Annotated in this window: 59 protein-coding genes and 1 other annotated feature; of the genes, 17 read left to right on the top strand and 42 right to left on the bottom strand. The window is 45.8% G+C overall.

The window, feature by feature from the left end:
• Positions 1-684: 684 nt before the first annotated feature.
• From BA1DRAFT_RS02625 to ydiJ, 4 genes are all read right to left on the bottom strand, one after another.
• Positions 685-1,767, bottom strand: coding sequence for a DUF262 domain-containing protein (locus BA1DRAFT_RS02625; RefSeq protein WP_036775894.1), 1,083 nt, complete (start codon positions 1,765-1,767; stop codon positions 685-687).
• The gene (locus tag BA1DRAFT_RS02630) at positions 1,764-2,354 is read right to left on the bottom strand and encodes a hypothetical protein (protein ID WP_051560627.1); all 591 of its coding nucleotides are present in this window, start codon (positions 2,352-2,354) and stop codon (positions 1,764-1,766) included. Before BA1DRAFT_RS02630 ends, BA1DRAFT_RS02625 begins: the two co-directional genes overlap by 4 nt.
• 211 nt (positions 2,355-2,565) lie before the next feature.
• Positions 2,566-2,982, bottom strand: coding sequence for a 1,4-dihydroxy-2-naphthoyl-CoA hydrolase (menI, locus tag BA1DRAFT_RS02635; RefSeq protein ID WP_036775895.1), 417 nt, complete (start codon positions 2,980-2,982; stop codon positions 2,566-2,568).
• Positions 2,979-6,038 (bottom strand): D-2-hydroxyglutarate dehydrogenase YdiJ, encoded by a 3,060-nt coding sequence (ydiJ, locus tag BA1DRAFT_RS02640; RefSeq protein WP_036775896.1) that lies wholly within the window; start codon positions 6,036-6,038, stop codon positions 2,979-2,981. Before ydiJ ends, menI begins: the two co-directional genes overlap by 4 nt.
• A gap of 348 nt (positions 6,039-6,386) precedes the next feature.
• On the opposite strand from ydiJ, the gene ydiK reads away from it, so the two are divergent.
• Positions 6,387-7,496 (top strand): AI-2E family transporter YdiK, encoded by a 1,110-nt coding sequence (ydiK, locus tag BA1DRAFT_RS02645; RefSeq protein ID WP_036775897.1) that lies wholly within the window; start codon positions 6,387-6,389, stop codon positions 7,494-7,496.
• Between the two features lie 568 nt (positions 7,497-8,064).
• On the opposite strand, the gene ppsA is transcribed toward ydiK, so the two are convergent.
• A complete protein-coding gene (gene ppsA / locus BA1DRAFT_RS02650; RefSeq protein ID WP_036775898.1) occupies positions 8,065-10,443 on the bottom strand; it encodes a phosphoenolpyruvate synthase in 2,379 nt (792 codons plus the stop codon).
• Between the two features lie 214 nt (positions 10,444-10,657).
• Here ppsA and ppsR point away from each other — a divergent pair, with 214 nt between their 5' ends.
• From ppsR to BA1DRAFT_RS02690, 8 genes are all read left to right on the top strand, one after another.
• Positions 10,658-11,539, top strand: coding sequence for a posphoenolpyruvate synthetase regulatory kinase/phosphorylase PpsR (gene ppsR / locus BA1DRAFT_RS02655; protein ID WP_152544264.1), 882 nt, complete (start codon positions 10,658-10,660; stop codon positions 11,537-11,539).
• A 141-nt stretch (positions 11,540-11,680) separates the two neighbouring features.
• Entirely contained in the window at positions 11,681-12,727 is a 1,047-nt protein-coding gene (locus BA1DRAFT_RS02660) for a 3-deoxy-7-phosphoheptulonate synthase (protein WP_036775899.1), read from the top strand.
• Between the two features lie 173 nt (positions 12,728-12,900).
• Positions 12,901-13,098, top strand: coding sequence for a hemin uptake protein HemP (hemP, locus tag BA1DRAFT_RS02665; protein ID WP_082300897.1), 198 nt, complete (start codon positions 12,901-12,903; stop codon positions 13,096-13,098).
• Positions 13,099-13,187: 89 nt separating this feature from the next.
• A complete protein-coding gene (locus tag BA1DRAFT_RS02670; protein WP_036775900.1) occupies positions 13,188-15,209 on the top strand; it encodes a TonB-dependent hemoglobin/transferrin/lactoferrin family receptor in 2,022 nt (673 codons plus the stop codon).
• Between the two features lie 30 nt (positions 15,210-15,239).
• A complete protein-coding gene (locus BA1DRAFT_RS02675; RefSeq protein WP_036775901.1) occupies positions 15,240-16,313 on the top strand; it encodes a hemin-degrading factor in 1,074 nt (357 codons plus the stop codon).
• Positions 16,310-17,131, top strand: coding sequence for a heme/hemin ABC transporter substrate-binding protein (locus BA1DRAFT_RS02680; RefSeq protein WP_036775902.1), 822 nt, complete (start codon positions 16,310-16,312; stop codon positions 17,129-17,131). Before BA1DRAFT_RS02675 ends, BA1DRAFT_RS02680 begins: the two co-directional genes overlap by 4 nt.
• Positions 17,128-18,129, top strand: coding sequence for a FecCD family ABC transporter permease (locus BA1DRAFT_RS02685; RefSeq protein WP_036775903.1), 1,002 nt, complete (start codon positions 17,128-17,130; stop codon positions 18,127-18,129). Before BA1DRAFT_RS02680 ends, BA1DRAFT_RS02685 begins: the two co-directional genes overlap by 4 nt.
• Positions 18,129-18,923 (top strand): heme ABC transporter ATP-binding protein, encoded by a 795-nt coding sequence (locus BA1DRAFT_RS02690; RefSeq protein WP_036775904.1) that lies wholly within the window; start codon positions 18,129-18,131, stop codon positions 18,921-18,923. Before BA1DRAFT_RS02685 ends, BA1DRAFT_RS02690 begins: the two co-directional genes overlap by 1 nt.
• A 49-nt stretch (positions 18,924-18,972) precedes the next feature.
• Here the strand turns inward: BA1DRAFT_RS02690 and BA1DRAFT_RS02695 are convergent, their stop codons facing one another.
• A complete protein-coding gene (locus BA1DRAFT_RS02695) occupies positions 18,973-19,587 on the bottom strand; it encodes a hypothetical protein (protein WP_036775905.1) in 615 nt (204 codons plus the stop codon).
• A gap of 263 nt (positions 19,588-19,850) precedes the next feature.
• On the opposite strand from BA1DRAFT_RS02695, the gene BA1DRAFT_RS02700 reads away from it, so the two are divergent.
• On the top strand, positions 19,851-20,216 hold the full coding sequence (locus BA1DRAFT_RS02700) for a helix-turn-helix domain-containing protein (RefSeq protein WP_036775906.1): 366 nt from the start codon (positions 19,851-19,853) through the stop codon (positions 20,214-20,216).
• Between the two features lie 100 nt (positions 20,217-20,316).
• Here the strand turns inward: BA1DRAFT_RS02700 and BA1DRAFT_RS02705 are convergent, their stop codons facing one another.
• The 14 genes from BA1DRAFT_RS02705 to BA1DRAFT_RS02770 form a co-directional block, all read right to left on the bottom strand.
• Positions 20,317-20,622, bottom strand: a complete 306-nt coding sequence (locus BA1DRAFT_RS02705; protein ID WP_036775907.1) for a hypothetical protein — start codon at positions 20,620-20,622, stop codon at positions 20,317-20,319.
• A 418-nt stretch (positions 20,623-21,040) separates the two neighbouring features.
• A complete protein-coding gene (locus BA1DRAFT_RS23700) occupies positions 21,041-21,493 on the bottom strand; it encodes a hypothetical protein (RefSeq protein ID WP_036775908.1) in 453 nt (150 codons plus the stop codon).
• 874 nt (positions 21,494-22,367) lie between these two features.
• Entirely contained in the window at positions 22,368-22,973 is a 606-nt protein-coding gene (locus tag BA1DRAFT_RS02715) for an FMN-binding negative transcriptional regulator (RefSeq protein WP_036775909.1), read from the bottom strand.
• A 140-nt stretch (positions 22,974-23,113) separates the two neighbouring features.
• Positions 23,114-24,418, bottom strand: coding sequence for a SidA/IucD/PvdA family monooxygenase (locus BA1DRAFT_RS02720; RefSeq protein WP_036775910.1), 1,305 nt, complete (start codon positions 24,416-24,418; stop codon positions 23,114-23,116).
• A gap of 24 nt (positions 24,419-24,442) precedes the next feature.
• Positions 24,443-25,798 carry a diaminobutyrate--2-oxoglutarate transaminase family protein gene (locus BA1DRAFT_RS02725; protein WP_051560628.1) on the bottom strand — a complete coding sequence of 452 codons (1,356 nt, stop codon included), beginning with the start codon at positions 25,796-25,798 and terminating at the stop codon, positions 24,443-24,445.
• A 25-nt stretch (positions 25,799-25,823) separates the two neighbouring features.
• On the bottom strand, positions 25,824-26,864 hold the full coding sequence (locus tag BA1DRAFT_RS02730) for an aromatic ring-hydroxylating dioxygenase subunit alpha (protein ID WP_051560629.1): 1,041 nt from the start codon (positions 26,862-26,864) through the stop codon (positions 25,824-25,826).
• 77 nt (positions 26,865-26,941) lie between these two features.
• The gene (locus BA1DRAFT_RS02735) at positions 26,942-28,468 is read right to left on the bottom strand and encodes a 4-hydroxyphenylacetate 3-hydroxylase family protein (RefSeq protein ID WP_036775911.1); all 1,527 of its coding nucleotides are present in this window, start codon (positions 28,466-28,468) and stop codon (positions 26,942-26,944) included.
• A 33-nt stretch (positions 28,469-28,501) separates the two neighbouring features.
• Positions 28,502-29,248, bottom strand: a complete 747-nt coding sequence (locus BA1DRAFT_RS02740; protein ID WP_036775912.1) for a sulfite exporter TauE/SafE family protein — start codon at positions 29,246-29,248, stop codon at positions 28,502-28,504.
• Between the two features lie 42 nt (positions 29,249-29,290).
• Positions 29,291-30,355, bottom strand: a complete 1,065-nt coding sequence (gene zapE / locus BA1DRAFT_RS02745; protein WP_051560630.1) for a cell division protein ZapE — start codon at positions 30,353-30,355, stop codon at positions 29,291-29,293.
• A 387-nt stretch (positions 30,356-30,742) separates the two neighbouring features.
• Positions 30,743-31,198: a hypothetical protein gene (locus BA1DRAFT_RS02750; RefSeq protein WP_036775913.1), complete on the bottom strand. Its 456-nt coding sequence runs from the start codon at positions 31,196-31,198 to the stop codon at positions 30,743-30,745.
• Positions 31,199-31,604: 406 nt separating this feature from the next.
• A complete protein-coding gene (locus tag BA1DRAFT_RS02755; protein ID WP_036775961.1) occupies positions 31,605-32,831 on the bottom strand; it encodes an efflux RND transporter periplasmic adaptor subunit in 1,227 nt (408 codons plus the stop codon).
• A gap of 43 nt (positions 32,832-32,874) precedes the next feature.
• The gene (locus BA1DRAFT_RS02760; RefSeq protein WP_036775915.1) at positions 32,875-34,353 is read right to left on the bottom strand and encodes a TolC family protein; all 1,479 of its coding nucleotides are present in this window, start codon (positions 34,351-34,353) and stop codon (positions 32,875-32,877) included.
• Complete coding sequence (locus tag BA1DRAFT_RS02765; RefSeq protein WP_036775916.1) at positions 34,346-35,560, bottom strand: ABC transporter permease; 1,215 nt, start codon at positions 35,558-35,560, stop codon at positions 34,346-34,348. Before BA1DRAFT_RS02765 ends, BA1DRAFT_RS02760 begins: the two co-directional genes overlap by 8 nt.
• Complete coding sequence (locus BA1DRAFT_RS02770) at positions 35,553-36,296, bottom strand: ABC transporter ATP-binding protein (RefSeq protein WP_235200950.1); 744 nt, start codon at positions 36,294-36,296, stop codon at positions 35,553-35,555. Before BA1DRAFT_RS02770 ends, BA1DRAFT_RS02765 begins: the two co-directional genes overlap by 8 nt.
• A 310-nt stretch (positions 36,297-36,606) precedes the next feature.
• On the opposite strand from BA1DRAFT_RS02770, the gene BA1DRAFT_RS02775 reads away from it, so the two are divergent.
• Positions 36,607-37,029 carry a flagellar protein FlhE gene (locus tag BA1DRAFT_RS02775; protein WP_036775917.1) on the top strand — a complete coding sequence of 141 codons (423 nt, stop codon included), beginning with the start codon at positions 36,607-36,609 and terminating at the stop codon, positions 37,027-37,029.
• A gap of 237 nt (positions 37,030-37,266) precedes the next feature.
• Here BA1DRAFT_RS02775 and BA1DRAFT_RS02780 read toward each other — a convergent pair whose 3' ends face one another.
• The 3 genes from BA1DRAFT_RS02780 to BA1DRAFT_RS02790 all read right to left on the bottom strand — a co-directional run bounded on the left by BA1DRAFT_RS02780 (position 37,267) and on the right by BA1DRAFT_RS02790 (position 39,164).
• Positions 37,267-37,782 carry a GNAT family N-acetyltransferase gene (locus tag BA1DRAFT_RS02780; RefSeq protein WP_036775918.1) on the bottom strand — a complete coding sequence of 172 codons (516 nt, stop codon included), beginning with the start codon at positions 37,780-37,782 and terminating at the stop codon, positions 37,267-37,269.
• Positions 37,766-38,059, bottom strand: coding sequence for a type II toxin-antitoxin system TacA family antitoxin (locus BA1DRAFT_RS02785; protein WP_036775920.1), 294 nt, complete (start codon positions 38,057-38,059; stop codon positions 37,766-37,768). Before BA1DRAFT_RS02785 ends, BA1DRAFT_RS02780 begins: the two co-directional genes overlap by 17 nt.
• Before the next feature lie 175 nt (positions 38,060-38,234).
• Positions 38,235-39,164 carry a sialate O-acetylesterase gene (locus tag BA1DRAFT_RS02790; RefSeq protein WP_036775921.1) on the bottom strand — a complete coding sequence of 310 codons (930 nt, stop codon included), beginning with the start codon at positions 39,162-39,164 and terminating at the stop codon, positions 38,235-38,237.
• Positions 39,165-39,608: 444 nt separating this feature from the next.
• On the opposite strand from BA1DRAFT_RS02790, the gene BA1DRAFT_RS02795 reads away from it, so the two are divergent.
• Positions 39,609-40,412, top strand: a complete 804-nt coding sequence (locus BA1DRAFT_RS02795) for a YrpD family protein (protein ID WP_200868756.1) — start codon at positions 39,609-39,611, stop codon at positions 40,410-40,412.
• 271 nt (positions 40,413-40,683) lie between these two features.
• On the opposite strand, the gene BA1DRAFT_RS02800 is transcribed toward BA1DRAFT_RS02795, so the two are convergent.
• The 19 genes from BA1DRAFT_RS02800 to BA1DRAFT_RS02890 all read right to left on the bottom strand — a co-directional run bounded on the left by BA1DRAFT_RS02800 (position 40,684) and on the right by BA1DRAFT_RS02890 (position 109,115).
• On the bottom strand, positions 40,684-41,169 hold the full coding sequence (locus BA1DRAFT_RS02800; RefSeq protein ID WP_036775922.1) for a C40 family peptidase: 486 nt from the start codon (positions 41,167-41,169) through the stop codon (positions 40,684-40,686).
• Between the two features lie 96 nt (positions 41,170-41,265).
• Positions 41,266-41,646: a 4-amino-4-deoxy-L-arabinose-phosphoundecaprenol flippase subunit ArnF gene (gene arnF / locus BA1DRAFT_RS02805; RefSeq protein ID WP_036775924.1), complete on the bottom strand. Its 381-nt coding sequence runs from the start codon at positions 41,644-41,646 to the stop codon at positions 41,266-41,268.
• Positions 41,643-41,984, bottom strand: a complete 342-nt coding sequence (gene arnE, locus BA1DRAFT_RS02810) for a 4-amino-4-deoxy-L-arabinose-phosphoundecaprenol flippase subunit ArnE (protein WP_036775925.1) — start codon at positions 41,982-41,984, stop codon at positions 41,643-41,645. The genes arnF and arnE overlap by 4 nt, the downstream gene beginning before the upstream one ends.
• Complete coding sequence (gene arnT, locus BA1DRAFT_RS02815; protein WP_036775926.1) at positions 41,981-43,642, bottom strand: lipid IV(A) 4-amino-4-deoxy-L-arabinosyltransferase; 1,662 nt, start codon at positions 43,640-43,642, stop codon at positions 41,981-41,983. Before arnT ends, arnE begins: the two co-directional genes overlap by 4 nt.
• Positions 43,643-43,649: 7 nt before the next feature.
• Positions 43,650-44,543, bottom strand: coding sequence for a 4-deoxy-4-formamido-L-arabinose-phosphoundecaprenol deformylase (gene arnD / locus BA1DRAFT_RS02820; RefSeq protein WP_036775927.1), 894 nt, complete (start codon positions 44,541-44,543; stop codon positions 43,650-43,652).
• Positions 44,543-46,525 (bottom strand): bifunctional UDP-4-amino-4-deoxy-L-arabinose formyltransferase/UDP-glucuronic acid oxidase ArnA, encoded by a 1,983-nt coding sequence (arnA, locus tag BA1DRAFT_RS02825; RefSeq protein ID WP_036775928.1) that lies wholly within the window; start codon positions 46,523-46,525, stop codon positions 44,543-44,545. The genes arnD and arnA overlap by 1 nt, the downstream gene beginning before the upstream one ends.
• A complete protein-coding gene (gene arnC, locus BA1DRAFT_RS02830; RefSeq protein ID WP_036775930.1) occupies positions 46,526-47,503 on the bottom strand; it encodes an undecaprenyl-phosphate 4-deoxy-4-formamido-L-arabinose transferase in 978 nt (325 codons plus the stop codon). It lies immediately after the preceding gene.
• Positions 47,504-48,649 carry a UDP-4-amino-4-deoxy-L-arabinose aminotransferase gene (gene arnB / locus BA1DRAFT_RS02835; RefSeq protein ID WP_036775931.1) on the bottom strand — a complete coding sequence of 382 codons (1,146 nt, stop codon included), beginning with the start codon at positions 48,647-48,649 and terminating at the stop codon, positions 47,504-47,506.
• 173 nt (positions 48,650-48,822) lie between these two features.
• On the bottom strand, positions 48,823-49,569 hold the full coding sequence (btuD, locus tag BA1DRAFT_RS02840; RefSeq protein ID WP_036775965.1) for a vitamin B12 ABC transporter ATP-binding protein BtuD: 747 nt from the start codon (positions 49,567-49,569) through the stop codon (positions 48,823-48,825).
• Positions 49,570-49,603: 34 nt separating this feature from the next.
• Positions 49,604-50,611: a vitamin B12 ABC transporter permease BtuC gene (btuC, locus tag BA1DRAFT_RS02845; protein ID WP_036775933.1), complete on the bottom strand. Its 1,008-nt coding sequence runs from the start codon at positions 50,609-50,611 to the stop codon at positions 49,604-49,606.
• Between the two features lie 66 nt (positions 50,612-50,677).
• Positions 50,678-50,974 carry an integration host factor subunit alpha gene (ihfA, locus tag BA1DRAFT_RS02850; RefSeq protein ID WP_011146885.1) on the bottom strand — a complete coding sequence of 99 codons (297 nt, stop codon included), beginning with the start codon at positions 50,972-50,974 and terminating at the stop codon, positions 50,678-50,680.
• Positions 50,975-50,978: 4 nt separating this feature from the next.
• Complete coding sequence (gene pheT / locus BA1DRAFT_RS02855) at positions 50,979-53,366, bottom strand: phenylalanine--tRNA ligase subunit beta (RefSeq protein ID WP_036775934.1); 2,388 nt, start codon at positions 53,364-53,366, stop codon at positions 50,979-50,981.
• 15 nt (positions 53,367-53,381) lie between these two features.
• Entirely contained in the window at positions 53,382-54,365 is a 984-nt protein-coding gene (gene pheS / locus BA1DRAFT_RS02860) for a phenylalanine--tRNA ligase subunit alpha (protein ID WP_036775936.1), read from the bottom strand.
• Between the two features lie 211 nt (positions 54,366-54,576).
• Positions 54,577-54,701: a sequence feature (Phe leader region), on the bottom strand.
• Positions 54,702-54,803: 102 nt separating this feature from the next.
• Complete coding sequence (gene rplT / locus BA1DRAFT_RS02865) at positions 54,804-55,160, bottom strand: 50S ribosomal protein L20 (protein ID WP_036775937.1); 357 nt, start codon at positions 55,158-55,160, stop codon at positions 54,804-54,806.
• A gap of 41 nt (positions 55,161-55,201) precedes the next feature.
• A complete protein-coding gene (rpmI, locus tag BA1DRAFT_RS02870; protein WP_011146889.1) occupies positions 55,202-55,399 on the bottom strand; it encodes a 50S ribosomal protein L35 in 198 nt (65 codons plus the stop codon).
• A 97-nt stretch (positions 55,400-55,496) separates the two neighbouring features.
• The gene (gene infC / locus BA1DRAFT_RS21640; protein WP_071647077.1) at positions 55,497-56,036 is read right to left on the bottom strand and encodes a translation initiation factor IF-3; all 540 of its coding nucleotides are present in this window, start codon (positions 56,034-56,036) and stop codon (positions 55,497-55,499) included.
• A gap of 3 nt (positions 56,037-56,039) precedes the next feature.
• Positions 56,040-57,968, bottom strand: a complete 1,929-nt coding sequence (gene thrS / locus BA1DRAFT_RS02880; protein ID WP_036775941.1) for a threonine--tRNA ligase — start codon at positions 57,966-57,968, stop codon at positions 56,040-56,042.
• Positions 57,969-58,374: 406 nt separating this feature from the next.
• Entirely contained in the window at positions 58,375-107,490 is a 49,116-nt protein-coding gene (locus tag BA1DRAFT_RS22520; RefSeq protein WP_036775943.1) for a non-ribosomal peptide synthase/polyketide synthase, read from the bottom strand.
• A 956-nt stretch (positions 107,491-108,446) separates the two neighbouring features.
• Entirely contained in the window at positions 108,447-109,115 is a 669-nt protein-coding gene (locus BA1DRAFT_RS02890) for a transglycosylase SLT domain-containing protein (protein WP_036775945.1), read from the bottom strand.
• Between the two features lie 234 nt (positions 109,116-109,349).
• Here BA1DRAFT_RS02890 and BA1DRAFT_RS02895 point away from each other — a divergent pair, with 234 nt between their 5' ends.
• The 5 genes from BA1DRAFT_RS02895 to BA1DRAFT_RS02915 all read left to right on the top strand — a co-directional run.
• A complete protein-coding gene (locus BA1DRAFT_RS02895) occupies positions 109,350-110,270 on the top strand; it encodes a metal ABC transporter substrate-binding protein (protein ID WP_036775947.1) in 921 nt (306 codons plus the stop codon).
• Entirely contained in the window at positions 110,267-111,163 is an 897-nt protein-coding gene (locus BA1DRAFT_RS02900) for a manganese/iron ABC transporter ATP-binding protein (RefSeq protein WP_036775949.1), read from the top strand. Before BA1DRAFT_RS02895 ends, BA1DRAFT_RS02900 begins: the two co-directional genes overlap by 4 nt.
• Positions 111,160-112,035, top strand: coding sequence for a metal ABC transporter permease (locus BA1DRAFT_RS02905; protein ID WP_036775950.1), 876 nt, complete (start codon positions 111,160-111,162; stop codon positions 112,033-112,035). Before BA1DRAFT_RS02900 ends, BA1DRAFT_RS02905 begins: the two co-directional genes overlap by 4 nt.
• Complete coding sequence (locus BA1DRAFT_RS02910) at positions 112,032-112,919, top strand: metal ABC transporter permease (protein ID WP_036775951.1); 888 nt, start codon at positions 112,032-112,034, stop codon at positions 112,917-112,919. Before BA1DRAFT_RS02905 ends, BA1DRAFT_RS02910 begins: the two co-directional genes overlap by 4 nt.
• Before the next feature lie 118 nt (positions 112,920-113,037).
• Positions 113,038-113,556 (top strand): fructosamine kinase family protein (locus tag BA1DRAFT_RS02915; protein ID WP_036775952.1); only part of this gene is annotated, 519 nt, incomplete at its 3' end.

Here is a 113,556-nt window from a genome sequence, read left to right on the forward strand (position 1 = left end):
AAAAAGCAAGGAGAGAAGGCTATGAAGCCGCAAAAAATCGCAATATTGAGTTTGATCATTATTTGTGTGACGTTACTCATATTCACGTGGATAATGATATATACTGGCCTTTACAGATTTGAATAAAAATTTATAATTAGATCTTTCCCTATTCCAATATTAATTATTTTAAGATAATTCACCATTTCTATTCATCGGACATATACAATCAAACAACCCATAATATTATAAAAATATTGATAAGCTTCATAAATATATATACTTCTCAAAGGTTATCACAATTAAATTTAATACGTAAATAAATAACCTTTTCACTTAAATAGTAGGTTATTCCACATAATAACCTACTTCTACTTTTTTATATTTTATCTAGACAAACTGATGTGGTTAACCAATAGGAAGAGGATATATCTCAATCAGAGTAAATTTCACACAAACACGATAATTTATGTTCATTTCATATGAAGAAATATCTTTAATTTACCATTTTATCTATAAATTATTAGTCTTATCAATTGTGCTATTTTGTACTTATTGACGCATGATAAAAACACAAAAAGTTCATAAAGAGTCATGATTCAAGATAGGGTTTAAAATATACCGGAGAATAATTTATCCTCCGGATTAAAATAACAATCAGCCAAATAATAATTAGGAAACTTTGCCACTTTACAAAAAAGCGGTTCAAAGCTGACAGCTAATACATTCAGAAACTATTTTATCTATATATACAGCCCTTAACTGTCTTTCTTTTTTATTATTAACAGCCTCACTCGCCGCCAATTTATAATCATCAGGAAGATTATCTGAAAAATAATTCAATTTTTCCTTAAGTAAGGATACATTGATAATATTTTTATTTCTAACATTACCTACAATAGACAAGAATAAAGTAAAAAAATTAGCTTTATTCAACCAATAGGATTTACTAGTAAATTTCATTTTTAATATAATAGAAGCTGTTTTTTCAAAATTATCAATAAGATCGTCTTTTTCTTCAAACACATAAGAATAACTATTCAAATAATCATATGTCTTATCATTCCTATTAAAAAATGAATATAGATATGTTGACATAATATTCAATATATGAATTAAATGTACTTTTCTACTCAAATCTCTTGATGTGTAAATACCCTTTTCCAAAATTAATTTTCTAAAATTATTAACTTCCTTAGTTTTTGCCCAAGAGTAAAATTCTACAGGAATATTTGGATCTTCTTTGAACTGAGCTTCTTCATCTTCCATCCAAGATACATCGATTTGATCAGTCAATAATTTCGCAACAAGCATATAATCTGATGTAGAATATTGAGATGCTAACTTTTCTATAATTGTCAAAGAATTTGATGTTCTATTAATTCTCTGAAATATATCATTAACCTTAGGATCGTCATTTTCAAGATCAAGCTCAATGACTGCTATTTCATACTTTAGAAAATTAGCTTTCTCATCACCATCTAATTCATTAAAGTATTTATTTCTCACAGGAAATTTATCATCAATAAATTCCATTATCGCATTTGTTCTTTGCTGTCCATCAACAATACAAGAAACTGTTATCATTCTATCTACATCAATTTTCCCTTTCGATATAAATATCTGCGGAAAAGGATAACCAGACAATATTGTATCAATAAAATCTACTTTATGTGTTTCTCTCCAGACCAAATTTCTTTGAAAATATGCGTCAGGTATTAATTTTTTACTACGAATATCATTCACTAAATTTAGCAAAGAAACTGAGCGAACTCTATAATCTATCATATTACCCCCTCTCTATATTTTTCAATTATATCAGATTGTTTAATTTCAAAAAAGCATTGTGATTGATATATGCCAGCATTTATAGATTTAAATAAGCATCTATAACTTTGAGACAACTTGTTAAAAAATGAGAACCAATCTTCTTTTTCAGGGCAATACGGCATTAAATCCGGCCTAAATATTCCTTTAGAAATACAATTTTTATATTGTGCAAATTTACTTCTATTACTCTCTCTATCTCGAGGAAAGTCTCTTATATCTTGAAATCCTTTTGTTTTATAAAAAACAATTTCCGAGTACCTAATAAATAATTCATAACTAATAATCGCAATATCTAAATCAGAATTTCCTGGAGAGAATGTAGAAGATTTATATATGCTTTGACCAATTTTTGCAGATCCAACAACATGTATTGACGAAAATGGTATGCAAAATTTAGAGCTAATCTGATTAAATATTTCATATTGTAGCTCTTCATTATTATGAAAAACATGTGTTGGATAGCATAAGTATATTTTTCTCACTATTTCATGATGTGGAATATTATTATCTATACCAACATCAATCCCTCTCATATAATCTGCCATTTCTGTTCCACTTAATATTTAATTTTACAAGATATATGAAAATACAATTTATATAAATAATAATATTATAAAAACATCAATAATATCTATAAAAAATCTATTTCTTGGAGGATTATCACAATTAAATTTAATACGTAAATAAATAACTTTTTCACTTAAATAGTAGGTTATTTATCCATACAATAACCTACTTTCATTTTTGTTTTATATTTTATCCAGGCAAAATTGATGTGGTTAACCGAGAGGTACAGCACAAATGTTGCCGCTCATCAAAAATATCAATTCGCCACACCTGGTGATTGCGGCCAATATGAAGAGGTTTACATACACCTTTTACCTCACCACTACGAACCGACCGAATATGGTTAGCATTAATTTCCAATCCAACAACTTTTTTCTCACCTTCGGAACAGAGATACCCAGCTAAAGAACCGAGTGATTCTGCCAGCACAACAGATGCCCCGCCATGCAATAAACCAAATGGCTGACGGGTGCGATGATCCACCGGCATTGTGCCTTCAATATAGTCATCACCGATATGCGTGATTTTTATACCCAGATGGCCCATCATACATTGGCTATTTACTTGATTCAGGCTATCCAGTCCAATATCACGTTTCCAAATCATGGGATTATCTCCAATAAAGCTTGCAACGGATGCTTAAGTACTTGCCCTTCTATCCGCTTAACCTGACTGCGGCAGGAATAACCGGAGCTTAGACAACGCTCCAATGGTAATTTCTGCAAGGCAGGTTGCCAGGATAATTTATAGATACCAATAGAGTGTTCTATATTTTTGTTTTCATGACCATAGGTTCCAGCCATGCCACAGCAGCCTACACTGATATTATCCAGCTTGCTACCCAACCGATGGAAAATTTTTCCCCATTGTTGACTACTGCCCGGTAGCATAGTCACTTCAGTACAATGTCCAAATAGATACCATTTATCACCTGATCTTTCTTCATGGTTACTTTTCTCCGGTAAGGTATTAATCAACCATTCATGAACAAGCTGAACCTCAAACTTCCCACGCTGTTCTCCCAAGATTTCTTTATATTCGTCCCGGTAGCACAGTACCAGCGCTGGATCGACACCGACCATAGGAATACCCAACTCAGCAACCCGGTTCAGAAAATCTGACGTTTTCCTGGCCGTTTTAGCAAAACGGGATAAAAATCCTTTGATATGTTGTGCTTTACCATTTGGAGAAAATGGCAGCAATACCGGTTTATATCCCAATTTCTCTACCAAATAGGCAAAATCAGCCACAACTTTAGCGTCGTAGTAACTAGTGAACGGATCCTGAACGATCAATACATGTTCGTTACGATGAGCCTGATCCATTTTTTCAAGCCGTTCCAGTGTGGTCGAAAGCGCATAATGACCCGCCAGTTGTTGGTGCAGCGTCGGGCTGGATAATAAGGGTAAATCCACCATGCCGATAGTCCGGCGACTCAACTCTTGCATCCACGGCTGTTTCAGAAAGAAATTAAAGACCCGAGGAACCTTAGCCATTAATGGCGTACTGCTTTCCGCACTCGCCACGATATGATCACGTAAAGGGCGAAAATAGCGACCGTGATATAACTCAAGAAAACGTGCACGAAATGACGGAACATCAATTTTAATCGGGCACTGCGTTGAGCAAGCTTTACATGCCAGACAACCAGACATTGCCTCTTTCACTTCGTGAGAAAAGTCATATTCTCCACGCCATGCCTGCCAGCTATTGTGAGTCTTCTCAATCAACCCTCGCAAACTTGGTCGTTTTTGTTCTAATCCCTGTTTCAGTAACGTCGGGTCCACACCCTGTTCAGCCAAAAGGCGCAGCCATTCACGCACGAGTGTCGCGCGTCCTTTCGGCGAATGGATACGTTGCTGACTCACTTTCATTGATGGACACATCGGGCTTTTTACATCGAAATTAAAACAGAGCCCATTCCCATTACACTCCATAGCACCACGGAATGTATTCCTGACATTTACCGGAATTGTCCGGTCATAAGTTCCTCGCTTGACGGCATCGACTTGCATCATAGAGGCATCAACCCCCATCGGTGGACAAATTTTACCCGGATTCAAGCGGTTATCCGGGTCAAAGGCCGCCTTAATCCGGCGTAATTCTTCATACAAAATACGACCAAAAAACGCCGGACTGTATTCAGCACGAAATCCTTTACCATGCTCTCCCCACAGCAAACCACCATAACGTGCCGTAAGACTGACAATTTCATCAGAAATCTGTTTCATCAGTATCTCTTGCTGAGGATCACACATATCCAGCGCCGGCCGAACATGCAGCACCCCCGCATCCACATGACCAAACATACCATAATTGAGATGATGGCTATCCAATAGCTGCCGGAATTCCGCAATATAATCAGCAAGATGCTGTGGCGGCACACATGTATCTTCCACAAAAGGAATAGGTTTCGCCGCACCTTTACTGTTACCCAACAAGCCAACCGCTTTCTTGCGCATTGCATAAATACGCTCAATATCAGCTAACTCTCGGCAAATTTGATAACCAATAACCCCTGCTTGCTTGCCATCCATCAGTTCATCAAGGCGCTGACAAAGTGTTTCTACTTGCCGCTCTATCAAAGGTTGATCATCGCCACTGAATTCAACAATATTCAACCCCTGCATATCTTTGTTAGGAACATCAGTGATCAATTCCTTAACTGAATGCCAGACGATATCCTCACGCGCCAAATTCAACACCTTGGAATCCACGGTTTCAACCGATAACGCCTTTGCCTTCACCATAAAAGGAGCATTACGCAATGCAGAATCAAATGAATCATATTTCACATTCACCAGCCGCCTGACTTTCGGCAGCGGGGTAATATCCAAAACCGCTTCGGTAATAAAAGCGAGTGTTCCTTCTGAACCAGTTAAGATACGCCCCAAGTCAAATTTCTGCATATCGTCACTGAAAACATGGCGCAAATCGTAACCGGTCAGAAAACGATTGAGTTTGGGGAATTTTTCAACAATAAGTTCACGTTGTTCACGGCAACGACTAAGCACCGTGTTATAAATGCGACCGACAACCGAATCTTCTTGCGCAATCGATTCCGCCTGGGCTATATCCATAGCGCGGGTGTCAAGTAATTCCCCCCCTAATAGAACGGCCCGCAGGCTAAGAACATGATCAGAAGTTTTACCATAGACGAGTGAACCCTGACCGGATGCGTCGGTATTAATCATGCCGCCCAATGTTGCACGGTTACTGGTTGAAAGCTCTGGTGAGAAGAAATAACCATATGGACGCAAATATTGGTTCAGTTGGTCTTTAATCACCCCCGCTTCAACTCTGACCCAACCTTGCTCCGGGTTAATCTCAAGGATACGATTCATATAGCGGGACATATCCACCACAATGCCATCATTAAGCGCCTGACCGTTTGTGCCTGTACCGCCACCGCGTGGAGTAAATGTCAAATGCTGATACTCTTTTTCACCGGCGATACGAGCCAATAAAACCACATCGGCACTGGATCGGGGGAAAACGACAGCCTGTGGTAAGAGTTGGTAGATACTGTTATCTGTCGCCATTGTCAGACGATCAGCATAACTGCTTGCAACATCTCCGGTAAATCCTTGTTCCTTTAATGTATCCAAGAACTTCTGTGCGACCTCACTGACGTGCGGTGCTTGTGATATGCGTGGGATCATTGTCGTTTTGACCCTTTTAAAATGAGTGTCCACATTGCTCCATTTATACTATCTTTGAATCAATGCCTTAATCAGCCGTAATCATTTACCACCGTTAACTGATTTGTCTGAGAAGGCAAGCGTTTACCTTATCATAATATTCACCTATTTTGAGTAACCTATATACCCTATGGATTTCAAGATGCATCGCGGCGGCAAGGGAGCGAATCCCCGGGAGCATAGATAACTATGTGACCGGGGTGAGTGAATGCAGCCAACAAAGAAGCAACTTGAAAGATGACGGGTATAGATAACATCCTATTTATTCATTATCTTTAGCGCCACTAACTCCCTGAGAGAAATTAACTTATGGACAAATCTCAACCACATTATGACCTGCCAAAGCTATTATTTACTTTAATTTTCTTATCACTGTTAATTGTTACTAGTTTTTGGGTGATAAAACCCTTTATCTTCGGTTTTGTCTGGGCCGGCATGGTTGTTATCGCCACCTGGCCATTATTAGAAAAACTACAAAACAGTTTATGGGGTAAACGCTGGATTGCCGTCTCCATCATGACGCTACTGCTAATTCTATTATTTGTGATCCCTGTCGCATTACTGGTCAGCAGCTTATTGGAAAACAGTGCGCCATTAATCCAGTGGGCTAAATCCCCCACCCATTTTCAGATACCGACAATGACCTGGCTGAATAGCATTCCTCTGGTTGGCGATAAACTTTACAGTGGTTGGAACTCGCTCATTACTGATGGCGGAAATGTCCTGATAGCTAAAGTCCAGCCTTATATTGGAGAAGCAGCAACCTGGTTCTTTACTCAAGCAGCAAATGCCGGGCGCTTCGTATTCCATCTCGGTTTGATGGTGCTATTCAGCGTTCTCTTATATCTGAAAGGCGAACAGGTGACGCTAAGTATTCGCCATTTTGCCATTCGCCTGGCAAATAAACGCGGAGATGCCGCCATTCTATTGGCAGCGCAATCTATCCGCGCCGTCGCGCTCGGCGTAGTCGTTACCGCGCTGGTTCAAGCTATTATCGGTGGTCTCGGTCTGGCTGTTTCCGGCATTCCTTATGCTACGTTGCTGACAGTACTTATGTTTGTCTGCTGTGTCGCTCAGCTTGGCCCATTACTGATTTTAGTTCCTGCTGTCGCCTGGCTTTACTGGACCGGTGATACAACCTGGGGAACCGTGCTACTGGTCTGGAGCTGCATCGTAACCACAATGGATGGATTTCTTCGCCCATTTTTAATTCGTTTGGGCGCAGATTTACCTATGGCGCTGATATTAATAGGCGTCATTGGTGGAATACTCTCATTTGGCATGATTGGCTTATTCATCGGCCCCGTTGTATTAGCGGTTGCTTATCGTTTATTAATCGCATGGATGAATGAAGTCCCAGAGCCTGAAAATGATTTAGCCGAAACGGAAAAATATCTGGAACAAGAATTGTCAGAATAATTTGTATGATATACCCGTTATCTTTCAAGTTGCCTCTTTGTTGGCTGCGCTCACTCACCCCGGTCACATAGTTATCTATGCTCCCGGGGATTCGCTCCCTTGCCGTCGCGATCCATCTTGAAATCCATAGGGTATAATTAATTCTGACTTACACAGCGAAAGAGAATTAGCTCTTTCGCTAAAGCATAATCTTATAAAACTTACCACTCTTTTGCGGCACTTATTCATTAAATATAATTATTGTGAAAAAATTGTTAAAATTTAGTTAAATCTGGCTCATTTTAGTCGTAAATAATACGGAAATTAGGACAATTCTTAATGAATAAACCATATAACTAAATTAATATAAACAGGCTATGAACGAGACGTTTATTTCTCCTTTTGATGGTTCTACTTGTTAGAAGCTCCTATATTGCTGTGTGTAGTCCTTGCCTATCACGCCCATGATAGGCTTTTTTTTTCGTTACTTTTATGCTTTTCCACAGAAACTGTAATCAGCAACCTTAATCGTGAAAAAACCCGCCATTATTTTGACGGGCCTTTAATTTCAATTGCGTATTATTCTCAATTAACTCACTTTTGCTAATCCTAACCAAGTTTTTACAACGGTATCTGGATTTAATGACAGGCTGTCAATACCCTCTTTCATCAACCAGTGAGCGAAATCCTGATGGTCTGAAGGCCCTTGACCACAAATTCCCACATACTTGTTTTGACGTTTGGCCGCCTGAATAGCTAATGAGAGCATGGCCTTGACCGCATCATTACGTTCGTCAAATAGTTCAGATACCACCCCAGAATCCCGATCCAAACCAAGAGTCAATTGAGTCATGTCATTAGAACCAATAGAGAAGCCATCAAAATGTTCAAGGAACTGTTCTGCCAGAATTGCGTTGGACGGAATCTCACACATCATAATGACTTTCAAGCCATTCTCACCACGCTTCAACCCTTGGGATGCCAGTTCAGCAATAACCGCTTCAGCCTGAGCTACCGTACGAACAAACGGGATCATAATTTCGACGTTGGTCAACCCCATATCATTACGTACGCGTTTAACCGCTTCGCACTCTAATGCGAAACAGCGACGGAAACTGTCAGAAACATAACGCCCTGCACCACGGAAACCTAGCATGGGGTTCTCTTCATCAGGTTCATAAATGTCACCGCCAACCAGATTGGCATATTCATTAGATTTAAAGTCGGACAAACGCACAATAACCCGTTTCGGCCAGAACGCAGCCGCCAGAGTAGCAATCCCCTCAGTCAAGCGCCCAATATAGAATTCAACCGGATTGTCATAACCGGCCATCAGCGATTTTATCTCCTGCTGTAACTCCAGAGTTTGCTGATCAAACTCCAATAATGCGCGAGGATGTACGCCAATCATCCGATTAATAATAAACTCCAAACGAGCAAGACCTACGCCGTCATTCGGCAATCGGGCAAAATCAAATGCACGATCTGGGTTGCCGACATTCAGCATAATTTTTACATCAAGCTCCGGTAACTGATCGACCTGAGAACTTTGTACAGTAAAGTCCAGTTGATTTTGATAAACAAAACCCGTATCACCTTCGGCACAGGAAACTGTCACCGGCTGATTCTCTTTCAAACGTTCCGTTGCATCACCGCATCCAACAACTGCGGGAATGCCCAATTCACGGGCGATAATCGCTGCGTGACAGGTTCGTCCGCCTCGGTTAGTCACAATCGCAGCGGCTTTTTTCATAATAGGCTCCCAGTCGGGATCGGTCATATCAGTGACCAGAACATCACCCGGTTGGATGCGATCCATTTCATTCAAATTGTGAATAACTTTTACTCGACCTGCGCCAATACGATGGCCGATGGCGCGTCCTTCCACCAACACCTGACCTCGTTCATTCAGTTGGTAACGCTCCATAACCTGCTGGTTTGAGCGGACAGTCTCAGGACGCGCCTGAACAATGTACAACTTGCCGTTATGACCATCTTTAGCCCATTCAATATCCATTGGCCGGCCATAATGTTTTTCAATTAATAACGCCTGACGCGCTAATGCCTCAACTTCTTCATCCGCTAAAGAGAAACGATTGCGTTGTGATTCTGCTACATCTTCGATACGTACCTGCTTACCGTGTTCTTTATTGTCAGCATAGATCATATGCAGTTTTTTAGAACCCAGATTACGCCGCACAATTGCCGGTTTTCCCTTATTCAGAGTTGATTTATGGACATAAAACTCATCTGGGTTCACGGCGCCCTGAACAACCATCTCACCCAATCCGTAAGCAGAGGTAATAAAAACAACCTGATCAAACCCTGATTCAGTATCAATAGTGAACATCACACCGGAAGAGGCGAGATCAGAACGCACCATACGTTGTACACCCGCAGACAGCGCAACCCCCCGATGGTCATATCCTTGATGGACACGATAGGAGATAGCGCGATCATTAAACAATGAAGCAAACACATGCTTGATAGCAACCATCACCGCATCAATGCCTTGCACGTTTAGAAAAGTTTCCTGCTGCCCGGCAAAAGAGGCATCAGGCATATCTTCAGCGGTGGCCGAAGAACGTACAGCAAAAGAGGCTTCCGGCTCTCCGTCAGACAACTGTTGATAAGCATCCTGAATATCTTTTTCCAGTTGTGGCGTAAATGGCGTATCAATCACCCATTGGCGAATTTGCGCGCCGGCTTTAGAGAGTTGATTAATATCATCAACATCCGTTTCATCCAGCAAGTCATAAATACGCTGATTGACACCACTTTGTTCCAAGAAATCATTAAATGCCTGTGCTGTCGTAGCGAAACCATTCGGGACAGAAACCCCCAATTCTGACAGATGAGTGATCATTTCTCCCAAGGAGGCGTTTTTACCACCAACCCGGTCAATATCATGCATACCTAATTGGTTATACCAAAGCACATTATGCGGGGTGAGGTCATTATTGGGCATTCAAACAATCCTTTTAACATTCGTAAGATACAAATCGGAAAATTGGCGCTGCATAGAGCAGCCATAAATAGACTAACACAATGTTTTCGCATACATAGAAAGGTGAATCGATCAACCCAACACATTATTTTTTTCTTAGGTATACTTTGCAGAAAATCGATACCCAGTTTTATTCAACTCAACAATTGCAAGATAAAAGGTCACTATAAATATCATGGCAGAATTCAGATTAGCAACATCAGTGGAACGTAATAATGTTGAAGGCGTTGAGAATGTTGAACGTACCGTTTTCTTTATTTCAGATGGCACGGCAATTACCGCAGAAGTATTGGGCCATGCTGTCTTATCACAATTTCCCATCAAAATAACTGCTTATACTCTTCCTTTTGTCGCCAATGAAACTCGCGCAAAAGAAATAAAGCAACAAATAAACCAGATATATCAAGATACGCGTATAAGACCTTTAGTTTTCTATTCCATTATCTCTTCTGGAGTGAAAAATATTATTACCAGCAGCGAAGGATTTTGTCAGGACATTGTACAGACACTCGTTGCCCCATTACAGCAAGAAACCGGATTGGAACCCAAACCCGAACTTAATCGTACCCACGGTCTGACTGAAAAGAATCTCAGTCAGTACGATGCACGCATAGCGGCTATTGATTATGCCCTGGCCCATGATGATGGTATCTCTTTACGTAATCTGGACCAGGCACAGGTTATCCTATTGGGCGTATCTCGCTGTGGAAAAACACCCACCAGCCTCTATTTAGCCATGCAATTTGGTATTCAGGCTGCAAATTATCCTTTTACGGCGGATGATATGGACAATTTACAATTACCTGCGACATTAAAACAATTTCAGCATAAGTTATTCGGTTTAACTATAAGCCCTGAGCGGCTGGCGGCGATTAGGGAAGAACGTCGAGAAAATAGCCGTTATGCATCATTAAGGCAATGTAGAATAGAAATTTCAGAAGTTGAAGCTTTATTCCGCAAAAATAAGATTAATTATCTTAACACCACCAATTATTCTGTTGAAGAAATCTCGACCAAAATAATCGACATGATGAAGCTAAACCGCCGAATGTTTTAAAAATATATCAATAGGAATAACGGAAAAAAATTCATCATATGATTAATTATATCATTTGTTTAACTTAGTCGTTTTCGTTTATTGTAATTTCAATTACCTATAGATATGCCTGCTAATGTGAAACGAACTTTGAGAAAATATATGTATAAAACAGATGGTTTAAGGACTCACCGTGTCGATAGTTTGGTAACACCTCAAGCTCTTGCAATTCAATTTCCCGTCTCCGAAAAAATCGCTAACAATGTTACAGCGTCACGGAAACGCATTGCTGATATTCTCTGCGGGAATGACCCACGGCTTATGGTAATCATCGGTCCTTGTTCTATTCATGATATTGATGCTGCTTTAGATTATGCACAGCGACTAAACAGATTGCGTGAAAAATACCAGCACAGACTGGAGATTATTATGCGCACCTATTTTGAGAAACCGCGCACAGTAGTAGGCTGGAAAGGTTTAATTTCAGATCCCTATCTCGACGGCTCTTGCCAGGTAAATCGGGGAATTACTTTGGCCCGGAAATTACTGGTCGACGTCAATGAATTGGGTTTACCCACGGCAACCGAATTTCTGGATATGGTGACCGGCCAATATATTGCCGATCTGATCAGTTGGGGCGCTATCGGAGCCAGAACAACAGAAAGCCAGATTCACCGTGAAATGGCATCCGCCCTCTCCTGTCCTGTTGGTTTTAAAAATGGAACGGACGGCAACATCCGTATCGCCATAGATGCAATCCGCGCAGCCAGTGTCCATCACACATTTCTCTCGCCTGATAAGCACGGTCAAATGACTATCTATCAAACCGAAGGCAACCCATACGGCCACATTATTATGCGTGGAGGCAAACAGCCTAATTACAGTGCCCAAGATATCGCTATAGCTTGTGCCCAGCTACGCGAATTTAATTTACCAGAACATTTAGTTGTCGATTTTAGTCATGGCAATTGTCAGAAAATACATAAACGCCAACTGACTATAGCAAAAGAGGTGGGCCAACAGATTCAAGAGGGTTCTACCGCTATTGTCGGTGTGATGGCTGAAAGTTTTCTGGTTGAAGGCACCCAGAAAATCATTCAAGGACAACCGCTAAATTACGGTCAATCGATCACAGATCCTTGTCTAAACTGGCAAGATACAGAACAACTTATTGACATTCTCGCCGAATCAGTAAGTTACCGTTTCTGAATCCTTATTCTGAGTTAGCCTTTATTCATTCATAAAAGGCTAACTGACAACAAATTAGTAAAATTTTATTAATGTGATGATCATGACCACCAAAAATATTGCTTGAAGTCGCCCCTTCATATAACGATAATAATTCTCACTATGATAATAGTTAGTATTCGCAAAGTGGTTTTATGACTAAAATATGTCACCAACATTCTTGCATTGCGCTTGAAAAACATTACAACATCTATCCTACTGAAATTGTAGAAATTGGCTACATTGACAGTAAACAACTATTAGGTGAGCTAGGAATTACCAGAATTCGTCACCAAGGAGAATTCTACCAATTACGCCAAACTAAAGCCGGCAAGCTGATACTAACTAAATAAAATAATAACTCAGCCAGCCACCCGGATCGCGTATCGGGGCAGCCAGCTATATCCATAACTCATAAAATATTATTATGGAGATTCGTCTGATGTCTCAATCTGCAAGATCAACACTTAAACTATCAGCATTAAGTTTAGCGATTATTAGTACTATTTCTGCTCATGCAGCAACAGAATCGTCCGATTCCAGCAGTGATAAATCATCATCCCGTGATGTGATAACTGTTTATGCCACAGGTAATGAAAGGGATAGTTTCGAAGCTCCCATGATGGTCACTGTGATAAACAGTAAGTCACCACAAAGTCAGACAGCAGGTAATGCTAATGATCTCATCAGAAAAATACCCGGCATTAACATAGCCGGAACAAACCGTGCTAATGGGCAAGATGTTAGTCTGCGCGGTTATGGTCCAAAAGGTGTTTTGACATTGATTGATGGTATTCGCCAAGGTACCGATACCGGTCATATCAATGGTACGTTCCTGGACCCGGCATTAATTAAACAAGTCGAAGTTGTACGTGGCCCTTCTGCCCTACTTTACGGCAGTGGTGCCTTAGGTGGTGTGATCGCTTATCAAACCGTTGATGCAGCAGACCTTTTGCAAGCAGGTCAAGATCACGGATTCCGCGTTTTTGCCCGCGGTGCAACCGGCGACCATAGTATGGGCTTTGGTGGTGCGACTTTCGCAAAAACTGAATCCCTGGATGGTGTATTTGCCTTCAGTACCCGTGATTCAGGTAATATCCGCCACGGTGGTGGTGTGGTTGGCGATAATGATGAATTTATCAGTAACCTGATGGCAAAAGGCAGCTGGAAAATTGATGACAACCAGTCCCTGAGCAGTCAGTTACGCTACTACCGTAATGAGGCGAATCAACCTAAAAATCCACAAACACTCACCGGAAAAAATAAAGCTCCTAGCAGTTGGACTGACCGCACGACAACTCAACGTGATGCCCAACTTAGCTACCAATTAAATCCAGCGGAATATGATTGGTTAAATGCTAAAACTGACCTCTATTATTCTGATATCACTATTGATGCCCGTACTAAAGGAAAAGGGTTCGAAGGCCGTGAACAGAAAACCTATGGCGTAAAATTGGAAAACCGCTCCCGCCTGTGGACAGATAGCCCGCTGGCGCATCAATTTACCTACGGTGGTGAAACTTACAAACAGAAACAGACCCCAAACGGCAATACAGATAGCTTCCCCGATGCTGATATCCGTTTTTATTCAGGCTGGTTGCAAGATGAGATGACGCTGCGCGACCTGCCAGTCTCTATTATCGCCGGCACTCGCTATGACAACTATAAGGGAACGAATTCTAAAGATGAGGCTGTTAGCGCAGATAAATGGTCTTCCAAAGGTGCCATCAGTATCACGCCAACTGACTGGTCGATGCTGTTTACCTCTTACGCTCAAGCCTTCCGTGCCCCGACAATGGGAGAAATGTATAACGATTCTATGCACTATCCCGGAAATTTCTGGATTCCCAATCCAAATCTCCGCCCAGAAACTAATGGAACGTGGGAGTCTGGTTTTGGTTTACGTTTCGATAATTTACTGGCAGATAATGACGAACTGAAATTCAAAGCGAGTTATTTTGATACTAAAGCTAAAGATTATATTAAGTCAGATGTAGTCAATCGAGGAAGGAATACAACATCTATCAATATATCTAGAGCCAAGATCTGGGGATGGGATGCTTCCATAAACTATGAATCCAATCTGTTCTCCTGGGAACTGGCTTACAACCGCACAGAAGGTAAAGATGAACAAAGCGGTGATTCTCTAGATAACCTTAGCCCAGATACTATCACCAGCATCTTGGATATCCCTATTGCACAAACCGGTTTCTCTATCGGCTGGGTAGGTCAATTCACCAAGCATACTAATTTCAAAGGTAAAGATGCCAGAGGTAGAGATCCTAAACAACAAGCTGGCTACGGTGTTAATGATTTCTATGTCAGCTATCAAGGTGAAGGAATGCTAAAAGGTGTGACTACCACGGCAGTTTTGGGCAATGCTTTTGATAAAGAATACTACTCGCCACAAGGAACACCTCAGGATGGCCGCAATGCCAAACTGCTAGTCAGTTACCAGTGGTAATTAAATAAATATATTTCAAGGAGTTAAACTGTGAATTCGTCACTTTATGAACGTTACTTGCAAGCCAAAACTGATAATAAGGCCAAATATGCCCGTGATTTAGCTGCCTATCTGAATGTCAGTGAAGGTGAATTATTGCATAGCCGCGTTGGCATCGATGCCAAACGCCTTAACGTTGACGCCCCAACTTTACTGGAAGAGTTAGCTATTGTTGGTGAAACTAAAGCGATCACCCGCAACGATTTTGCTGTTCATGAACAGATTGGCCGTTATGAAAATACACGTTTCAGCAGCCATGCAGGGCTAGTCCTGAATCCTCGTGAACTCGACTTGCGGATATTCTTTGAACTTTGGAGTAGTATATTTTATCTGGTTGAACCCGCAAAAAATGGTATGCGCCATAGCATTCAATTTTTTGATCATCAGGGTGATGCATTGCATAAAGTTTATGCAACAAACAATACTAATATGGCAGCCTGGGAAGCGCTGATTGAAAAATACCAGACAGAAGACAACCCTGAATTGGTCATCAAACCTATAGAAGAAACCACCTATTCAACCGTAACAAATGAACTGAAAGCCCAGCTTGATGAAGAGTGGCGAGCAATGACTAACGTTCATCAATTCTTCACGTTACTTAAACGTCATAATCTGAACCGCCAGCAAGTTTTCAATGCGGTACAGGATGATCTGGCTTACAAGGTGGAAAATTCTGCGCTGAATGAGCTCATCAACACCGCTTATAACGATCAGAATGAAATCATGATTTTCGTTAGCAACCACGGCTGCGTACAAATTTTCACCGGAAAGCTGGAACGACTGATGCCACATCAGGAAGAAAACTCAGATCAAAAATGGATTAATATCTTTAACCGCAATTTCACACTACATTTAATAGAGAGTGCTATCGCTGAAAGCTGGGTAACTCGTAAGCCAACAGAGGATGGTTTTGTCACTAGCCTTGAGCTATTTGATGCTAATGGCAACCAAATTGCTCAACTGTTTGGTCAGCGTACAGAAGGCACTCCTGAACAAACTCAGTGGCGTGAGCAAATAGCTGCTCTGCCAAAACTGCAATCAAAACAGGAAGAGTGTATAGCATGAAACAATGGCTTCTGACATTTGCCCTTGCGGTATTATCGTTCAATGCTTTTTCCACTGAACGGATCGTCACTATCGGTGGCGATGTATCTGAAATTGTTTTTGCACTTGGTGAAGGTGAAAAAGTTGTCGCCAGAGACAGCACCAGCCAGAAACCAACCGAATTGCTTACTTTACCCGATGTCGGCTATATGAGAATGCTCAACCCTGAAGGTATTCTCTCTATGAATCCGACACTGGTTCTAACCAGTGAGTTGGCAAAACCTTCACTGGCACTTAAGCAACTCCAAGATTCTGGCGTAGAAGTTATTCAGATAACCGGAAAAGCAGCGTTAGAAGCCATTCCTGAAAAAATTAAGACCGTCGCTAAGGCGGTCAATCAGGCTGAACGTGGTGAACAACTGATTCAGCAATATCAAAAATCGCTGGCAGAAATACCGACAACGACATTGCCCACCCGTATTCTGTTTGTCATGAGTCACGGGGGTATCATGCCAATGGCCGCCGGGCAAAAAACCGCCGCGGACAAAATGATTCGCGCTGTTGGCGCCACTAATGCCATGCAAGGTTTCAATAATTATCGTCCACTTTCCCAGGAGGGTGTTATTGCCAGCGCACCAGATCTGCTATTGGTAACGGAAGATGGGATTAAATCAATGGGCGGTTTGGATAAAATCTGGCAATTGCCCGGCTTGAAACATACCCCTGCCGGCCAGAAACAACAGGTTTTAATTGTAGATGATATGGGGCTACTCGGTTTTGGCCTCGAAACCCCCTCAGTAATGAAACAACTCAGACAGGCGGCGGAGAAGACTCAATGAGCCGTATGAAGTCTCCGGGATTGGGTTTAGCGTTTCTTTGTCTGATATTATCCGGGTTGGCTATCGGCTCTGCCAATATTGGCGCATTATCATTATCTTTCAAGACATTATGGGAATCTTCCATTAGTGATCCCCAGTGGCAAATCTGGCTTAATATCAGATTGCCAAGGGTGCTATTAGCCATATTGGTTGGCTGTGCTTTAGCGGCTTCCGGCGCTGTAATGCAAGGATTATTTCGCAATCCACTGGCTGATCCTGGTCTGCTAGGTATCAGCAGTGGAGCCGCACTGATGGTTGCAATGGCAATTGTTCTGCCCGTTAGCCTGCCATCTGCAATTGCTATGTACGGACATATTATCGCTGCTTTTATTGGCAGCCTGCTAATTTCATTACTGATTTTTTCACTCAATAAATATAACTACGGAAATCTGGCCCGCTTATTACTCGCCGGGATTGCTATCAATGCCCTTTGTATGTCTGCTATTGGCGTCCTGAGCTATATCAGTGACGATCAACAGCTACGACAATTCTCCTTATGGATGATGGGTTCACTCAGCCAAATAGAGTGGCCGACGTTGGCAATTACCGCTTCTTTAATTATTCCCGCCACTATCCTAACTTTCAGCCAGGCCCGCAAACTGAATTTGCTGCAATTAGGAGATGAAGAGGCCCACTATCTTGGTATAAATGTCCAGCGCACTAAATTCCAGTTATTACTACTCAGCGCCCTGCTTATTGGCAGCGCTGTTGCATTAAGTGGCGTTATTGGATTTGTTGGGCTAGTTGTCCCACATTTGATCAGAATGCGATTTGGCGGTGATCATAATTGGCTGCTTCCCGGTGCTGCGTTAGGCGGAGCTTCTCTTTTGCTTACTGCGGATACACTGGCAAGAACATTGGTCTCCCCGGCAGAAATGCCCGTTGGCCTTATCACTGGTTTAATCGGCGGTCCATATTTTCTATGGTTGATACTCAAACAACCGGGGAACCGTGCATAATGGATGCCATAAAAAACAATATTTCTCTGCAAGCACAGAATTTAAGCTACTCAATTGGCAACCAGAAAATAATTGATAATGTTTCGCTCTCGGTAAATAAAGGCGAAATTGTCGCCATCATTGGGCCAAATGGCGCTGGGAAATCCACATTATTGCGACTATTAACGGGATATATAAAACCTGAACATGGGCAATGTTATTTACATGGAATACCCATTGAGCAATGGCCGGCGGAACAATTAGCCCGTACTCGCGCCGTCATGCGTCAACATAACTCACTCTCCTTCCCTTTCAGTGTGGAAGAAGTGGTCGCTATGGGACGTTCTCCTCATGGCACACATCATAAACAGACAGCGATCGATACCGTCATTGAGCAAACGGACTGCCAGGAGTTACGTCACCGCGACTACCGGCAACTCTCCGGTGGTGAACAGCAAAGAGTACAACTCGCTCGCGTCCTGGCTCAACTTTGGTATCCAACACCAATAGAATGCTGTTTATTTCTTGACGAACCGACATCAGCCCTGGATCTCTACCACCAGCAACATACTTTGCGCCTGCTTTACCGACTAACGCGGGAACAACCTATGGCTATGTGCTGTGTTCTACATGACCTGAATCTTGCTGCTCTCTATGCAGATAAAATCTTTCTGTTACATAAAGGGAAGCTTGTCGCTGCGGGTACACCAGAAGAGGTACTAAATGATCATACTCTGAGAAAATGGTACCAAGCAGATCTTGGTATTACCCGCCATCCTGAAACTCAGCAACCTCAGATTTATTTGAGGCAATAACAGCAAATCTGACAGGCAAATTATTTCAATCTCTTGCCTGTCTTACTTTTCACTTACGAAATTTTATTGCATTGGGCAGATACCAAAAAGTTGCAATCAAACACAAGCAATAACCCAGAAGTTCACACCCTTCCTCAACCATGTTTTTTGCTGTTCGATCAAAATTTTCGAGCATCAAACCTTTCCATAATTCTCCCATACCAAACAGGCGAGAAAAAACGAGTACACACAAAATACCCGCAACCATCATGCCGTAACTTTGATGGCGGGTAAAATGAACAAGACCAACCAACGTATCCCTGCCTTTATAAGCAGCGTAAAAAATACAAATTAGCGCTAACGGAATAGCAATCCACGCCCAGGCGCCATGAAATATTTCATCGAAAATAGCATCCAGCTCTCTTATCAATAAACAAGCAAAAAAACCTGATATCAAGACTAATGCGGGACGTAATTGACAATTCTTCTTTGCTTCTAATAGAAATACAGCAGAAATAACAAACAGTATACTTTCCTGAGAAATTTCAGTTACTGAGTTCTCCTTTACCGCATTCTGCAAATAGATAACATCAACAAAGAGTAAGCCTATAACTATAGTTAAAATCAGAGCATAAAGAACAAAAAATGCCAACTTTTTCGTTAAAAAAATCAAGTCCGATTGCATTACAACCTCCATTAAATTAAATGACGAACGATGATACTGTTTTAAATAAATTAGTGAAGATCATTTGATGCTAATTATTATTAAAACAAAGGAAATTTGCACAAATGATAATAATTATCAATTATAAATAGCACTTTTTGCCTATAGATATCCCGGATTTATTTTAAAATACACACATTAGTAACCATCGTTATTATCATTATGAAAATAACTAACGAAATCTAATGCTTTAGCAACTAGCCCACCATTAGTGGGAGGTGAAAATGTCAGAAAATGTAGTAAATGATATTGTCAGATGGCTCGAAACTCAGCTCGAACGTAACGAAGGTATAAAAATAGCGACCATTGCTGACAAAAGCGGTTATTCAAAGTGGCATCTACAAAGAGTGTTTAAAGAAGTGAAAGGCTATACCCTGGGTGAATATGTTCGCAAACGGCGTTTACATGAAGCAGCAAGATCTCTACGTGAAGAAAACTTACCAATCCTTGATATCGCCTTACAGTATGGGTTCAGCTCTCAGGCAACATTCACTCGGATCTTTAAAAAACACTTTAATACCACGCCTGCCAGATTCAGAGAAAATGGCAATCTACCTGAATTAATGTACTTCTTAGATCATAAGCAATAACCGGGTCCATAATAACCTTATTGATAGTATTCCCTAATGGTCAATATTTTATTGGCCATTTAATTTCTATGCTATCTGAATTCATTAACGTCCTAATTGTTCAAAGAACCAAATAAAGACTTTTCAGATAACTATTGGCTAACCCCGCGTTATTTTCTGGAAATGGAGAAAAAATTTCTATAAGTCTTCCAGGAAAATTACCATATATACCAGCATAAATTATCTCAGAAAATAATTTTATTAAATGACAATAAAATTCATTCAGTTCTATTAATCCACTGCGAATAAACCAATTAGTATAATTTAAAAACAAAAATATTTTCATATAAATCATAACCATAATATGAAATATCTTCATCCAACCATAAATACAATCTTTTACTGCCAGCAAACAGATAAAAAACATAAAAACACCATCTTGCTTATTTTTAGTCAATGTATATTAACGAAAGCTACTTATTTATTAAATAGTATTAATTAAAATGACTTTTTAATAGCACTTAACAACCCAGCAGAAGAAAACTGAAAAAATATATATCAGGTATTTATAAGTGTCTTTTTCCTCAAGCTCCATGTATGTTCAGTTATTAAAGAGTAAAAACCCTAAAGATTAAACCTCAGGGTTTTTATTCGAAATTAATTCCAATTAACTATTTATCCCAATGGGCATTATTTTGCTGACAGTTTGAATACGGCCAAATTTTAAAATGGCAAATAAAATAATTTAATGGGATAGACTTTTAATACCTTAACGTAAATAATAGCGAATAATATTTTCCACAGGAATTCTCACTTCTATCATTCCTAATTTTTACCATCCTTTATTATCCACCTGTTCCGCCGCCTGTTCCACCACCAGTTCCACCACCAGTTCCACCACCAGTTCCACCACCAGTTCCGCCACCAGTTCCACCGCCAGTTCCACCGCCAGTTCCGCCACCAGTTCCACCGCCAGTTCCGCCGCCAGTTCCCTTATCCTCCTTAATTAATACACCGTTGATATATCCATGTTTATTATATTCATATCCGGTAGTTCTAATAGTGACTTTCTTTGAATTAAGATGTGCAAGAATCAAAGCTATTAAACCACCACTCCCTTGATAACCACCATCAGAATTATCCAAAAGAAAATCCCGTGAAGCACCTTTATCATCAACAATTACTACATGAACATTGTTTCTGGCTATCTCTGGAGCAATTTGAATGGAAGACACAGTTACATCAGAAATCGTTACATTAGGTGCAACTATATTATTAGAATTGTTTTGATCAATCATAATATATTATTCCTTATAAGGTTGAATTCACACCAAGTTATAAATATAGAAAATCATATTAAACTAAAAAACTTAACTAATTTACTGAACATCCATATTCAACCACCATAATCCATAAACTTATAAAAAATAAACACACTTTTCAACTTTAAAAATAGTGCAGAACCAATAGTGCGTCAATAAAATACCAAAGAAAATTAAAACTAAAAAAAATAAGCATTCAACATTAATTTATAATAACAAATTAGATTACCGTATGTTTTTCTATTTTTAACCTAGTGCTACATGGTTCATATATTGTGTTATTTACATTAAACATACAGTAAAGAAAAAATCCTCCTAATAATAGTGGTCCGTAATTATATGATCAACATAAAATTCAAGATAGAAAATATAGCTAATAGATAATCTAAGATTCACATAGTTATAGCAATAGAGCGAGATATTTCGCATCGAAATCAGATCAGCTATTAAAAATCACAATAGCCGGTTGAATAACAGCCACCACATCAGGAAAAATGTCAAAAAATAAAATGAGCCAGATATCTCTAATGGATAATCCGACTCACCATTCACCACTTGATGGTAAATTCAACTGACCATGTGTAAGTCGCAATATTAGTAGAAGTGATGGTTGAATTATAAATGGCACCTCCACTCGGCGTTGCTCCTTTATTCTATTTTAGAATTTTAACGCCATTAGCATATGTCTTGACAAAAGTGGTCATAAATTTACAGGTCTTAAACCCTATCTTATAATGATTGCGCTTCTGGCAAGGCACTACCGTTTAAATATATCGTCTATCTTTACTATAGGCATGATAACCCTCATTGTTATTAATATATTATTTATTCTTTTATCATAAAAATAACGCTAACCATTGATTAAACTTTTAATTAATGAATCAAACTCCGATGGATTATTACCTAACAGCCACTGCATAGCTGACTCATGATCAACGAATGATTTATCCTGAGATAATTTAAAACGACCTTCAATGTATTTCGGTACAACTTTCAGCCCCAGAATTCCAGGTAAATTCTTAACTACGCGAGGATCTTCCTTATCTGGTCGGAAAGAATCTTTGCCAGTCGCCAAACGCTCACTGGTTTCTAGCAAAATATTTAAATTCATTGAAGATTCTACAATAATATCAATACTGGCATCCATATGTACTGCGGTATAATTCCACGTAGGCAACTGCCTATTCTTATAAGCTTCAGGAGGGATATAACTGGATGGTCCCATGAATACAATATGAGCTTCAAATGAAACGAGATCATTAACCATAGGATTACGACGATCTGTATGCCCGAATAACATCTTATCAACACCTTGGAATAAAGGAATATGGCTGGTAATAAAACCATTATTCATGTAACGCGTTATTAGTGCCAGAGGATATGCATCAATAAATCGCCATAATAATTCTACATTTTTGCAAATGAATTCATGATAATGGAACGGGAAAATTTTCATAATATTAATTATCCTCTAAATTTTCTTCATTAATTTCAACGTCTATTTAAATAATATTTCCACCCTTAATACTATATATTTTACTCTCAATAGACAATTCAATCATTTCTAGCACAAAATGTTAGGCACATTCCTTATACTCATCTGGTTCGGGATAGATATTGATTTAACGAATCGACAATTGTTTTAGAACGCAACGCAAGTAAGCTGAATGAACCAGCATCCCCCATACCATGAGTCGATTCACACAATCCATTTAAATAAATAGGGGTAAAATCTCCCTTTGTTAAATATTGCACCCTGTAATCTCTGCCTATAGACAATATATCTCCCTGATTGGTCAGTAATTTCTTAATAGGCAATAATAATTTAGGACAAAGCTCCTGGCGTTCTCCTACGCCTAAATCAAGGAATCCAGTAGCAAGCACAACTAAATCAAAACACTCTTCAAATTCATTGCTATTAATAAAGCTTCGACTTTTTAGCAGTATACCATTTGAAATACTCCGGCAATCAACTATTTCATTGCAAGTTAATATCTGCATTGAATTTTGATGTGACAGTTTATTTTCATACTGTTTAATATACAGTTGATTCAAAACATCAATATCTGCCGACGAATAATTCGTATGTACCAATTCTCGACGAAGGCGAGCCTTATTCTCCGGCGTAGCTTCATAGAATGTATCGACAAATTCAGGGAAATAAACCTCATCAGAGAAAGGACTCGTATCTTTCTGCCGAAATCCAAAATTCCGGGTGACGCCAACGAGTCTTTTGATATCATTTTGGGTACTCGCATGTAATAGAATTTCTACTGCGCTTTGACTGCCGCCAATAACCGCAACGCTTAAAGAATTACTGTATTTCCTAGCCTGATCTAATGAAGGCAAATAATGGTTAAGATGAACAACACGCGCATCTTTCAATTGATTAAAAGGTTCAGGTATGAAAGGAGTACGGCCGGGAGCAAGGACAATACTTCTCGCTCTATAGATATCTCCTTTAACGGTATTGACACAATAATGATCTATATATTCATTTTGGCCATCCAGAACAGGAAAAATCTCTGTCGCCTCACAATCGTAATCAACCTGATCATTGAAAAAATTCGCCGCCCAACTTATATATTGCGCATATTCTAAACGCAAAGGATAATGTAAAGGTAAATTAAGGTGCTGATATAATCGGTCAGTTTCATAAAGGAAATTGGTGAACGAATAATGACTTCTGGGATTTCTTGGCGTAACCAAATCACGCAACGGATGATTTTGAATATCAGATCCTGGCAACATCATTCCTGGCTGCCAACATGCGCTTTGTTGACGTTCAATAAACCGGATTGAAAAATGCGGGGCTAATTCCTCTAAAGCGATAGACAAAGCAATATTAGCAGGCCCAAATCCAATACCCAAGATATCATAAATTGATGAAGAGTTTTTCATAATCTCTCCTTAAATTATTTTGCTTCACGATGGCTGATAATTATAGTTTGAGCAAGCAATAGAAAATGCTGTTCTTAAACGCTCTACAATATTATTTACGTCTTGAGGAGTAATGATCAAAGGAGGCAACATCCTCAAAACAGCACTTTGCCGCCCTCCACTTTCGATAATTAAGCCTGCATCAAAACAACACTTTTTTACCATTTGAGCTAATTTTCCATTAGCTAGAGGATGCCCAAGCGCATCAGGAGGGGAATTTAAATCAATCAATTCTAGACCCAACATCAGCCCCCGACCACGCACATCACCAATAGCAGGATAATCATCTTGTAATTCAAGTAATCTGTTTTTCAGGAGATTACCTGTATAGTTAATCTGATCGAGAAGATTTTCTCGCTGGATGAAATCTAAAGTAGCAGCGCCACTGACTAAAGCAATCTGATTACCCCGAAATGTACCGGCATGTGCACCCGGCAACCACTGATCATATATGTCCCGATAGAGAAGCACAGCAAGCGGATATCCTCCCCCTATCGCTTTAGAAAGAATAATCGCATCAGGCGTAATATCAGCAAATTCATAAGCAAACATATCACCCGTACGTCCAATTCCTGTCTGTACTTCATCAATAACCAGAGGAACATCATGTCGCGCGGTTATTTCCCGGATCTGATGTAACCAATTAGCACTCGCCGGAATACAGCCACCTTCCCCCTGAATAACTTCAACCAACACCATTGCGGGTTTGGTTATACCACTTTCTGGATCACTAAGGAGATTTTCCAGGCTTACAAGACTCAAGCGCTCCGTTTCGCTGACACTGGTATTTGCACCAAAGGGGCTACGAAAAGTATATGGATAAGGTAGAAACTGAACTTCAGCAGAAAGACCGGTCACAAATCTCTTTGGCGCCAAATTACCCATCAAAGAAAGCGCGCCATGAGTCATACCGTGGTAAGCTCCCTGAAATACAATAATAGAACGCCTCCCGGTAGCTGTTTTAAATAATTTTAACGCTGCTTCTATCGCATCAGTCCCCGTTGGACCACAAAATTGTATTTTTGCCTGACGAGCAAAGCTTTGAGGCAATATTTGATAAAGCTGTTCAACAAAGTTAATTTTCGCGGGGGTTGCTATATCCAAAGCCTGCTGTAATTGACCAGACTCCAAAAACTCAATAACTTTTTGCTTTACAAAAGGATGATTATGCCCGAGTGGTAAAGCGCCGGCACAAGCTAAACAATCAATATATTCTTTATTTTCACTGTCATATACATAAGACAATTTCCCTTTACTTAATATCCTGTCTATATTTCGCGAATAAGTACGCGCATTAGATTCGCGATCGACAAGTCGATATAATCTAAAATCATTATTCATTCTAATACCTTTTTTAAATAGGAAATTAAAAATCAGATTCTCTTGTTTCTGAGAGAATGACTTCACATGCTTTAAGCCCCAATATTTTTAACCATCGACGGTATTCCAACCCCATTCGATCACTACTGAGGTGCATTTCTTGCCGTGGATCAAGCGGCAATCTTACTGGTCGTTGGGATTCAACAATAATTCTGTCTTGTTCAAATACAGTATCTTGTCTGGAAAGTATCTGCTCCAATGTGAGATCATGACCAAAATTAATTGCAACAATCAGCCATATAATACATTCATCTTCATCAACTGGGGTCGCATTGAAGAAAGTACAAAAACGCTCAATATCCCCGGTCTTTTTCTCAAAATAAGCCGTAGTAGGATTGAGTACTGAGTAGCAATAACGTGCAGTAACCGGTATTCCCCGATGGTCGCCATAAGGTTGAAATACGCTAATTTCAGAAGAGTGGAGCCCACGATCATCTTGATTAACAGTATATTTCTTTATCTCCTCTGGAGCATCAGGCAAGCCGTTAAGATTGGCATGAACAAAAGGAAAATGCGAGGCATCTATAAAGTTTTCCAATGACCTTAACGCATTAGCTTTATAATAATAAGGGCCTGCAACCACTTTCCTGAAATTGGGTTTATCCCATTCAGGGAAGAAAGGAATAGGACGCAATGGTTCTAACAGGCTTACCCATATAAAACCATATTTTTCTTCTGCATAGTGACGGAAAATCAATCTTTTTGACGAAGGTGGGATATTATTCGGATGAGCGGGTGTAAAAGTACAATTCCCTTTAGCGTCATATCGCCATCCATGATATGGACACTCAATATTCCCATTTTTAATACAACCTAATGATAGTTTAGCGCCCCGATGTCCACAATAATCTTTCCATGCATGTATTTTATTCTCACTATCTCGCCAAAGCACCAATTCTTCACCTAATAAACGAATCGCTTTTGGTCGATTATTTTTGACCTCCTTAGAATCTGCAACAACATGCCATTGATTATTTAAAGCACAATAATCAAGTTCCTCTCTATTCCATTTTCCTGAATACAGCATCGGAACCTCCATTACTCATATAATAGAACTTTAAATAGTGTAATAATGCTGATAGAAATACGATTTAAATAATATGACTATAATGTTTCTATGTTATTAGGATCAAAGCGCCAACCGTTATCTACCCAACCATTCAAATCATAGTCAGATAAACATTGAGTCACTAAATCATTACATTGATCCATTATTCCAGTGGCTTCACAATGTTTCAGCATATCAAGGCGAATTTGCTCATGATTACCGGCATAATTATGTTCATATAGTTCATGACGCCCAGCGAACTCACTGCCTAATGCATCCCAAAGAAGTTTAATCAGTTTCTGGCGTTCAATAGCGGATTGGTCAGTGCCCTGATAATAGCAATCAATCAGTGGCCTAATCTCCGTATTTTCAATATCCAACCAACTTGAAACTTGCATAATAGGCGAGCCTCCCAAGATCGTGTTGAATATAGGTTTTAACTGTGACATGACTTGAGTGCTGAAATATCTCACCGTTGTGGCGGCATCCAATTTAGGTATCACAGAACCGTCGTCTCTTTTTTCGGGATTTTGGCAAAGGTTTTCTGTTAACGACCACATTAGGTTGCGTATAGCAACAATATCAGCCAAATGGCTTCTGACGCCTCTGAATTGATCTGAACCATTGGATTTCAAAACATTAGCAAACAGTCCACATATCAGATCCATTTTAACGGCCAATCTTGTACCTGACTGCAAAGGGTAACGATTAAGAAAACCAGATACCGAATAGAAATTTCGTGCTCTCTCTATATCTCGATAAATCAATACATTTTCCCACGGAACGAAAACATTATTGAAAATCAAGACCGAATCATTTTCGTCAAAACGACTCGATAAAGGATTATCAAACGGGCTTAATGCCGCCAACTCATAAGATTTTCTACATACTATTTTTAAATTAGGAGAATTCATTGGCACTATAAGACACAGAGCAAAATCCTCTTCCCTGCCCTTCTCATAATGAGTGGCACTGTTTTGTGCAACAAATGTAGCATTTGAAATTGCCGCACTCGTCGCAACCATTTTTACCCCTTTGACAATGATTCCCGCATCAGTTTCCTTTTCAACATGCAAATAAATATCTCGCATATCTGAAACATTCTTAGCTCTGCCAACAGGGGGATTAACTAATACGTGGTTAAGAAATAGTACCTTCCGCGCACTTTTACGATACCAGGATAGAGCGTTATCACTAAACGAACCATATATTTCAGGAGTCGAACGCAACGTAGCCGTAAACCCTGCTTTATAATCTGGTGTTCTTCCCATAAATCCATAGGTTAGTTTTGCCCAATGTGCTATGGCATCGCGTGCTTTTAATAAATCCTTAGCGGACTTGGACGGCATGAAATACCGATGCGTTCGATAGCCGTCAGGATCAATATCGGTTAATATCTCCTGAGAATCTGAATTATGTAACGCGTCATAGAGTCTAGATATCGAATAAGCACTATTGCGGAATGCCTTATGTGTCGTAACATTACGCACTTTTTGCCCATATATTAATACATCACGTCCATCATCTAAGCTACTAAGATATTCTTCACCGGTCATCATTTCATTCTTATCAACACTTGCCATACTATTACTCCTTATAACTCTCTATCTTGAGTATTAATAAAAATATTTAACTATTAACATCACACCAGAAACTAATACTACAATATTAACCAGTTTCAAGAATTGCTCACGCGACATTCTCAACGTAATATACCGACCAAATGTAATACCAACTAACATGCCAGGAGCAAGTACCAACACCAACAAAATCAAATCAGTATCGAAATATACGCCAGCTAAACCAAAAATTACTACTCGCGTTAATGTACTGAGACCAATAAGCGTTGTTTGAGTGATACGCATAGCCTCTTTATTTTCAATCCGCCCGCTTAGATAAATCGCATATAGAAAACCACCGCTACCAAATAATGCACTGAATACGCCGCCAATTAATCCGAAAGGGAACGAAGCAGTCGATGAAAAATTCCGATTTGGTTTTAAGCCACTCAAAGAGTAGACAGAATAGAGAACAACAAATACACCTAAGGCAAGCAAGAGTATTTCAGGTTTAGTTTTAAGTAATATCGCCGCACCAATAAGGCTACCGAAAATCATTAATGGAACAAGGCGTTTTAATTCTTTCCAATCGGCTTTACGTCCGTCACGACTAACATTAACGATCGCGGCAAACATATCTAGTAGTGCCAGCAAGGGAACAATTTTAGCCACCGGAATATATAACGCTAGTACTGGGCTGGCAATTAAGGCCGTACCAAAACCAGCAATTCCAAATATAATGTAAGCAATCAACAGAGCACCGACTATTACGGCATAATTTGAGTAAGTTAAAGCATCCAACATTTTTTTCTTAGCCTATTTTATAAGTGGTTAATGAGATCATATTCACGCTATAGAAAAGCCCAAACCATATTGTTTCAATTGACTAAGGCGGCTGCGTGTACGCGAAATATCTGCCAGTTCAACACCATCAAACATTTTTTCATCCAGTGGGCGACAACCGATCAAAAAGAGCTGACAGCGTTGGTCATAAAGCACATCGACCACATTAATAAAACGTTGTTGAGCGGCGCTGGAAACCTGACCTAATTCAGGAATGTCCTCAATAATCCAACACTGATAATGTTCACTTAAAGCAAGGTAGTCCATTACCGCTGTCGGACTGATGCACAGATCCTGGAAAGTCAAATGAATTGTACCATTGGCAGCAGATAACACAGACAACATGCGGTAGCCAACTTTTATATCTATAGTAGACACGAGGCGTTCTGGCAAAGACAGCTTAATACGTTGCTCTTCATTCCCGGGCCAAACATAAGCACCTTGGCAAAAAGGATCGACATCATTGCCAACCAGACATCGATAATCAATATCTCCCTCCATCGAAACTATCTTCATATTTTTTTCAATAAGCTGAATAGCAGGTAAGAACCGCTCATGATAAAGAGGGTTTGCCAGTAAATCGTTAGGAGGATAATTTGAAGTCGTTATCAAGACTATACCACGCTGAAAGATAAAATTTAAAAGCCGGCTAATAAGCATTGCGTCTCCAATATCATGCAGATGAAATTCATCGAAACACAATAATTGGCAGTTTTGTAGCTGAGTATGTAAAGTTGCTTCCATTAAATCCTTCTTTCCTGCTTGAAGGTTCATTAATTGATGAAGTTCACGAAAGAAATGGTGGAAATGGACTCTACGTTTATTTTTTATAGGCGCCGTCTCGAAAAAAGCATCTAGTATGAAACTCTTGCCTCTTCCTACCGGGCCCCAAATATAAATTCCCTTTACATAGGGACGTTTAAACCAAGAGCGATGAAGCATCGTATTAATTAAACACACCATATTCTCAACGACAGATATTTGATATTTATCAAGCGTGTATTTATACAATTGAGCTTTTTTTTGAATAGCTTGTTGTAGCTCTATACCTTTCGCTCGCTTTTCCATATATAAACCAGACCCTTAGTGTTTAACTTATTAAAATAAAAACTAATAAAATCGCAGTCCATTTTTAGAAAGTTTTTCCCTAAAATAAATAAACACCAACAAAGGGAACTATACAATACCCTAAAGTTGTTTTTATGATTTTTATGATTCCTATCACATATGTATCACATAGGAATAATAATGTCATACCACTATGTTCTTTGACACATTTTTCAATAAATTCACAGGCTTTTGATAATAGTAACAAGTTATTTTTAAGGATCTTGTTATCATCAATTATGCAACGGAAAGATTAATTAACTGAAAAAATATGATCTCACTCTCAATAAACCAAGTGAAAAACATGATGAGCCAGACATATCTCATAAAGTATCTGGCTCGCCTCTGCTACTTCATCGTAAATTCAACTGACCATGCGTAGGTAAGAAAATTAGTATAAGTAATGCTTGCATTACAAACAGCGCCTCCACTCGGCGTTGCTCCCTTATTCCACTTCGGAATTTTAACACCATTGACGTATGTGTTAAGGAAGGTAGTCGAAAAAACGCAAGTCTTATTTCCAATTTTATATCGTACAATCGCATAATTTCCATCAGGTGAAATCGGGCTTTCAACCTTATAGAAATCAGACTCACCTTGCCTTACGCTAGCACTAGGCTTGGGTGTTGCATTTACATATGTACTGACTTCATTGTTAGTAACGATGGTATAAACAGCATTCTCGCTACCAGACGCACCAAGATGCTTAAATGTAACTGTTACCGGCGGACCTGCATAAGCGATACCTGCGGCAGTTAAGGAAGCAGTTGCAAACAGGGCCAACAACGATTTACGTACTAACATGTTAGATACTCTCCTTTATGTTGTTTAGATTGGCTTACTGCGTTTTAATACAACTTTCTTTTCTATAATTTATTTTTTCGTACAATATATACTCAATCTCATAAAGTAAATTTCCACTTTATGCCTCTATAATATAGACCACTTTTACAGAATTTATTTAATATAATGCGCTATTAGTAGGATTTAAGCATTTTTTGAAATGGATGGAGAAGCCCTTCATGTTCACATTTTGATTGACAGTTATGGTCGAGATCTTACTTTGCTGTAGCGCAAAGGAGGTAACGAAAGATCATCAATTGCAGATTTAAAAAGTTAAATATTGTGACAAATGAACTGCCAATATATAAACCTTCACAATGAGATATTCCACCCAAATTAGGTTATCTGATCAATGGGGTTAAATCCGTTATTTCTGCCCAGGGATTTCAACATAGCCAGCTTCCAACCCGCTCACCTCTACGCCTTGAGGAACGGCATGCCCCGGCGTCACTATAATTTGCTGAGTTTGTGCGTTTAATTCACTGCGATAGTTAACGAAAGTTCGTCCATCAGAGCCGGTATGTAATGCCTCCGCTGGCACGGCTAATCCACGTTCATTGCGATAGGTGACAATAGCCAGTTTCGCACTCATATTCAGCCGGATACGCTGCCGCTGTTCAGAAGTCAGAGGATCAATCGCCACTAATAGATCATAGGTTACACCCGCTCCCTGCATTTCCTTTGAATTCCCCTGTACACCAATTGTTTTAATTTGCCCCTGTAGAGACAGCCCGGCAAAACCATCACCGGTGATCTCAACCGGCATTCCTTCATATACTTGATGAAGGTCAGCCTCTTCAATACGGGCTACCGCCTGAATTTGTTCCAAATTGATTACCCCTAACAAAGCTGTTCCCTGAGTGACTCGTGTTCCCTTTTGAATAAATAGCCCCTTATCTGATTCCGGTACCTGGGGGCGAATAACAATGCCGTCAAAAGGAGAAACCAATTCACGTTGGGCTTGCTGGGCCTGAAGCGCCTGATAACGCGATTGGGCATTGGCTAATTCCATATCAGCAATTTGGCGATTCTCCCCTGTACCCTTATCGAGAGCAGTGCTCAACTCCGCCTTAGCGGCGGCAAGATCAAGCTGTTGGACTCTGACCTGTTGTTCCAGCGTATCAACCTCCATACGGGGAACAATGCCACGCTCAAACAAAGCCCGGGTATCGATTAGCTTGCGTTCGGTATCACTCAAACTGAACTGCGCATTGGTTAAAGTTCTACGTACCCTGGCGACATCGGGACTGTTCTCCCACCCCACCAAATCTTGTACAGTCTTCTGGGCTTTCAACAGTTCCGTGAGCGCCTGCCGCAACTGAATGTCCAACTGTGTCGTGTCAAGGCTCAACAGCGGTTGCTCGCGCTTAACGCGCTGGCCTTCCGTTACCATCACTTCGGCAATAACGCCATCAAATGGCGCGGCGATCGTCAAACTGGTTGCCGCCTGAATACGGCCAACTAACCCAAGACGATTTTCCAGTAATTGAGGTTCAACATGTATCCACCGTTGCGGTGATGATGTATCCGTTGAGGAAGAGAGGAAAACATAAGCAATGGCAGCCCCAATGACTAATGCAATGGCAAGTGTCATCAGCCAACGCGTCTTATATTTGGAACGAGCAAGTCCTCTGATCTTAGTCGTTAAGTGCAATATCCCAACTCCCTAACGTGGTGCCCAATGTTTCGTCCAACTCCGCTTGTGCATTTAAGTAGGTGATCAACGCATTAAGACGAACATTCTCGGCATTACGCAAATCGGTTTCAAAGCTCAATACTTGAAAGTTACTGGAGCGGCCCACCGTCAATTTTTCACGTTCAATTTCTAACTTGCGCAAGGAGAGATCCCTGGCACGCTGCGCGATCTCATATTGACGCCAACGCGTACCAATATCGCGCACCGCATTACCCACATTACGTTCCAGTGATTGTTTTGCCTCTGCAAGACGAATGTCCTGATTCTGAACATCAACCCGCGCCCGCACTTCCGCCTGACGCCGACTCAAATCACCAATGGGTATCTCTACCTGAACACCGGCGTAATTTTCCCAATTACGGGAACTATTTGACCCTGTTCGATCTCGTATCTGGCTGGCTCCACCAACCAAAGAGACATCCCATAAGCGTTCGTTACGGGCAACTGTCAGGTTAATTACAGCCTGTTCCGCAGTAATCAATTGAGTGAGATACGATGGTTGCTGCTCTTGGGCTAAATTCTGCGCCTGTAGCAGGTTAATATCTACGCGTTTAGCTTCCAATCTATCAGTCGCCTTCACCTGAGTCTGTAAGTCTAAGGCAAGCAGACGCAGCAATTCTAAGCGACTGGTATCTAATTGATTAGCTGCTTCCTCCGCAGACAGTTCCTGCATTGCAACATCAGCCTCGGTCTGGACAATCTCAAAAGCTGCCATTCTGCCTGCGGAGATCATGGCTTTGTTAACTTCCAGCAATTGACGCGAACGTTCAAGAGCATCACGGGCAATTTGTAATTGTTCTTGAGCACGCAACAATTCACGGTAAGCCATAATAATTTGCGTGATAGTCTGGGATACCGTCGCTTTTAGGTTCAAACGATTTGTCTGCTCCATCAATTGAGCAAGGCGCACAGGGGCTGTCGCCACATCTTTGCCGGCACCACGCAGCAGGGGCTGAATAACTGAAAATGAAACACCATCATTACGGCTACGACCCGCATTGTCTGCCCATGTCGTTCGATTCGTCCAAGACAAACTAAATCGAGTGCCATATTCTCCAAGCAGCGTAGAGGTGGGGGTAATCTCACTTTGGCGATAACGATCGCTCTGATTACGGGCAGCAATATAACGGCTATTAATCAACAGCTTGGGCGTAAAACGATCCTCAGCAACGCGTAAATCGAATTTCTGCGCAATCCGATCCAGATAAGCACTGCGAATCGAACGATTGTTTCGTAACCCTAAATAGATTGCATCACTGAGCGTCAGACCAATAGTTTGCTGATTAAGCGAAATTGTCTTCGTTGTAGGCATGGTTGCCTGTGATGGATTCAACGGCTCCGCTAAAGCCTGTTTGACAGATGCAGCTATTATCAAGGCAATGATGATGCCAATAGCACGTTGAAAAACTTGGCTAATCATCACGAAGCGCCTCTACAGGTTGTAATCTGGCCGCCGATAATGCCGGATTGATACCGAAAAACAGGCCGATCACTAATGAACTGGCGATACCCAGAGGCAAAGAGAATAGGGATAACGTAAATACCCAGCCCGAAAATTTTACAAATAGGTACCCTGCCGCGACCCCCAGCAATGAACCAAACATTGCGCCGGCAATGGACAGAATGGCAGCCTCCAACATAAACAGCATACCAATATCAACAGGCCGAGCGCCCAAAGCCATACGAACACCAATTTCACGCCTGCGCTCCGAAACATTCATCAGCATGACATTCATCACGCCTACCCCTCCCACCAGCAACGAAATTCCCCCTAAGCCCGCGAGCAAATAGGAGAATGTCCTCGCCTGACGGGTCAATCCATCAAGCAATTGTTTCGGGATCTCAACTTCGACACGACGACCTTTTGATAATGAGACCAGGTAGTCACGTAGCGACACCGCGTCACTGCTTAGCGTTGTTGTGTCACGTGCTCTGGCAACGACGCTGCCAATTTCTGGCGCAGACCGCAACCGTCGCATTGCTTCAATGGGCAGTATGATGGAATGATCAATAGAGCCGGGGAGTAAAGGGTTCGGCCCCTGAGCTGCGAGAATTCCTATCACTTCAAACAGATATTCCCCAATTTGCAATTGACTGCCTACTCGAATAGGTTGATTGGCTACTTTTAATTGTTTGGCAATATCCGCGCCAAGCACGGCATAGGTTGTTTGGCGATCATAGTCCGATAGAAAACGTCCCTGCTCGATCTGTAAATCCAGCACCGCAGCCAGATCAGACGAGGTACCGGTAATATTCGTATCGACCCCTTGCCCGTGAAAGCGTACACGAGTCGAATATAACGTGATGGGCGCAGCATGTGTAATAGTCGGTATTGTACGAGTCAGCGCCTGAGTATCCAGCGTAGAGGGCGCGGGTTTGACATCGACACCGGGAATAAAAGCAAAATGAGCAACTAAAATATTGCTTCCCATACTTTTAAAAGTGCTGATAGCTTCATTAACAGCGTTATGACCGATGTTTAAAAGTGCAATAACCGAAGCACATCCGACTGCAATACCAAGCAAAGCAAGCAAGGAGCGCTTTCCTAGCAGGCGCAGACTACCCAGTGATTCTCGCAGGGCTTGCGTGAAGGAAAAACCGTAGCGCCCAGAATTCACATTAAGCATCGGGGCTACCCAGCCACAGATCGGTTTCGGAAAGCCGCCCGTTGTTAACATAGAGACAGCGCTGCATGTTTTTGGCTATGGTTTCATCATGCGTAACCATGACCAGCGTAACGCCTTGCTCACGGTTCAATGACAGAAGAAGCGCCATGATATCTCGTGCCGTCGCACTATCGAGATTGCCTGTCGGTTCATCCGCCAAAATCAGAGAAGGCTTACCGACCAAGGCTCTGGCAATGGCGACACGTTGCCGCTGTCCCCCGGAGAGATCAGCCGGACGATGGTAAATACGGCCAGCCAGACCAACCAACTCAAGCTGGTATTTCGCCTCCTGCCGAGCTAGAGAACGAGAATATCCGCGATATAATAGTGGTAGCGCCACATTATCCAATGCCTGCATTCTGGGAAGTAAATTGAAACTCTGAAACACGAAACCAATTTCCTGATTTCTTATTTTCGCCCGTTCATTAGGAGTAACATTTGTTATATTAACGTCCCTAAACTGAAAATAGCCAGAAGTGGGTTGATCCAGTAAACCAAGAATATTGAGTAGAGTACTTTTACCCGAGCCGGAAGCGCCGACAATCGCACAACTTTGTCCACGCATGATAGTGAATGATATTTTATCAAGCACTGGGTAATATTTTTCCCCCATACGATAAGATCGACAAATATTTTCCATGTGAATCAATGCGTCCTGACATGGGGAAGTTATGATTGTCATGTCTGATTTATTCATCGCGTTTGACATCCATTAAACGTATCACTGGCTCCACTGGGTTGTTTAGCAGGTTTTATATCATGGGAAGATCTTCTTGTAAAAGATTACGGTCTAAGTGACAGGCAAAAACATCGAACAACGAAAATATATTAGATTTACTTAACATAAATTCAAATCACTCATTGCATTTTGGAGTTAATCCCCCCAAATTATTCCAGCCTACTTTGGCATTGCGTACAGGCTTTTATAAAAATTCAGGAGATACAGGGCGCGAGATCAAAATGTATATCTAAGCTCTCGCAGTAGAAAAGTATCAGATATTGGGCTAATGGCTATGAAATTAAAAAAAATCTTAGGTATCGGTAGCGCTTTATTGTTAACTATGTTCTCACAGACAGTAGCTGCGGCAAGTGGCAGCTATCACTCTTCAGTTGTTTTACCCACACTGTATTCCAAAAATTTCTTAGAAACTGTTAACGTTCCTATTGTCGGTTCTCCCCCTGCAACAGGAAAGATTACCAATGTATCTTGGACTTGGAACGTTGTTGGATGGCCCCAGAATTTATCGGTTTATCTTTGTCAGGGAAATATCAGCAGTTGCGTAGATATATCACGCACGCGAAGAATGTCGACAGCCGCATTTAATAATAGAAGCCCAGCACAACAGTTCCTTTTCGCCTTAAAGGTTGGAAACGGTAACGTTATGCCAATAGCAGGTCAAACCGGAGAAATTACTGTCAGTTGGGAATGATATTTCAATGATTATCCATAGATTGCCGCCAGTATTATAGGCGGCAATTCTGATTTGCTTTGAATATTGTAGGGTTTAAGAAATATGAATATGTTCCCCTATTTCTGACTGAAAATCTGTTGGTAACGATATAAGTATATCACTCATCAACATAACACTATTCAATGCTGGAAAAAAACTGTTCAACTTCTGTACGTAATAAAGGAGGATACCATTTATTGTCTTTCAATTGAGTACTCATACTAGGGTACTCGTAACTTCTATACAAATTTTAATAGGTAACCACATTTCAAGACATGAATTATCATTAGGATAGGCTGGCAAAAATCCATATTGCTGATAAAACGGAATCACCTCTGGGGTCATAGGATCAACAAACAACCCAATCGCTGAAACTTGCTGTGCGACCAACACTGTCCGGTAAATGGCATCAATCAATAGCTGTTTACCTATCCTTTGCCCCTTGTGTGAACAATCCACAGCAAGTCGGGCCAATTTTACCGCATTAAGTGGATGAGGATATTTTTTGTAATCCCTGTGGGCAAGCGGAATTGTCACTGAATATCCAGTAAGTGTGTGATATCCGATAATAGTCGTGGGCACGGAATCTCGGCAGGCCACATAAGTTTTTGAAATATGCTTTACGGTTTTCTGCCGAGCTTGCTGTTGTAAAAACTGATTTAATTCACTGACACCGCAATCAAACTCCCTACGATCATGCTGCTGAGTAATTTCTTCAATGATTACGGACATTCACACTATCCTTATAGTACTCGGCAGCTTCAAGTAGTTTAGAATTTGCTTTTGGCGGATTTTCCAAAGCTGCCAACAAAGCATCAGCCCCCTCCATCGAAAGGTGTAAGGTTTCAGTTCGTTCAATCACGTTACGCGCTTTCTCCATTGCTGATGCAATAAGAAATTGTGAAAGTGTTGCACCTGAGTAATCAGCCGCCCTTTGTATGATCTCTTGAATTTCTGAAGAGGTTCTTGCAACTAAACGGGTCTCTTTGCGTTCTGTATTAGTAGCCATGATTTCATCTACACTTTTAGTCTATATAAACATGGTGCCATTATGACATACAAAATAGACATTTATCAATATGTATGCCGAAAAGGCATACATGAACATCCAAGAATGTATTATTTTTGCCTGATAATAGATGACGGCCTCAGCCGCCATCTTGGTATCTCTCGGGTGATTAATCCTATGGTAGTTCAACCCCTTTATAACCAGACAAAATCAATTCCCATTCCTGTTGAGCAAACCATGTCTGGGTTTTGCCATCATAATGCAGACTATCAGGCAGAAAAACGCCAAACTCAGTCGCCTTCCCGGTATAGTCAGGAGAATTCCGTGCATCAATTAGCGTTCGGTATTTGGGATCATCATCGATAACATTATTGATTGCCTTAATAACATAGCTGGTGTTGATGGGATCAAACGCAACCGAAAGTGGATAATACAATCTCCACGGTATACTGCGAGAACCCAAAGCATCACTGATACCCGTAATGATGCGGGCAAAATTCCGCTCTGATGCCTGTGCCGCCAATAAACTTTCGGTTTCTGCTTCCCACTGGTTCCAATGAACAGCCAAAATACGAGGATTTTTTCCTAGTTTACGCAATGATTCGACTGCCATGCGCAAGGTTCTGATCGCACGGGGATAGAGCGATTCCACATCGCAAGGATCTCGTTCAGGAGCCCAACGGTTATCCGGCGGATTATCCAGATACATCCCCTGACCGCCCCAGCCCATCAAAATGACATAAAGATCAGGCAAATTAAGCGCATTACCTTGATTAATATGGTCTTGCCAGAGTTTGGCAAAACGGTTGGCAGCATTGACGGAGTGATCCTGATTGCCACGAAGTAAACCGACAGGAGAGCCAATATTGGCATTCCCAAAGCTAGTCAGCCCTGTCCAGTGAATTACAGGAAAGTCAACACTGTAAACTTCTGGCAGAGATAATGTGAATACGTTTTTTAAACCTTGTGTAATTTCTTCATCTTGTAGTAGTTGTGTTCCATGACCATAACTGTTGGATTGCCCAAGTATGATAAATAATGGAGCATCATTGGGCGCCCACAGAGAATATTTTATTTCTGGTGAATAGGGGTGTTTATCTGTCATCAGTTTTCCTCTTAAGATGATTTAAGTTATTAGGTCTGTTCTCCTCACCAAAATATAATTAATTTCTGGCAGATAAAAATCATCTGGTTAATTAATCATATTTATAATCCGAGAATGTAAAACTGTTTTAAATATTGCGTTTCACAGACCAGTTATTTATATTTCATCTTAAAAAATACACTCACCAGTGTAATCAAGCAAACAAAAATATAATCCATAAAAACACGTCAGTTTGATAAATAATATTTAAGCCTTTTTTATCATAAAACAAAATAAAAATGTTTTTTGTTGTGTTTGGAATTAATGGTATTTTATTAATGAATGAAAAATTCATTAAAATATATGATTTACTGACAATAAATTATGGCATTATATTAATATAATCCTGTCAATATTATTCATATTGATAACTAAACTTAAAAATACATTAATGAGGAAAATAATATGATTCAATTTAAAAATAAATTTTCTATGAGAGATAATATTGTCACCTCAAGTAATAAACTCACTAAAATAGCTTTAGCCAGTATAATTGTAATTAATACTTTCGCAATAATTAACGCATATGAGGTTAAAGCAGCGGAAACAGAATCGTTTTCAAATAGATCATCTCTTCGTGAAGAAACTATTAAAGGCGGTATCGGAGGAAGAGCAATTCTGAATAGTCAAGGAGCTATTCTCACCACAAAAATAACCTTGCCAGAGATTAAACAAGGTTTTTCGTTTAAAGCATCGGGTGGAACGCTATATGTATACTCTGGTTTTTCTGGTCAAATAGAATCAGATGTTGGTTTCCAATATAGTACTACCTATAATGTCTGGAAACCATATATGAAAGTAGGAAGCCGTGGACAAGACACGGTTCAATATATTGAAGGAAAAGATAACTTTACTTATAAAAATGGTTTTAAACCCGGTAGTGAGGTACAACTTACCATATATAAAAATTTAAATGGTGCAACAAGGGCGACATATTGGGGAACCTCCAATAATGGTTATGCCGGTAGACTGATTTCAGAGATAAAAAATACTCATGTCAGCTCAGTAAGTCACTGGAAAATATTATCCACAATCGCTATACCTAGTGGAACACCAGAAGGAAATATTAAAGTTCATAAAGAATACATTGCTACATTTAAAAATGTAGTTATAGATAATAAACCTGTTAATCCAATAATTCATGCAACAAAAGGAGCAAGTATTAATACAAGTTCGAACAGTGCCGCAATAAAAATAACAACCAGATAATACCATAATAGACACTTTAGCCAGTTTCCTAATATCTAAGGAACTGGTTATTTATTTTTAATCTTTTTTAACCAATATATCTTAAATCAAAATCAAGTATTCCCTGACCAAGTTAAATACAGTATGGATAATTTATTTACTGTCATAAAATCATTATTATTCCCAATGATTAAAATTCAATTGATAAAATTACTGCTATTAATTACTGAAATTTAAATATAACAGCTATCCTAATAAGAATAATTTTTACAGATCGTTGATAAAAATCCATTTAAATTCTACGGGCTTGCCAAAAAGCTTTTTTCCAGTAAACATTATTCATAGATGAGCGAGTAACACCTTTATGGGTTGATGCATGAATAAACTGGTTATTAGCATCATAAATGCCAACATGTAATCCATGCTCGCCACTACCTGTTCTGAAAAAGACCAAATCACCCGGCATTAAATCGCTTTTATCAATACGGGTGCCTAATTTTATTTGTCCATCGGTAGTGCGAGGTAACTGAATATCAAACCGGTCACTGAAAGTACGGTAAACAAAACCAGAACAATCTACTCCCCGATGATCCATTCCACCATAATGATATGGCGTACCATGCCATTGATTAAGCTGCTCCTTAAGTTGAGCAATTACCATGATGGGATCAGAAAGCGCCGTTTTTAACTCAGGAGCCGGTGTCTTGGGGGCGTGGCTGGAACAGCCAATAAGTAACAGACTGAGCAACAATAGTAACTCTTTTGTTCTTATTATCATTACCCCCTCCTCATAAGATCAGCAAAACAAGTTAACTCTATCCGGCACTCGATAAAAAAACAAGGTTGTACTTTAAGTAAAACAGTTAAATATTCTTCATTCTGGACGGCTAATCAACCAGATACCACACAAAATGAAAATGACACCCGCAGTTTTCAATAATGTGATGGTTTCATTAAACCAAGGCAATAAAGCCGCCATTAAATAGACAAATACATAACTTAAGCTTATTAACGGATAGGCTTTATTTAACGGCAAATATTTTAGCGTAAATAACCAACACAGCATAGATAATAGATACCCAGCCAGACCGGCCATTACCATCATCAGGGAGTGGCGATGACTCCACAGCCACTCAATATCAAACCAATGCAAGCCAAGATTCAATGCCGGTAAATTGACAACACCCCATTTCAGTAATAACTGGGCTATTGTCACCAGTAATACGCTAACTAATCCCCAAATATAACCTTTCATTCATTCAAGCTCATCAGCAAAATTCCCAACATGATAAACACAACTCCACTCCAATGTTTTCTGCCTGCTTTTTCCTGATAGAAAATTTTCCCCGCTAACGTGACCATAATAAAATTTATACTTAACATGGGATAAGCAATTCCTAACGGCAATATCTGCAATAGACGAAGCCAAAATAACATGCCAACAGCCAATAGAATCACAGCCCCTATCAACCATTTCAGCGCAGATACCCGCTGATAAATATCATTCTGCCAACATATCACAGCCTGTTTCTGACATAGCTGACCAGCACATGTCAGTAAGCTAACCAGCAACAATAAAGTGAAATTTATCATGGTCGCTTCTCATAAACCAAAATAGCAAAGCGATAATTGCGATTAATGTGATCTGCTTTTGGCAAATCAGGTAATTTTTCATTTTTATATAAATGAAACAGTACTGATACCCGTCCTTCTTTACGCGCTTTCTCTAACCATTGTGGAAAATCTTTATAACTGATATATCGATATCGGCTATCTGGATAATTCAACCCATATTCCAACTCACCCCAATTCTCAAGCATATAAATATCGCTACGCTTCATCTCCCAAGCTACCGTGGTTGCAAGACCAACGCTTTCCGATAGAATGTACCGACTGTCTGCAAGTTCCTGATGATGTAACTTAATAAAACTTTGCGGTAATTTAGAATTAACAGTATTCTCAGGCAACGCATTACCTATCACTAAACTGACAACAATGGAACAAAATGCCGACCACAACCAGTATTTTCCATTCAACGCAAAACACAGATAACCAATAATTCCCCAAATACCAAAAGCAACAATCGCTAAAACCCATTTAGGCCATTCTGATGGTTGATATAAAGAGTGTTTTGTTACTGCTTCCATAGCAAACAGAACCATTACCGCCATCAGACCAATCAATACGTTAACCATTCCATTGATCTTCAGCAATTTCATTTTGCCATCTCTTACGCAATCAACGCCAAATTTAGCCATCATCATTGCCAATGGCGCCATGCAAGGCAGGATATAGGTTGGCAATTTTCCTTTCGCGATACTGAAAAATAAAAATGGTACGACAAACCAGCAAAGTAGAAAAAACATTTCAGGATTGGATTTTCTCTCTTTCCAACCTTTAATTACCGCGCCGGGTAATAATCCCAACCACGGGATCACACCAAGAATAAGAATCGGTATGTAATACCAGAATGGTGCAATATGCTGTGCGTCATCGGAAGAAAAACGCTTAATATGCTCAACCCAGAAGAAATAATGCCAATAGTCAGGCTCACGTTGGGCAACCGCAATCACCCACGGCAAACTGATTGCTACCGCCGAAATAATAGCAAGTGGGCCAAAGTATATTATTTGCAGAACCCGCTTCTGATAAATGACAATGGGCAACATCGCAATGACCGGAACGGCCAATGCCAGAAACCCTTTGGTCATAAATCCCATACCACAGCATAAACCCAGTACCAGATATGCCATAATCCGCTGTTTGTTACAATCGGCTTTTAACGCCCAGAAGCTAGATATCATGGCAGCCGTTATCCATAAAGAAAACATTGGATCAAGTACGCTATAAGTGCCAATGGCAAATACCAGAAACATTGAGATGTGAATAAGGCTGGCGGCAAAAGCAATATGCCGGTTATGCCACATCATCATAGCAAGTCGATATAATAAAATCGCGCTGATAAAAATACAGAAAACCGACCCAAAACGAACAGCAAAATTATTATCACCGAAGATCCATTGGCTAATATTATTAATCCAATAACCCGCTACTGGTTTTTCAAAATAACGAATATCCAGCAAATACGGAACAATCCAATCCCCTCGTTGCAGCATTTCTCGGCTAATTTCTGCGTAACGGGTTTCATCAGGCTGCCATAGCAGACGGCCATTAAGGGGTAATAAATAGGTGAGGATAAAAAAAAGAGCCATCAGAAAGGCCCCCACTTTACACGCCCGGTTATTTAACATAGATAAGTTAAACCTCTTGTTGGCATCCTAACCATCCTTCTCTGCCGGGAAATTCGGAACGAATAATTCTCCCGACAGGAAGTCGCTGTATATTTTCAGGCAGCAGATGACTCAATGCACAAAATTGTATGTTTTCCTGATGAACCATTTCCAACAGCGTTGCAAATTCTGTGGACTTGGACATCCCTTCAACTTCCGTATGGATGGTATATACCGGAACTCCCTGGCTGTTTTTCATCTTATCAAGGATAAATTGGTTAAAATCTTCATCTTTAACCTGAATTCCTATCACTTCGTCATAAGTTGGCAACGTCACCGGAATTTGCACAGTACCAAGAGTACCATCAGGCAAAATGGGCTTGAATGGATGAGTTCCCCGACAATCGCTGTTGTAATCAAAACCAAACTGTTGCTTTACCGCGAGTACACGTTCATCAGCCCGCCAACCCGCAACAGCAGAGCAAGTTACCCGTTGGCCAATTGCCTCTACCAATGCATCCACCCCCAGTTTAACCTGCTCTGTCAACTGAGCTTCTGACCAACGGTCGACTTTCGCCTGCCAACGCTGATGATCCCAAGCATGCAGGCCCACTTCATGGCCTGCATCCAGAGTTTGCCTCATCAGGTAGCCTAAATCTTTAGCAATCTTCTTACCCGGCCATGCCGTTCCCGCCAGTAAAATATCAAGACCATACAGAGACGCCGCATTTGACCTCAACATTTTCCATAAGAATTTTGGCCGTAAAAGACGCCACAAATGGCGCCCCATATTATCCGGCCCAACACTAAAGAAAAAACTGGCCTGAATTTGGTGTTTTGCCAAAATTTTGAGCAATTGCGGCACCCCTTCAACGGTTCCTCGATAGGTATCCACATCAACTCTCAAGCCAACTTGTTTCATTAATTTTTCCCTAATTCTTCCACGGCGCCACGCAAGAAGAAATCCAGTGTTTCATCTATCGTCTGTTTCATATCAATGGTTGGCTTCCAACCTAGCAATCGCTCCGCGTTTTTAATACTTGGCTTACGGTGTTCAACATCCTGATAACCTTTACCGTAGTAACTACCACTTTCAATCTTTTTAAATCCAGCAAATGGAGGAAAATGATCTCTCAATTCATGGTTTTCAAAGCTATCAAGTAATATTTCCGCTAATTGGCGAATACTGGCTTCATTAGTTGGATTACCAATATTGATAATTTGACCGTCACATAATCCATCTCGGTTTTCAATAATTCGGAACAGCGCCTCAATACCATCATTAATATCAGTAAAACAGCGTTTCTGTTCGCCGCCATCTACTAGTTTGATTGGTGAACCTTCAACTAAGTTCAATATTAATTGTGTGATCGCTCTGGAACTGCCAATACGCGCGGAGTTCAAATTATCCAAACGTGGCCCCATCCAGTTAAATGGACGAAATAGTGTGAATTTGAGTCCTTCTTTCTCACCATATGCCCAAATAACACGATCTAGCAATTGTTTTGATACAGAATAGATCCAACGCTGTTTGTTGATAGGACCAACGATCAGACGAGAGTCATCTTCATCAAATTCTTTATCATCACACATGCCATAAACTTCTGATGTGGATGGGAAAATAATCCGTTTATTGTATTTAACGCAATAACGGACAATTTTTAGATTCTCTTCAAAATCTAATTCAAATACACGCAGCGGATTACGGGTATATTCAATTGGAGTCGCAATGGCTACTAATGGCAAAACAACATCACACTTTTTAATGTGATATTCGATCCATTCAGTATGGATATTGACATCACCTTCGATGAAGTGGAAACGCGGATTACCAATAAAACGCTCAATGGCGGAAGAACCGATATCCATACCATAAATATCATAGTTGCCATCACGTAATAGACGTTCTGTTAGATGATTACCGATAAAGCCATTTACACCGAGAATTAATACACGTTTCCGGTGGCTAATTTGAGCGGTTGCCTTTGGACCAACACGGATATCAGTCACCATGCTCATATCTACCGCCAGACGATGGCCCTGAACATATAACCCTGATTCGCTTTGCCCATTAATAATTTCTAACGCGCCTTCTCCACAGGCAATAATTAACGGATCTACCGATAATACTGTTCCCGGCTGTTTATCATGAATCTCATTCAACGGAGAAGCACGCCAGATAGTAATCTTACGCTCGCCTAAGAAAGTAAACGCCCCTGGATATGGCTCAGTCACTGCCCTGACAAGATTGTTAATTTCAGCGGCTGATTTGCGCCAGTCAATCTCACCATCCGCAGCAGTACGACGCCCAAAGTAAGTTGCCTGACTTTCATCTTGAGGTATCGCTGGATAAGTTCCTGCTTTAATCTGAGGTAATATGTGATTAAGCAGTTTTTCAGCTGCCTCACGAATTTTACCGTGCAAAGCCAACGCGGTATCTGTCTCTGCAATAGTAACTTTGTGTTGAGCAATAATATCCCCGGCATCAGGTTTCAACACCATTTTATGCAAGGTTACACCGGTTTCCACTTCACCATTTAAAATCGCCCAGTTAATCGGGGCGCGACCACGGTATTTTGGCAACAGTGAACCATGCAGATTAAATGCGCCTGTGCTCGCCAGCGATAAAATATCCTCGCTCAGCATATTTCGGTAATAAAAAGAGAAAATCACATCAGGTTTTAGTTCCCGGATACGTTCAATCCAAAGTGGATGGTTGACATTCTCTGGCGCAAAAACCGGTAGTCCTAAATCTGCACTTAAACGGGCAACAGAAGAGAAAAAATGGTTTTCATTAGGATCATCTGTATGGGTAAATACCGCCTGAATATCAAAACCCGCTTTAGTTAAGGCATTGATCCCGACACAGCCGATATCATGATAGGCAAATACAATTGCTTTCATTTAGTACTCTTCCTGGTTGTTGTTGGTCTTTTTATTTCCGACCACTTTTTGAATAAAATAACGTGGGCGCGCCCGAACATCGTTATAGATACGGCCTATGTATTCACCTAATAAACCCATCGCGACGAACTGCGCGCCAATAAACATGAAAAGGATGGCAAATAGAGTAAATACCCCTTCTGCTGCCCATATGGCGCCAAAAATCAAACGTAAAACCACCAATAATACAGCCAGCAAAAAACCAGAAACTGCAATCACACTGCCTACGACACTCAGCAAACGCAAAGGCGCGGTTGTCAGACAGGTCAGCAAGTCATACATCAGATTAATCAGCTTCATGAAGCTATATTTAGAATCGCCAAATTCACGCTCTGCATGGGCGACATCAATCTCAATGGTTTTACGGGCAAACGTGTTTGCCAGAATAGGAATAAAGGTGCTGCGCTCATGACACTGCAACATAGCTTCAACAATATGGCGGCGATAGGCACGGAGCATACAGCCATAATCTCCCATAGAGCGGCCTGTTGCCTTAGTAATCATAGCATTGATGATTTTTGAAGCTGTTTTACGGAATAGAGAATCCTGCCGATTAGCCCGGCGAGTACCCACAACGTCATAACCTTGTTCAGCCGTTTTAACAAGACGGGGGATCTCTTCTGGCGGATTCTGCAAATCGGCATCAAGCGTAATAATTAAATCGCCATTAACCTGATTAAACCCCGCCATAATCGCTGAATGCTGACCATAATTACGATTAAGTAAAATTGCAACAATATGATTTTCATACTGTTCCGCAGCCTGAATCAGAATTTCCGCAGATCTATCACTACTACCATCATCGACAAGAATAAGTTCATATTCCTGAGTCAATTGTTTACAGGCCGCTAAGGTTCTTTCCAATAAAAGAGGTAAACTTTCTTCTTCGTTATAAACCGGAATAACAACAGAAACTTTTTTAATTTGTTCAAATAACACTTATCTGTGCTCCGAAATAATTTCTTGTAAAACATCAATAACATAATCCACATCGTCATCACTCATATCAGGAAAGAGCGGCAATGAACAAAGTGTTACTGAATTCCATTCTGATTCGGGTAATGACAATTGCGGATACCGATCCCGATAATATTTTTGTGTATGCGCAGCCCTGAAATGCAAACCTGTACCAATATTTTTCTCTTTCAAACGTTCCATTAACGTATCGCGATCAATGCCACAAACATCCTTATCAACCCGCACCATAAATAGATGATGTGCATGCATATGCTCATAATCAGGCACACTTAACATCTGCAAAGGCGAATCTTTTAATGCCGCTGAATAACGGGCAACAATTTGCCGACGGCGAATATTCATTGATTCCAATTTACTTAATTGCACAACAGCAATCGCAGCATGAATATCAGATAAATTATATTTGTAACCCGGTTCTACAACTTCTGCCTGTGGTCTCCTGCCTTGTATTTGACGATCAAAAGCATCAATACCCAATCCATGAAACTTTAGACACCGAATTCGTTCAATAAGTTCATTATTATCAGTAGCAATTAACCCCCCTTCCGCACAAGTGGCATTTTTTATGGCATGAAAAGAAAAAATCGCAGTACCATGCTCACCAATCCATTCACTCTTATAACGGGTTCCTAATGCATGAGCCGCGTCTTCAATCAATGGAATACCCGCCTCCTGAGCAATCCCACGCAATGCATCTAAATCACAAGGCGCACCGGCATAGTGAACAGGAATAATCGCTTTGGTTCTGGAAGTAATCGCCTTTTTCACTGCCTGCGCGTCGACCATTAACGTATGACGATCAACATCAATCATGATCGGTTCAGCACCAAGCAAGCAGATCATATTTATTGTGGAAACCCAAGTTTGAGATGGTGTAATCACTTCGTCACCAGGGCCAATTCCCAACGCCATTAGCGTCAGATGCATACCCGCCGTCGCAGAGGCCAATGCAACCGCATGTTTACAACCAAACATGCGGCAAAAGTCCTGTTCCAATTGATGATTTTGCGGGCCTGTTGTAATCCAACCCGAACGAAGAACCTTTTCTACTGCCTGAATTTCTTCATCACCTATCGCAGGATGAGAAAATGGAAGAAAACGATCCATAAAACACAGTCCAATTCATTCATAATATAACGATATATTAGATGACTATATTTTAACGAATCGTAAACACAGGTATGATTTAACAAATTAAGTGGAAATTACTATAGATCTACGGTACGTACAGATCCACGATACGTACAGATTCACGGTAGGCACATACGGCGGGACTATAATTAAGGTAAGAAAACCCGCCAATACTTATCTGTCCTTTCTGGCACACATTTGATGTCAGCAGCAAAAACTTTAGAGAGCGTATTTTCTTTCATTACCTCATCCGGTTTTCCATTCGCAACCAGTGTTCCATTAGCAAGCAACCAGATCCGATCAGCTTTATCATAGCTATGATTGAGATCATGACCACTCATGACTACGGTTCCACCGAGTTCACAAAATTTCTTTATTAATAGATCAAGTGCGGCTACCTGAGTGATGTCAAGATTATTCGTAGGCTCATCCAAGAGCAATAATTTGCCTTCCGAATTGATTGTCGGCCAGACTTGCAAAAAAACCCCTGTTAATCGCACCCTTTGCCATTCACCACCAGATAGATGACCTACAGGTGTCTCCAGAAGTTTTCCCAACTTAAAAAAGGAGCAAAGTTCTGACAACACACTGTCACAATTAACAAGATGGGCAGCTAAGTACAGTTGCAGATATTGAAAAACCGGCATTACCGGCACAGAAGAAATTTGCTGGCTAAGCCATGCTCTATGCCGCGCTAACTGGCAGTGACTATATTGACTAAGACACTTTTGTTGCAAATTGATTACACCACTATAGGGTAAAATACCGGCCATACAGGCCAGTAATGTACTTTTTCCTGAACCATTCGGCCCAATGAGATGTACCTGTTCACCTTGTTGCACCAACGCTGTCAGCGGCATTAATCTGTTTCGTACTGATACTTGACTGAGAGCCATCAACTGATTGGTCACTTGCACATTATCCACTTTTTTAACTCCAGTCTCTGACTCTCAATAATAACCAAATAAATACCGGCGCACCCAATGTTGCAGTCACAACGCCAATCGGCACTTCTGCATTATTCAAGCTAAGGCGAGAAAATAAATCAGCCAACAATAATCCACAACCGCCGGATAGAACACAGGCGGGCAGTAGTGTTTTATAATCTGTCAGACCACATAAACGTAAAATATGTGGAATAACCAAACCAATAAAGCTGATTGTTCCAGCAAGTGCAACACTTAATCCGACCAATAACCCAACAGCAAATACAAATAAATTACGCCAATAATAAAGCGATATACCCAACTGTTGAGCTTGTGTTTCCCCCAGTGACAGAAAATTAAGTACTTTTCCTTGCCGGCTCAACCAAATGATCAAAGGAAACAAAGCGACTACTAACCATTGCTGCCGCCAATCTATTCCACTGAAACTTCCCATCATCCAATACATTAGTTGACGCAAGTCCAGGCTAGTACTGAAATAAACCATCCAGGTCATTAACGCACCTGAAACGACACCAAAAGCAACCCCTACCAACAACAAACGAGCATTATTTAAATAACGCTTTCTTGCAAAAGTCAGCAATATCATTGTGACAGTCAACGCTCCGAGCACAGCGCTAATACTTAGTAACCAAAATGGCGCAATACCATGAAACATCAACACCAAAAACACTACCACCACGCCAGCACCATTACTGACGCCTAATAGCCCAGGTTCCGCCAACGGATTTTCAAACAGCGCCTGCATTACAGCACCCGCCACAGTCAAGCTTGCACCCACAGCAACTACAGCTAATACACGAGGAAAACGCAATTGCCACACAAACAACTGACCTGTTTCAGAAAACCATTTATCAGGCCAGATCCAATTTTCTCCGGCACAGAGTGAGAGAAAAAAAACCAATAGAAATAAACAAGTGAGAATCGCCAGAAAACGATAATCACGCTTTTTCTGGCGAGTCACTAATTCAGTGATGGAAGAGATGGGTTGCATGGTAAATCAAGCTCATGAGGGAGGATTCGTTTAAGAAAAAGGCCGCTATCGATGCGGCCTTTTTGATTATTCTTTAGGCGTGGCTTTCTCAACCCTGCTTTTTAACTTCTGACCAGGACGGAATGTCACTACTCGGCGAGCTGTAATCGGAATGTCCTCACCAGTCTTAGGATTACGCCCCGGACGTTGGTTTTTATCCCGTAAATCAAAGTTGCCAAATCCAGACAATTTTACCTGCTCACCATTCTCCAAAGAACGACGCACTTCTTCAAAGAATAATTCAACCAGATCTTTAGCATCACGCTTGCTAATTCCCAGTTTCTCAAACAGATTTTCTGACATTTCAGCTTTAGTAAGCGCCATAGGTTCAGTCCCTCAAGGATGCTTGGAATCGCTGTTTCAGCACTGCAACACATCTATTAACAGTCGCAGCAATCTCTTCTTCTTCCAGTGTACGCGCGGTATCCTGCAAGATAAAACTTATAGCAAGGCTCTTATGACCCTCTGCTACACCTTTACCACAATACACGTCAAACAAGTTTATGCCAACTATATGATTTACGCCAACTTTCTTGCACTCAGCCAAAACATCTTCTACAGCAATATTTTCAGGCACCACGATCGCAATATCACGACGGTTTGACGGGAAACGTGAAATCTCTTTCGCATCAGGAATCACGCGGCATGCCAGCTTATTCCAGAGTACTTCGAATACCACTGTGCGGCCATTTAAGTCAAGTTTACGTTCCAATTCTGGGTGAACTACACCAATATATCCGATGTATTCATCTTCCAAATAAATCCCTGCGCTTTGACCTGGGTGCAACGCCGGATTTACATCTGCTCTAAAAGAAATCTTAGATAATTTCCCGGTTAACTCCAGAACAGCTTCCAAATCGCCTTTCATATCGAAGAAATCAACTGACTGTTTTTCCAGTGACCAATGTTCTTCAAAACGATTACCGGTAATGACTCCCCCCAACATCAGCTCCTGACGAATGCCCTGCTCCGCATTTTCATCAGGAACAAAACGCAAACCCGTTTCAAATAAGCGCACACGGTTTTGCTGACGGTTCTGGTTATATACCACCGTCGTTAGTAAACCCGTCAGTAGAGATAAACGCATTGCTGACATATCCGCCGAAATTGGATTAGGCAGCATCAACGCTTGTTGCTGTGGATGTAACAGTGCCTGAATTTTAGGATCAACAAAGCTATAAGTAATCGCTTCTTGATAGCCTCTGTCAACCAGCATCGTTTTAACACGTTGCAGGGAAAGATCCGCTTCACGATGTTTTTTCATGATAAGATCGGCACGCATCGGTACATCTGGAATATTGTTGTAACCGTAGATACGGGCAACTTCTTCCACCAGATCTTCTTCCAACTCCATATCAAAACGCCAGCTTGGCGCAACCGCTTGCCAGCCATTTTCCTGAATAGTGACCTTGCAACCTAAACGGGTCAAGATGTCACCAACCTGTTCATCAGGTATATAGTGACCAATCAAACGATCCAGCTTTTCACGACGTAATGTGATTGTCGCGGACTGTGGCAATTGATATTCATCAGTCACATCAATAATTGGACCCGCTTCACCACCACAAACATCAATCAGCAGTTGAGTCGCTCTCTCTATTGCTTTGTGTTGTAGCTGAGGATCAACTCCACGTTCATAGCGGTGAGAAGCATCAGTGTGTAAACCATAACGACGAGCACGGCCAGCAATCGCTAAAGGGGCGAAAAATGCGCACTCAAGTAAAATATTTTGCGTCTCTTCATTCACGCCTGAATGTTCACCGCCAAAAATACCTGCCATCGCAACAGCTTGTTTTTCATCAGAAATAACTAGTGTATCAGTAGAAAGGTTGGCTTCTGTACCATCCAGCAGCACTAATTTTTCATCCTGCTTCGCCATACGCACAGTAATTGAGCCATTCAGACGTTCCAAATCAAACGCATGCAATGGTTGGCCTAATTCAAGCAATACATAGTTAGTCACATCGACAATCGGGTCGATAGAACGGATACCACCACGACGTAATTTTTCACGCATCCACTGTGGCGTTGCCGCTTTCACATTAATGTTTTTAATTACCCGTCCCAGGTAACGTGGGCAAGCTTCTGTTGCTTCAACACGAATAGGGAAAACAGCATCTGTTGTCGGTTTTATTGCTTCAATTTGTGGCTCAGATAGGGGCATTTTATTAGCAACCGCCACATCACGCGCAACCCCTATAATACTTAGGCAGTCAGCGCGATTAGGCGTAATACTAATTTCAATGACTTTATCATCCAGCTTCAGATATTCACGCAGATCAACACCTAAAGGAGCATCAATCGGCAATTCAATAATACCGTCGTGATCCTCAGAAATACCCAGTTCAGAAAAAGAACATAGCATCCCTTCGGAAGGCTCACCTCGCAGTTTTGCCGCCTTGATTTTAAAGTCACCCGGTAATACAGCACCCACAGTTGCTACTGCAACTTTCAACCCCAAGCGGCAATTTGGCGCACCACAAACAATGTCCAGCAGTCGTTCACCACCGATATTCACTTTTGTTACCCGTAGCTTATCTGCATTTGGATGCTGGGCACATTGAACAACTTCACCGACAACTACACCATGAAATTGACCGGCAACGGCTTCAACGCCATCAACTTCCAGACCTATCATGGTAATTTGATCAGATAATACTTCACTGCTAATGGCTGGGTTTACCCATTCGCGTAACCAGAGTTCACTGAATTTCATGAGATATTCCCGCCTTTATTTAAACTGTTTGAGAAAACGCAGATCATTTTCGAAGAACGCACGCAAATCAGTTACACCGTAACGTAACATTGTCAGGCGCTCCACCCCCATACCGAAAGCAAAACCAGAATAAATTTCAGGATCAAGGCCAACATTATGCAATACATTGGGATGAACCATACCGCAACCCAATACTTCCAGCCATTTGCCGTTTTTACCCATGACATCAACTTCCGCCGAAGGTTCTGTAAATGGAAAGTAAGAAGGCCGGAAACGAACCTGCAAATCTTCTTCAAAAAAGTTAGTCAGGAAATCGTGCAACGTTCCTTTCAGATTGGTAAAACTGATATCACGATCAATAATCAAACCTTCTACCTGATGGAACATGGGTGTGTGTGTCTGATCGTAGTCATTACGATACACGCGACCCGGTGCAATGACGCGAATTGGCGGCTGTTGACTGTGCATAGTTCTAACCTGAACACCTGAAGTCTGAGTACGCAACAGACGTTTGGCATCAAACCAAAAAGTATCATGATCAGCACGGGCAGGATGGTGAGCAGGAATATTCAGCGCATCGAAATTATGATAATCATCTTCAATCTCAGGGCCTGATTCTACAGAAAACCCTAATTCACCAAAGAAAGTTTCAATACGCTCTATTGTGCGGTTAACCGGATGTAGTCCGCCATTTTCCATACGGCGACCGGGCAATGATACATCAATCTTTTCCGCTGCTAAACGGAAGTTCAGAAGGTCAGTCTCCAGTTTTTCTTTACGGATATTCAGAGATTCCAGAACTTCCTGCTTAGCCTGATTAATAACCGCCCCTGCTGCTGGACGTTCTTCGACCGGCAGATCACGCAGCGATGACATTTGGAGAGTTAAATGGCCTTTTTTGCCTAAATATTCAACACGCACCAAATCCAACGCAGCAACATCCTGGGCATCTTCTATGGCTGCTCTTGCTTTTGCAACCAGTTCAGCGAGATGTGGCATCGTTTTCCTCTTCCTTCGGCCTAACGGCCTGCTAGTAATGATCGTTAATGACCTTATATATACCCGTTATCTTTCAAGTTGCCTCTTTGTTGGCTGAACTCGCTTCCCACGGCCACATAGTTTGCTATGCTCCCGGGGATTCGCTCCCTTACCGTCGCGACGCACTTTAAAATCCATAGGGTATACCTATTTCTGCTTTTACTGTCATAAAAACAAAAAAACCTCCACAACGGAGGCTCAGGCGCTACTTTTCGTTTCTTTTCTTACGCGCAAAGCCCCCTGAATTCAGGTGCTAAAGTAAAAAAAGATGCGAAAAAAAGCTAAGGACATAATGTTGGTTCTCTCGGAATAAAATTCTGTTTTGGCAACAACACTCTTGTAAACCGCATTTGACAACAAAGTAAAAGAGGGAGCATGCTCCCTCCTTACTACCCTAACTTATGCCAGAGCGCTCTTCGCTTTTTCAACTAAAGCAGCAAACGCCGCTTTGTCAAACACAGCGATGTCAGCCAGGATCTTACGGTCGATTTCAATAGAAGCCTTTTTCAGACCATCAATGAAACGGCTGTAAGAGATACCATTCTGACGTGCAGCAGCGTTGATACGTGCAATCCACAGTTGACGGAACTGACGTTTCCGCTGACGACGGTCACGGTAAGCGTACTGCCCTGCTTTGATTACTGCCTGGAAGGCAACACGGTAAACGCGCGAACGGGCACCATAGTAACCTTTCGCTTGCTTTAAAATTTTCTTGTGACGTGCACGGGCGACAACACCACGTTTTACGCGAGCCATATACTTCTCCTATCGTCTCTGAGTTCTAATCTAAAAATTGCTTACGCGTAAGGCAAGCAAGCAACAACCAGGCCCAGATCACCTTTGGAGACCATGCCCTTTGGACGTAAATGACGTTTACGCTTGGTTGATTTCTTAGTCAGAATGTGACGAAGGTTAGCGCGCTTACGCTTAAAACCACCACTTGCAGTTTTTTTAAAGCGTTTAGCGGCGCCGCGTACTGTTTTAATCTTTGGCATTTTAATTTCCACTTCGCATTGTGAATTACAACGAATTAATCAGGCGAACAAGCCCCAACCAGATGAACCGACTGGAGCTTATTACTTGATTGCCTGACTATTTCTTCTTAGGAGCGAGCACCATTATCATCTGACGGCCTTCAATCTTCGAAGGGAAGGATTCAACTACCGCCAGTTCATCCAGATCGTCGCGGATGCGGTTAAGCATTTCGACGCCAATCTGTTGGTGCGCCATCTCACGCCCACGGAAACGCAGGGTGATTTTGGCTTTATCGCCATCTTCAAGAAAGCGAATCAGGTTGCGTAGTTTGACCTGATAGTCGCCTTCATCTGTACCAGGACGGAATTTAATTTCCTTAACCTGAATAACTTTTTGTTTTTTCTTCTGCTCTTTGATCGACTTACTCTTCTCATAGAGGAACTTGCCGTAGTCCATAATACGGCAAACCGGCGGCTCGGCATTCGGGCTGATTTCAACTAAATCAACATCCGCTTCCTCAGCTTTTTCAAGAGCTTCCCTCAGACTGACAATGCCAATCTGTTCGCCATCTAAACCTGTTAAACGAACTTCAGAAGCGCGAATCTCTCCATTAATGCGATTAGGACGCGCTGTTTGAATTCTTTTTCCGCCTTTAATACCTTATTCCTCCAATTGATGAAGATTGCGACTGCGTATTTCTATAAGCAGTTTTTCGATGAACTCGTTAACATCAATGCTACCCAGATCTTTACCACGGCGGGTACGAACGGAAACTTTTCCTGATTCGACCTCTTTCTCACCACAGACAAGCATGTAGGGAACACGACGAAGAGTGTGTTCACGGATTTTAAAACCAATCTTCTCGTTTCTCAAGTCTGCTTTTGCACGAATGCCCGCATCTTGAAGTTTTTTTACTAATTCCTGTACATAATCAGCCTGGTTATCGGTGATATTCATCACTACCACCTGCTGTGGAGCAATCCACGTCGGGAAGAAACCCGCATACTCCTCGGTCAGGATGCCGATAAACCGTTCCAGTGAACCCAGAACCGCACGGTGAATCATTACAGGAACTTTACGTTCATTATTTTCACCTACGTAGGACGCACTCAAACGACCTGGTAGTGAAAAGTCGAGCTGCACAGTACCACATTGCCACGCGCGATCCAAACAATCATGCAAAGTAAATTCAATTTTCGGTCCGTAGAAGGCTCCTTCACCTGGCTGATATTCAAATTGAACGCCATTTTCTTGTAGTGCCGCCGCCAAAGCGGCTTCCGCTTGATTCCATTGTTCCTCAGTACCAATGCGCTTTTCCGGGCGGGTTGACAGCTTAACTACGATTTTTTCAAAACCAAAAGTGCTGTAAACGTCATACACCATTTTAATGCAACTACTAACTTCCCGGTGAATTTGCTCTTCTGTACAGAAGATATGAGCATCATCCTGAGTAAAACCACGAACACGCATCAAACCATGTAATGCCCCGGATGGTTCATTACGGTGACAACTACCAAATTCAGCCATACGTAACGGCAAATCACGATAGGATTTTAAGCCTTGATTAAAAATCTGAATATGCCCTGGGCAGTTCATCGGCTTAACGCAATATTCACGGTTCTCTGAAGAAGTGGTAAACATATGCTCACCGTAGTTTTCCCAGTGACCGGTTCTTTCCCACATTACACGGTCCATCATAAACGGACCTTTAACTTCCTGATATTGATATTCTTTCAGTTTGGTCCGAACAAAAGTTTCCAGCTCACGGAAAATAGTCCAACCATCATTATGCCAGAATGCCATACCAGGAGCTTCTTCCTGCATATGGTACAGATCTAATTGTTTACCAATCTTACGATGGTCACGTTTGGCCGCTTCTTCCAAGCGTTGCAGATAAGTATTGAGCTGTTTCTTATCAGCCCACGCAGTACCGTATATCCGCTGCAACATTTTATTGTTGCTATCACCACGCCAATATGCCCCTGCGACTTTCTGCAATTTAAAATGATGGCAGAAACGCATATTTGGCACATGTGGGCCACGGCACATGTCAATATATTCTTCATGATTATAGAGACCAGGACGATCATCACGACTGATGTTTTCATCCAAAATCTGTACCTTATAATCCTCGCCGCGAGCAACGAAAGTATCACGAGCTTCTTGCCAGCTCACTTTTTTCTTGATGACGTCATAGTCTTTTTTGGCAAGTTCCAACATACGCTTTTCAAGCAGCGTAATATCTTCCTGCGTCAGAGCACGGCCAATATCAACATCGTAGTAAAAACCATTATCAATAATCGGACCGATAGCCATTTTCGTATCTGGCCATAATTGTTTAATCGCATGGCCTAATAGATGAGCGCATGAGTGGCGGATAATTTCCAGCCCTGCATCATCTTTACTGGTGATGATGGCAAGATTTGCATCTGAATCGATTAATTCACAAGCATCCACTAGCTCACCATTTACTCGGCCAGCAATACATGCTTTCGCTAAACCTGGACCAATATCACAGGCAACATCCATTACAGAAACGGCACGGTCAAACTGGCGTTGGCTACCGTCAGGAAGAGTAACAACAGGCATTTAAAATCCTTATCTACAGTGGTGACCCACACGAAAGGTCACTTGAAGGAGTTTGATATTCAACTAAAATAACGATTTAAATTATTATCTCGTCAATCCATTAAAGTTTGGTACTAAAATTGGTACACAATGTAAAAAGTGACTGCCTTCAATACCTAAACATCGCGAAAATATACCACCAACAACCATTCAGGTCACGGCGATGTTTAGTGTAGGTACAATCATTTGCACTTATTTTTATGCAAATGCACAAACTATAAAAAATAATTTTATAATGAAATAATATGTTTTAAAGAAAAACAGATAACATGCTCTTCAAAACACACATAGAACAAATCCGGCATAAGTTATATATGCCGGATTATCATACATATGGATACAGGATCGTTTAGTCTCTTTTAAGCCATTACTGAACTTCCTCGTCACCCCCCTCCGCCAACGCCATATTTAAAGCCTGAACTAAAACAGCTCTATCCTCATTATTCTCCAACATACTAAAATGGTTACCCGAAATTGGAATTAACCGAAGCGAAGAATCAGGCAATATCCGCGCCCAGCCTAACGACATATCCCTGTTTAAAGGCGGTGATTCAACATCCATAACTTTAGTATCCATAGCATTAGTTTCCATAACAACAGATACAGGTGGAGAAGGCTCCATTGCGTAGAATTGATGCAGTGTTATCGCCGATACTTGCGGCTCATAGTTTTTAACTATTTGTGCATAATTTGCTATCTGTTCCCAACGTCTTGCGATTAAATCAGCACGCAGATTTGCCGGATATAACGCCAATTTCTGCGCCATTTCGATAAATTGCACCAAATCTAATTCATCAATTTGTTGGTACAGTGCCGTAATTTCTTCAATATGTCCGTCTTCTGCTTGTCTTGCCAACTCGATAAAAAATTGGAATTTTGGCGGCGTTATCCGCGGCCTGTAATAATGAGGAACTGGCGTATCTATCAGACCAAGGAAATTAACCGCTTCACCAGAATACAGAAGTTGCTGGGCAATCGCATAAGCCAATATGCCACCGGAAGAGTAACCACATATCTGATATGGACCTTCCGGTTGAACCACTTTCATAAAGTGGATCATTCTTGCGGCTTGCTCTTCCATAGTCGACATCGGCTCTTCACTTATGGATGGCCACGGCAATGCATAAATCGGGTAGCCTGAATGAAGCTGCTGAGACAACCCGAACACATAGGAATAATCACCCATCCCGCTAGGCACAAAGAATAACGGCAGGCCCGTTCCACCAAGTCGCACCGATATCGCACTGTTTCGTGGTTGAGACAACGTATCTGAGGTCATTTTTGCTGCCAGTTCAGACAGCACAGGGAATTGAAACAGATCATTCAATGTACAAATAAATCCATGATTAGCTATAAGATTTATCATCCGCATAGCCAACAATGAGTGACCACCCAAGGCGAAGAAATTGTCATACCGACTAACCTGCTCAACGCCCAGTAATTCACACCAAATAGCCGCTAATACGGTTTCCGTTTCTCCTTGTGGCACTTCATAAATCTGCCGGGCAAAAGCTTCATTGCTTGGGGCAGGTAGTGCATGACGATCCAATTTACCGTTAGAAGTCAACGGAAAATCATCCAGACGCACAAAAGCCGACGGCACCATGTAATCCGGTAAAATGGCACTCAGGTAAATGCGCAAGCTATTAGCCAGTCCCTCATCCTGTCGTGCCACGACATAAGCAACCAAACGTTTATCTTGCCCATCACCTAGCACCAACACCACGGCCTCTTGTACCGTTGAGTGTTCCACCAATCGAGCCTCAATCTCACCCGGCTCAATGCGGAAGCCGCGGATTTTAACTTGTTGATCGTTACGGCCAAGGAACTCCAAATTACCATCCGGCAGGTAACGGGCTAAATCCCCGGTCCGATACATGCGGGCATCAGGTAAATCACTAAACGGATCAACAAGGAAGCGTTCAGCCGTCAGCTCAGGGCGATTGAGATAACCACACGCTACACCTGCTCCCCCAATATACAACTCCCCTACTACCCCCAGAGGTACCGGCTGACCATAGACATCCAGCAGATAAACCCGCGTATTGGCTATCGGTCGACCAATGGGGATCTGGGTCATCCCCAATGATAATGCCGTGATACGGTAAGTAGTGGTAAAAGTGGTACCCTCACTCGGCCCATAACCATTCAATAACTGTTGAGGCGGGCTATCACGCAGAACCTGAGCAATCACATGCGGGTCCAGCACATCGCCGCCGACAATCAGGATCTTAAGTTGCGCAAGAGCCGGAGCCAACTCTGCCGCCAACCGGTTAAACAGCCCAACACTCAACCACATCACTGTGATTCGATAAGCTTGTAATGCTTGGACAAACGCTTTAGGCGTCAACACAGTCGTGTGATCAATCACCACCAAAGTTCCGCCATTTAGCAATGGCGCCCAAACTTCAAAGGTGCTGGCATCGAAAGCCGGGTTAGCTTCAAACGCCACCCGATCATCCGGCCCGATTTCAGCATACCCATTATTAATAACCAGCCGAACCACCGCCTGATGCGGCACCATTACTCCTTTTGGCGTACCGGTCGAGCCGGAGGTATACATGATATAAGCCAGCTCGATATTGGACCGAGGTAAGTTAAGATTAAGGTAATCCTCCTCTTCGATATCACTCATCTCATCAGCAAAGCAATACAGGGGAATATCCAAGTTAACCGGAATATCTGTAAGCAACAATTTGGCTGAACAATCGTTTATCAACCAATGCTGCCGCTCATCCGGCACTCGGGGGTCGATAGGCACATAAACGGCCCCGGCTTTAAGGATTGCCAATTGAGCTACCACCAGTTCGATAGAACGCTCTAACAGCACCGCCACGCGATCGTCTGACCCTATCCCCTGCCTGATTAACCGGTGGGCCAGCCGGTTAGCACGGGCATTTAATGCCGCATAGCTGAGAATATGTTCTTCATACATCAGCGCTATTGCATCAGGGGTTTTCTCTGCCTGTTGTTCAAACAACTGGTGAATACAACACTGGTCAGGATATGGCGCCTCAGTTGCATTCCAGGTCTCCAGCAACAGCCGCTTTTCTGCTGCCGGCAGGATATTCAGTGCTCGGACCGGTGTCTCCGGCTGCTGTTCAAGCGCCGCTGCCAGACTTTCCAGCGCCTGTTGCATATAACCGCATACTCTCTCCGGATCAATCGGTTGAACGATTTGTGCCGTCAGCCCCAGAGCATTACCAAAATCCTCCACCGACAAAACAAACGGATAGTTAGTGCGCTCTTGCCCGCCCTGAAATTCAATGCCGCTGATAACTTCATCCGTGGCGATTATTGGCGCATTATGTCGGTAGTTCAACAAAGCACTAAAGAGTGGAATTTCATTTTGTACCCCACTGCAACGTTGAGCCAATGCCAGTGAAGCGTGCTCATGTTCCAGTAATCCAGTCAGCCGGGCATGTGCTGCCCGTACACTGTCCTGCACCGAGGTATCATCCATATCCAGTCGTAACGGCAAGGTGTTGATAAACAGTCCCATGCCGCTATCACCTCCTTGCCCTGCCTGCATCCGCCCAAACAGCACGGTGCCGAACACCACTTTCTCCTGTCCGCTGGTACGTGACAATACCTGTGCCCAAGCCAAGTGGCATAACGCAGCCAAACTGACTCCCAGACGCCGAGCCTGACTACGCAAACGACCATTCAACGTGGCGGGCAACATCCGGTGTGATTGTGCCACCTGTGAACCATCCCGATGTACTTCCATCAATCCGAATGGCAACGTCGGTTGATCCACCCCTGTCAACATATCGGTAAAAAAGCGAGTATGTTCAACCTGACTCACCCCCAACCGGGCCTCAGCTATCAGATTGCGGAAAGGAGTCGGAATAGGCAAGCGGCCCCCCTGCCCGGCGAGGTACGCCTGAACTTCGCGATTCATCACCTCCATTGCAGTATGGTCACCAATCAAATGATGCTGCAACTGCAATACGATCCAACGGCCATCCGTTTCTTGTGCAATAACAACACGTAACAGTGGTGCTTGACCCAAATCAAGACGATGCTGACGCGGATCAAAACGTTGAGCCAGTTGTTCACAAACCGGTCCATCTGAGGAATCCAACGTCAACTCAGTCACTGATAACGGTGCCTTACGCCAGACTACCTGAGCCGGAACTGATAATCCTTGCCAGACAAAGGCAGTACGCAAAATATCATGGCGATCAATCACCTGTTGCACTGCCGTCAAATAACAATCCAGCAACGAACGATCAGCAAAACTCATAGGATAGGCCAGCAGATATGGATCGCCCTTGTTCGCTAATAAATGGTGGAATAGGATGCCATCTTGTAACGGTGACAGGGCATAGATATCCTGAATATTAGCCACTCCCCCCGGCACTTGTTCCACAATATGGTCAATCTCAAGTTGGGTCAGCTCAATTAACGGCAACATCTCAGGCGTGAGTGCTGTAGCCGCCGGAGTGATGACGTTCGCCGGTACCACCACCGCTTGAGACTGTCCTACTGTTTGGGCAAATGCGGACAGCACCGGAGATTGGAACAGATCACGCACCGCCAACGTTAACCCCGCACTACGCAGACGCTCAATCATCTGTATCGCCAACAATGAATGACCACCCAACGCAAAGAAACTGTCATGCCGACTGACTTGTTCAATACCCAACAACTCGCTCCAAATAGCGGCCAATGTGGTTTCTGTCACCCCTTGCGGCGCTTCATAAACCTGCCGGGCAAACGCTTCTTCTTCCGGTGCCGGTAACGCCCGACGATCTAACTTGCCGTTTGGCGTCAGCGGGAAGGAATCCAGACGGACAAACGCTGCCGGCACCATATAATCCGGCAAAATGGCACTCAGATGAGTACGCAAGTGATTAACTAACTCTTCATCCGCTTCTGCCTCCACATAAGCCACCAACCGTTTGTCCTGACCGTCACCTAGTACCAATACAACCGCTTCACTCACCGCCGGATGTTCCATTAGCCGAGCCTCGATTTCCCCCGGCTCAATGCGAAAACCACGGATTTTCACCTGTTGGTCATTGCGGCCCAGGAACTCCAGATTGCCATCCGGTAGGTAACGGGCCAAATCCCCGGTTCGATACATGCGAGCATCTAGTTCACCACTAAATGGATCAGGCAGAAAACGTTCTGCGGTCAGTTCGGGGCGATTGAGATAGCCACAGGCAACACCATCACCACCGATATAAATCTCACCGGTTACCCCCTGCGGCACCGGCTGACCATAAGTATCCAACAGATAAACTCGTGTATTGGCTATTGGCCGACCAATGGGTATCCGGGTTACTCCCGATGGTAACGTCGTGATACGATAGGTGGTGGTAAAGGTGCTACCCTCACTTGGTCCATAGCCATTCAATAACTGTTGAGGCGGGCTATCACGCAGAACCTGCGCCATCACATGGGGATCAAGGACATCACCGCCAACAATCAGAATTTTGATTTGTGGCAACACCGGAGACAACGCTGTCACCAACCGGTTAAACAGCCCGACACTCAACCACAGCACCGTAATACGATAACTCTGTAGTGTTTGGACGAATTCTTTAGGCGTCAGTAAGGTGGCATGATCAATCACCACTAATGAGCCGCCATTTAACAACGGCGCCCAGACTTCAAAAGTACTGGCATCAAAAGCCGGATTCGCTTCAAAAGCCACCCGATCATCCGGCCCGATTTCAGCGTACCCATTATTAATCACCAGCCGAACCACCGCACGATGCGGCACCATTACCCCTTTTGGTGTGCCGGTCGAGCCGGAGGTATACATGATATAGGCCAGCTCGGTACTGGAACGAGGTAAGTCTGGATTGTGGTAATCCTCCTCCCTGATGGTGTCCATCTCATCGACAAGGCAATACAATGGAACCGCCAGATCAACCGGAATATCGGTGAGCAACAATTGGGCTGAACAATCGTTTATCAACCAGTTTTTCCGTTCGTTCGGTACATGGGGATCGATAGGCACATAAACAGCTCCGGCCTTAAGAATAGCCAACTGAGCCACAACCAGCTCAATGGAGCGTTCTAATACCACAGCAACCCGATCATCAGACCGTATCCCCTGCTCGATTAACCGGCCAGCTAGCCGGTTGGCACGAGCATTTAATTCGGCATAACTGAAAATGCGTTCTTTATACACCAACGACACCACATCAGGGGTTTTCTCTGCCTGCTGCTCAAACAGCCGGTGAATGCATAACTGGTCAGGATACGGCACCTGGGTTGCATTCCAGGTTTCCAGTAACAGCTTGCGTTCCACCTCGGTCAGGATATTAATTTTCCCGACCGGCTGTTGTGGGTTAGCTGCCATCTCTCTCAGTACGGTATGGAGATATCCCACCTGTCGCTCAATGGTGAGTTGATCAAACAGGGCAGTGGCATAATTCAGATAACCGACAATTCTGCCATCCATCTCGGATAAACTCAGTTCAAGATCAAACTTAGCCCCATCAAAAGTTTGTCCAACAGGTGAAACGACCAGTCCGGGTAACGTCCAATCTTTATTTTCATTGCTTTGCCAGGCAAACATCACCTGAAACAATGGGGTATGCGCCAATCGGCGCAACGGTTGCACGATTTCCACTACCTGTTCAAACGACAGGTCTTGATGCTCCTGTGCCGCCAGCGCGGTTTGCCGCACACGCACCAACAATTCTGTTACATTGGGTGCACCGGATAAATCCATCCGCAACGCCAGCGTATTCACAAAGAAACCGATCAACGATTCCACTTCTTGTCGACTTCGGCCTGCACTTGGTGTACCGATAACCAAATCTTCCTGACCGGACAAACGCGATAGAACTGTCGCCCAGGCAGCCAACAGGGTCATAAATAGCGTGACGCCCTGCTGTTCACTCAGGTGTTTGAGGGATTGGGTTAACTCCACATCCAGACTGACGGGCAATAAAGCCCCGGCAAACGACTGCTGAGGTGGACGTGGCCGGTCAGTAGGCAAATCCAACAGTACCGGCGCATCAGCCAGCCTTGTGCGCCAATAGTCAGATTGAGTCTGTATGCGTTCAGCCGATAGCCACTGATGCTGCCAAGCGGCGTAATCAGGATATTGAATCGCTAACGGTGGCAACGGATCTGATTGCCCTGCCAGGAAAGCGGTGTAAAGGGTGCTCAATTCACGCATCAACACGCTGACAGACCAGCCATCGAAAACAATATGGTGCAGGGTCAGCAAGAAAACGTAATCATCGTCAGCCAGTTGTACCAGACTGGCACGAATTAATGGGCCGCAAGCAAGATCAAACGGCGCCTCGGCTTCCTGAGTAGACAGAAACGCAAGCTGCGCATCCCTATCAGGTATATCCCGCAGATCATATTTTTTCATCAGTAAGCCCGATTCCGCCAGCAACAACTCCACCTGTGGCTGACCATCAACAGCAACGAAGACAGAGCGTAACGCTTCGTGGCGGGCAAACAGCGTATTAAGCGCTTGCTGCCAAGCAGCGATGTCCAACCGACCACGTAAACCCAATGCCACCGGAATATGGTAAGTTTCACTCACTCCTTCAAACTGGGCCAGGAACCACAGACGCTGTTGTGCAAATGACAACGGCAATTTACCTTCACGGGATAGCGGGATAATAGCTGGTAATTTGCTGTTCTGTTCATCAAATCGAGTATTCATCGCTTCAGCAAAATCGGCTAAGGTCGGGAATTTAAACAACGTGGACAGCGGTAATTCAATCCCCAACGCCGCTATCCGGTTCATCATCCGCACTGCCAACAGCGAATGGCCGCCTAAAGCGAAAAAGTTGTCATACCGGCTAATCCGCTCAACACCGAGTAACTCACGCCAGATAACCGCCAATGTGCTTTCCATCTCTCCTAACGGCTCGGCGTAAATCTGCCGGGCAAAAGCCTCTTCCCTCGGTATCGGTAATGCCCGACGATCCAGCTTACCGTTCGGGGTCAGCGGGAAGGCATTCAGGCGTACAAAAGCCACCGGCACCATATAATCCGGTAAAATTGCGCTCAAGTGTGTATGCAGACGGTTAACTAGCGCATCATCCGCTTCTGCCACTACATAAGCTACCAACCGTTTACCCTGCTCATCACCTAGCACTAACACAACAGCCTCTTGCACAGTTGGGTATTCCATCAGTCGGGCTTCGATTTCCCCCGGTTCAATACGGAAACCACGAATTTTGACCTGTTGGTCATTGCGGCCCAGGAATTCCAGATTGCCGTCTGGCAGATAACGGGCCAAATCCCCAGTCCGATACATCCGCGCATTCGGCATCTCACTAAACGGGTCAGCTAAGAAACGTTCAGCCGTCAGTTCAGGACGATTAAGGTAGCCACGCGCCACCCCCGCACCACCCACATACAATTCACCCACGGCCCCCAATGGCACTGGCTGGCCGTAGGTATCCAACAAATAAATCTGGGTGTTCGCCGTCGGATAGCCGATAGGCACTAACGTATCCGTGTAGTCTGGCGGACAACGCCAGGTCGTCGCACACACCGTGATTTCTGTCGGGCCATAGGCATTAAACACCGTCGCCCGACGACTCAGTGCCTGAAGCAGCATTGCGCTAGGTGCCTCACCACCGAGTATCAACGTAGGTCTTATCGATATTTCCGGTAAATCGATCCTTTCCCGGAGCAGTGCCGGGGGCAGACAGGCATGAGTCACCGACTGTTGCTCCAGATAATGCCAGAGACGAAGCGGGTCCTGACGGACGATATCGACAGCAATAATCAGACTAGCACCACTCCCCAACGCCATCATGATTTCCCAAACACTGGCATCAAAACTCAACGAGGCAAACTGCAACATCCGGCTATCCGAGTGAATGTCAAACTGGGCGATTTTATCCTGAACAAGATTAATTAGCCCACGATGCTCAATCATCACGCCTTTTGGTGTACCAGTTGAACCCGAAGTGTAAATCACATACGCCAGATGCTGCGCAGTCAGTGCGGTCACTTGCGGGTTACTGTCCGGCTGATCAGGCAAAATATTCGGGTCCAGCACAGTGAGTCCTGCCAGTGCCTCCTCACCCAGTGCGATACATCCGACATTATCCGCCAACACAATAGCCGGGGCTGCATCAGTCAAAATATGTGCCAAACGTTCCCCTGGATAAGACGAGTCCAACGGAACATAGGCTCCACCCGCTTTCAACACCGCCAGCAAGCCCACGACCATCGTCAGTGAACGTGTCACACAAATCGCTACTCGCTGGTCTGGCGCAACACCCAGCGCAATCAGTTGATGAGCCAGTCGGTTAGCACGAGTATTTAGTTCCGCATAGCTGTACGTCTGTCCTTCATACGCCAGTGCCGTGGCATCCGGGTTTTTCTCCACTTGTTGTTCAAATAACTGATGGATACATAACTGCTCAGAGTAGACAGTTTCAGTCGCATTCCAAGTTTTTAGCAACAACCGGCGTTCCACTTCTGGCAAAATATTCAGTGTCCGTACCGGTGTTTCCGGCTCCTGTTCAAGTGCTTCCACCAAACTCTCCAGCGCCTGTTGCATATAGCCGCATATCCGTTCTGGATCAAATGGTTGCACCACCTGTGCAGTCAATCCCAAAGCGTGACCAAAATCCTCCACCGACAGCACAAACGGATAGTTGGTACGTTCCTGCCCATTAAAGGATTCTATACTGCTGATAGTTTCATCTACGGTGATCGGCTGCGTACTATGCCGGTAGTTCAGCAAAGTACTAAAGAGGGGCGTTTCCCCCGACACTCCACTGCAACGTTGAGCCAGCGCCAGTGAAGCATGTTCATGCGCTAGCAATTCGGCTAACCGAGTATGGGCTAACCGTGCACTGTCTCGCACCGGGGTATCATCTATATCCAGTCGCAACGGCAAGGTGTTGACAAACAGTCCCATGCCGCTATCAGCGCCTTCCCCACCCTGCATCCGCCCAAACAGCACAGTGCCGAACACCATTTTCTCTTGTCCGCTGATACGTGACAACACCTGTGCCCAAGCCAGATGACACAACGCCGCCAAACTGACGCCTAGACGCCGGGCCTGACTACGCAAGTGGTTATTCAATATGGCGGGCAACATCCGGTGCAATTCTGTCACCTGCGAGCCATCTCGATGTACCTCCGTTAACCCGAATAGCAGCGTCGGTTCATCCACGTCAGCCAACATGTCAGTAAAGAAACGGGTATGTTCGACCTGGCTCACTCCCAACCGGACCTGAGCCACCAGATTGCGGAAAGGGACCGGCGCAGGCAAGTTCTCTTCCCGCCCGGTAAGGTACGCCTGAACTTCGCGGTTCATCACTTCCAGCGTCGTATGATCGCCAATCAGATGATGCTGCAATTGCAGGGCAATCCAGCGACCATCCGTTTCTTGCGCCACCATAAAGCGCAACAAGGGGGCTTGGCTCAAATCGAGACGGTGATGACGCGGGTCAAAACGTTGAATTAGTTGCTCATAAACCGGTCCATCAACGGAATCCAACGTCAACTCAGTCACTGATAACCGCGCCTGACGCCAGACTACCTGAACCGGTGCTGATAATCCTTGCCAGATAAAAGCAGTACGCAAGATGTCATGGCGGTTAACCACCTGTTGCACTGCCGCCAAATAACTGTCCAACAGAGATCGGTCAGCGAAAGCCGTCTGACTGACTAATAGATACGGATCACCTTTATTCGCCAACAGATGATGGAACAGAATACCGTCTTGTAACGGCGACAGGGCATAAATATCCTGAATATTAGCAACCCCACCCGGCACTTGTTCAACGATATGATCAATCTCAGTCTGAGTTAGATCAATCAATGGCAACATCTCAGGTGCAAGGGCAGTGATTGCCGGGGTGATGACATTCGGCGGCACCACCACCGCTTGTGACTGCCCTACTGTTTGAGCAAATGCGGACAACACCGGGGATTGGAACAGATCACGCACCGCCAGCGTTAACCCCGCGTTACGCAAACGTTCAATCATTCGCACCGCCAGCAATGAATGGCCTCCCAAAGCAAAGAAACTGTCGTGTCGGCTGATCTGTTTAATGCCTAACAACTCGCTCCAGATAGCAGCCAATAGGGTTTCTGTTTCCCCTTGCGGCGCGGCATAAACCTGACGGGCAAAGGCATCTTCCCCCGGTGCCGGTAGCGCCCGGCGATCCAGTTTGCCGTTCGGTGTCAACGGGAAGGCATCCAGACAGACGAACGCTGTCGGCACCATATAATCCGGTAAAATCGCACTTAAGTAAGTACGCAGATGATTAATTAACGCCTCATCCACTTCTGCCGCCACATAAGCCACCAACCGTTTGTCCTGACCGTCGCCAAGCGCCAGTACAACCGCTTCACTCACCGCCGGGTGTTCCATTAATCGGGCTTCGATTTCACCCGGCTCAATGCGGAAACCGCGGATTTTCACCTGCTGGTCATTTCGGCCCAGAAACGCCAGATTGCCATCTGGCAGGTAACAGGCCAAATCCCCGGTACGGTACATCCGGGCATCCGGTTCACTACTGAACGGATTCGGTAGAAAGCGCTCCGCAGTCAGTTCAGGACGATTGAGATAACCCCGTGCCACACCAGCCCCGCCAATATATAACTCACCTACAGCGCCTAACGGTACTGGCTGACCATACTTATCCAACAGATAGAGGGTTAAGTCCGGAATACGCGTGCCAATAGGACTCGTTGTCTGTTCTGCATCATGGCGGCCCAGTGCCCGGTAAGTGACGTGAACCGTGGTCTCGGTGATACCGTACATATTCACCAACTGAGGCAACGTCTCCTCACGCAGGGCATACCACGGCTTCAAAATACTCGGATCAAGGGCTTCCCCGCCAAAGATGATATAACGCAAGCAGTCCGGTAATGGATTGGCGATATAACTGGCAATAAAGGCTTTGAAGGCACTGGGGGTCTGATTCAACACCGTGATGCCGTGTTGACACACGAATTGATGCAGCTCCTGGGGTGAACGGGCAATCGCGTGCGGAACCAGCACCAGTTTAGCGCCGTAGCGTAATGCCCCCCATAATTCCCATACCGAGAAGTCAAACGCTATGGAATGGAACAGGCACCAAATATCCTGCCGGTTAAAGCGATACCAGGATTCAGTCGCGTCAAACAAACGCAGGATATGACGATGTTCCACCATCACCCCTTTCGGCGTGCCGGTCGAGCCCGAGGTGTAAATCACATACGCCAGATGTTGTGCCGTCAATGCCGGCACCTGCGGGTTACTGTCCGGCTGATCTGGCAGATTATTCGGGTCAAGTACCGTCAGACCTGCCAGCGTATTCTCACCCAGCGCATCACGCCCGACTTTATCCGCCAGCAAAATAGCGGGGGCCGCATCGGTCAGGATATGTGCCAGACGCTCACCGGTATAGACCGGATCCAGCGGCACATAGGCGCCACCGGCTTTCAGTACGGCTAATACCCCCACCACCATTGCCGGTGAACGTGACACGCAAACCGCCACCCGTTGGTCCGGTGTGACTCCCAACGCTATCAGTTGATGTGCCAGACGGTTGGCACAAGCATTGAGCTCGGCATAGCTGAGGGTCTGTTCATCGTATGCCACTGCCGCCTCATTAGGCGCATTCTCCACCTGTTGTTCAAATAACTGATGAATACATAACTGCTTAGGATACCGGGTTTCAATGACATTCCGGGTTTCTAATAACAACTTGCGCTCCGCTACAGTCAGGATATCGATTCCTCCGACCAATTGTTGAGGATTAGCTACCATCGCCCGCAGTACGGTATGGAGATAGCTCACCTGTCGCTCAATAGTCGCTTGATCAAACAAGGCGGTGGCATAGTTCAGATAACCAACAATTCGGCCCTCCACCTCAAATAAATTCAGCTCAAGATCGAACTTAACCACATCAATAGCTTGCTCGACCGGTGAAACCACCAGTCCCGGCAGCCGCCATTCCGTGTTCTCATTGTTCTGCCAGGCAAACATCACCTGGAACAATGGGGTATGCGCCAGTCGGCGTGGTGGTTGCACGATTTCCACCACCTGCTCAAACGGCAGATCTTGGTGTTCCTGTGCCGCCAAGGCGGTTTGTCGCACACGCGCCAGCAATTCCGCTACATTGGGTTCACCGGATAAATCCATCCGCAACGCCAATGTATTCACAAAAAAGCCGATTAAAGATTCTACTTCCTGTCGACTGCGACCGGCGCTTGGCGTACCGATAACCAGATCTTCCTGACCGGACAGGCGCGATAGAACCGTCGACCAAGCTGCTAACAGGGTCATAAATAACGTGACGCCCTGTTGCTCACTCAGGCGTTTAAGGGATTGGGTTAACTCCGCATCCAGACTGACAGGCAAGATATTTCCGGCAAATGACTGCTGAGGCGGACGTGGCCGGTCAGTAGGCAAATCCAATAGAACCGGCGCATCAGCCAGCTTTGTGCGCCAGTAGTTAGATTGGGACTGTACCTGTTCTGCCGACAGCCATTGGCACTGCCAAGCGGCGTAATCAGGATACTGAATCGTCAACGGCGGCAACGGATCCGACTGCTGGTTCAAGCAAGCCGAATAAAGCATCTCCAGTTCTGATTTCAGTATCCCTAAAGACCAGCCATCAGAAATAATATGATGCTGGGTTAGTAAGAAAACGTGATCGTCGTCAGCCAGTTGTATCAGACTGGAACGAATTAATGGGCCGCAGGCAAGATCAAACGGGACTCCGGCTTCCTGAGCAGAGAGAGATGCAAGTTGGGTATCCGCATCCGGCACGTCACGCAGATCATATTTCTTCATCGGCAGACCTAATGCCGCCGGCAACAATTCCACCTGTGGCTGGCCGTCAACAGCAACAAAAACAGAACGCAACGCTTCGTGACGGGCAAACAGCGTATCAAGCGCCTGCTGCCAAGCCGCGATATCCAGTCGCCCCTGCAAACGCAGAGCCAGAGGAATATGATAGGTCTCACTCACCCCCTCAAACTGCGCCAGGAACCACAGACGCTGTTGCGCAAATGACAGCGGCAATTGGCCCTCACGGGACAGTGGAACAATAGCGGGCAATATCCTACCTGATTCGTCAAACCGGGTACGCATCACTTCAGCAAAGGCCATCAAAGACGGAAATGTAAACAACGTGGACAGCGGTAATTCAATCCCCAACGCCGCTATCCGGTTCATCATCCGCACCGCCAGCAACGAATGGCCGCCCAATGCGAAAAAGTTGTCATACCGGCTAATTCGTTCAACGCCCAGTAATTCACGCCAGATAGCTGCCAATGTGATTTCCATCTCCCCTGATGGAGCGGAGTAAACCTGCCGGGCAATAGCCTCTTCCCCCGGCGCCGGTAGCGCCCGACGGTCCAGCTTGCCATTCGGCGTCAGCGGGAAAGTATCCAGGCGGACAAAAGCGGCCGGCACCATATAATCCGGTAACACTGCACTTAAGTGAGTACGCAGACGACTGACCAACTCTTCATTCGCTTCTGCCGCCACATAAGCCACCAACCGTTTGTCCTGGCCGTCGCCCAACACCAGAACAACGGCTTCACTCACCACCGGATGTTCCATCAGCCGAGCTTCGATCTCCCCCGGCTCAATGCGGAAACCACGAATTTTCACCTGCTGGTCATTACGTCCCAGGAATTCCAGATTGCCGTCCGGCAGGTAACGGGCCAAATCCCCGGTCCGATACAGGCGAGCATCCGGTTTATCGCTAAACGGATCCGGAAGAAAACGTTCTGCCGTCAGTTCAGGACGGTTAAGATAGCCACAGGCAACCCCATCTCCGCCGATATAAATTTCCCCTTCCGCTCCCAACGGCACTAGCTGACCATTGGCATCCAACAGATAAACCCGCGTATTGGCTATCGGTCGGCCAATGGGAATTCTCACCACTCCCGACGGTAACGTTGTAATACGGTAGGTAGTGGTAAAGGTGGTGCCCTCACTTGGTCCATAGCCATTTAATAACTGTTGCGGCGGGCTATCACGCAGAACTTGCGCCATCACATGTGGGTCCAACACATCGCCGCCGACCATCAGGATTTTGAGCTGCGGAAGAGCTGGCGACAACTCTGCCGCCAGCCAGTTAAACAGCCCGACACTCAGCCACAGTACGGTAATGCGATAAGTCTGTAATGCCTGGGCAAACTCTTTGGGCGTTAGCACAGTCGCATGATCAATCACCACCAGCGTACCGCCATTGAGCAATGGCGCCCAAACTTCAAAGGTGCTGGCATCGAAAGCCGGATTAGCTTCAAACGCCACCCGATCATCAGGCCCAATTTCAGCGTATCCGTTATTAATCACCAGCCGAACCACCGCCCGGTGCGACACCATGACCCCTTTGGGTGTGCCGGTCGAGCCGGAGGTATACATAATATAAGCCAACTCAGTACTGGAGCGGGGCAAGTCAGGATTGCGGTAATCTTCCGCCCTGACAGCGCCGATCTCATCGTCCAGGTTAACCGGGATATCAGTAAGCAATAACTTGGCTGAACAGTCGGTCATCAGCCAGTGCTTCCGCTCGTCCGGCACTCTGGGATCGATCGGCACATAAACAGCTCCGACTTTGAGGATAGCCAACTGAGCCACCACCAGTTCAATAGAACGCTCTAACTGCACAGCGACCCGGTTATCCGGCAGTATCCCCTGCCCAATTAACCAGTGAGCCAGTTGGTTGGCACGGGCATTTAATTCGGCATAGTTGAGAATGTGTTCTCCATACACCAACGCTATCGCATCAGGGGTATTTTCTGCCTGTTGTTCAAATAACCGGTGAATACAACACTGGTTAGGATATGGCGCCTCAGTCGCATTCCAGGTCTCCAGTAACAACCTCTTTTCTGCTGCCGGCAAAATATTCAGTAACCGTATTGGAGCTTCCGTCTGTTGTTCAAGCGCTTGTATCAGACTTTCCAATGCCTGTTGCATATAACCACATATCCGCTCTGGATCAATCGGTTGAACGATTTGTGCCGTCAATCCCAGAGCATCACCAAAATCCTCCACTGAGAGCACCAACGGATAGTTCGTTCGCTCTTGCCCGCCCAGAAATTCAATACCGCTGATGATTTCATCCGTGGCTATCGGCGACGTACTATGCCGGTAGTTCAATAAGGCGCTAAAGAGCGGAATTTCATTTTGTACCCCACTGCAACGTTGAGCCAACGCCAGTGACGCATGTTCATGCTCCAGCAATCCGGCCAACCGGGTATGGGCTAACCGCACACTTTCCTGTACCGAGGTATCATCTATATCCAGCCGCAACGGCAGAGTGTTGACAAACAATCCCATGCCGCTGTCAGCCCCTTCCCCGGCCTGCATCCTCCCAAACAGTACGGTGCCAAACACCACTTTCGCCTGTCCACTGATACGCGACAACACCTGTGCCCAGGCCAGATGACACAACGCAGCCAAACTGACACCCAGACGCCGGGCCTGGTTACGCAAACGGTCATTCAGCTCAGGCGTCAACATCCGGTGCGACTCCGCCATTTGTGAACCATCCCGATGGACTTCCGTCAACCCGAACGGTAGAGTCGGTTCATCCACTTCAGCCAACATGTCAGTAAAGAAACGGGTATGCTCGGCCTGACTCACCCCCAACCGGGCTTGCGCCACCAAATTGCGGAAAGGGACTGGCGCAGGCAAGCTATCTTCCTGTCCGGCAAGATAAGCCTGAACCTCACGGTTCATCACTTCCAGCGTCGTATGGTCGCCAATCAAATGATGCAACAATTGCAATACGCTCCAGCGGCCATCCTCCTCCTGAGCCACTACAAAATGCAGCAAAGGTGCTCGTTGCAGATCAATACGATATCGACGCGGATCAAAACGTTGAGCTAACTGGTCACGGACTAACCCATCAATCGGGTTCAATGTCAGTTCGGTGACTAACAATGAAGCCTGACGCCAGACCACCTGAACCGGCGTGGACAATCCTTGCCAGATAAAAACTGTACGCAGAATGTCATGACGGTTAATCACCTGTTGCACTGCCATCAAATAACTATCCAACAGGGCGCGGTCAGCAAAGACCATCTGACCAGCCAGCAAATACGGGTCGCCTTTATTCGCCAGCAAATGGTGGAACAAGATACCATCCTGCAACGGTGACAAGGCATAGATATCCTGAATATTGGCAACCCCACCCGGTACTTGTTCAATGATATGGTTAATCTCAGTCTGAGTCAGATCAATCAATGGCAACATCGCCGGTATAAGTTCCGTAGTCTCCGGGGTAATGACATTCGCCGGTACCACTACAGCCTGTGATTGCCCTACTGTTTGGGCAAATTCAGATAACACTGGGGATTGGAATAAATCCCGTACTGCCAGTGTTAATCCCACATTACGCAAACGTTCAACCATCCGTACCGCCAGCAACGAATGACCGCCCAGAGCAAAGAAGCTGTCATGCCGACTCACCTGTTCAACGCCCAACAACTCGCTCCAGATAGCAGCCAGCAGGGTTTCTGTCTCCCCTTGAGGCGCCTCATAAACTTGACGGGCAAATGCTCCCTCCCCCGGCGCAGGTAACGCCCGACGATCCAGCTTACCGTTTGGTGTCACAGGGAAGGTATCCAAGCGCACAAAGGCCGCTGGCACCATATAATCCGGCAAAATAGCACTCAGATAGACACGCAAGCTGTTAACTAGTCCGTCATCCGCTTCTGCCACCACATAAGCCACCAACCGTTTATCCTGATCGTCGCCCAAAGCCAGCACCAGCGCTTCACTCACCGCAGGATGTTCCAGCAATCGAGCTTCGATTTCTCCCGGTTCGATGCGGAAACCGCGGATTTTCACTTGCTGGTCATTACGACCCAGGAATTCCAGATTGCCATCCGGCAAGTAGCGGGCCAAATCCCCGGTCCGGTACATCCGGGCATCTGGCTCACCACTAAATGGATCGTCCAGAAAACGCTCCGCTGTCAAATCAGGCCGGTTGAGATAGCCTCGCGCTACCCCGACACCGCCAATATAGAGCTCTCCAATCGCGCCTAACGGCACCGGCTGACCGTCAGTATTCAGCAAATAAACCCGCGTATTAGCTGTCGGACGCCCAATAGCAATGACGCCCTCAGTGTAGTCTGACGGACAACGCCAGGTGGCCGCACATACCGTGATTTCCGTTGGGCCATAGGCATTAAACACCGTTGCCCGACGACTCAGGGCTTGAAGCAACACAGCGTTAGGTGCCTCACCACCGAGTATCAACGTCGGTCTTATTGTCATTTCCGGCACATCGGTCCCCTCCCGGAGTAGGGCCGGGGTTAGGCAAGCATGAGTTATCGCCTGTTCTTCCAGATAATGCCAGAGATAGCGAGGGTCCTGACGAACCGTATCGGCAGGGATCACCAAAGTGGCCCCACTGCACAATGCCATCATGGTTTCCCAGACACCGGCATCAAAGCCAAATGAAGCAAACTGCAACATCCGGCTACCCGGATGAATATCAAACTGAATGATTTTTTCCTGAATCAGATTAACCAGCCCACGATGTTCGATCATCACTCCTTTGGGTATGCCGGTCGAACCGGAGGTATAAATTACATACGCTAGATAGCGTGGAATTAATGCCGATATCTGTGGGTTGCTATCTGGCTGACTAGGCAATGAATTCGGGTCCAGTACAGTTAGACCTGCCAGTACTTTTTCGCCTAACGCGGCACGTCCAGCATCATCCGCCAGCACAATAGCCGGCGCAGCATCGGTTAAGATATGAATCAGACGTTCCCCTGGATAGGCCGGGTCTAGCGGTACATAAGCACCACCCGCTTTCAGTACTGCCAGCAGCCCCACTATCCGCGCTGGCGAACTCGCTATACAAATTGCCACCCGTTGCTCTGGTACCACTCCTAACGTAATCAGTTGATGCGCCAACCGATTTGCACGGGCATTTAATTCGGCATAACTAAGGGCCTGCCCTGCATACACCAACGCCGTCGCATCCGGGGTTTCCTCTGCCTGTTGCTCAAACAGCCGATGAATACAATCGTGATCTGGATACGACGTTTCGGTTGCGTTCCAAGTTTCCAATAACAGCTTGCGCTCTGCTACGGTCAAGATATCGATTTTCCCGACCGGCTGTTGAGGATTAGCCGCCATCGCCCGTAGTACGGTATGGAGATAGCCCACCTGTCGCTCAATGGTCGGTTGATCAAATAGCGCGGTGGCATAATTCAGATAACCGACAATCTGACCTTCAACTTCAAACAAATTCAGCTCAAGATCAAACTTAACCACATCAAAAGCTTGCTCAACCGGTGAAACCGCCACTCCCGGCAACCGCCATTGCGTGTTCTCACTGTTCTGCCAGGCAAACATCACCTGGAACAATGGGGTGTGCGCCAGTCGGCGCGGCGGTTGCACGATTTCCACCACCTGTTCAAATGGCAGGTCCTGATGTTCCTGTGCCGCCAGCGCAGTTTGTCGTACACGTGCCAGCAATTCCGCCACATTTGGCGCGCCGGATAAATCCATCCGCAACGCCAGCGTATTCACAAAGAAGCCAATCAGGGATTCCACTTCCTGACGCCCACGACCCGCACTTGGCGTACCGATAACCAGATCTTCCTGACCTGACAGACGTGACAGCACTGCCGCCCAGGCAGCTAACACGGTCATAAATAACGTGACGCCCTGTTGCTCACTCAAGCGCTTAAGGGATCGGGTTAACTCCTCATCCAGACTGACGGGCAATAAGGCCCCGGCAAAAGATTGTTGAGGCGGACGTGGCCGATCAGTAGGCAAATCCAGCAGAGCCGGTGCATCAACCAGCCTTGCGTGCCAATAATCAGATTGGGATTGTATGCGTTCAGCCGACAACCATTGACGTTGCCAGGCAGCGTAATCAGGATACTGAATCGCCAACGGCGGCAACGGATCTGACTGCCCAGCCAGAAACGCGGTATAAAGGGTGCTCAATTCACGCATCAACACACTGACAGACCAACCATCAAAAACAATATGATGCAGGGTCAATAAGAAAACGTGATTATCATCAGCCAGTTGTATCAGACTGGAACGAATTAATGGGCCACAGGCAAGATCAAACGGCGTTTCAACTTCCTGAGCAGAGAGCGACGCAAGCTGCGCCTCCACGTCAGGCATATCACGCAGATCATATTTTCTCATCGGCAAGCCTGATGCCGTCGGCAACAACTCTACCTGCGGTTGACCATCGACAGCGACGAAGACAGAGCGCAATGCTTCATGGCGAGCAAATAGTGTATCAAGCGCCTGTTGCCAAGCAACGATATCCAGCCGACCATGTAGACGTAAGGCCAGCGGAATATGATAAGTCTCACTCACCCCCTCAAACTGGGTCAAGAACCACAGACGCTGTTGCGCAAATGACAACGGCAATTGGCTCTCACGAGATAACGGAACGATAGCGGGTAATATCCTGTCCGATTCACCAAACTGGGCGCTTATCGCTTCAGCAAAAGTGGTCAAAACAGGGAATGTAAACAACGTGGACAATGGCAATTCAATCCCCAATGCCGCTATCCGGTTCATCATTCGTACTGCCAACAACGAATGGCCGCCTAAAGCGAAAAAGTTGTCATATCGGCTAATTCGCTCGACACCCAGTAATTCACGCCAGATAGTCGCCAATGTGGTTTCCACCTCCCCTGACGGTCTAGCGTAAATCTGCCGGGCAAAATCTTCTTCCCCCGGCACCGGTAATGCCCGCCGATCCAGTTTGCCGTTTGGCGTCAACGGAAAGGTATCCAGACGCACAAAAGCGGCCGGTACCATATAATCCGGTAAAATCGTACTTACGTGAGTACGCAAGCAATTGACCAATCCCTCATCGGCTTCTGCCACTACATAAGCCACCAGCCGTTTATCCTGACCGTCATCCATCACCAGCACAACCGCTTCATGCACTGCCGGGTGTTCCAGCAATCGGGCTTCGATTTCCCCCAGTTCAATGCGGAAACCGCGAATTTTCACTTGTTGGTCATTACGGCCCAGGAATTCCAGATTACCGTCCGGCAGGTAACGGGCTAAATCCCCGGTGCGGTACATCCGGGCATCTGGAAGATGACTAAACGGGTCTGCCAGGAAACGTTCAGTCGTCAGTTCAGAACGATTAAGATAGCCACAAGCAACACCATCTCCACCGATATAAATCTCACCGGTTGCTCCCTGCGGCACCGGCTGACCATAAGCATCCAACAGATAAACCCGTGTATTAGCTATCGGTCGACCAATAGGGATTCTCATTACTTCTGGCGATAACGCCGTGATACGGTAGGTAGTGGTAAAGGTGGCGCCCTCACTTGGTCCATAGCCATTCAATAACTGTTGCGGTGGGTTATCACGCAGAACTTGCCTGATCACATGTGGATCCAGAACATCGCCGCCGACAATCAGGATTTTGAGCTGCGGGAGAGCCGGAGACAACTCTGCCGCCAGTCGGTTAAATAACCCGACACTTAGCCACAGCACGGTTATGCGATACGTCTGTAATGCCTGAACAAATTCTTTAGGCATCAGCAACGTGGCGTGATCAATCACCACCAGTGCGCCACCATTGAGCAACGGCGACCAAACTTCAAAGGTACTGGCATCGAAAGCCGGGTTAGCTTCAAACGCTACCCGATCATCCGGCCCGATTTCGGCGTACCCATTATTAATCACCAGCCGAACCACTGCCCGATGCGGTACCATCACTCCTTTAGGCGTGCCCGTTGAGCCGGAGGTATACATGATATAGGCCAGTTCAGTACTGGAACGTGGCAAGTCAGGATTGCGGTTATCTTCCTGCCTGATAGCATCCATCTCATCGGCCAGACAAAACCGGGGGATCGCCAAATCAATCGGGATATCGGTAAGCAATAACTTAGCTGAACAGTCGCTTATCAGCCAATGCTTCCGCTCATCCGGTACCTGGGGATCAATCGGCACATAAACGGCCCCGGCTTTTAGGATAGCCAATTGAGCCACTACCAGCTCAACAGAACGCTCTAACAGCACAGCAACCCTGTTATCCGGCTGAACCCCTTGCCCAGTTAACCAATGGGATAGTTGGTTGGCACGAGAATTTAATTCGGCATAGTTAAGAATGTGCTCTCCATACACCAATGCTATCGCATCAGGAGTGTTTTCTGCCTGTTGTTCAAACAGTCGGTGAATACAACTCTGGTCAGGATATGGTGCCTGAGTCGCGTTCCAGGTTGCCAATAACAGTTTCTTCTCTGCTTCTGGCAAGATATTCAGTGCCCGTACCGGTGTCTCCGGCCGTTGCTCAAGCGCCTCTGCCAGACTTTCCAACGCCTGTTGCATATAACCGCACACGCGTTTCGGATCAATCGATTGAACAATTTGCGCCGTCAGCCCCAGTGCGTGACCAAAATCCTCCACCGACAAGACAAACGGATAGTTAGTTCGCTCTTGTCCGCTAAGGAATTCAATACCGCCGATGGTTGCATCCGTGGTAACCGGATGCGCACTATGCCGGTAGTTTAGTAATGCGCTAAAGAGGGGCGTTTCCCCCGGCACCTCACTGCAACGTTGGGCCAGCGCCAGTGAGGCATGTTCATGCTCCAGCAATTCAGCTAACCGAGTATGGGCTATTCGTACACTGTCTCGCAACGGGGTATCATCTATATCCAGTCGCAACGGCAAGGTATTGGTAAACAGCCCCATTCCATTGTCAGCCCCTTGCCCTGCCTGCATCCGTCCAAACAGCACGGTGCCGAATACCACTTTTACCTGTCCGCTGGTACGCGACAAAACCTGTGCCCAGGCCAGATGGCATAAAGTTGCTAAACTAACACCCAGACGCCGGGCCTGACTACGTAGACGATCATTCAGTTCAGGCGTTAACATCTGGTGCGATTCCATCACCTGTGAACCATCCCGATGGACTTCCGTCAACCCGAACGGCAGCGTCGGTTCATCCACTTCAGACAACATGTCAGTAAAGAAGCGGGTATGTTCGACCTGACTCACCCCCAACCGGACTTGAGCCACCAGATTGCGGAAAGGGACCGGCGCAGGCAAGTTTTCTTCCTGTCCGGCAAGATAAGCCTGAATCTCGCCATGCATCACTTCCATTGTGGTATGGTCGCCAATCAGATGATGCTGCAATTGCAGTACGCTCCAACGGCCATCGTCCTCCTGCGCCACTGCAAAATGCAACAGTGGTGCTCGTTGCAGATCAATACGATAGCGACGCGGATCAAAATGTTGAGCTAACTGGTCACAGGCCGATCCATCAACCGGGTCTAGTGTCAGTTCAGTGACTGATAATTGAGCCTGACGCCAAACTACCTGAACCGGCGCGGATAATCCTTGCCAGAGAAAAGCGGTACGCAAAATATCGTGGCGATTAACCACTTGTTGTACTGCCGCCAAATAGTTGTCCAATAAGGCGCGGTTAGCAAAAACTATCTGACCAGCCAGTAGATACGGATCGCCTTTATTCGCCAACAAATGGTGGAACAGAATACCGTCCTGCAACGGTGATAAACCATAGATATCCTGAATATTGGCAACCCCACCCGGTACTTGTGCAACGATATAGTCAATTTCAGGTTGAGTCAGATCAGCCAACGGCAACATATCAGGTGTGAGTGCCGTGGTCGACGGGGTAATCACATTCGTCGGCACCACCACCGCCGGTGATTGCCCTACTGTTTGGGCAAATGCCGATAACACCGGGGATTGGAATAAATCACGCACTGCCAGCGTTAACCCCGCATTACGCAAACGTTCAATCATCCGAACCGCCAACAGCGAATGTCCTCCCAATGCAAAGAAGCTGTCATGCCGACTCACCTGTTCAATACCCAACAACTCGCTCCAAATAGTGGCTAGCAGAGTTTCTGTTTCCCCTCGTGGTGCCGCATAAACTTGACGGGCAAAGGCATCTTCTCCCGGTGCCGGTAGCGCCCGGCGATCTAGTTTGCCGTTCAGTGTTAACGGGAAGGCATCCATACAAACAAAAGCGGCTGGCACCATATAATCCGGTAAAATCGCACTTAAGTGAGTACGCAGACGATTAATTAACTCCTCATCCACTTCGGCCACCACATAAGCCACCAGCCGTTTGTCCTGACCGTCGCCGAGCGCCAGCACGACCGCTTCACTCACCGCCGGGTGTTCTATCAGCCGGGCTTCGATTTCCCCCGGCTCAATGCGGAAACCGCGGATTTTCACCTGTTGGTCATTTCGGCCCAGGAACTCCAGATTGCCATCCGGCAGGTAACGAGCCAAATCCCCGGTGCGGTACATTCGGGCATCTGGAATATGACTAAACGGGTCTGCCAGGAAACGTTCCGCTGTCAGCTCAGAACGATTGAGATAACCCCGTGCCACACCAGCCCCGCCAATATATAACTCACCCACAGCGCCTAACGGTACTGGCTGACCATACTTATCCAACAGATAGAGGGTTAAATCCGGGATCCGCGTGCCAATAGGACTCGTTGTCTGTTCTGCATCATGGCGGCCCAGTACCCGGTAAGTGACGTGAACCGTGGTTTCGGTGATACCGTACATATTCACCAACTGAGGCAACATCTCCTCACGCAGGGCATACCACGGCTTCAAAATACTCGGATCGAGTGCTTCCCCGCCAAAGATGATATAGCGCAAGCAGTCCGGTAACGGATTGGCGACATAACTGGCAATAAAGGCTTTGAAGGCACTGGGGGTTTGATTCAGCACGGTGATGCCATGCTGACACACGAATTGATGCAGCTCCTGAGGTGAACGGGCAATCGCGTACGGAACCAACACCAGCTTAGCGCCGTAGCGTAACGCCCCCCATAATTCCCATACCGAGAAGTCAAACGCAATGGAATGGAACAGGCACCAAACATCTTGTCGATTAAAGTGGTACCAAGATTCAGTCGCATCAAACAAACGCTGAATATGACGATGTTCCACCATTACCCCTTTCGGCGTGCCGGTCGAGCCCGAGGTGTAAATGACATACGCCAGATGCTGTGCCGTCAATGCCGGCACTTGCGGGTTACTGTCCGATTGATCAAACGGGCTATTCGGGTCAAGTACCGTCAGCCCTGCCAGCGCGTCCTCTCCCAGCGCATCACACCCGACTTTATCCGCCAGCAAAATAGCAGGGGCAGCATCAGTCAGGATATGTGCCAAGCGCTCACCGGTATAGACCGGATCCAGCGGCACATAGGCGCCACCGGCTTTCAGCACCGCTAATACCCCCACCACCATTGCCGGTGAACGTGACACGCAAATCGCTACCCGTTGGTCCGGCGTAACGCCCAACGTGATCAGTTGATGTGCCAGACGGTTGGCACGGGCATTGAGTTCGGCATAGCTGAGACTCTCTTCTTCATATACCAGTGCTGTGGCATCTGGACTTTTCTCTGCCCATTGCTCAAACAGTCGGTGAATACAATCGTGATCTGGATACGACGTTTCGGTTGCATTCCAGGTTTCCAGCAACAGCTTTTTCTCCGCTGTCGGTAAGATATTCAGTGCTCGTACCGGTGTTTCCGGACGCTGTTCAAGAGCCTCCGCCAGACTTTCCAGCGCCTGTTGCATATAACCACATATCCGTTCCGGATCAATCGGTTGAACAATTTGCGCCGTCAATCCCAAAGCATGACCAACATCCTCTACGGACAAGACAAACGGATAGTTAGTGCGTTCTTGTCCGCCCAAGAATTCAATACCGCTGATGATTGTATCCGTAGTAACCGACTGCGCACTATGTCGGTAGTTCAGCAAAGCACTAAAGAGAGGCGCTTCCCCCGGTATTCCACTGCAACGTTGAGCCAACGCCAGTGAGGCATGCTCATGCTCCAGCAATCCAGCTAACCGGGCATGCGCTGCCCGTACACTGTCCTGCACCGAGGTATCATCCATATCCAGTCGCAACGGCAAGGTATTGATAAACAGCCCCATGCCGCTGTCACCTCCGTGCCCTGCCTGCATTCGCCCAAACAGCACGGTGCCGAACACCACTTTCTCCTGCCCACTGGTACGTGACAACACCTGTGCCCAAGCCAGATGGCACAAAGTCGCCAAACTGACACCCAGACGTCGGGCCTGACTGCGCAGACGATCATTTAACATAGCGGGTAACATCCGGTGCGATTCCGTCACCTGCGAACCATCCCGATGTACCTCCGTGAACCCAAATGGTAGTGTTGGTTCATCCACCTCAACCAACATGTCAGTAAAGAAACGGGTATATTCGGCCTGACTCATTCCCAGACGAACTTGAGCCACCAAATTGCGGAAAGGGACCGGCACAGGCAAGTTCTCTTCCCGTCCGGCAAAATAAGCCTGAACCTCGCCATGCATCACTTCCATTGCAGTATGATCACCAATCAGGTGATGCAGCAATTGCAGTACGCGCCAATGACCATCCTCTTCCTGTGCTACCACAAAGTGCAACAATGGAGCTCGTTGCAGATCAATACGATAGCGACGTGGATCAAAATGTTGAGCTAACTGGTCACGGATCGGCCCATCAACCGGGTCCAATGTCAGTTCAATAATTGACAATTGAGCCTGACGCCAAACCACTTGAGCAGGCGCTGATAACCCTTGCCAAACAAAGGCGGTACGCAGAATATCGTGGCGATTAACTACTTGTTGCACCGCCGCCAGATAACAATCCAACAATGAACGATCAGCAAAGATCATTTGGCTGACCAATAGATACGGGTCACCTCCATTCGCCAGCAGATGGTGGAACAGAATACCGTCCTGCAACGGTGACAAGGCATAGATATCCTGAATATTAGCCACCCCACCCGGCACTTGTTCCACGATATGGTCAATTTCAGGTTGGGTCAGCTCAATCAGCGGCAACATCTTAGGTATAAGCGCCGTGGTCAACGGGGTAATCACATTCGCCGGCACCACCACCGCCGGTGATTGCCCTACTGTTTGGGCAAATGCCGATAACACCGGGAATTGAAACAGGTCACGCACCGCCAGCGTTAGTCCAACATGGCGCAGACGTTCAATCATCCGCACCGCAAGCAGAGAATGGCCGCCTAGGGCAAAGAAACTGTCGTGCCGACTGATCTGTTCAATACCTAACAATTCGCTCCAGATAGCGGCCAATAGGGTTTCTGTTTCTCCCTGCGGTGCTTCATAAACCTGTCGGGCAAACGCTTCCTCCCCCGGCACTGGTAATGCCCGACGATCCAATTTGCCGTTTGGCGTCAACGGGAAAGTATCCAGACGTACAAAGGCCGTCGGCACCATATAATCCGGTAAAATGGTACTCAGATAGGTATGCAGACGGTTAACTAACTCCTCGTCCGCTTCTGTTACCACATAAGCCACCAACCGTTTGTCCTGACCGTCGCCCAGTACTTGCACAACCGCTTCATGCACTGCCGGGTGCTCCAGCAATCGGGCTTCGATTTCCCCTAGTTCAATACGGAAACCACGGATTTTCACCTGTTGGTCATTACGACCCAAGAACTCCAAATTGCCGTCTGTCAGGTAACGGGCCAAATCCCCGCTCCGATACAGGCGGTCATCCGGCTTATCACTAAACGGATCTGGCAGAAAACGTTCCGCGGTCAATTCAGGACGATTGAGATAGCCACAGGCAACCCCATCTCCACCGATATAAATCTCACCGATTACTCCCTGCGGCACTAACTGACCATAGGTATCCAACAGATAAACCCGTGTATTAGCTATTGGTCGACCAATGGGGATACGAGTCACTTCTGGCGATAATTCTGTGATACGGTAGGTGGTGGTAAAGGTGGCGCCCTCACTTGGTCCATAGCCATTTAATAACTGTTGCGGCGGGCTATCACGTAAAACCTGCGCCATCACATGGGGATCAAGGACATCACCGCCAACAATCAGAATCTTGATTTGTGGCAACACCGGAGACAATTCTGCCGCCAGCCGGTTAAACAGCCCGACACTCAGCCACAGCACCGTAATACGATAAGTCTGTAATGCCTGAACGAATTCTTTAGGCGTCAGCAATGTGGTGTGATCAATCACCACCAGCGTACCGCCATTGAGCAATGGCGCCCAGACTTCAAAGGTGCTGGCATCAAAAGCCGGGTTGGCCTCAAACGCCACCCGATCATCCGGCCCGATTTCAGCGTACCCATTATTGATGACCAGTCGAACCACAGCGCGGTGTGGCACCATTACCCCTTTTGGCGTGCCAGTCGAGCCGGAAGTGTACATAATATAAGCTAGCTCGGTACTGGACCTAGGCAAGTCAAGATTAAGGTAATCCTCCTCCCTGATAATACCCATCTCATCAGCAAGGCAATACGTGGGAATAGCCAGATCAATCGGGATATCAGTGAGCAATAATTTGGCTGAACAATCGCTTATCAGCCAGTTTTTCCGCTCATCTGGCACACGGGGATCGATTGGCACATACACGGCTCCGGCTTTGAGAATTGCCAATTGAGCCACGACCAGCTCAATAGATCGTTCTAACAACACCACAATCCGATCATCCAACTGTACCCCTCGCTTAATTAACTGGCGGGCCAGTCGGTTGGCACGAGCATTTAATTCGGGATAACTGAGAATGTGCTCTTCATACACCAGCGCTACTGCATCAGGGGTTTTCTCCGCCTGCTGTTCAAACAACCGATGAATGCATGTCTGGTCAGGATATCGCGTCTGGGTTGCATTCCAGGTTTCCAGTAACAGCTTGCGCTCCGCTACGGTCAGGATATCAATTTTCCCAACTGGCTGTTGAGGGTTAGCCGCCATCTCCCGTAGTACGGTATGGAGATAACCCACCTGCCGCTCAATGGTCAGTTGATCAAACAGCGCGGTGGAATAATTCAGATAACCGACAATTCGGCCATCCACCTCAGACAGGCTCAATTCAAGATCAAACTTAGCGATATCAATAGGTTGATCGGCAGGTGAAACCGTCAGTCCCGGCATCCACCATTCTATGCCTTCATTGTTTTGCCAGGCAAACATCACCTGGAACAGCGGAGTGTGTGCCAGGTGGCGTGGTGGTTGTACGATTTCCACTACCTGTTCAAACGGTAGATCCTGATGCTCCTGTGCCGCCAGCGCAGTTTGTCTCACGCGCGCCAGCAATTCTGCCACATTGGGGACGCCGGATAAGTTCATACGCAACGCCAATGTATTCACAAAAAAGCCGATCAGGGATTCCACTTCCTGCCGACTGCGACCGGCACTTGGCGTACCGATAACCAGATCTTCCTGACCTGATAGGCGTGATAAGACTGTTGCCCAAGCAGCCAGCAACGTCATAAATAACGTGACGCCCTGTTGCTCACTCAAACGTTTAAGAGATTGGGTTAATTCCGCATCCAGATTGACGGGCAATAAAGCCCCGGCAAACGACTGCTGAGATGGACGTGATCGATCAGTAGGCAAATCCAGTAGAACCGGCGCGTCTGCCAGACTCATTCTCCAATAGTCAGATTGGATTTGTAACCGCTCCGCCGACAGCCACTGACGCTGCCAGGCGGCATAATCAGGATACTGAATTGCCAGCGGCGGCAACGGATCTGGCAGCCCCATTGAAAAAGCGGTATAGAGGGCGCTTAATTCGCGCATCAACACGCCAGCCGACCAGCCGTCTGACACAATATGATGCTGAGTCAGCAAAAAGACGTAATCATCGTCAGCCCGTTGTATCAGACCCGCTCGGATTAACGGACCACCAGCAAGATCAAACGGCGCCTCCGCTTCCTGTACACATAAACGCTCAAACTGTTTATCTGCATCAGACACTTTGCGCAAATCGTGTTTGCTCATCGGCAAACCCAATTCAGCCGGCAACAATTCGACTTTAGGCTGACCATCCACCGAGATAAAGATGGAACGCAAAGCCTCGTGACGGGCAAACAAGCGATTCAGCGCCTGCTGCCAGGCGACGATATCCAACTGACCATGTAAACGCAGGGCCATTGGGACATGATAGGTCTCGCTAACCCCCTCAAATTGCGCCAGGAACCATAGACGCTGTTGAGCAAATGACAAAGGTAATGCGCCGCCCTCGCGGGATATCGGTACCATAGCAGACACGCTATTGTTCTGTTCACCAAGCTGAATCCCCATTACCTCAGCAAAGGCTGCCAATGTCGGTGATTTAAACAACGTGGTCAGCGGCAATTCAATGCCTAAAGCCGCTATTCGGTTCATCATTCGCACCGCCAACAACGAATGGCCTCCTAGGGCAAAGAAGCTGTCATACCGCCCCACCTGCTCAATCCCCAGTAACTCACGCCAGATAGCCGCCAGTGCTATCTCTGTTTCGCCTTGTGGCGCTTCGTAAATCTGACGGGAAAATGCTTCTTCGTCCGGTGCCGGTAAAGCTAGACGGTCCAGTTTTCCATTTGGCGTCAACGGCAGTGTATCCAAACGGACAAAAGCCGCCGGCATCATATAATCCGGCAAATTTGTGCTCAGATGAGTACGCAGGCTATTCGCCAACTCATCGCTTTCTTCTGCCACCACCCAGGCTACCAAACGCTTATCGTGCCCCTGACCCAGCGCTAACACCACCGCTTCACGCACCGCCGGATACTCTATTAATCGGGTCTCAATTTCACCCGGTTCAATCCGGAAGCCCCGAATTTTAATCTGCTGGTCATTACGACCAACAAATACTAAATTGCCATCTGGCAAATAACGGGCCAAATCCCCAGTCCGATACATCCGCGCATCCGGCATCTCACTAAACGGGTCAGTTAAGAAGCGTTCAGCCGTCAGTTCAGGACGATTAAGGTAGCCACGCGCCACCCCCGCACCACCGACATACAACTCACCCACTATCCCCAATGGCACAAGCTGGCGGTAGGTGTCCAACAAATAAATCTGGGTGTTCGCCGTCGGATAGCCGATAGGCACTAACGTATCCGTGTAGTCTGGCGGGCAACACCAGGTCGTCGCACACACCGTGATTTCTGTCGGGCCATAGGCATTAAACACCGTCGCCCGACGACAAAGTGTCTGAAATAGTGCAGCACTAGGTGCTTCACCACCTAAGATCACTGTCGGTGTTATCGTCAGCGCAGGTAAATCTCCCCCATCCCGAAGCAAAGCCGGGGTCAAACAGGCATGGGTCACTGCCTGTTGTTCCAGATAATGCCAAAGGCGAAGCGGGTCCTGACGGACGATATCGACAGCAATAACCAGACAGGCCCCACTTCCCAACGCCATCATGATTTCCCAAACACTGGCATCAAAACTCAATGAGGCAAACTGCAACATCCGGCTATCCGAGTGAATGCCAAACTGGGTGATTTTATCCCGGATAAGATTAATTAGCCCACGATGCTCAACCATCACACCTTTTGGTGTGCCAGTTGAACCCGAGGTGTAAATCACATACGCCAGATGCTGCGCAGTCAGTGCGGTCACTTGCGGGTTACTGTCCGGCTTATCCGGCAAAGTATTCGGATCCAGTACAGTGAGTCCTGCAAGCGCTTTCTCACCCAGTGCGATACATCCGGCATTATCCGCCAGCACAATAGCCGGTGCTGCATCAGCCAAAATATGTGCCAAACGTTCCCTCGGATAAGCCGGGTCCAATGGAACATAGGCTCCTCCCGCTTTCAATACAGCCAGCAAGCCCATGACCATCGTCGGTGAACGTGTAACACAAATCGCTACTCGTTGGTCTGGCGCAATACCCAGCGCAATCAGTTGATGGGCCAGGCGGTTAGCGCGAGTATTCAATTCCGCATAGCTGTACCTCTGTTCTTCATACACCAGTGCCGTGGCATCCGATTTTTTCTCCACTTGTTGTTCAAATAATTGATGGATATACAACGGATCAGAATAGGCAGTTTCAGTCGCATTCCTGGTTTTTAATAACAATGTGCGTTCAGACTCGGGCAAAATTTCCAATGTCCGTACCGGCGTTTCCGGGGCCAGCTCAAGTATTTCTGCCAAACTTTCCAGCGCTTGTTGCATATAACCGCACACCCGTTCCGGATCAAATGGCTGAACAATTTGCGCTGTTAGCCCCAGCGCATTACCAAAATCCTCCACCGATAGAGTCAGTGGATAGTTGGTACGTTCCTGCGCACCAAGAAATTCAACGCCATTCATGATTTCATTCGAAGTCGCGGATAACGCACTGTGCCGGTAGTTCAACAAAGCACTAAAGAGTGGAACTTCACCTTGTACCCCACTGCAACGTTGAGCCAGCGCCAGTGAAGCGTGTTCATGCTCCAGTAATTCGGCTAACCGGGCATGTGCCGCCTGTACACTCCCCCGTACTGGGGTATTATCCATATCCAGCCGTAACGGCAAGGTATTGATAAACAGCCCCATACCGCTGTCAGCTCCTTGCCCTGTCTGCATCCGCCCAAACAATACAGTGCCGAATACCACTTTCTCCTGTCCGCTGGTACGCGACAATACCTGTGCCCAAGCCAGATGGCACAGCGCCGCCAGACTGACACCCAAACGCCGAGCCTGACTACGCAAGCGGTTGTTCAGTATCGCGGGCAACATTCGGTACGATTGGGTCATCTGAGAACCATCCCGATGTACTTCCGTCAATCCGAACGGCAACGTCGGTTCATCCACATCTGCCAACATGTCAGTAAAGAAACGGGTATGCTCTGCCTGATTCACCCCAAGACGAACCTGAGCCACCAGATTGCGGAAAGGGACCGGTGCCGGTAAGCTCTCTTCCTGCCCGGCAAGGTACGCCTGAACTTCGCGGCTCATCACTTCCATTGCGGTATGATCGCCAATCAGATGATGCTGTAATTGCAGCGCAATCCAGCGACCATCCGTTTCCTGTGCAATAACAAAACGTAACAGTGGCGCCTGGCCCAGATCGAGACGATGCTGACGCGGATCAAAACGTTGAGCCAATTGCTCATAAACCGGCCCGTCAGCAGGATCTAATATCAGTTCCACAACTGATAACGGCGCCTGACGCCAGACTACCTGAACCGGCGCAGATAATCCTTGCCAGATAAAAGCAGTACGTAGAGTATCGTGGCGATTAACCACCTGTTGCACTGCCGCCAGATAACGATCCAACAATGAACGATCAGCAAAGACCATCTGGCTGACCAATAGATATGGATCGCCTTCATTACTTAATAAGTGGTGGAACAGAATCCCGTCCTGCAACGGTGACAAAGCATAGATATCCTGAATATTAGTCATCCCACATGGTACTTGTGCAATGATATGGTCAATCTCAGTTTGGGTCAGCTCAACCAACGGCAACATTTCAGGTGTGAGTGCCGTGGTGGCCGGTGTGATGACATTCTCCGGCACCACCACCGCTTGTGACTGCCCTACTGTTTGGGCAAATGCGGACAACACCGGAGATTGGAACAGATCATACACCGCCAGCGTTAATCCCGCGTTACGCAGACGTTCAATCATTCGCACCGCAAGCAGAGAATGGCCGCCCAAGGCAAAGAAACTGTCATGCCGACTGATCTGTTCGATACCCAACAACTCGCCCCAGATAGCGGCCAATAAGGTTTCTGTTTCCCCTTCCGGCGCTGCATAAACCTGACGAGCAAAGGCATCCGCCCCCGGCGCTGGCAGTGCTCGGCGATCCAGCTTACCGCTTGGGGTCAGAGGGAAGGCATTCAGGCGTACAAAAGCGGCCGGCACCATATAATCAGGCAAAATGGCGCTCAGATATTCACGCAGGCTCACCGTCAATCCGTCATCTGGCTCTGCCACCACATAAGCCACCAGCCGTTTGTCCTGCCCGTCACTTAACGCCAGCACCAACGCGCCACTTACCGCAGGATGCTCCGTCAGCCGCGTTTCAATTTCTTCCGGCTCAATACGGAACCCCCTGATTTTAACCTGCTGATCGTTACGGCCAACGAATACCAGATTGCCGTCTGGCAGGTAACGGGCTAAATCCCCGGTGCGATACTGGCGGGCATCAGGTTCATTACTAAACGGATCTGTTAGGAAACGTTCAGCGGTCAACCCAGGACGATTGAGATAACCACGAGCAACACCCACGCCACCGATATACAATTCCCCCACTGCCCCCAACGGTACCGGCTGACCATAAGCATCCAGCAGATAAACCCGTGTGTTGGTTGTTGGGCGTCCAATAGGAACCCATGCATCTGTATAGTCTGATGGGCAAGACCAAGAGGTGGCGCAAACCGTAATTTCCGTCGGGCCATAATCATTGAATAGATTTGCCCGATCACACAACGTCCGGAACAGGGTTGAACCTGGCGCTTCTCCTGCAAATATTAACGTAGGCTTTATCGTTATTACCGGTAAATCGCTCTCTTCCCGGAACAGAGCCGGTGGCAGGAAAGCGTGCGTTACTGCTTGTTTTTCGAGATAAGACCAAAGACGACGCGGATCATGACGGATGATATCGGTAGGAATAACCAGACAGGCCCCGCCACTTAACGCGGTCATGATTTCCGAGACACTGGCATCAAAACCTGATGAAGCAAATTGCAATATCCGACTGGTTTCATCAACGCTAAATCGGGTAATTTGAGCCAGAGCCAAGTTAACTACCCCGCGATGTTCCACCATCACCCCTTTCGGCGTGCCGGTCGAACCTGAGGTGTAAACCACATAGGCTAAATGTCGTTCAGTCAATTCAGGTATCTGAGGATTACTGTCCGCCTGGTCAAACAGGATATTCGGATCGAGCATAATCAAGTCTGCAAGCGCCTTCTCACCCAACGCAGTACGTCCGGTATTATCCGCCAACAAAATAGCCGGTTCGGCATCAGCCAGAATATGCCCCAGACGCTCGCCCGAATAAGTCGGATCCAGCGGCACATAGGCGCCACCGGCTTTCAGCACCGCTAACAACCCAACTATCATTGCTGGTGAACGCGCGACACAAATCGCCACTCGCTGATCCGGCATTACACCCAACGTAATCAGTTGATGCGCCAGCCGATTAGCACGCACATTTAATTCAGCATAACTGAGGATATGCCGTTCATAGACTAGCGCCGTGGCATCCGGATTTTTCTCTGCCCATTGCTCAAACAGTCGGTGAATACAACTGTGATCTGGATACGACATTTCGGTCGTGTTCCAGGTTTCCAATAACAGTTTGCGTTCCGCCACGGTCAGGATATCGATTTTCCCAACCGGCTGTTGAGGGTTAGCCGCCATCGCCCGCAATACGGTATGGAGATAGCCCACCTGCCGCTCAATAGTCGCTTGATCAAATAGCGCGGTGGCATAATTCAGATAACCGACAATTTGACCGTCCACCTCAGACAGGCTCAATTCAAGATCAAATTTAGCGATATCGATGAGTTGCTCGACAGGTGAAACCGTCAATCCCGGCAGCCGCCATTCCGTGTTCTCATTATTCTGCCAGGCAAACATCACCTGAAACAGCGGGGTATGCGCCAGTCGGCGTGGCGGTTGCACGATTTCCACCACCTGCTCAAAAGGCAGGTCCTGATATTCCTGTGCCGCCAGCGCGGTTTGTCTCACCCGCGCCAGCAATTCCGCCACATTCAGTGCACCGGATAAATCCATCCGCAACGCCAGCGTATTCACAAAGAAACCAATCAGAGATTCCACTTCCTGCCGACTACGACCGGCACTCGGCGTACCGATAACCAGATCTTCCTGGCCTGATAGACGCGACAGAACCGTCGCCCAAGCCGCTAACAGGGTCATAAATAACGTGACACCCTGCTGCTCACTCAAACGTTTAAGGGATTGGGTTAACTCCGCATCCAGACTGACGGGTAAGATATTTCCGGCAAATGACTGCTGAGACGGACGTGGCCGATCAGTAGGCAAATCCAAGAGAATCGGCGCATCGATCAGTCTCGCACGCCAATAATCAGATTGGGACTGTATACGTTCAGCCGACAGCCATTGACGCTGCCAAGCGGCGTAATCAGGATACTGAATCGTCAACGGAGACAATGGATCCGGTTGCCCGGTAAGAAAAGCGGTGTAAAGGGTGTTCAATTCACGCATCAATACGCTGACAGACCAGCCATCGAAAATAATATGATGCTGAGTCAGCAGGAAAACGTGTTCATCATTAGCCAGTCGTACCAGAGCGGAACGAATTAACGGGCCACGAGCAAGATCAAACGGTGTTTCAACTTCCTGAACAGAGAAAGACGTAAGCTGCGCCTCCACATCAGGTGTATTACGCAGATCATATTGCTTCATCGGCAAGCCCAATGCCGCTGGCAACAATTCCACCTGCGGCTGGCCGTCAACAGCAACAAAAACAGAACGCAACGCTTCGTGACGGGCAAACAGCGTATCAAGCGCCTGCTGCCAGGCGGCGATATCCAGGCGACCCTGCAAACGCAAAGCTAGCGGAATATGATAGGTCTCACTCACTCCCTCAAACTGCGCCAGGAACCACAGGCGCTGTTGCGCAAATGACAACGGCAATTGGCCTTCACGGGACAACGGAATGATAGCAGGCAATGCCTCGCCTGATTCATCAAACCGAGCACGCATCGCCTCAGCAAAATCCACCAAAGACGGGAATGTAAACAGCGTGGACAGCGGTAATTCAATCCCCAACGCCGCTAGCCGGTTTATCATTCGCACCGCCAACAGCGAATGGCCGCCCAATGCGAAAAAGTTGTCATACCGGCTAATCCGCTCAACACCCAGTAATTCACGCCAGATAGCGGCCAGTGTGGTTTCCATCTCCCCTGACGGCTCGGTGTAAATTTGCCGGGCAAAATCTTCTTCCCCCGGTACCGGTAGCGCCCGACGGTCCAGCTTGCCATTCGGGGTCAGCGGGAAAGCATCCAGGCGGACAAAAGCGGCCGGCACCATATAATCCGGTAACACCGCACTTAAGTGAGTACGCAGACGATTGATCAACTCTTCATTCTCTTCTGCCACCACATAAGCCACCAACCGTTTGTCCTGACCATCGCCCAATACTAGAACAACGGCTTCACTCACCACCGGATGTTCCATCAGCCGGGCTTCAATTTCCCCCGGTTCAATGCGGAAACCACGAATTTTCACCTGCTGGTCATTACGGCCCAGGAATTCCAAATTGCCATCCGGTAGATAGCGGGCCAAATCCCCGGTTCGGTATATCCGGGCATCCGGTTCATCACTAAACGGATCCGGCAGAAAACGTTCTGCGGTCAGTTCAGGACGATTAAGATAACCACAGGCAACCCCATCTCCACCGATATAAATTTCCCCTTCCGCACCCAACGGTACTGGTTGACCACTTGTATCCAACAGATAAATTCGCGTATTGGCTATCGGTCGACCAATAGGGATTCTCACCACTTCCGACGGTAACACGGTAATACGGTAGGTGCTGGTAAAGGTGGTCCCTTCACTTGGTCCATAAGCATTCAATAATTGTTGAGGTGGGTTATTACGCAGAACCTGCTTAATCACATGTGGCTCCAACACATCGCCGCCGACCATCAGGATTTTGAGTTGAGGAAGAACCGGGGATAACTCTGCCGCCAGCCGATTAAACAGCCCAACACTCAGCCACAGTACGGTAATGCGATAAATCTGTAATGTCTGGGCAAACTCTCTAGGCGTTAGCACAGTAGCATGATCAATCACCACCAGCGTACCGCCATTCAACAAAGGCGCCCAAACTTCAAAAGTGCTGGCATCAAAAGCCGGGTTAGCTGCAAACGCCACCCGATCATCCGGCCCAATTTCGGCGTATCCGTTATTAATCACCAACCTAACTACCGCCCGATGCGGCACCATTACCCCTTTGGGTGTACCGGTTGAGCCGGAGGTATACATAATATAAGCCAGCTCAGTACTGGAGCAGGGCAAGTCAGGATTGCAGTAATCCCTCTCCCTGATAGAGCCGATCTCATCGGCTAGGTCAACCGGGATATCAGTAATCAATAATTTGGCTGAACAGTCGTTTATCAGCCAGTGCTTCCGCTCATCTGGCACTCGGGAGTCGATCGGCACATAAACGGCACCGGCCTTGAGGATAGCCAACTGAGCCACCACCAGTTCAATAGAACGTTCTAACTGCACGGCGACCCGGTTATCCGGCTGGATACCCTGCCCAATTAACCAGTGAGCCAATTGGTTGGCACGGGCATTTAATTCGGCATAGTTGAGAATGTGTTCTCCATACACCAGCGCTATCGCATCAGGAGTGCTTTCTACCTGTTGTTCAAATAGCTGGTGAATACAACGCTGGTCCGGATATGGTGCCTGAGTCGCATTCCAGATCTCCAGCAACAACCTTTTTTCTGCTGCCGGCAAGATATTCAATGCCCGTACTGGTGTCTCTGGTCGCTGCTCAAGGGCCTCCGCCAGGCTTTCTAGCGCCTGTTGCATATAACCACATATCCGCTCCGGATCAATCGGTTGAATAATTTGCGCCGTCAACCCCAGTGCATGACCAAAATCCTCCACCGACAAGACAAACGGATAGTTCGTGCGCTCTTGCTCGCTAAGGACTTCAATACCGCTGATGATTGCATCCGTGATAACCGGCTGAGCACTATGCCGGTAGTTCAGCAAAGCACTAAAGAGAGGCGCTTCCCCCGATACCCTACTGCAACGTTGAGCCAGCGCCAGCGACGCATGTTCATGCTCCAGCAATCCAGCTAACCGGGTATGGGCTAACCGCACACTCTCCTGTACCGAGGTATCATCCATATCCAGCCGCAACGGCAAGGTATTGATAAACAGCCCCATGCCGCTGTCAGCCCCTTCCCCTGTCTGCATCCGCCCAAACAGCACGGTGCCGAACACCACTTTCGTCTGTCCGCTAGTACGCGACAAGACCTGTGCCCAGGCCAGATGGCATAACGCAGCCAAACTGACGTCCAGACGCCGAGCCTGACTGCGCAGACGATCATTTAACGTAATGGATAACATCCGGTGCGATTCCGTTACCTGTGAACCATCCCGATGGACTTCCGTCAACCCGAACGGCAACGTTGGCTCGTCCACTTCAACCAACATGTCAGTAAAGAAGCGAGTATGTTCGGCCTGACTCACCCCCAACCGGGCCTGAGCCACCAAATTGCGGAAAGGGACCGGCGCAGGCAAGCTATCTTCCTGTCCGGCAAGATAAGCCTGAACCTCACTGCTCATCACTTCCAGCGTCGTATGGTCGCCAATTAGATGATGCAGCAATTGCAGTACGCTCCAGCGGCCATTCTCCTCCTGCGCTATCGCAAAGCGCAGCAAAGGTGCTTGGTTCAAGTCGAGGCGATGATGACGAGGGTCAAAATATTGAGCTAACTGGTCACGAATCGGCCCATCAACCGGATCTAATGTCAGTTCAGTGACTGACAATTGAGCCTGTCGCCAAACCACTTGAGCCGGTGCCGATAGCCCTTGCCAAACAAAGGCGGTACGCAGAATATCGTGACGGTTAATCACCTGTTGCATTGCCGCCAGATAACGATCCAGCAATGGACGATCAGCAAAATTCATTTGGCTGATTAATAGATACGGATCACCTTTATTCGCCAGCAGATGATGGAACAGAATGCCATCCTGCAACGGTGACAGGGCATAAATATCCTGAATATTGGCAACTCCACCCGGCACCTGTTCAATGATATGGTCAATTTCAGACTGAGTGAGATCAATCAACGGCAACATTTCGGGTGTAAGTGCTGTGATCGCCGGGGTAATGACATTTGTCGGCACTATCACCGCCTGTGACTGTCCTACTGTTTGGGCAAATTCAGATAACACCGGGGATTGGAATAAATCCCGTACCGCCAGTGTTAACCCCACATTACGCAGACGTTCAACCATCCGCACCGCCAGCAACGAATGACCACCCAGAGCAAAGAAACTGTCGTGCCGACTGACCTGTTCAATACCCAACAACTCACTCCAGACAGCAGCCAGCAGGGTTTCTGTCTCTCCTTGCGGCGCTTCAAAAACCTGACGGGCAAAGGCTTCTGCCCCTGGCGCTGGCAACGCTCGGCGATCCAGTTTGCCATTTGGCGTCAACGGCAAGGTATCCAAGCGTACAAAAGCTGCCGGTACCATATAATCCGGCAAAATGGCACTCAGATAGACACGCAAACTGTTAACCAGCCGGTCATCCGCTTCTGCCACCACATAAGCCACCAACCGTTTATCCTGATCATCGCCCAAAGCCAGCACCAGCGCTTCATTCACCGCCGGGTGTTCCGTTAAGAGGGCTTCGATTTCCCCCGGCTCAATACGGAAACCACGGATTTTCACCTGCTGGTCATTACGGCCCAGGAATTCCAGATTGCCATCCGGCAGGTAGCGGGCCAAATCCCCGGTTCGGTACATCCGGGCATCGGGCTCACCACTAAATGGATCAGCCAGAAAGCGTTCCGCCGTCAAATCGGGGCGGTTGAGATAGCCTCGCGCCACCCCCACGCCGCCAATATATAACTCTCCAACCGTGCCTAACGGCACCGGCTGGCCGTCAGTATTCAGCAAATAAACCTGTGTGTTAGCTGTCGGACGTCCAATAGCAATGACACCCTCAGTGTAGTCTGACGGACAACGCCAGGTGGCCGCACACACCGTGATTTCCGTTGGACCATACGCATTAAACACCGTTGCCCGACGACTCAGTGCTTGAAGCAACGTTGCGCTGGGTGCTTCACCACCGAGTATCAACGTCGGTCTTATTGTCATCTCCGGCACATCGGTCCCTTCCCGGAACAAGGCCGGTGTCAAGCAAGCATGGGTTATCGCCTGTTCTTCCAGATAATGCCAGAGATAGCGGGGCTCCTGACGAACCGTATCGGCAGGGATCGCCAAAGTGGCCCCACTGCACAATGCCATCATGGTTTCCCAGACACCGGCATCAAAGCCAAATGAGGCAAACTGCAACATCCGGCTACCCGGATGAATATCAAACTGAACGATTTTTTCCTGAATCAGGTTAACCAGCCCACGATGTTCGACCATCACGCCCTTTGGTATGCCAGTCGAACCGGAAGTATAAATCACATATGCCAGATGGCGTGGGATTAATGCCAGTACTTGCGGATTACTATCCGGTTGGTTTGGTAATGAATTTGGGTCCAGTACAGTTAACGCCGCCAGCACTTTTTCGCCTAACGCGGCACATCCAGTATCATCTGCCAGCACAATAGCTGGCACAGCATCAGTTAAAATATGAACCAGACGCTCCCCCGGATAAGCCGGGTCTAGCGGTACATAGGCGCCCCCGGCTTTCAGTACTGCCAGCAGCCCCACTATCCGCGCTGGCGAACTCGCGACGCAAATTGCCACCCGCTGTTCTGGTGCCACTCCTAACGTAATCAGTTGATGCGCCAGCCGATTAGCACGGGCATTTAATTCAGCATAACTGAGGGCTTGTCCTGCATATACCAGCGCTATGGCATCCGGGCTTTTCTCCGCCCATTGTTCAAACAGTCGGTGAATATAACCGTAATCTGGATACGATATTTCGGTCGCATTCCAGGTTTCCAATAGCAACTTGCATTCCGCTACGGTCAGGATATCGATTTTCCCGACTGTCTGTTGAGGGTTAGCCACCATCGCCCGCAATACGGTATGGAAATAGCCCACCTGCCGCTCAATAGTCGCTTGATCAAATAGCGCGGTGGCATAATTCAGATAACCGACAATTCGGCCATCCACCTCAGACAAACTCAATTCAAGATCAAATTTAGCGATATTGATGAGTTGATCGGCAGGTGAAACCGCCACTCCCGGCAATTGCCATTCTGCGTTCTCATTGTTCTGCCAAGCAAATACCACTTGGAACAGCGGGGTGTGCGCCAGTCGGCGCGGCGGTTGCACGATTTCCACCACCTGTTCAAATGGCAGGTCCTGATGTTCCTGTGCCACCAGCGCGGTTTGCCGCACCCGCGCCAGTAATTCCGCCACATTCGGCGTACCGGATAAATCTATCCGCAACGCCAGCGTATTCACAAAAAAGCCAATCAGGGATTCCACTTCCTGCCGACCGCGACCAGCACTCGGCGTACCAATAACCAGATCTTCCTGACCCGACAGGCGTGACAGCACTGTTGCCCAGGCAGCTAACACGGTCATAAATAACGTGACGCCCTGTTGCTCACTCAGGCGTTTAAGAGATTGGGTTAACTCGGCATCCAGACTGACGGGCAATAAGGCCCCGGAAAATGACTGCTGAGGCGAACGTGGCCGGTCAGTAGGTAAATCCAGCAGAACCGGTGCATCAATCAGCCTCACACGCCAATAATCAGATTGGGACTGTATGCGTTCAGCCGACAACCATTGACGTTGCCAGGCGGCGTAATCAGGATACTGAATCGCCAATGGCGGCAACGGATCTGACTGCCCCGCCAGAAACGCGGTGTAAAGGGTGCTCAATTCACGCCTCAACACGCTGACAGACCAACCATCGAAAACAATATGATGCAGGGTCAACAAGAAAACGTGATCATCGTCAGCCAGCTGTATCAGACTGGCACGAATTAATGGACCACTGGCAAGATCAAACGGTGTTTCAACTTCCTTAGCAGAGAGGGACGCAAGCTGTGCATCCACATCAGGCGTGTTACGCAGACCATATTTTTTCATCGGCAGGCCCAATGCCGCCGACAACAATTTCACCTGCGGCTGACCGTCAACAGCAACAAAAACGGAACGCAACGCTTCATGGCGGGCAAACAGCGTATCAAGCGCCTGTTGCCAGACGACGATATCCAGTCGACCACGCAAATGCAGGGCCAACGGAATATGATAAGTCTCACTCACTCCCTCAAACTGTGCGAGGAACCACAGACGCTGTTGCGCAAATGACAACGACAATTTACCCTCACGGGATAGCGGAACGATAGCGGGCAATGCCCCGCCTGACTCATCAAACCGGGCACTCATCACTTCAGCAAAGGCCATCAAAGACGGGAATGTAAACAGCGTGGACAATGGCAATTCAATCCCCAACGCCGCTATCCGGTTCATCATCCGGACCGCCAACAGAGAATGACCGCCCAGTGCAAAAAAGTTGTCATATCGGCTAATTCGCGCAACGCCCAGTAATTCACGCCAGATAGCCGCCAATGTGGTTTCCATCTCCCCTAACGGCGCAGCGTAAATCTGCCGGGCAAAATCTTCTTCCCCCGGCACCGGTAATGCCCGTCGATCCAGTTTGCCATTCGGTGTCAACGGGAAGGCATCCAGACGCACAAAAGCGACCGGCACCATATAATCCGGTAAAACCGCACTTAAATGAGTATGCAGACGGTTAACCAATGCCTCATCCACTTCTGCCGCCACATAAGCCACCAACCGTTTATCCTGACCATCATCCAGTGCCAGCACGACCGCTTCTCTCACCGCCGAGTGTTCCATTAATCGGGCTTCGATTTCACCCGGCTCAATGCGGAAACCACGGATTTTCACCTGCTGGTCATTTCGGCCCAAGAACTCCAGATTGCCGTCCGGCAGATAGCGGGCCAAATCCCCGGTACGGTACATTCGGGTATCCGGTTCACTACTGAACAGATCTGGCAGAAAACGTTCCACGGTCAGTTCAGGACGATTGAGATAACCCCGTGCCACACCGGCCCCGCCAACATATAACTCACCTACAGCGCCTAACGGTACTGGCTGACCATACTTATCCAACAGATAGAGGGTTAAGTCCGGGATCCGCGTGCCAATAGGACTCGTTGTCTGTTCTGCATCATGGCGGCCCAGTGCTCGGTAAGTGACGTGAACCGTGGTCTCGGTGATACCATACATATTCACCAACTGAGGCAACGTCTCCTCACGCAGGGCATACCACGGTTTTAAAATACTCGGATCAAGCGCTTCCCCGCCAAAGATGATATAGCGCAAGCAGTCCGGTAACGGATTGGCGACATAACTGGCAATAAAGGCTTTGAAGGCACTGGGGGTTTGATTCAACACCGTGATACCGTGCTGACACACGAATTGATGCAGCTCCTGGGGTGAGCGGGCAATCGCGTGCGAAACCAGCACCAGTTTAGCGCCGTAGCGTAATGCCCCCCATAATTCCCATACCGAGAAGTCAAACGCTATGGAATGGAACAGGCACCAAATATCCTGCCGATTAAAGTGATACCAGGATTTAGTCGCGTCAAACAAACGCAGGATATGACGATGTTCTACCATAACCCCCTTCGGCGTGCCGGTCGAACCCGAGGTGTAAATCACATAGGCCAGATGCTGTGCCGTCAATGTCGGCACTTGCGGGTTACTGTCCGGCTGATCAGGCAAACTATTCGGGTCAAGTACCGTCAGACCTGCCAGCGCGTCCTCTCCCAGCGCATCACACCCGACGTTATCCGCCAGCAAAATAGCGGGGGCAGCATCGCTCAAGATATATGCCAGGCGCTCACCGGTATAGACCGGATCTAGCGGCACATAGGCCCCCCCGGCTTTCAGCACCGCTAATACCCCCACCACCATTGCCGGTGAACGTGACACGCAAATCGCTACCCGTTGGTCCGGCGTAACGCCCAACGTGATCAGTTGATGTGCCAGACGGTTGGCACGGGCATTGAGTTCGGCATAGCTGAGACTCTCTTCTTCATATACCAGTGCTGTGGCATCTGGACTTTTCTCTGCCCATTGCTCAAACAGTCGGTGAATACAATCGTGATCCGGATACGACGTTTCTGTTGTATTCCAAGTTTCCAACAACAGCTTTTTTTCCGCTGTCGGCAAGATATTCAGTGTTCGTACCGGTGTCTCCGGATGCTGTTCAAGCGCCGCGGCCAGACTTTCCAACGCCTGTTGCATATAACCGCATACTCGTTCTGATTCAAATGGCTGCACCACCTGAGCGGTCAATCCCAACGTAGAACCGCCGTCCTCTACTGACAGTACAAACGGATAGTTGGTTCGTTCCTGTGCACCAAGGAATTCAATACCTGGCACTACCTTATTTGGAATCGCCGACTGATCATTATGTCGATAATTCAGCAAAGCACTAAAGAGCGGAGTTTCCCCCTGCACACTGCTACAACGCTGGGCCAATGCCAGTGACGCATGTTCATGATCCAGTAATTCCGCCAGTCGAGTATGTGCTGCCTGTACACTGTCCTGTACTGGGGTATCATCCACATCCAGCCGTAATGGCAAGGTATTAATAAACAGCCCCATACCGCTGTCAGCGCCTTGCCCCGCTTGCATCCGACCAAACAATACGGTACCGAACACCACTTTCGTCTGTCCGCTGGTATGTGACAACACCTGTGCCCAAGCCAAATGGCACAAAGTCGCCAAACTGACGCCCAGACGCCGGGCCTGGCTGCGCAGGCGGTCATTCAACTTAGTGGATAACATCCGGTGCGATTCTGTCACCTGCGAACCATCCCGATGCACCTCCGTCAACCCGAATGGCAGCGTCGGTTGATCCACCTCATCCAACATGTCAGTAAAGAAGCGGGTATGTTCAGACTCACTCATCCCCAATCGGGCCTGAGCCACTAGATTACGGAAAGGGATCGGCACAGGTAAGTTCCCTTCCTGTCCGGCAAGATAAGCCTGAATTTCACCATTCATCACTTCCAGCGTCGTATGGTCGCCAATCAGATGATGCAGCAATTGCAGTACGCTCCAACGACCATCCTCTTCCTGCGCTACCGCAAAGTGCAATAAGGGTGCTTGGTTCAAATCAAGGCGATGATGTTGTAAGTCAAAATGTTGAGCTAACTGATCACGGACCGGCCCATCAATCGGGTCTAGTGTCAGTTCAGTGACTGATAATTGAGCCTGACGCCAAACCACTTGAACAGGCGCTGATAATCCTTGCCAAACAAAGGCGGTACGCAGAATATCGTGACGGTTAACCACCTGTTGCACTGCCACTAAATAACTGTCCAACAAGGCACGGTCAGCAAAGATCATCTGGCTAATAAATAGATACGGATCACCCTTATTCGCCAGCAGATGATGAAACAAAATACCGTCCTGCAATGGTGACAAACCATAAATATCTTGAATATTGGCAACCCCACCTGGTACCTGAGCCACAATATGGTCAATCTCAGTCTGAGTCAGATCAATCAACGGCAACATTTCAGGTGTAAGTACCGAGGTTGCCGGGGTAATAACATTCGCCAGCACCAATAGCACCGGTGATTGCCCTACTGTTTGGGCAAATTCAGATAACACCGGGGATTGGAATAAATCACGTACTGCCAGTGTTAACCCCACATTACGCAGACGTTCAATCATTCGTACCGCCAGCAACGAATGACCACCTAAAGCAAAAAAACTGTCGTGCCGACTGACTTGCTCAATGCCCAACAACTCGCTCCAGACAGCAGCTAGCAGAGTTTCTATCTCCCCTTGCGGCGCGGCATAAACCTGACGGGCAAAGGCTTCTGCCCCTGGCGCAGGCAACGCTCGGCGATCCAGTTTGCCGTTTGGCGTCAACGGGAAGGTATCCAAGCGTACAAAGGCTGCCGGTACCATATAATCCGGCAAAATGGCACTCAGATAGGCACGCAAGCTATTAACTAGCCCGTCATCTGCTTCTGCCACCACATAAGCCGCCAGCCGTTTATTCTGACCATCGCCCAGAGCCAGCACCAGTGCTTCGTTCACAGCCGGGTGTTCCAGCAATCGAGCTTCAATTTCCCCCGGTTCAATACGGAAACCACGGATTTTCACCTGCTGGTCATTACGGCCCAGAAATTCCAGATTGCCATCCGGCAGGTAGCGGGCCAAATCCCCGGTCTGGTACAGACGGGCATTGGGTTCACCACTAAACGGATCGGCCAGAAAACGTTCCGCTGTCAAATCAGGGCGGTTGAGATAGCCTCGCGCTACCCCCACACCGCCAATATACAGCTCACCGACCGCGCCTAACGGCACTGGCTGGCCGTCAGTATTCAGCAAATAAACTTGTGTGTTAGCTGTCGGACGTCCAATCGCAATGACGCCCTCAGTGTAGTCTGACGGACAACGCCAGGTAGCTGCACACACCGTGATTTCCGTTGGGCCATACGCATTAAACACCGTTGCCCGACGACTCAGTGCCTGAAGCAGTGTTGCGCTAGGCGCCTCACCACCGAGTATCAACGTCGGTCTTATTGTCATCACCGGCAGATCGGTCCCCTCCCGAAGTAAGGCCGGTGTCAGGCAGGCATGGGTTATCACCTGCTCTTCCAGATAATGCCAGAGATAGCGAGGTTCCTGACGAATCATGTCGTCCGGGATCGCCAAAGCAGCCCCACTGCACAATGCCATCATGGTTTCCCAGACACTCGCATCAAAGCCAAATGAGGCAAACTGCAACATCCGGCTACCCGGATGAATATCAAACTGAACGATTTTTTCCTGAATCAGGTTAACCAGCCCATGATGTTCGACCATCACGCCCTTTGGTATGCCGGTCGAACCGGAGGTATAAATCACATACGCCAGATGGCGTGGGGTTAACGCCGGTACTTGCGGGTTACTATCCGGGTGGTTGGGCAATGAATTCGGGTCCAGCACGGTCAGTGTTGCCAGTACTTTTTCGCCTAACGCGGCACGTCCAGTATCATCTGCCAGTACAATAGCTGGTTCAGCATCGGTCAAAATATGAACCAGACGTTCCCCCGGATAAGCCGGGTCTAGCGGTACATAGGCCCCCCCGGCTTTCAGTACTGCCAGCAGCCCCACTATCCGCGCTGGCGAACTCGCGACGCAAATTGCCACCCGCTGCTCTGGTGAGACTCCCAACGTAATCAGTTGATGCGCCAGCCGATTAGCACAGGCATTTAATTCAGCATAGTTAAGAACGCGTTCTTCATACATCAGCGCTATAGCGTTAGGGGTTTTCTCCACCTGTAGTTCAAACAGCCGGTGAATACATAACCGGTCAGGATATACCGTTTCAGTCGCGTTCCAGGTTTCCAGCAGCAGCGTGCGTTCAGTTTCAGGCAACAAATTAAGTTGCCAGACGGGAATGTCATTCCGTTCATCTGCCGATAATGCCAACACCTGTAAATGTTCACTCATCCGCTGAACCACTTCCGTACTCAAACGGTTTATATCGTAAATCCAGCGAAAACCACCCTGAGTATTTATCTGGAGTGTCAGCAATTCACCTAATGCATTCTGCTCCCACTGTTTATTATCCGGCGTGAAAGAGACGGCAACTCGCCACGGGCGACTTGCTGTTAATGCTGGGATAACACACAGTGAAGGAGAACAAGAAAGGAGATCACGGCAAAATGTACGATGCTGCGTCAGCCGTGCAAGCTCATCCTCCATCCAATTCGCTACCGCATACCACGGCTGATCAAACTCCACCTTAACAGTCATTGGCACCACTGGCGCCAAAACAGACAACACATCCGATTCATCTTTTACCCTATCCACACACCAGCCGATTTGGAACTCGGTTTGATGAGTCAAACGTGCAAGATAGATAGCAAATGTCTGTAACAGTGTCTGCAATGGTTTTTTTTCACCATTTTCTAATAGCGGAGATTGCCAGGCACTTAATGCCCATTCCGGTGCTGCTGACTTCCCGGCAGTTTCGAAAGGTAATTGGAGTGGCAGAAAAGAGGCAAGACGCTCACGCCAGAATGATTCACTGGGTGCCAATGCCTGGAGGATATCTTTTACATTCTGAGTCTGTTGTGAAGAAAGCAGAGGCAACTGCTTGCCTGGTCCAAGTTCTGATATATCAGCAAGTTCCCCAGCGGAGAGTAATTCTCCCTCAAGTGTGGCAAACCCTCCGAGCCTAACATCCTCACTTCCGGTTGTTACCTGCCAGGCATCCTCCTCTACAGCAATCAACGTACCAGGTGCCCCTCCAGAATAGTGATTCAGCCGTTGAAGCCAGGAAATTCGCACTATGCCCCATTTCAGTAACAGTTTCGGGCAACCCAGTGGATTTAAATAATTTTCGCCAAAATCTAATGCCCGTACTAAAGCTGAAAGTACCTCACCCGACTGCTGCCAACACAGATACCCCCCACCATCGGGACGACGAGACTGAGCATAAAAACTTCGTTGTGTCAGATCCTGCGGATAAGTCACCAACTTTTCCTGCTCAAGATCCCGAAGCAATTTGATAAACCCTTCCTGAGCTGCCTGATAGCATTTCAGATTCAATGAAAATGCATTATCGTGTTCCTCAATAGATACCGGCCATTGCACCGCTATATCACCGGTATCCACCGCCGCCTCAATACAATGCCACGAAATGGCGTAATGTGTCTCCCGCGCTAACAGTGCCCAAGAAGTGGCATGACTTCCCGCATAACGTGGCAAGGGGCTATTGTGATAATTAAAAGCACCGCAGCGAATCTGCCCAATCAGCGACGCAGGCAGGATAATCGGATTAACGATGGAGAACAGCCAGTCCACAGGATGTTGTGCAATTTGCGCTTGTAATGCCTCGACAGAGTTCACACAAACTATCCCTTGCCGGGCAGCCCATGTTTGCAAAACGGTATCGATAGTCAGTATTGTATGTATCGTATGCCCAGCCGCTTGAATTTGTTCGGCACAGAATACTGCAAGGGTCGTTCCCCCAACCACGATGCAGCTACGTGACAGAGCAGGTATATTCTTTACGTTATTGGTTATATTTTCTGATGTCTGAGAGAGAAGTTCGTCTTTAAGGATACTTTTCGCTTTTTTAGTAATGCTATCTTTCATCTACTACCTCAATAAATCTGTTAGATATCTGGCAACTATCATTCTTGGCAATCATCACAAGTGTTTTTTTTATTTTTACCCTACTTATCCTAGGTGGAATAAAAACGGGCATGTTAAGCATTAATTAAAATATTCAGGCAACGTTTTCTCTCTAGGATTGGATGTAAATAACTGCTTTATTAGCAACTCTGTAATGATAACTTTCCCAATAACGGGAAATGGTCATTCATGAAACGTAAATATATGTTCTATTTCATCCTTATTTTTTGGATAAGCACTTTTGATTGACACTTAATTCCATAATTTAGACTAGAACCTCAACGACTATTAACACGAACTTACTTTGGTAACTTATTGCAAAATAAGAATTTCCCTTCAAATAAGCAGCAGGAGGCAAGTAACATGCCATATCAAATACAACTTATTAAACATTTACAAAGACACCCCGTACATTTAATTACTTTAAAATATAAGTTCAGGCTAAAATTAATTTCAGCACATGTTATCCTACGATAATAAATCGCTATAATTAATGTAAAAGTTAGTTACCTTTAACTCCATAAGGAAATAATTTCCAATTAAAATCAATCTAACTATATTAGATTGTTATAATATAGCTGAGATCAACATTGGTGAAATACCGTATTAATTATTAAGCAACATATTCTAAGAGAGCCCTTCTTTAGATAGATATGAATTATCGGATATCAAACGATATTTACCATCGCATGATGTAAATTGAAATGAGGTCTCATACCTTTTAGCTTGTAAACACCAGTGAACACATATATTAAAATCCCCTCCTCCACAATCAATATTAAAGGAGGGACATTTTATCTCCCAGAATCTACTACAGATTAAGAGCAAGTCTTTTACAGTTAAATTTAACAAAAACCGCCGTCAATCCTCGCCAATGCGAGGCTGTCACAAATGGAATCTTCATTTTTATCAGCCACTCAATCTGCCATTACTAACGAACGATAAGCCTTTTTTACCTTCCATAAATAGCGTGGAGCCTGAGGTGCTGGATGATTATCTTGAACATACTGATAAAACTCATCCGGCGTCATTCGGTTTATTTTATTAACGGCTAATTGACGATCTACACTAAAAGTACGCAAAAGAGCACCCGCACCATTTACGTAGGCAACAATAGTGGCATAGTAGAGGGTTTCAGGATTATCAATACCTGCCAGATGCTGCTCTTTCAAGATACTGATATAAGCAGTGCCAAGATCGATATTGGTTTTAGGATCTTTCAACTCACGAATTGTCGGCTGACCAAAACGCCCCTTCTGCCGATATACATCCCGCCCTGCGGTCGATGCTTTAATCTGCATAAGACCAATTGCATTCGATTTACTGACCGCATCAGGGCGAAAACCGGATTCAACTTGAATAATAGCTCTGATAAGCGTTTCATCAACGCCGTACCGATTGGATGCCTGTTGAATAAATGTGTCAAAAGGCGTTGGCGGGAAAGAAGAAATTCTAGCTGCATCGGCAGTATTGCTAAGCATACGTTGCTGACCGGACTGTTTACCCGCATTTATTTGCTGAGCATTTCTCTCAGCACAACCGACTAACAGCACGACCAGTGCCACAAAGCTCAGTCTTAATTTCACCCTATAATCCTCTGGATCAAATTTTACTAAAGCGCAGCATATACAATTTCGTTTACAATCTAAAAATATTTTTACTTAACTTTTCACTGTATTCGTGTTCATATCATATGGAATGACTATTCATATGGAACGACTATCGCAATAATCGTTGTTTCCAGATTTTATAATCTTGACTTTACTTAAATGATATTGATAATCGTTATCATATACTTATAACAAGTAAGGTTTGAATTGATGAAGAAAAAACTTTCTCTGCTTTTACTTTCTCCTCCTGCCCTGGGAATTATGCCGATTCTCTTATCTATCATTCTATTTAGTCATCAGGTATCCGCCGCCAAACAATTTAAAGTTGTCACGACCTTTACCATCATTCAAGATATCGCACAAAACGTAGCAGGCGACGCAGCAATTGTTGAATCAATTACTAAACCTGGCGCCGAAATCCATGATTACCAACCTACCCCCAAAGATATTATAAAATCTCAACATGCTGATTTGATCCTTTGGAATGGACTAAATCTAGAACGCTGGTTTGAACGCTTCTTTGAAAACCTTAAAGATGTACCTGCTGTTGTTATTACTGACGGCATTGAACCACTACCTATCCGTGAAGGGCCTTACAACGGGAATCCTAATCCTCACGCCTGGATGTCGCCCACAAATGCTTTGGTCTATATCGAGAATATCCGCCAAGCATTTGTAAAATACGATCCTGAAAATGCAGAAATTTATAATAGGAATGCCAAAGCCTATGCTGAAAAAATCGCGCAATTGGATTCTCCACTGAGAGAACGTCTTTCCCGTATTCCACAGGATCAACGTTGGTTAGTCACCAGTGAAGGGGCTTTTAGCTATTTGGCTAAAGATTACCAATTCAAGGAAGTTTATCTATGGCCAATTAATGCGGAAGAACAGGGTTCACCACAACAAGTTCGTCATGTTATCGATACTGTAAGAGCAAATAAAATCCCAGTTGTGTTTAGTGAAAGTACAATTTCAGATAAACCCGCTAAACAAGTCAGTAAAGAAACAGATGCCCGTTATGGTGGCGTTCTTTATGTAGATTCACTCTCCGGCAGTGACGGCCCAGTACCAACTTATATTGATTTACTGAACAAAACTGTAGATACAATCGCAAAAGGATTTAATCAATGAATAGCAATATGCTGTTTGAACGTCCTCATTTAGTCGTCGATGACGCCACTGTGACTTATAACAACGGTCACACAGCTATTTATGATGCAAGTTTTTCTATCACCGGTGGAACTATCTGTGCATTGGTGGGCATTAACGGTAGTGGTAAATCCACACTGTTTAAGACCATCATGGGGCTGGTAAGCCCATCTCAGGGAAAAGTAACTCTGAGTGATATGCCAGTCAAAAATGCTTTGAAGAAAAATATTATTGCATATGTCCCTCAGACAGAAGAAGTCGACTGGAACTTTCCCGTATTGGTTTCTGATGTCGTTATGATGGGCCGCTATGGGAAAATGGGATTCCTGAGAATCCCAAGTAAAAAAGATCACCAAGCGGTTGATAAAGCCCTTGAACGTGTCGGCTTAACCGCCCTACGCAACCGGCAAATCGGCGAACTCTCCGGCGGACAGAAAAAACGGGTTTTTCTTGCAAGGGCTCTGGCTCAGGAAGGCAAAGTTCTATTACTGGATGAACCTTTCACTGGTGTTGATGTAAAAACAGAAAATGCCATCATTGACCTACTATGTGATTTACGTGATGAGGGCCATCTGGTTTTGGTTTCCACACATAACCTTGGTAGCGTGCCTGAATTCTGCGATCATGTCATCTTAATCAACCGGACTGTTCTGGCAAGCGGCCCAACAGAAACAACTTTCACCCAAAAAAATTTAGAGATGACTTTTGGTGGAGTGCTTCGTCATATTAATCTATCCGGCCCGGAATTACATGATGATGATGATCCACGCTCCTTGACGGTTATTACTGATGATGAACGCGCAGCCGTATTTTATGGTCATGATCACCATGTTCCGCCGCGGCAGAGTCAGCATAAGGAGAAGCGCCAATCATGACAGAACTTTTGCTGCAACCTTTTCACTACAATTACATGGTAAAAGCCATCTGGGTTAGTGCCATCGTCGGTGCCGTCTGTGCTTTCCTTTCTTCCTACCTGATGCTAAAAGGCTGGTCATTGATGGGAGATGCTCTCTCTCACTCCGTTGTGCCTGGCGTCGCCGGTGCTTACGCATTAGGTCTCCCTTATGCAGGTGGGGCTTTTTTTACCGGAATGCTGGCAGCGCTATCCATGACTCTGGTTCGTCATATCACTCGTTTACGTGAAGATGCGGTAATCGGGTTCATTTTTTCCACTTTTTTTGCCGCCGGGTTGTTAATCGTTTCTCTCAATCCTACTTCTGTTAACGTACAAACCATTATTTTCGGCAATATCCTTGGCATCGCTGATGAAGATGTTCTCCAGGTTGAAATCATTATCGCAATTTCATTTATCGTGCTCATGTTTATCTGGAAAGATTTGCTCGTTGTCTTTTTTGATGAAACGCACGCACGCTCTATCGGCTTATCTCCCTTGCGGATGAAAATCATTTTTTTTACTTTGTTGAGTGCTTGTACTGTCGCAGCTCTACAAACTGTCGGCGCTATTCTAGTGATTGCAATGGTAGTCACTCCAGGCGCAACAGCTTATTTATTAACTGACCGCTTTAAGCACCTGCTGATCATTGCTGTTGCTATTGGCTCTCTGACCAGTGCATTTGGCGCTTACCTAAGTTTCTTCCTTAACGGCGCTACTGGTGGTGTCATTGTCACACTGCAAACCATTATTTTCCTGCTAGCATTTTTCTTTGCGCCAAAACATGGACTATTCGCTTCACGTATGCGTGCCAAAAAAGAATCCTCGACATTGGCTCAGGAGACACAACCATGAATGAGTTAATACAGTTACTCACTGAGCCGTTTATGTTTCCATTTATGCAACGAGCGATATTCGCCGCGATTGTAACAGGTGCGGTATGTGCAATGCTCTCTTGCTATCTGGTTCTTAAAGGCTGGTCGTTAATGGGAGACGCCATTTCTCACGCTGTATTACCCGGTATTGTGCTGGCTTTCGCTGCCGGTATACCACTGGCTATTGGCGCATTTCTTTCCGGTATTTTTTGTGCTGTTGCAACGGGATATCTGAAAGAACATAGCCGGATAAAAGAAGATACTGTCATGGGAATTGTCTTTTCAGGCATGTTTGCCTTTGGTTTAGTTCTTTTTGCCCGTATGGATACCGACCAACATCTCACTCATATTCTGTTCGGAAATATACTAGGGATCACTAAAGATGAGTTGAACCAAACATTATGGATTACCGGCATCACTATGGCGGTGGTACTGCTAAAGCGCAAAGACTTTATGCTTTACTGCTTCGATCCGAACCAAGCGCGCGTTGTGGGATTACCTGTTAAGCTTTTGCATTATGGTTTGCTTTGCCTGCTGTCCATGACCATCGTCGCTTCCCTGCAAGCAGTGGGAATGATTTTGGTTATTGCAATGTTAATATCGCCAGGCATTATCGCTTTCATGTTATGCCGCAGTTTTGACCGAATGTTAATTGTCGCTATCATTGCATCGGTCAGTTCCTGTGTCCTGGGTACTCTGATCAGTTTCCACATTGATGGCGCAACGGGACCATGCATTGTTATTGTTCAAGCTATCTTCTTTACACTAGCACTGGCTTACAATCAGATAAAACTTGTAAGAACAAAATCTAAACGTAAAACGTATCAAGCTGCTCTACAAATCTCTAACGAACCCAACCAATAACAAAAAGGGTTATATCTGTTTTGAGATATAACCCTGTTAATCATATTTTTTACCTGATCATATATTTTCTCTGACTATAATTGTTCATAAAGTAATTGACGACGTAGAGAGGTGAACCATGTGGCAAGCAATAAATCGTTTGTTAAACGAACATTTCGGTGTTGCTGAAATTCACGATAAAACTGAGTTAGCCGGAGGGGACATCCACCAAGCTTGGCGAATCACACATGGAAAACGACAAATTTTTGTCAAATCAAATCTGCGGGAAATGCTCCCTGTCTTCAAAGCAGAATCAGAACAACTTGAACTCTTGGCACGCAGCCAGACTATCCGTGTTCCAACTGTTTATGGTATTGGCAACACCCGTGACCATAGCTTTCTCTTGCTTGAATTTCTGCCTTTAAAATCTTTTGACCCTCACAGTGCCTATTGCTTCGGTCAACAACTGGCAAAACTTCATCAATGGAGTGAGCAACCTCAATTCGGTTTTGATTTTGACAATATGCTGGCAACGACACCACAACCCAATGGCTGGCAACGACGTTGGCACCAATTTTATGCGGAAAAGCGGATTGGTTGGCAATTACAAATCGCAGCAGAAAAAAACATGATATTTGGCGACATTGATAATATCGTT

Origin of the sequence: Photorhabdus aegyptia, assembly GCF_000612035.1 — a bacterium.
Taxonomy (GTDB): Bacteria; Pseudomonadota; Gammaproteobacteria; order Enterobacterales; family Enterobacteriaceae; genus Photorhabdus; species Photorhabdus akhurstii.

What these genes read in the sequence shown, in the direction of transcription:
- BA1DRAFT_RS02730 (WP_051560629.1), bottom strand. Translation starts at nt 26,864, where the DNA reads ATGCTGTATTCAGGAAAATGGAATAGAGAGGAACTTGATTATTGTGCT.
- zapE (WP_051560630.1), bottom strand. Translation starts at nt 30,355, where the DNA reads ATGGAAAAGCGAGCGAAAGGTATAGAGCTACAACAAGCTATTCAAAAA.
- rpmI (WP_011146889.1), bottom strand. Translation starts at nt 55,399, where the DNA reads ATGCCAAAGATTAAAACAGTACGCGGCGCCGCTAAACGCTTTAAAAAA.
- BA1DRAFT_RS02795 (WP_200868756.1), top strand. Translation starts at nt 39,609, where the DNA reads ATGATTCAATTTAAAAATAAATTTTCTATGAGAGATAATATTGTCACC.
- ydiJ (WP_036775896.1), bottom strand. Translation starts at nt 6,038, where the DNA reads ATGATCCCACGCATATCACAAGCACCGCACGTCAGTGAGGTCGCACAG.
- BA1DRAFT_RS22520 (WP_036775943.1), bottom strand. Translation starts at nt 107,490, where the DNA reads ATGAAAGATAGCATTACTAAAAAAGCGAAAAGTATCCTTAAAGACGAA.
- BA1DRAFT_RS02625 (WP_036775894.1), bottom strand. Translation starts at nt 1,767, where the DNA reads ATGATAGATTATAGAGTTCGCTCAGTTTCTTTGCTAAATTTAGTGAAT.
- BA1DRAFT_RS02780 (WP_036775918.1), bottom strand. Translation starts at nt 37,782, where the DNA reads ATGTCCGTAATCATTGAAGAAATTACTCAGCAGCATGATCGTAGGGAG.
- ppsA (WP_036775898.1), bottom strand. Translation starts at nt 10,443, where the DNA reads ATGCCCAATAATGACCTCACCCCGCATAATGTGCTTTGGTATAACCAA.
- BA1DRAFT_RS02895 (WP_036775947.1), top strand. Translation starts at nt 109,350, where the DNA reads ATGAAGAAAAAACTTTCTCTGCTTTTACTTTCTCCTCCTGCCCTGGGA.
- BA1DRAFT_RS02740 (WP_036775912.1), bottom strand. Translation starts at nt 29,248, where the DNA reads ATGTTGGATGCTTTAACTTACTCAAATTATGCCGTAATAGTCGGTGCT.
- rplT (WP_036775937.1), bottom strand. Translation starts at nt 55,160, where the DNA reads ATGGCTCGCGTAAAACGTGGTGTTGTCGCCCGTGCACGTCACAAGAAA.
- BA1DRAFT_RS02760 (WP_036775915.1), bottom strand. Translation starts at nt 34,353, where the DNA reads ATGATTAGCCAAGTTTTTCAACGTGCTATTGGCATCATCATTGCCTTG.
- arnD (WP_036775927.1), bottom strand. Translation starts at nt 44,543, where the DNA reads ATGAAACAAGTTGGCTTGAGAGTTGATGTGGATACCTATCGAGGAACC.
- BA1DRAFT_RS02770 (WP_235200950.1), bottom strand. Translation starts at nt 36,296, where the DNA reads ATGAATAAATCAGACATGACAATCATAACTTCCCCATGTCAGGACGCA.
- BA1DRAFT_RS02735 (WP_036775911.1), bottom strand. Translation starts at nt 28,468, where the DNA reads ATGGCAAGTGTTGATAAGAATGAAATGATGACCGGTGAAGAATATCTT.
- ydiK (WP_036775897.1), top strand. Translation starts at nt 6,387, where the DNA reads ATGGACAAATCTCAACCACATTATGACCTGCCAAAGCTATTATTTACT.
- pheT (WP_036775934.1), bottom strand. Translation starts at nt 53,366, where the DNA reads ATGAAATTCAGTGAACTCTGGTTACGCGAATGGGTAAACCCAGCCATT.
- ppsR (WP_152544264.1), top strand. Translation starts at nt 10,658, where the DNA reads ATGGCAGAATTCAGATTAGCAACATCAGTGGAACGTAATAATGTTGAA.
- BA1DRAFT_RS02785 (WP_036775920.1), bottom strand. Translation starts at nt 38,059, where the DNA reads ATGGCTACTAATACAGAACGCAAAGAGACCCGTTTAGTTGCAAGAACC.
- arnF (WP_036775924.1), bottom strand. Translation starts at nt 41,646, where the DNA reads ATGAAAGGTTATATTTGGGGATTAGTTAGCGTATTACTGGTGACAATA.
- BA1DRAFT_RS02705 (WP_036775907.1), bottom strand. Translation starts at nt 20,622, where the DNA reads ATGTTTTTTATCTGTTTGCTGGCAGTAAAAGATTGTATTTATGGTTGG.
- BA1DRAFT_RS02750 (WP_036775913.1), bottom strand. Translation starts at nt 31,198, where the DNA reads ATGTTAGTACGTAAATCGTTGTTGGCCCTGTTTGCAACTGCTTCCTTA.
- btuC (WP_036775933.1), bottom strand. Translation starts at nt 50,611, where the DNA reads ATGCAACCCATCTCTTCCATCACTGAATTAGTGACTCGCCAGAAAAAG.
- ihfA (WP_011146885.1), bottom strand. Translation starts at nt 50,974, where the DNA reads ATGGCGCTTACTAAAGCTGAAATGTCAGAAAATCTGTTTGAGAAACTG.
- BA1DRAFT_RS02800 (WP_036775922.1), bottom strand. Translation starts at nt 41,169, where the DNA reads ATGATAATAAGAACAAAAGAGTTACTATTGTTGCTCAGTCTGTTACTT.
- BA1DRAFT_RS02660 (WP_036775899.1), top strand. Translation starts at nt 11,681, where the DNA reads ATGTATAAAACAGATGGTTTAAGGACTCACCGTGTCGATAGTTTGGTA.
- thrS (WP_036775941.1), bottom strand. Translation starts at nt 57,968, where the DNA reads ATGCCTGTTGTTACTCTTCCTGACGGTAGCCAACGCCAGTTTGACCGT.
- BA1DRAFT_RS02630 (WP_051560627.1), bottom strand. Translation starts at nt 2,354, where the DNA reads ATGGCAGATTATATGAGAGGGATTGATGTTGGTATAGATAATAATATT.
- BA1DRAFT_RS02910 (WP_036775951.1), top strand. Translation starts at nt 112,032, where the DNA reads ATGAATGAGTTAATACAGTTACTCACTGAGCCGTTTATGTTTCCATTT.
- arnA (WP_036775928.1), bottom strand. Translation starts at nt 46,525, where the DNA reads ATGAAAGCAATTGTATTTGCCTATCATGATATCGGCTGTGTCGGGATC.
- BA1DRAFT_RS02720 (WP_036775910.1), bottom strand. Translation starts at nt 24,418, where the DNA reads ATGAAAAACTCTTCATCAATTTATGATATCTTGGGTATTGGATTTGGG.
- BA1DRAFT_RS02695 (WP_036775905.1), bottom strand. Translation starts at nt 19,587, where the DNA reads ATGCAATCGGACTTGATTTTTTTAACGAAAAAGTTGGCATTTTTTGTT.
- BA1DRAFT_RS02725 (WP_051560628.1), bottom strand. Translation starts at nt 25,798, where the DNA reads ATGAATAATGATTTTAGATTATATCGACTTGTCGATCGCGAATCTAAT.
- BA1DRAFT_RS02790 (WP_036775921.1), bottom strand. Translation starts at nt 39,164, where the DNA reads ATGACAGATAAACACCCCTATTCACCAGAAATAAAATATTCTCTGTGG.
- BA1DRAFT_RS02680 (WP_036775902.1), top strand. Translation starts at nt 16,310, where the DNA reads ATGAAACAATGGCTTCTGACATTTGCCCTTGCGGTATTATCGTTCAAT.
- BA1DRAFT_RS02690 (WP_036775904.1), top strand. Translation starts at nt 18,129, where the DNA reads ATGGATGCCATAAAAAACAATATTTCTCTGCAAGCACAGAATTTAAGC.
- BA1DRAFT_RS23700 (WP_036775908.1), bottom strand. Translation starts at nt 21,493, where the DNA reads ATGATTGATCAAAACAATTCTAATAATATAGTTGCACCTAATGTAACG.
- BA1DRAFT_RS02715 (WP_036775909.1), bottom strand. Translation starts at nt 22,973, where the DNA reads ATGAAAATTTTCCCGTTCCATTATCATGAATTCATTTGCAAAAATGTA.
- BA1DRAFT_RS02685 (WP_036775903.1), top strand. Translation starts at nt 17,128, where the DNA reads ATGAGCCGTATGAAGTCTCCGGGATTGGGTTTAGCGTTTCTTTGTCTG.
- BA1DRAFT_RS02755 (WP_036775961.1), bottom strand. Translation starts at nt 32,831, where the DNA reads ATGACACTTGCCATTGCATTAGTCATTGGGGCTGCCATTGCTTATGTT.
- BA1DRAFT_RS02905 (WP_036775950.1), top strand. Translation starts at nt 111,160, where the DNA reads ATGACAGAACTTTTGCTGCAACCTTTTCACTACAATTACATGGTAAAA.
- hemP (WP_082300897.1), top strand. Translation starts at nt 12,901, where the DNA reads ATGACTAAAATATGTCACCAACATTCTTGCATTGCGCTTGAAAAACAT.
- BA1DRAFT_RS02700 (WP_036775906.1), top strand. Translation starts at nt 19,851, where the DNA reads ATGTCAGAAAATGTAGTAAATGATATTGTCAGATGGCTCGAAACTCAG.
- BA1DRAFT_RS02775 (WP_036775917.1), top strand. Translation starts at nt 36,607, where the DNA reads ATGGCTATGAAATTAAAAAAAATCTTAGGTATCGGTAGCGCTTTATTG.
- arnB (WP_036775931.1), bottom strand. Translation starts at nt 48,649, where the DNA reads ATGGATCGTTTTCTTCCATTTTCTCATCCTGCGATAGGTGATGAAGAA.
- arnT (WP_036775926.1), bottom strand. Translation starts at nt 43,642, where the DNA reads ATGTTAAATAACCGGGCGTGTAAAGTGGGGGCCTTTCTGATGGCTCTT.
- arnE (WP_036775925.1), bottom strand. Translation starts at nt 41,984, where the DNA reads ATGATAAATTTCACTTTATTGTTGCTGGTTAGCTTACTGACATGTGCT.
- pheS (WP_036775936.1), bottom strand. Translation starts at nt 54,365, where the DNA reads ATGCCACATCTCGCTGAACTGGTTGCAAAAGCAAGAGCAGCCATAGAA.
- BA1DRAFT_RS02900 (WP_036775949.1), top strand. Translation starts at nt 110,267, where the DNA reads ATGAATAGCAATATGCTGTTTGAACGTCCTCATTTAGTCGTCGATGAC.
- menI (WP_036775895.1), bottom strand. Translation starts at nt 2,982, where the DNA reads ATGATTTGGAAACGTGATATTGGACTGGATAGCCTGAATCAAGTAAAT.
- BA1DRAFT_RS02765 (WP_036775916.1), bottom strand. Translation starts at nt 35,560, where the DNA reads ATGCTTAATGTGAATTCTGGGCGCTACGGTTTTTCCTTCACGCAAGCC.
- btuD (WP_036775965.1), bottom strand. Translation starts at nt 49,569, where the DNA reads ATGGCTCTCAGTCAAGTATCAGTACGAAACAGATTAATGCCGCTGACA.
- BA1DRAFT_RS02670 (WP_036775900.1), top strand. Translation starts at nt 13,188, where the DNA reads ATGTCTCAATCTGCAAGATCAACACTTAAACTATCAGCATTAAGTTTA.